The following is a 115,343-nucleotide window of genomic DNA, read 5'->3' as shown; positions in this document are numbered from 1 at the left end:
GACAGGCGGGGCTACCCACTAGGGTGATGGGCGGCCCGGCGTGGGACGCAGTCTGGCATCCGGCGACACTACTCGCCGCGGGGGGAACGATTCTCCTGCGTATCGGGTCGGCATGTGGTGCAGTGGTCGGGTCATACGGTTTGGTCCAGCGCTACGGACCCGTCGCCGGAGGCCGGCCCCGGGGATCTACCTTCGCGGGTCGATGCGAGAGGACAGATGCATGGCAACCGTCGAAGCTCCAATGGAGAAGCCATCGGGTTTCGCAATAGTCGGCTACGCAGCGCGTGTTCCGGGTGCTGCTGACGCGTCGGAGTTCTGGGACGTGCTGCAGCACGGGCGGGATGCGGTGTCAGAGGTGCCCCCGGACCGGTGGGGTGTCGAGGAATTCTTCGACCCCGATGCCGACGCGCCCGGGAAGATTGTGAGCCGACGGGCGGGCTTCGTCGACGACGCCGTGGGGTTCGACGCGCCGTTCTTCGGGGTGTCGGCGCGTGAGGTGATGCTGATGGACCCGCAGCATCGGCTGTTACTGGAGACGGCATGGCAGGCGGTGGAGCATTCGGGCACGGCCCCAACGGCTTTGGCGAATACCAACACCGGGGTTTTCATTGGTCTGTCCACCCATGACTACCTGGCGATGGTCTCGGATGAGCTGAAGTACGACGCGATCGACGCGTACATGGCGATCGGGACTGCGGCCGCCGCGGCAGCCGGCCGGATCAGTTACCGGTTGGGGTTGCAGGGCCCGGCCGTCACCGTCGATACCGCGTGCAGTTCGTCGTTGGTGGCGGTCCATCAGGCTTGCCAAGCGCTGCGGCTGGGGGAATGTGACGTCGCGCTGGCCGGCGGTGCGAATGTCCTGCTCAGCCCCGCCACCATGATGACCTTTTCGCGGGCACACATGCTCGCGCCGGATGGCCGTTGCAAGACATTCGACGCGGCCGCGGACGGCTACGTGCGCGGTGAAGGTTGCGGTGTCGTCGTCCTGAAACGGCTCGACGACGCGATCCGCGACGGTGACCGGATTCGGGCTGTGGTCCGCGGCAGCGCGGTGAATCAGGACGGCGCATCGGGCGGGTTGACCGTGCCGAACGGTGTCGCCCAGCAGCGCGTCATCGCCGAGGCGCTGAAGCGCGCCGGCGTCTCAGCCCGCGACGTGGGATACCTGGAGGCGCACGGGACCGGGACATCGCTGGGCGACCCGATCGAAGTCCAGGCCGCGGCCGCGGTACTCGGCGAGGGCCGTGATGCGGGCCGGCCGCTGTTGATCGGGTCGGTGAAGACCAATATCGGGCATCTGGAAGCCGCCGCGGGGATCGCCGGGATCATCAAGGTCGTCCTGTCGCTCGAGCACCAGGTATTGCCGAAGCACCTGAACTTCGAGAACCCATCGCCCTACATCCCGTGGGATCGGCTTGCGGTGCGGGTGGTGGACGAGGCCACCAGCTGGGAGCGCAACGGTCGACCCCGGGTTGCGGGGGTCAGTTCGTTCGGGTTCTCCGGGACCAACGCGCACGTCATCCTCGAGGAAGCGCCCCAGCTCGCTGCGTCCGCGGTACCCGTCGCGCAGACCGCGGACGGACGATTCAGCGTGCTGCCGCTGTCGGCACGCACCCCCGCAGCCTTGGCGCAGCTCGCCGATCGATACCGCAGCTGGTTGAGCGCGCGTCCCGAAACCAGCCTGTCAGAGCTGTGCTTCACCGCCGGCGTCGGGCGAGCTCACTTCGAGCACCGCGCCGCGTTGATGGTCAATTCGACGGAGTCCGCCGCCGAGTTGCTCGGGGCGCTCGCCGACGACCGTCCCGCACCGGGTTTGGTGCGGGGAACGTGCGACGACAGGCCGAAGACGGCGTGGTTGTTCCCGGGTCAAGGCAGCCAGTTCGCCGGCATGGCCCGGGAGTTGTTCGAGACCGAACCGGTGTTCGCCGAAACGATGACCCGTTGCGCGGCGGTGGTCGATGGCACGCTCGAAAAGCCAATGCTGGAAGTCATTTTCGACCCCGGCAGCTCCGAAGATCTGCGGCGGACAAACTACGCCCAGCCCGCGTTGTTCGCCGTGGAGATGGGCTTGGCCAGGCTCTGGCAGTCGTGGGGCCTCGAACCCGACGTGGTGCTGGGTCACAGCGTCGGCCAGTATGCCGCCGCATGCGTCGCCGGTGTGTTCAGCCTCGAAGACGGAGCGTTGTTGCTCGCCGAACGCGGCCGCCTCTTCGGCGGTTTGCCGGCAGGCGGTCGGATGGTGGCGGTCTTCGCGGCCGCGGAGCGGGTCGAGGGCTTCACCGACGAGTTCCCGCGGCTCTCGGTGGCCGCCTACAACGGTGCCAATACCGTGCTGTCGGGCCCCGCAGAGGATCTCGACCGGGCGGTGGCCAGCTTGACCACCGACGGTGTTCGGTGCGAGTCGCTGGACACCAGCCACGCGTTCCATTCGGCGCTCCTGGACCCGGCCCTCGATGAATTCGAGTCGTACGCAAGCCGATTCGACTTCCGCTCGCCACAACGGACTTTGGTATGCAACCGCACCGGCGCCGCCCTCGGCCGGAATGCGAAACTCGATGGGCCGTACTGGCGCCGCCACGCGCGCCAGCCGATCGAATTCGCCAAGAGTGTGGCCACCCTGGCCGATCTCAGCTGCGCCATGCTGCTGGAGGTGGGTCCGCAACCGGTGCTCACCGCCGCGGCTTTGCGGGCATGGCCTGACCCGGCGGCGGCGCCGCGGGCGATCGCGTCGTTGCGCCGAACCGGCGGCGACCACCGCCAGATCATCGAAGCCCTTGCCACCGCCTACACCGGCGGTCACCTGCCCGACTTCGGGGCTCTGCAACAGGGGCCGACGCGCAAGCTCGACTTGCCCACCTATCCGTTCCAGCATCGCCGGTACTGGTTCCGGGACAACGACGTTCCGCCCACCCAGACGACCGGGAAAACCGATGCCACGCGCACCGAAGCCGTCCAGCTTCTCGAGGACGGCCGGATCGAGGAACTTGCCGCGCTGATCGACGGTGCGAACCCCAGCCGGCAGACCACCGACGTGCTGACCAGGCTTGCGGCACAACACAACCAACAGCGGGAAAACGAGTCCATTGCGGATGCTCGGTACGAGATCCGTTGGGACAAATCCGATGCCGCGGCCACGCGCGCGGACACCGTCTCCTGGCTGTTGATCGGCGATGACCCCGAAGCGGTCGCACCGTTAGTCGACGCGCTGACCGCTCAGGGTCAGCCGTTCCGGATCGTCGGGCTGCCGGTGTCCGACGCCGACGAGGAGCGGCTCGAATCGACGCTGCGCGCGGCGGCGGCAGAGCAACCGGCGCTACGCATCCTGCATTGCGCGGGTCTCGATCGGGGCAATGCGCCATCGATGCGCTCCTTGTTGCGGATGCAACACCATGTTCTGGGCGGAACGCGTCGACTCTTTCGCGCCGCGGCCGCCGCCGAAATCCGCGCACCCATCTGGCTGATAACCCGTGGCGCGCAACGCGTCACCGCCGCCGACAGCGTACGGCCCGCACAGTCCTGTCTGTGGGGGTTCGGGCGCGCCGCTTCCCTGGAGCATCCGCAGTTGTGGGGCGGCCTGGCTGATCTGTCCGAAGGTACTGCCGACGAGTGGACCCGGTTGATCGGTCAGGTTGTGGCAGTGCCGCGTGGCGAAGACCAAGTCGCGCTGCGAGACGAAGGTGTCTATGTTGCCCGGCTGACCCGGCGCGAAGGGCGGCCGATCGCAACACCGCTCGCCTTGCGTGCTGACGCCACCTATTTGGTGACCGGTGGATTGGGTGCGGTGGGACTGGAAATCGCCGGATACCTGGCCGCGCACGGTGCCGGGCACCTGGTACTGACGGGCCGGCGCTCGCCCAGTGATGCAGCGCAACGGCGCATCGATGCCATGCGCGAACAGTGGGGCTGCCAAACGCAGGTCATCACAGCGGATGTCGCCAATCCACACGACGTTGCCCGCCTGCTGGCCACCGTGCAGGCCGAACTGCCGCCGCTCGCCGGGATCGTCCATGCCGCCGGAGAGATCGGTAACACGCCGCTGCGCCACTTGGACGATGCCGAAGTGGATCGGGTGTTCGCGGGAAAGGTCTGGGGTGCTTGGCATTTGAGCGAAGCTGCCGCGGACCTGCCGCTGGACTTCTTCCTCAGCACCTCCTCGATCGCCTCGGTATGGGGCAGCTTTGGCCAGACCGCCTACGGCGCGGCCAACGCCTTCCTGGACGGATTGTCCTGGCGGCTCCGCGAGCAGGGCATCACTGCGGTGAGCGTCAACTTCGGTCCGTGGACGGCCGGCATGGCCGACGAAGACGCGCGTGCGCGACTGGAGCAACGCGGAGTCCGCACGTTGCCGCCCGCAGACGCGCTGGCCGGAATGGCCGAGCTCATGGTCGCTTCTGCGACGCAAGGGGTGGTGGCTCGGATCGACTGGTCCCGTTTCCTGCCGCTCTATCAGCAGGCGGGCAAGCGGTCCTTCCTCGAAGAGCTCGGACGCGAGGTGCCCGAGTCGGTAACGGCCCCCGAACCTTCCTCTGGGCCCACGCGGTTCGTGGAACAGCTCACCCTCGCCCCAGCGCAGCAGCGGAAGAAACTCCTCGTCGATTACCTGCGCGATGTCGTCGCCGAGGTGACACGGATCGACGCGGCGGAGATTCGCGAGGAGGCCGGATTCTTCGACCTGGGCATGGATTCGCTGATGGCGGTCGAATTGCGCCGCCGCGTGGAGCATGCGGTGGGCAAGGAACTGCCGGCAACCCTGGCGATGGACTATCCGCGCGTCACCGACGTGGCGGAGTACCTGCTCGCCGACGTCCTCGGCCTCACCGCGCAGGCGGGCTCCAAGGCGGCTGCCCAGCCGCCGTCGATGTCGACCGGGTCCGCGGACGAGCCGATCGCGATCGTCGCGGTGGCGTGCCGTTTTCCGGCCTCGCCCGATCCCGAAGCGTATTGGGAGGTCCTGTCCGGCGCTGTTGACGCGATCCGGGAGATCCCGGATGACCGCTTCGAAATCGACGAGTACTACGACCCGGATCCCGAAACACCGGGCAAGATCTACAGCCGCAGCGGCGGATTCCTCGACGGGATCGACCAATTCGATCCGGAGTTCTTCGGTATCTCCCCGCGCGAGGCCTTATGGATGGACCCGCAGCAACGCTTGATGCTGGAGATCGCTTGGGAGGGCCTGGAACGCGCCGGGTATTCCCCTGCCTCCCTGCGCGGTAGCCGAAGCGGCATCTTCGTCGGCGTGGCCGCCAACGAATACTCACACCTGCTGTCGCGGGACTCGGTCGAGAGCATCGAAGCCCACTTCATCACCGGCAACGCGCTCAATGCCATCGCGGGTCGAGTCGCCTTCGCGCTCGGGCTGGAAGGACCGGCCGTGGCGGTGGACACCGCCTGCAGCTCCTCGCTGGTGGCCGTCCATCAGGCTTGCCAGGCGTTGCACTCCGGTGACTGCGATCTGGCGTTGGCCGGCGGGGTGAACGTCTTGCTGAGTGCGGCCTCGATCGTCGCCGCCTCCCGTGCCCGGATGTTGTCGCCGGACGGAAGGTGCAAGACCTTCGACGCCGCCGCCGACGGCTATGTGCGCAGTGAAGGCTGCGGTGTTCTGGTGCTCAAGAGGCTGAGCGATGCGCAGCGCAGTGGCGACCGCATCTGCGCCGTCATCCGGGGCAGCGCGGTCAATCAGGACGGCGCCTCCAGCGGTCTGACGGTGCCCAACGGGGGTGCGCAGCAACGGCTTATCTCCGCGGCGCTGGCCCGTGCCGGTGTTGCCGGTCCAGACATCGATTACCTCGAGGCGCACGGCACTGGTACCTCCCTGGGTGACCCGATCGAGGTGCAGGCCGCCGCGGCCGTCTACGGTGCCGGCCGTGACCCGAACCGGCCGTTGCTCATTGGCTCGGCGAAGACCAACCTCGGCCACCTCGAGTCGGCCGCGGGGGTCGCGGGTTTGATCAAGGTCGTGTTGTCTCTGCAGCACGAGGTTCTGCCGCAGAACCTGCATTTCCAGAATCCCTCGCCGCATATTCCTTGGGACTCGTTGCCGGTGCGGGTGGTCGACAGGGCGATGCCCTGGCAGACCAACGGCAGGCCCCGCCGGGCCGGAGTGAGCTCGTTCGGGTTCACCGGCACGAACGCCCATGTGCTGATCGAGGAGGCGCCGCCGCAAACGGTGGCCGGCGACCCCGCAAACGATGATGCGACGGCGCCGGAGTCGGGCGCCTCGGGTGACCAGATCGCCGTGTTTCCCTTGTCGGCGCGCTCGCCGCAGGCGTTGGCGGCGTTGGCGCAGCGCTACGCCACCTGGCTTGACGCACACCCCGAGGTCGACATCGTCGATGTGTGCTTCACGGCCGGCGTCGGGCGTTCGCATTTCGAACACCGCGCCGCGCTGGTCGTCGATTCCGTCAAGGGCGCCCGCGACGCATTGGCCGAATTGGCCGAGAGCCGGGTGCGACCGGGTGTGGTCCGCGGCGAGTGTGCCGACCCGCCGAAGACGGCGTGGCTGTTCACCGGCCAGGGCAGCCAGTACCCGGGGATGGCTCGCGAATTGTTCGACTCGGAGCCGGTATTCGCCGAAACGGTGACGAGGTGCGCGGAAGCGGTCGAAGGTCTGCTGCCACGTCCGTTGCTGGAAGTGGTGTTCGACACCGACCGGGACAGCGGGGGAGACGCGTTGCGGCACACCTCCTTTGCTCAGCCGGCACTCTTCGCCATCGAGATGGGCCTGGCCCGGTTGTGGCAGTCGTGGGGCATCGAACCCGACGTTGTGCTCGGGCACAGCGTCGGCCAGTATGCCGCGGCGTGCGTGGCCGAAGTGTTCAGCCTCGAGGACGGGGCACGGTTGATGGCCGAACGCGGCCGGCTCTTCGGCAATCTGCCCGAGGGCGGCCGAATGGTGGCGGTGTTCGCCGACGCCGAGCAGGTGGAGGACGCCGCCAAGCAGTTCTCCGGCGTCTCGGTCGCCGCCTACAACGGCCGCAATACGGTGCTGTCGGGTCCGGGTGCCGATCTGGAAGAGATTGTGGCGACCTTCAGCGATGACGGGATCCGCTGCACCTGGCTGGATACCAGCCACGCCTTCCACTCGGAGCTGCTGGAGCCGGCACTCGACGAATTCGAGTCGTATGCGGCGCGGCTGCAGTTCGCCACCCCGACACGGCCGCTGGTTTGCAACCGCACCGGCGCCGTGCTCACGGCGGAAACCGCGCTCGACGCGCAATACTGGCGGCGGCATTCCCGCCAGCCGGTGCAGTTCACCGAGAGCGTCCGCACGCTGGCAGCGCTGGGATGCTCGGTGTTGATGGAGATCGGTCCGCAACCGATTCTGACCGCGGCTGCGGTGCAGGTCTGGCCGGAACACTCGCCGGCACCACGGGCGATCGTCTCCCTGCGCAAGGGCGCGGGCGCCCGGCGCCAGATGGCCGAAGCGCTTTCCGCGGCGTACGTCGCCGGACATCGGCCCGAGTTCGCTGCGCTGCAACGACTCCCACGCCGCAGGCTCGACCTGCCCACCTATCCGTTCCAGCGCCGGCACTTCTGGCCCAAGGCGTCCGGGATCGCGGGCACCGATGCCCAGGGCGGCACGGTATCCGCCATCTTGGGCGCTGAAAAGGACCTCGCCTCGGGTGACGTCGTCTATACCAGCCGGTTGTCCGTCAAGTCCCAGCCGTGGCTGTCCCATCACGTCATTTATGGCACCGTCGTCGTTCCGGGCGCGACCTACGCGGCGATGGCCCTCGCGGCGGTGGGGACGCCGGCTCACGTGCGAGACGTCTTCTTCTATGAGCCGATCATCTTGGCCGACAAGCAATCTCGCGAGGTGCAGCTGACATTGCATCCCTCCGAGGATCGCGGCGGCTGGACCTTCCAAGTGCACAGCCGCCCATATGGCGTCCGCGATGCCGAGTGGGCGCTGAACGCCGATGGCGCCGTCTTCACCGGTGTCGACGAAGAGCCGGCAGTTGATCCGGCGGACCCCGTCGACGCGGCGATCGAGCGGTTGAACCGCACCCGTCCCCAGCAGCTGTTCGACACCTTCGCCGACATGGAGCTGGCGTGGGGTCCCACCTGGTCGACGTGCCTGAAATCGCTGTGGGTGGGCGAAGGTGAGGCGGTCGGCGATGTCGTCGTCGGCGATGAACTCGCCGAACACCTGGGAAGTGAGCCGGTCCATCCGGTGCTGCTGGACCTGTGCACCGGCGTCGCCTTCCCGGCCTTCCCGGCGCTGCTAGCGGCGACCGAACGGGGAGCGGTTCCGGATCTGTTTCTCCCGCTGCGGTACGGGCGGGTGGTGTTGTCGGATCGGATGCCGCGGCGGTTCTATTGCCGCGCGAAGTGGCGTACCGGCGGCGTCGAAAGCGAAACTCAGGTCTTCGATCTCGATTTCGTGGATCGGAATGGCCGTCACCTGGGCGGGATACGCGAGTTCACCGTCAAACGCGCGCCCCGGGAAGCCTTGTTGCGCGGGCTTGGCGGCGACGTTTCCCGGCTGCTGTACACGCTCGGCTGGCATGAGGTGCCGGTGCCGGAGCCGATCAGCGATCCCGGGCCCGGCGAAAAGGCCCACGGCACATGGCTGGTCGCAGGGTTCGACGAGCTGGCGGCCGAGTTGCCGGGTTGTATCCGGTCCGAAGGGGCGATGGGCCGGCGGGGCTGGCAGCAGCTCATCGCGCACGCGCAGGAGAGCGGTGCGCCGGTCACCGGCATCGTTTGGCGCGGCAGGGGCCGACCGAACGCGGAGGAGTCGAGTGACGAATTCGGCGCTCGGCTGGAGGCCGACGTCGACAACCTCCTCGGCGCGATGCGCACCCTGCTGGCCGAAGAGGGAGTGCAACTGCCTGGCGGGCTGTCGATCATCACCGAACGAGCGGTGGCGACCGAACCCGGCGAGCAGGTAGACCCGGTGCAGGCGGCGCTGTGGGGGCTGGGACGTACCGCCATCGCCGAGCAGCCCACGCTGCGCTGCAGGCTGATCGACCACGACGGATCGGAGGCGGCCGCGCACTCGCTAGCGCGCCTACTACGCGCACCGGACGGATCTGTTCAAGAGCCGGAACTGGCGCTGCGGCAAGGAAAGTTCCTGGCATCGAGGCTGGTGCCATGGGTACGTAGCGGTCACCTTGCGGTGCCGCGCGCAGGCGACTATGTCCTGGCGCCGACTGAACGCGGCGCCATCGACAACTTGCGACTCGCCGAGACGGAAGTGCTGTCGCCGGTTGCGGGCCAGGTGCAAGTTCGGGTGGAGGCCGCCGGTCTCAACTTCCGGGATGTGCTCAATGTGCTGGGCCTCTACCCGGGCGATCCGGGGCTGATCGGTGGCGACTTCTCCGGTATCGTCACCGAGTTAGGTTCCGGCGTAACCGGATTCGAGGTCGGCCAGCGCGTCTTTGGCTTCATGCAGGGAGCGTTTGCCAGTCGGATCAATGTTCCCGCTCAATTGCTGGCGCCGGTGCCGCACGGGCTCAGCGCGGTGGCTGCGGCGACCATTCCGGCTGCCGCACTCACGGCCCGGCTCGCGTTCGACTGGGCGCAGCTGAAGCCCGGTGACCGCGTGCTGATTCACGCCGCGAGCGGTGGTGTCGGACTGGCCGCCATTCAAATGGCGCAGCAGCACGGGGCGACCGTCTTCGCCACCGCCAGCGCCTACAAGCGCGCGACCCTGCGCAAGTTGGGCGTCGAGTATGTGTACGACTCGCGCACAACGGATTTCGCCGAACAGATCCTCGCCGACACCGGCGGTGCCGGCGTCGACGTGGTGCTCAACAGCCTGACCAACGAGGGCTTCGTCGAAGCGACCGTGCGGGCCACCGCCCACAACGGTCGCTTCGCCGAGATCGCCAAGCGAGACATCTGGAGTCCGGAGCGAATGGCGGCGGCCCGTCCCGATATCGACTATGAAGTGGTTGCGCTGGACGGGACCATTCTGCAAGACCCAGAGCGCATCCGGCGACTGCTGGCCGAAGTGTCCGACGGGTTGGGCAGCGGCGAGTGGGCACCGCTGTCCGCCGAGATCTACCCGCTGAGCGAGGCCAAAACCGCGTTTCGGCGCATGCAGCAGGCGCGGCATATCGGCAAGATCGTGCTGCAGATGCCGAATCCGCTGCAGCCGCAGGGCGATCGGAGCTATCTGATCACCGGAGGCCTCGGTGCCCTCGGCTTGCACACGGCGTCCTACCTGGCCCAACTCGGTGCCGGTGACATCGTGCTGACCGGCCGCCGCGCACCCGATGCGGCCGCACAACAGACGATCGCCAACATCACTGAGCGCTACCGCTGCCGGATCCACACCCTTGCGGCCGACGTCGGCGACGAGTCCCAGGTCGAGGAGTTGCTGGAGCGGATCCGGGCGGAGCTGCCGCCGCTGGCGGGGGTGGTGCACCTGGCGGGCGTACTCGACGACGCGCTGCTGCCGCAGCAGAGTGTCGAACGCTTCCGGACGGCGCTGCTGCCGAAAGCGCTGGGGGCCTGGAATTTGCACCGATTGACCAGGAAAGACGATCTGGACTTCTTCATCCTCTACTCGTCGATCTCCAGCGTGCTCGGTTCACCCGGCCAGGCCAACTACGCAACCGCCAACGCGCTGCTCGACGGGCTCGTTGCCGAACGCAGAGCGCAAGGCCTGCCCGCGACCAGTGTCAACTTCGGTCCCTGGGCGCAGGGTGGCATGGCCGCTTCGGAGGCGGCGCGAGCCAATCTCGGTGCGCAAGGCCTGGTTTCGATGGAACCCACGGCAGCCCTCAATGCGCTCGGTGAAATCGTCGCCCACGGAACGGGGCAGGCGGCCGTTATCAAAGCCAACTGGCAGCGTGCCGCGAAGATGCTGCGCGGTTCACGCCCACCGATTCTCGACCACTTGCTGCCGAGCGACACGGCGACGACACCCGGCGACAGCGAGCTGCTCGAGAAGCTGCACGAGGTGCCGGAGGCGGAGCGAGTCAGTTTCCTGACGGAATTCCTGCAGCAGGAAGTACAACAATTCCTGCGGCTTGCGCAACCGCCCGCCGCAACCAGCCGCTTCCTCGACCTCGGCACCGATTCACTGATGGCGGTCGAACTCCGTAACCGGTTGTACGGCCAGTTCGGCGGCGCGTTCACCATCAGCGCCACGGCGGTTTTCGACTATCCGACGATCAGCTCGCTCGCCGAGTACCTGGCCAGTCAGGTGCCGGATCTGGCCCCGGAGTCGGTCGAACCCGTCGGCACGCCAGGATGATCCGGGCGGCGAACCGGTTCGGATTCTTCGGCACCGGCGTCAGTCGCTGATGTCGAAACCGGCGATGACCTTGGTCGGGCGCACCCGCACCACAAGTTCGCCGGGCGCGGAGTTGCGGCGGCCGAACTCCTCGGCGCGGTCGGCGCCCATGTATCGGGCGCCAGCTCGGGTGGCGACGTCGAGCACGTCGGCCGGGTCCTCGCTTACCGTCGCCACGCCCTGCACCTGAACGAACGAATACGGCGGGTGAGGATCGTCGACGCAGATCACCACTCGCGGATCGCGTTGCAGGGCACGGCCTTTGGACGTGTCGCGGCCGGTGTTGAACGCCAGCTGGTCCCCGTCGACCACGAACCACACCGGCGCGACAAGCGGCCGACCGTCGCCGGCGACGTAACCGAGCATCCCGGTACGGGTGCCGGCTGACAGGAACTCGACGACTCTGCCGGAGAGCTCGGCCATGCGCTAGAGACGGGCCAGGTCGTAGTCGCCGATGTGGTCGATCAGGTTGTGCAGGTGCTCGCCGGAGGTGCCCAGCGTGTGTTCGATCGCGGTGAGCCGGGCCGCGTAGTGCGCGACCGGATATTCCGCCGTCACACCGATTCCGCCGTGCAGCTGGATCGCCTCCTGCGCGATGTGCCGGCCCGAGCGACCGATCTGCAGCTTGGCCCGCGAGGCGATCACCGGGTCGAAATTGCCGTCGGCGATCGACATCGAGGCGTACAGGCACATGCTGCGCGCCAGTTCCAGCGACACGTACATGTCGGCCGCCCGCTGCGTGAGTGCCTGGAATTTGTTGAGCGTGACGCCGAACTGCTTGCGGGTCTTGAGGTAATCGGTGGTTAGCCGCAGCGCTTCCTCCATCGCCCCGACCGCTTCGGCGCACAGCCCAGCCTGGATGCGGATGACCGCGTCGCGGATGGCCTGCGACGCGTCGACGGCTTCACCCAAAGGTTCCGCCGGTGTGGCCTCGAAGTCGACCTGCGCGCCGCGCTGTCCATCGAAGGTCCGGTACGGGTGACGTGTGACCGCGCTTGCGTCGACCAGGAACAGGCCGGTGCCGCCGTCCGGCAAGGCGGCGCTGACCACCAGGGCGTCTGCGCAGTCGCCGGCGAGCACCGGGTTCTTGCGCCCGCTCAATGTCCACGAATCTCCTTGCCGCACAGCCTTGGTGCCCACGTCCGCGGTCGGCTTGCGGTGACCGGGTTCCAGGTGGGCGAATGCCAGCAGTCGTTGGCCGGCGGCGACGTCGTCGAGTTGTTCCTTCTGGGCTTCGGTGCCCAACTCGGCGATCAGCGCACCCGGTGCCAGCCCGGCGTGCAGGATCGGTTCGGGAGCCAGCCGGCGCCCCGCCTCGACGAGCACGACCATGATCTCGATCTGGCCCGCCTCCTCCGGGTCGAAGCCGAGGCCGAGGATCCCGGTGTCGGCGAGCTGACTCCATACCTCGCGGCTCCAGCCCAGATCGGAGCCGATCACCTTGTTGCGGCTCTCCGGGTCATAGCTGCGTGAGAGCAGTTCGCGGGTCGTGTCGCGCAGCAGGGTTTGCTCGTCGGTCAACTGAAAGTCCATGGCTGCCTCACAATCCCAGAATGGTGGACGCGATGATGTTGCGCTGCACCTCGTTGCTGCCGCCGTAGATCGACGTCTTGCGGTAGTTGAGGTAGTGCGGCGCACTGTGTTGCGCCCAGTCCGGAGACGCGATGCCTTCGCCGTCGGCCGGCAGGGCATCGGGCCCGGCCACCTCGACGAGCAGCTCGGTGGCGATCTGCTGCAATTGGCTGCCGCGCAATTTGAGCACCGACGAAGCCGGATTGGGCTGCCCGTTGGCGGAGTCCGTGACCACCCGCGACTGCGTGAGTTCCAGTGCCAGCAACTCGTTTTCGGCCTCGGCCAGGCGCGCCGCGAACAGGGGATCCTGCAGCACCCCGGTGGCCGCCGCGTGTTTCTTCACCTCGGAGAGTCGCACCTTGGTCCGGCCGACACCGGCGATGCCGGTGCGTTCGTTGCCCAGCAGGAATTTGGCGTACGTCCAGCCCTTATTCTCTTCTCCCACAAGCTGGTTGGCGGGCACCCGGACGTCTTCGAAAAAGATCTCGTTGACCTCGTGGCCGCCGTCGATCGTCTTGATCGGACGCAGCGTGATGCCGGGGGTCTTCATGTCGAACAGCAGAAACGAGATGCCCGCCTGCCGCTTGGGCGCCTGCGGGTCGGTGCGAACCAGGCAGAAGATCCAGTCCGCGTACTGGCCGAGCGTGGTCCACGTCTTCTGCCCGTTGACGACGTAGCTGTCGCCGTCCCGCACCGCGGTGGTGCGCAAGGACGCCAGATCCGAACCGGCCTCGGGCTCGGAGAACCCCTGACACCACCAGATGTCGAGGCTGGCCGTCGGCGGCAGGAAGCGTTGTTTGACTTCCTCCGAACCGAATTCGGCGATCACCGGCCCCACCATCTTGGTGTTGAAGTTCAGCGGCTCCGGGACGCACGCCAGCTGCATCTCGTCGGCCCAGATCTGATGCTGGGTGGCCGTCCAGTCCTTGCCGCCCCACTCGACCGGCCAGTTCGGTACCGCCAGACCGTGCTCGTGCAGGATCTTGTGGCTGGTGACGATGTCCTCGTGGTTCACCTCCGCCGAGCCCCGGCGCACCCGCTCGCGCAGCTCCTCCGGAATCTTGGTGGTGTAGATGGTGCGGAGCTCGTCGCGGAACGCGGCTTCCTCCGGTGTGAGCGCCAGTTGCACGGCGATCTCCTGTCGTCTGGGGGTGAACGTGGCTACCAGCGTCGGAGGGATGCCCGGTTCTGGCGATGCGTTCTTGGTTCCATCTTGACCCATCCCGTACAGCGGTTGTGCACAGCCTCGGTTTAGTCCACAGTCGGGGTCGCGGCCCCGCCGGGCGGGGGCCGATCTGGCGGTCGGCGCACCTACGGTCGGCGCATGCGAACAGAACTTCCCGCCGAGCGTCTGCAGCGGCGACTCGGTGCCGAACCGGACGCCGAGCCCGACGGCGCCGCGTCGACGTCGGCCGGGCAGGCGGTGGACGAGGACCAGAATTCGCTGCTGCCGCGGTGGCTGCCCGATGTGTCGCCGGATAGGGGTTGGGTGGGCAGGCTGCGCGCCGACCCGGGGCGTGCCGGTGCCATCGGGTTGGCGATCGTGGCCGCGCTGGCCGTTCTGGTCACGGTGTTCACGCTGCTGCGCGACCGGCCGGCGCCGGTGATGTCGGCCAAACTGCCGCCGGTCGAGAAGGCGTCGACGGCGAGCCCCAAGTCGTCGGCGAACCCCAGTGCCGGCCCCGACCGGCCAGTGGTGGTGAGCGTGGTGGGCCTGGTGCACAGCCCGGGACTGGTCACCCTGGCGCCCGGGGCGCGCGTCGCCGACGCACTGCAGGCCGCGGGCGGCGCGGTGAACGGCGCGGACACCGTCGGGCTGAACATGGCGCGTCCGCTCGGCGACGGCGAGCAGATCGTCGTCGGGCTTCCGCCCGTCCGCGGGCGGCCGGCGGCGTTGGGAAGCTCGGTGGCCTCCGGTTCCACACCGACGTCCAAGCCGCCGCCACCGCGGACCGGAGCAGGGCCGGGGAAGCCGAAGGCGGGGGAGGTGCTCGACCTCAACACCGCGACCGTGGAGGACTTGGACGCCCTGCCCGGCATCGGGCCGGTCACGGCCGCCGCGATCGTGGCCTGGCGGCAGGCCAACGGCAAATTCACCACCGTCGACCAGCTCGCCGACGTCGACGGCATCGGGCCCGCGCGGTTGGAGAAGTTGCGCGCCCTGGTCCGTGTCTGAACACCGGTGCGGGAATCCGGTCGCGCCGAATCGGGGGCACGCGTTGACGCGCGCCTGGTGCCGGCCGGGCTCACCTGCTGGGTGGTGACCGCCGCCGGGATCTGGTGGCCGATCGGCCGGGTGATCGCGGGGTTCTGTCTTTTGTTGGTTGCCGCCGCCGGCGCGCTGGTGTGGCGCGCCACGTGCCGGCGGGGCGAAACCGGGAGGCACCGGGCCGTCAGCGCCGGCCTGGTCGCGGTCGGCGTCACCGGCGCGGGGTTCGGCTTTGCGGTCGCGCTGCGCGCCGAAGCGGTCGATCACCACCCGATCACGGCGGCGTTCGGGACGGCCGCCCCGGTGACGGTCACCCCCACGGAGAGCCCGGTGTCGTTGGGTCGCGGCCGGCTCATGTTTCGCGCCACGCTGCAGCGCCTGCGCGACGCGCAGATCTCGGGGCGGGTGGTCGTCTTCGCGCGTGCCTCGGAGTTCGAATCGGAAGCCGACGGGTTGATGGTGGGCCGGCCAATGCGGTTCACCGCACGGATCAGCCGCCCGACCCGCCGCGACCTCACCGTCGCTGTGCTCAACGCATCGGGCCACCCGACCCTGGGCACCGCCGGCGCCGTGCACCGGGCGGCGCACACGGTGCGGGGCCGATTCGTCGCCGCGGTTCGCGGCGCGTTGCCCGTCGACCAGGCGGCGATGCTGCCCGCGCTGGTGCTGGGCGACACTTCGGCGGTTCCCGCCGAGACCGACCGGGACTTTCGCGCGGCGGGGATGACGCACCTGATGGCGGTGTCGGGCGCCAACGTGACGATCGTGTGCGCGGCCGTGCTGTTCTCGGCGCGCCTGATCGGTCCCCGGGCGGCCGTCGTCCTCGCCGCCATGACGCTGGTCGCGTTCGTCATTCTCGTGGAACCGACGGCGAGCGTGTTGCGGGCGGCCGTGATGGGTGCCATCGGGCTGGCGGGGTTGCTGTCTTCGCGGCGGCGGCAAGCCATCCCGGCGCTCTGCGCCGCGGTGCTGGTCTTGCTGGCGCTGGCCCCGCAGTTGGCCGTCGACGTGGGCTTCGCGCTGTCGGCGATCGCGACGGCGGCGTTGGTGTTGGTCGCGCCGGTCTGGTCGCGGCGCCTGGCGGGGAGAGGCTGCCCCAAGCCGCTGGCCGACGCCCTGGCGATCGCGGCGGCCGCACATGTCGTGACCGCTCCACTGGTGGCGGGCATCTCCGGGCGGGTCAGCCTGGTGGCAGTGGGCGCCAACATCGCGGCGGCGCCGGTCATCGCGCCGATCACCGTGCTCGGCAGCGTGGCGGCCGTGCTGAGCGTGGTGTGGCCGCCCGGCGCACAAGTGTTGGTCCGTTTCACAGGCCCCGAACTGTGGTGGGTGGTGCGGGTGGCGCAATGGTCGGCGGGCGCGCCCGGGGCAACGCTGCCCGTTCCGTCCGGGGTGCCGGGAGTGGTGCTGGTCGCCGGGGTGACCGCGCTGATCGTCCTGGCGGTCACGAGGCTGCGCGGCCGGCGCTGGTTTGCCGCCGCGGTTGGCCTGGGCGGGTTGACGGCTGCCCTCTGCGCGCTGGCTTGGTGGTTGTCGAAGCTGGTGGATCCCGCGGCGGCGTAGTCGGTCCGTCGTGACACCATCGTGGGGTGACAGAGGTTTCGCCGTTGCACCTGGTCCTGGGAGACGAGGAGCTGCTGGTCGAGCGGGCGGTGGCGGACGTATTGCGGGCGGCGCGCCAGCGGGCCGGGATCGACGACGTTCCGGTCAGCCGCATGCGGGCCGGTGACGTCAGTACCTACGAACTCGCCGAGCTGCTGAGTCCGTCACTGTTCGGTGACGAGCGCATCGTCGTGCTGGAATCCGCCGGCGAAGCCGGCAAGGAGGCGGCCGCGGTGATCGCCTCGGCCGCGGCCGACGTCCCGCTGGGCACGATGCTGGTGGTCGTGCATTCGGGCGGCGGGCGGGCCAAGGCGCTGGCCGCCGAGTTGCAGTCACTGGGCGCCGTTGTGCATCCGTGCGCGCGGATCACCAAGGCCAGCGAGCGAATTGACTTCGTCCGCAAGGAGTTTCGTGTGCTGCGCGTCAAGGTCGACGAGGAGACCGTCACCGCCATGCTGGACGCGGTCGGCTCCGACGTGCGGGAGCTGGCGGCAGCCTGTTCGCAGCTGGTCGCCGACACGGGCGGGGTCGTGAACGCCGCCGCGGTCCGCCGCTATCACAGCGGCAAAGCCGAGGTGAAGGGGTTCGACATCGCGGACAAGGCGGTGGCCGGCGACGTCGCGGGAGCGGCCGAAGCGCTGCGGTGGGCGATGATGCGCGGGGAGCCGCTGGTGGTGCTGGCCGACGCGCTGGCCGAAGCGGTCCACACGATCGGTCGGGTCGGGCCGCTGTCGGGCGATCCCTATCGGCTGGCGTCGCAGCTGGGAATGCCGCCGTGGCGGGTGCAGAAGGCCCAGAAGCAGGCGCGGTATTGGTCGCGCGACAGCGTCGCGGCGGCGATGAAGGTGGTGGCGGCGCTCAACGCCAATGTCAAAGGAGCCGTGGCGGACGCCGACTATGCGCTGGAATCGGCGGTCAGGAAGGTGGCCGAGCTGGCCGCGAACCGGAACCGATGAGCGGGCGGGTCAGATCTTGTTGAGCGCGCGCGCCAGGGCCGACTTCTTGTTGGCCGCCTGATTCTTGTGGATCACGCCCTTGCTGGCCGCTTTGTCCAGCTTGCGGGTGGTCGCGGCCAGCAACTGCGAGGCCTTCTCCTTGTCACCGGCGTGGGCGGCCTCACGGAACGCGCGGACGGCGGTGCGAAGCGACGACTTCACGGACTTATTGCGCAGTCGAGCGCGCTCGTTGGTGCGATTGCGCTTCTGCTGCGACTTGATGTTGGCCACGCTTCTAGTTCCTTCTCCGCTTCGACGTTTGTTGGGGGCGCCGGATATCACCACAGCGACTGCCCAGGTTATCAGTCGGTTACGTTTTCTCCCAAAACGGGAACCCGTGGCCTGCCATAACGTCAATTTGAGGCAGCATCTAAAAAGTGAGTCTTCCGAGCCAGCTCGAGGAAACCGGGCGGGGGTTGCGCGCCGCGCGTGCCGAGCGCATTTTCGGCGGCTACAACACGTCCTCAGACATCTATTCGATGGCATTTGACGAGATGTTCGACGCCCACGGCACCGTTCGGGGTCCCTATAAGGGCATCTACGCCGAGCTCGCGCCGTCGGACGCCTCGGACCTGAAGGCCCGCGCCGAAGCGCTGGGTCGCGCGTTCATCGACCAGGGCATCACGTTCTCGCTGTCGGGTCAGGAGCGGCCTTTTCCGCTCGATCTGGTTCCGCGGGTCATCTCGGCCGCCGAGTGGAGCCGGTTGGAGCGCGGCATCATCCAGCGCGTCAAGGCGCTCGAGATGTATCTCGACGACATCTACGGCGATCAGGAGATCCTGAACGACGACATCATCCCGCGCCGCCTGATCACTTCCTGCGAGCATTTCCACCGCGAGGCGATGGGCATCGTCCCACCCAATGGCGTCCGCATCCACGTCGCCGGCATCGACCTGATCCGCGACGAGAAGGGCAGCTTCCGGGTCCTCGAGGACAACCTGCGCTCGCCCTCCGGGGTGTCGTATGTCATGGAGAACCGGCGGACCATGGCGCGGGTTTTCCCGAATCTGTTCGCCACCCACCGGGTGCGTGCAGTCGACGATTACGCGTCGCACCTACTGCGCGCCTTGCGCAATTCCGCGGCCACCAACGAGGCCGACCCGACCGTGGTGGTGCTCACTCCCGGGGTGTACAACTCGGCCTACTTCGAGCACTCGCTGCTGGCCCGCCAGATGGGGGTCGAGCTGGTCGAGGGTCGCGACCTGTTCTGCCGCGACAACCAGGTCTACATGCGCACCACGGAGGGGGAGGTGCAGGTCGACGTCATCTACCGGCGCATCGACGACGCCTTCTTGGACCCGCTACAGTTCCGCGCCGACTCGGTCCTGGGGGTGGCCGGCCTGGTCAACGCCGCGCGCGCCGGCAACGTGGTCGTCTCGAGCGCCATCGGCAACGGTGTGGGCGACGACAAGCTCGTCTACACCTATGTGCCGACGATGATCGAGTACTACCTGGGGGAGAAGCCGCTGCTGGCCAACGTCGAGACCTACCGGTGCTGGCTCGATGACGAACGCGAAGAGGTGCTGGACCGGATCGACGAATTGGTCCTCAAGCCGGTCGAGGGGTCCGGCGGTTACGGCATCGTGTTCGGGCCGGAAGCCTCCGAGAAGGAGTTGGCCACCGTCGCCAAGAAGGTTCGCGACGACCCGCGCAGCTGGATCGCCCAGCCGATGATGGAGCTGTCGACCGTGCCGACACAGATCGGGAACACGCTGGCGCCCCGGTATGTCGACCTGCGGCCGTTCGCGGTCAACGACGGCGACGACGTCTGGGTGTTGCCCGGCGGGCTGACCCGGGTGGCCCTGGTCGAGGGCTCGCGGGTGGTCAACTCGAGCCAGGGCGGTGGCTCGAAGGACACCTGGGTGCTGGCGTCGCGGACCTCGGGCGGTGACCATGAGCTCGGCGCGGCGGAAGTCGTGCGCTCGCTGCCGGAGTCGATGTCCGACCCGGTGCTGGACGGCGCGCAGCGTTTCTCGCAGACCCAGACGCAACCCACGGAATCGCCCCAGGAACAGCAGCTTCAGCAGCAAGAGCGGCGGGCGAAGCGCTGATGCTGGCCCGTAACGCGGAGGCGCTGTTCTGGATCGGTCGCTATGTCGAACGGGCCGACGACACCGCCCGCATCCTCGATGTGGTGCTGCACCAACTGCTCGAGGAATCCAGCGTCGACCCGGACCAGGCGTCTCGGTTGCTGCTGCGCGTGCTCGGCATCGATCCCCCCAGCTACGACCTCGACGTCTGGTCGCTGACCGACCTGGTGGCCTTCAGCACCAACGCTGCGGGTGGTTCTTCGATCGTCGACGCCGTCACGGCGGCGCGGGAAAACGCGAAGTCGGCGCGCGAGGTGACGTCCAGCGAGATCTGGGAGTGCCTCAACACCACCTACCACGCCCTGGCCGAGCGCGAGCGCGCCGCGAAACGCCTTGGGCCCCATGAATTCCTGTCCTACATCGAGGGCCGGGCGGCGATGTTCGCGGGCCTGGCCGACTCGACACTGTCCCGCGACGACGGATACCGCTTCATGGTGCTGGGCCGCGCGATCGAGCGGGTGGACATGACGGTGCGGCTGTTGCTTTCGCGAGTGGGGGACAGCGCTTCGTCCCCGGCGTGGGTCACGCTGTTGCGTTCGGCGGGTGCGCATGACACCTACCTGCGCACCTACCGTGGCGTGCTGGACGCCGGGCGGGTGGTCGAATTCATGCTGCTGGACCGGTTGTTCCCGCGTTCGGTGTTCTATTCGCTGCGGCTCGCCGAACACAACCTCGACGAATTGCTGCACTCTCGGCAGAGCCGGATCGGGGCAACCGGGGAGGCGCAGCGGCTGCTCGGGCAGGCCCGAAGCGAACTCGAATTCGTGCAACCCGGTGTACTGCTGGAGTCCCTGGAGACGCGCCTGGGGGGCCTGCAGCGAACCTGCCACGATGTCGGAGAAGCGTTGTCGGTGCAGTACTTTCACGTCACCCCGTGGGTGGCGTGGTCGGATGCCGGGGATCGCGGCCGCCTGGTCAGCAGGAAAGGGGACGGCTGATGTGGCGGCTGCGGGTGGTGCACACCACCGGGTACGCCTACCAGTCGGCGGTGACCGCGTCCTACAACGAAGCCCGGTTGACCCCACGGTCGAACACCAGGCAAAACGTCATCCTCAATCGCGTCGAAACGATCCCCGCGACCCGGTCCTATCGCTATATCGACTATTGGGGCACCGCCGTAACGGCATTCGATCTGCACGCGCCGCACACCGACCTCACGGTGACGTCGTCGTCGGTGGTCGAGACCGAGCAGCCGGAACCGCCGGTGAGCGAAGTCGACTGGGGTGAGCTCAAGTCCGAGGCGGTGATCGATCGGTTCGACGAACTGCTTCGCCCCACCGGGCACACCCCGGCGAGCAAGAAGGTTGCGTCCGTGGCCAAGAAGATCGCCAAGTCGCACCAGCCCGCCGAGGCCGTCGCCGCCGCCGGCGACTGGGTGCGCGGTGAGCTGGAATATCTCCCGGGAACCACCAGCGTGCACTCGTCGGGGCTGGACGCGTTGAACGCGGGCAGGGGTGTCTGCCAGGACTTCGTGCACTTGTCGCTGATGTTGTTGCGGGCCATGGGGATTCCCGCGTACTACGTGTCGGGTTACCTGCATCCGAAGCGCGACGCCGTCGTCGGGGACACCGTGGACGGGCGCAGCCACGCGTGGATTCAGGCGTGGACGGGCGGCTGGTGGAGTTACGACCCCACCCACGGAACCGAGATCTCGGAGCAATACGTCGGCGTGGGCGCCGGCCGCGACTACACCGACGTCCCTCCCCTGAAAGGCATTTACTCCGGTCAGGGGGCGACCGATCTCGACGTCGTCGTGGAGGTCACCCGGCTGGCTTAGCCGGCGCGGGCATAGCGTTCACGCCATGAACGACACTGCGTCTCACCGTGGTTGCCCGTGGTTGCTGCTGCTGTCCGTGCTGTGTGTCGCGGTGCTCTTCGGTGGGATCGCCGTCGGGGTCGCCCTGGGCGGTGTGATGCCGTTGCCATACGGCCCGGTGGCCGCGGTGGTGGCCTACGTCCGTGCGGAGCCGGTCGCCGTGCGCGTCATCGCCGTGGCGACGTTTGCGGCGTCGGTGCCGTTGGCGGCCTACGCGGCGACGGTCAGCGTCCGGCTGCGCCGGCTCGGCGCCGCCGGGCCGGGGGCCGCGATCGCGCTCACGGGAGGCGTCGTGGCTGCCGGCGCGCTGGGGCTGTGCGGCTTGCTGGCCTGGCCGCTGTCGCGGCCCGAAGTCGCCGCGGACGCGACGTTGGTCCGCGCGTTGTACCTATTGGTCTTTCTGGTCGGCGGCCCGGGGCACATCGTGGCCCTGGGCCTGCTGGTCGCCGGGATCGCGGGACCCGGCCTGAGCCGGGGTTTGCTGCCGAGCCCGGTGGCCTGGGCCGGCCTGGTGATCGCCGCCCTCGCCGAAGCGGCGACGGCGGTGTTGGTCTGGCCGGACCTGGGCGTGACCCTGCCGGTTGCCAGGGTGTTGGCGCTGTCCTGGCTGGTGCTGGCCGGGGCGCTGCTGCCGTTGCGCCGCAACGGCATTGGAGAATGACCGTTACGGCGCGTTGATTTCGACGCGATGCAGGTCGTCGCCGAGCTCGATCCGCCCGTCGAACGCCGAAGCCGCCAGGGCCCGCCACTGCTCTTCTTGGCCCGGCACCAGCGCGGGCACGTAGTGCGTCATGACGAGGGTGCCCACCCCCGCGCGGGCCGCGGTTGCCGCCGCCTCCTCGACCGACGAGTGGTAATCACAGATGTCCTGGAGCCGCTGTTGCGGGATGTTGCCGACGATGTCCTTACGGATCACGGTGTGCACCAGAGCGCCGGCGCCGGCCGCCAGCTGGTCGAGGCCGGCGCAGGGCACCGTGTCCCCGGCGAGCACCACCGACGCCGTGCCATAGTCGATGCGGAACCCGATGGTCGGGGTCACCGGTCGGTGATCGGTCGGTGCCACCCGGATCGACACGCCGTCGCGGTCCCACACCGCCCCCTCGGTGTACTCGTGGACCTCGACCGACGGTGGCGCGTTGAGGTCGGCGTGGTGGGCGAGCCGGTACTCGATGTCGTGGCGGAACGCGTGCAGCGTCGCCTCGACGGTCTCCGCGGTCCCGGGCGGTCCGATGATCGGCAGCGGCGTGGGATCCGGCGCGAAGGTGCTGATCCAGCGGGTGATCAGGAGGTCGCCGAGGTCTCCGATGTGGTCGCTGTGCAGATGGGTGATCAGCAGCGCCGTCAATCCGGCGGCGCCCACGCCCACCGCCGCCGCGCGCTGCAACACCCCACGCCCGCAGTCCACCAGAAACACCTGCCCGCCGGCCCGCACCAGAGTCGACGGGCCGGCCCGGTTCGGGTCCGGGATCGGGCTCCCGGTTCCCAGCAGCGTGATCTCGATCATGGCCCCTATCTTGCAAGCCGCGCCCCTGTCCAGTGGCCCAATCCGGCGATCCGACCGATCGAGCGCCCAGTTTTCGAACGGCGACGTCAGGGTATGGACACGGATCGGCTACCGGTTCTCGTCGGGCTTTTGCGCCGCACGAGTTAGCCGTAGCCTGTTGTGAAGCGGATCACAACCAGCTGGAGGCCTTTGATGCGGATTGCAGACGTCTTGCGGAACAAGGGCGCGGCGGTGGTGACCATCAACCCCGAGGCGACGGTGAAAGAGCTGCTCGCCGGCCTCGCCGAGCAGAACATCGGCGCCATGGTGGTCGTCGGCGACGAGGGCGTCGTCGGCATCGTCTCCGAGCGCGACGTCGTGCGCGAGCTGCACACCCATGGCGCCAGCGTGCTGTCGCGCCCGATCTCGAAGATCATGACCACCACCGTCGCCACCTGCACGAAAGCCGACACAGTCGACTCCCTGAGCGTGCTGATGACCAAGAACCGGGTGCGCCATGTGCCCGTGTTGGACGGCAAGAAGCTGATCGGAATCGTGAGCATCGGCGACGTGGTGAAGACCCGGATGGAAGAGCTCGAGGCCGAGCAGCAGCAGCTGCAGTCCTACATCACGCAAGGCTGACTGCCCGGCTCGCCCCCTCGCCGCTTAGCGGCTGGGGCGCCCCCACGTCACGCCGTTCCACGCCGCGCATCGTCGCCGGGCGGGGCTGACTGCGTCTTCGCCGAGCGTGCGTTCGGCGCGGAGATGCGGGCGTTTTTCGCACTGGTTACACGCTGGGCGACTAGCTCCAGGAGTAGTCCGCGCGCAGCCGCTCGGCCACCACTTCGAAGATCTCGCGGTCCAGGATCGCGCCCTCGCGGCGAATGCTCTCCTCGGGAACGTCGAGCACCCGGTCCAACCGAACCCAGCTAGGCCTGCCCTCGTAATCCCATGCGCCGGAACCGATTCCGATCCAGTCCCGGTCCTCGGCGTGGCGCTCCTGGCTGGACACCATCAACCCCAGTAGGACGCGGCGGTCACGACCGACCACGAGCACGGGCCGGTCCTTACCCTGGGTCGGGTCGTCCTCGTAAACCACCCACGTCCAGACGATCTCGCCGGGATCGGCCCGGCCGTCGAGGTCGGGGGCGTAGACCAGCTTGCGCGCGCGCTGCGTGGTCGGGAAGCTTGTGCTGGTCACCGGGCGCCCCGCGGTGACCGCGGGCGGTTGCGGCGCGGCGGCGGCGATGACGTTCGCGGTGATCTTCACGGCGTGCTGCAGTTCGCGCAGCACGGTCTGCGAGTTCTGCACGTGCCGGGCCAGCCGCGGGGCCCGATCGAAGACCAGGTTTTCCGCGAACCGCTGGAACGTCTTCCACTGGGATTTGCGGGCCGACGCCATATTCGCAGCATAGACGCGGGCGCGCGGGTGCGATTGTGTCCAAGTATGTCTCGGGCACCCTGCCTAGATACCCTGGACATACCAATGAGCCGACGTTCAAGCGGCCGCGAGCGTGTCCAGACCAGGAGATTCCCATCAGCAGTTTCGCCGACAAGACCTTCACCGCGCCGGCGCAGATTCGGAACTTCTGCATCATCGCCCACATCGATCACGGCAAGTCCACGCTGGCGGACCGGATGCTTCAGCTCACCGGCGTCGTCGACGAGCGGATGATGCGGGCCCAGTACCTGGACCGCATGGACATCGAGCGGGAGCGCGGGATCACCATCAAGGCGCAGAACGTCCGGCTGCCCTGGAAAGTGGGGGACGAAGATTACGTCCTGCACCTGATCGACACCCCCGGCCACGTCGACTTCACCTACGAGGTGTCGCGGGCGCTGGAAGCCTGTGAGGGCGCGGTGCTGCTGGTCGACGCGGCCCAGGGCATCGAGGCGCAGACGCTGGCCAACCTGTACCTGGCCCTGGATCGGGATTTGACCATTATCCCGGTGCTCAACAAGATCGACCTGCCCGCGGCCGACCCGGACCGCTACGCCGGCGAGCTCGCACACATCATCGGCTGCGAGCCGGACGACGTGCTGCGCGTGTCCGGCAAAACCGGCGAGGGCGTGGCTCACCTTCTCGACGAGGTGGTCCGGCTGGTGCCGCATCCGAAAGGCGACGCCGACGCGCCCACCCGCGCGATGATCTTCGACTCCGTCTACGACATCTACCGCGGTGTGGTGACCTACGTCCGGGTGATGGACGGCAAGATCGTCCCGCGGGAGCGCATCTTGATGATGTCCACCGGCGCCACCCACGAATTGCTCGAAGTGGGCATCGTCTCGCCCGAACCCAAGGCCAGCGACGGCCTGGGAGTGGGCGAGGTTGGCTACCTGATCACCGGTGTGAAGGACGTCCGCCAGTCCAAGGTCGGCGACACGGTGACGACGGCCCGGCACGGCGCCACCGAGGCCCTCACGGGGTATCGCGAGCCCAAGCCCATGGTGTACTCGGGCCTGTATCCGGTGGACGGCTCCGATTACCCGGATCTGCGCGACGCCCTGGACAGGCTGCAGCTCAACGACGCGGCCCTGACCTACGAGCCGGAAACGTCGGTGGCGCTGGGCTTCGGGTTCCGGTGCGGCTTTCTTGGCCTGCTGCACATGGAGATCACCCGCGAACGCCTGGAGCGCGAGTTCAACCTGGATCTGATCTCCACCTCGCCGAACGTCGTCTACCGGGTCATCAAAGAGGACAACAGCGAGATCGTGGTGACCAACCCGTCGGACTGGCCGGAAGGCAAGGTGCGCACGGTGTACGAGCCGGTCGTCAAGACCACCATCATCGCGCCCAGCGAGTTCATCGGCACCATCATGGAGCTGTGCCAATCGCGCCGCGGCGAGTTGGGCGGCATGGACTACCTGTCACCCGAACGGGTGGAACTGCGCTACACGATGCCGCTCGGCGAGATCATCTTCGACTTCTTCGACTCGCTGAAGTCGCGCACCCGCGGCTACGCCAGCCTCGACTACGAGGAGGCCGGCGAGCAGGAGGCCCAACTGGTCAAGGTCGACATCCTGCTGCAGGGCGAGGCCGTCGACGCGTTCTCTGCGATCGTGCACAAGGACGGGGCTTCGGCGTACGGCAACAAGATGACCACCAAGCTGAAAGAGCTCATTCCGCGCCAGCAGTTCGAGGTGCCGGTGCAGGCGGCCATCGGATCGAAAATCATTGCGCGCGAGAATATTCGGGCGATCCGCAAAGACGTGCTATCGAAATGCTACGGCGGAGACATCACCCGCAAACGCAAACTGCTGGAAAAGCAGAAGGAGGGCAAGAAGCGGATGAAGACCATCGGCCGGGTGGACGTGCCGCAGGAAGCCTTCGTCGCGGCATTGTCCACCGACGCCGCGGGGGACAAGGGCAAGAAGTAGTCGTGATGCTGATGCGAGCCATTGGCGTTGTCGGTCTCAGCCTGCTCGGCACGGGATGCGTCACGACAGTGGCCGGAACCCCCACGCGCACTGGCCCCCTCGGTGGAGCCGCGTTGGTGCTCTCACAGGTCTTACCGGACGCCGCCGAGGTCAGCGCCGCCGTCGGAAACGAGCTCCCGCCACACAGTCCGCCGCTGGTGGGTGGTATCGATGTGCTGCCCGACGGGATTCGTGACGCTGGTGGCGCCGCCCCCATCGAATGCCTCGGGGCCCTCGCCCCCGCGATGCGCCTCGTCTACGAAAAGGGCCCGGTGCGCCGCGTTGCGACGCAGGACTATTGGAACTACGGCTCTGGCAGACAAGCGTCCAGCGCAACAGCAGCGGCGATCGAGCTGGCGACCACGCCCGACGCGCAACGACTCTTCGCGTCGTTCGTTCAGCAATGGCAACGCTGCACGGACACCACCGTCACCATGTACACACACGACCGAAGCAACACCGAGTTGTACTCGAAGGTGACCGACGTCCGCGTCGACGGACCGATACTTTCCGCTACCGTCATCGCGTGGGACAACCATCACACGCCGCCATCCCCGAACGAGCGGGCAGTCGGCACCACGGGCGACGTCATCGCTGACGTCAAAGTCGCCGTCGGGCCGCACGCGCAGGCCAGGACCCGGTCCATCCAAGTCGTTCAGGCGATGTTGCGAAAAGTCTCGAGCACCAACTGATGTCGACGCGCCGAACCATCCTCACGGGCCTGTTGGCCGTCGTGCTCGCCACCGGCTGCACCGTCGACGGCACCGCGCGGCCCGCGCCGAATCTGAAACCGCACCCGGTAACCGGGCAACCCGTCAAGAAAGTGCTCCTCGACGACGCTGAGCTGTCGAAGCTGCTCGGCCAGTCCTTCGGAAGCAAGAACGAACTCCCGGCGCGGTTCGGCGGTCCCGAGGTGCTGCCGCCGGCCTTCGGCGCAGTTTCGCCCGCCAACTGCGTCGGTGTCGCCTCGATGATGGTGAAGGATGCCTACCGATCCGCCGACGTCAAGAATGCGGCGCGGGAGACGTGGTGGAACCAGCACGGGCCGGCGAAGGTGATCAGTGTCACCGAGGGCGTGGTCGCCCTGTCCAGCGCCGCCGGGGCCACCGCGCTGTTCCAACAGTTCTCGCAGCAATGGCGCGACTGCGACGGCACGACCGTGACCATCGGGCGCCCCAGCATCATCGCCGACCGCCCCGCGATCGTCTTCCTGGACACCATTTCCGACGTGCGTGTTTCCGATTCGGTTCTCGCGGCGACCCTTTCGATCGACACCCAATTGCCCGGCTTGCCTTCCAGCGGGCCCAGGCCCGAGGCGCGCGCCCTCGGCCTCCGGGGGAACTGCCTTGTCGAGGTCGAGCTGGCGTTCTTCGGCTCGACGAGCCCGTCGGACGAGGGGTCCGGCGATGTGCACCGCAGCGCCATCGAACTCGCGCACGCGCTGATGGACAAGGTGAGCGCGCTGAGCTGACGCGGGCACCGGCGAAACCTGGGACATTTCTGGGGTTGAGCTGTGCTTGCGGTGTGGCCTACGGCGTTCGCCTCACCTCGAACCTACATTTGGGTTAGGTAGGAGGTGAGCAGGAAGCGCATGGGAAGCATCCGTCGCATCGGCGTGTCTGGGGACGCGTTTGTCGCCGCGTTGTCGCGTAGCCCCGGCAGGCGACGAAGCCGTTGGTGGGCAACACTATTCGCCCTCTTGATGTTGACCATGAGCTGCTCCGCCACGGTCGATGGTGCCGCGCGGCCGGCGGCGAACCTTGCGGCACGGTTCCTTGATGGGCAGACGCTGAATCGGGTGCTGCTGGGCGAGAGTGCGCTATCCCGAATGGTCAAGGAGCCCCTTGAGATCGACCCGCGTTTCCCCCCGCTTTTCGGCGGGCCGGAGATGTTGCCGGGCGATACCGGTTGGCCCGGAGATTGCCTGGGAGTAGCGGTGATGATGCAGGGGGCCGCCTACCGATCCGCCAACGTGAAAGGCGTTGCGCTCAAGACGTGGCGGCCCGCTGCCGTGCCGGCCGCGACGGTGGCCGGGGTGGACGAGGCCGCCATCAGCTTGCCCACGACTGCCGACGCCAACGCACTGTTCGCGACGTTTTCCAGGCAGTGGCACGAATGTGATGGCAAGACGGTGCCCATCGTCGGCGGAACCTTACCGCTGGAAGTGAAAGTCAGTGACGTCCAAAGCGCCACTTCCGTTGTCGCGGCGACTATTTCGACGGAGTGGAGCGCGCCCGGCTTCGTCTCGTCATCCGTTCCCGCCGCGCGGGGCATCGGTGTGCGAGACAATTGCCTCGTCGAAGTCGAGGTCGACTTTGTCAACTCACCGGGCGCATCGCAGGAAGGATCCAGCGCGCTGGACATCGCGCAAGTCATGCGAGACAAGGTCAGCGCGCTGAGCTGACGCGGTAATACATCCCATGGTGGCGACCCGCTTCGCCCGGCTTGTCCTGATCGTGGCGACCCGCTTCGGCCGGCTTCGCCGCGCTTGCGATCGCCACAGCCGTGCTTGCGATCGCCGCTACATCGGCGCGTTGGCGGGCTGGAACATCCCGGAGCCGTCGGCCTCCTCCTCGGCGCGGATCACGTGCACCACCGCGTTGATCAGCGCCAGGTGGGTGAACGCTTGCGGGAAGTTGCCCAGGTGCCGGCCCGTCCGGGGTTCGATCTCCTCGGCGTAGAGGTGCAACGGGCTGGCGTAGGACAGCAGCCGCTCGCACAATCGCTTGGCGCGCGCCACCTCGCCGATCTCCACCAGCGCCGACACCAACCAGAACGAGCAGATCGTGAACGTGCCTTCCTCGCCGGACAGCCCGTCGTCGGTCTCCTCCACGCGGTAGCGCAGCACCAGGCCTTCCTGGGTGAGTTCGTCGGCGATGGCCAGCACCGTGTTGCGCACCCTGGGGTCGTCCGGCGGCAGGAATCGCGTGAGCACCACCAGCAGCAGTGAGGCGTCCAGCGCGTCGGTGCCGTAGCGCTGGGTGAACACCCCGCGGGAGTCCACCCCGTGTTGCAGGATGTCGTCCTTGATCTCCTCGGCGATGGCCCGCCACTGCTGGGCATAGCTCTTCTCGCCCTGCCGCTCGGCCAGCTTCGCCCCGCGGTCGAGCGCCACCCAGCACATCACCTTCGACGAGGTGAAGTGCTGCGGTTCGCCGCGGACCTCCCAGATGCCCCGATCGGGCTCCCGCCAGTGCTTGATGGCCTCTTCCACCTGTTTCTTGAGCACCGGCCACAAGCTTTCCGGGATCTGCTCACGGGATTTGCAGTGCAGATAGAACGAATCGAGGATGGAGCCCCAGATGTCGTGCTGGACCTGGTCGTAGGCGCCGTTGCCGATGCGCACCGGCCGGGCGTGGTCATAACCGGACAAATGGTGCAGGTCTTCTTCCACCAGGCTGCGTTCGCCGCCCACGCCGTACATCACCTGCAGCGGGTGGCGTTCGTTGCTGTTGGCGCCGGAGACGTCGGCGATGAACGCGAAGAAGTCGTCGGCCTCCCGATCCAGTCCGAGGGTGTACAGCCCCCACAACGCGAACGTGGAGTCGCGCACCCAGGCGTAGCGGTAGTCCCAGTTGCGTTCGCCCTGCGGCGTTTCCGGCAGCGAGGTGGTGGCGGCCGCCAGCAGCGCCCCGGTGGGCGAGTACGTCAGCCCCTTCAGTGTGAGCGCGCTGCGCTGCAGGTAGGCGCGCCACGGGTGGTCGGGGAAGTTGCCGATGTTGATCCATTGCCGCCAGCACTCGGTGGTCTGCCACATCTTGTCGGCGGCCTCTTCGTAGGTTTGCGGCGCCGGGTGCTTGGTCCAGCTCAGGGCGACGAACACGTCGTCGCCCTCCTTCATCCGGGTGCGGGCGCGGGCTTCGCGGCCCTCCAGCCCGATCCGCAGGTTGGTGGTGAGCCGCAGGGTCGGGTGGGCATCGGGCTGCTTGGCGGCCCGCGCGACCGCCTCGCCGTACGCGTTGGCCGAGTATTCCCAGGTGGAGCCCACGCGGTGGTAGTCGAACGCGGGCTCGCAGCTCATCATCAGCTCGACGGTGCCGCTCACGCAGCGCACCGTACGCAGCAGGATGTGCTCGGCGTCCCAGTCCATCGGCGTGCGGCGGTGGGTCCTGGACCGGCGCTCGATGTCGTGCCACGGCCCCATCACCAGCGCGTCACGCACGATGAGCCACCCGGTGTGGGTCTGCCACGTCGTCTCCATGATCAGGCTGCCGGGCAGGTAGCGGCGGGCCGAGGGCACCGAAACGCCGTAGGGGCCGAGCCGGAAATGGCCGGCGCTGCGGTCCAGGATGGCGCCGAAGACGCTGGGGGAGTCCGGGCGCGGCACGCACATCCATTCGACCGAGCCGGCCGGGGAGATCAGGCAGGTCGTCTCCCAGTCGGACAAGAACGCATAGTCCGCGATCGGCGGGAACGGGTTCCGCAGTGCCCCGCTCGAAGCCAGCGGCGCCGGTGCGCTGAAGTCGATCGGCGATGGCAAGGCCGCCGCCTCCGCTTGAAATGCCTCCTCGGGCATGGCGTCGGCGGGCTGGTCGTCGGGCTGGGCGTGCAGGACCATCCCGACATCATCATCTGTTGAGCGGTCCGGCGTCCATTCTTTCGCCGACGTGGCGCCACTTCGGGTCACCCGCGGCGCTGGGCAAACCTCGGCGCGTGCTCCGGAAGCGGGCCGATCGCGACGAGATAGCCCAGTGCTCGCCGCAGCGCCGGCGAGCGGCCCACCAGCCGCACGCCCAGCGGCGCACGCCGGGCGTTTCCGCCTACCGCCGCGGCGATCACGTTGGCATGGATCAACCGTTGCGCGGTCTGCAGCAGGGCGGTGGGAAACCAGCGGCGCGCCTGCACGCGGGCGAGTCGCCGGGTGGGCACCCGTCCCGCCCGCAGCGCGTCGGCCAGAATGCGGGCGGCCGCCACCGCGTCGGCCACCGCCAGGTTGATGCCGATCCCGCCGACCGGCGACATCGCGTGCGCGGAGTCGCCGATGAACAAGACGCCGTCGGCATACCAGCGGCGAAGCCGATTCAGTTGTACGTCAAGCAGTTTCACGTCATCGAAAGACGTCAGCGTCTGCACGCGGTCACCGAGCCAGGGCACCATGCCGACCAGCGCTCGGTGCAGCGCTTCGACGCCCTCCGACCGCAGCCGGGCGTCGGTTCCCTTCGGGATGATGTAGGCGATCTGGAAGTAATCGCCGCGATCGATCACGATGACGGCGTGTCCGGCCCGCAACACGCCGGCCAGACCCCGCGGATCGCCGGGGTGGCGGGGCAACCGGAACCACCACACATCCATGGGCGCGCCGAAGCTGTGCGGTGTGACGCCGACCGAGGAACGCACCGTCGAAGAGCGACCGTCGCAGGCCACGGTCAATTCGGCGCGCATCTCCTTGAGCTCGCCGGCCGGGTCTCGGTAGGTGACGCCGACGACGCGGTCGGCGTCCCGGATGACGCCGATCACCTCGGTGCTGCGCAACAGCCGGAAGCTCGGTTCTGCCTCGGCGGCGGTGGCCACCAGCTCCAGGAAGTCCCATTGCGGCACCAGTGCGATGTGCTTGTGCGCCCCCGGAAGGCGGGTCAGGTCGAGGCCGAGCGGTGCGTTCTCTATCTCCATGTGGACGGTGTCGATGAGGCGATGTGGAATTTCCGCGAATCGTGAGCCGAGACCCAGTTCGTCGAGCAGTCGCAAGGTGCTCGCGTGCACCGTGTCTCCGCGAAAATCACGCAGGAAGTCGGCGTGCTTTTCCATCACCGTGACGTCTACACCGGCGCGTGCCAGCAGCAGGCCCAGCACCATGCCCGCCGGGCCGCCGCCGGCGATCAGGCAGGCCGTTGCCGCGGGTGGGGACGTCGGGGGGGACATGGGCCGATCTTGGCACATTGGTTTTCGGCTGCAGAGCCGAATAGGGTGAGCCCCGTGACCGCTTTCCTGAATTGGTGGGACGGCAACGAGCTGTGGCTTTCCGGGCTCGCTTTCGTACTCCAGGCCATGGTGGTGATGCCGGTTGTGCTGGTAATGGCCGCGGTCACGGCGGGACTGCTCGATGGCCTGCTCGGCAAAAGCATCGCCCTGATGCGCCGGGCCCGCCACGCCGGTGAGGCGCCCGGGTAACGCCTATGCCTCGGTCACACGTGACATTGATTCTGGTCTCGCTCGTGGTGCTGGTGATCGTCGCGTGGTGGCTAACGCACTGATTGCGCGACTTCGCGCGGCGTGCGCGCACGGCGACGCGAGCGGTGGCGGGCCCGGCGATTCCTGTTAGGCTTCCCGCCATGCACGTGACATCCGGTGTCGTAGAACGCCATGTCTTCGTGCACTGTTGTCGCTGACCGCCAATCCCGTGTGCGGTCTGGTATGGGGTTCGTCAGGCCTCCCAGTCGTTTAGGCGCCTTTCCGCAGCAACGGGACCACTATCACCTAAGTCCCCGTACTGGAAGGCCCGAATGCTCCACGACATCGCTTCGCGCTGGCGGCCGGTGAGTGCGCTCGCCCTCATCGTCGCAGTCATCTCGGGGTGTAGTGGCGGCGCCAGTGACGTCGTGGGCGGGGGCGGCCCGACCAATGCGCGCACCAGTATCACGCTGGTGGCCTATTCAGTCCCAGAACCCGGCTGGAGCAAGGTCGTCCCCGCCTTCAACGCCGCCGAGGAGGGCAAGGGCATCCAGGTGATCACCTCCTACGGCGCCTCCGGCGACCAGTCGCGCGGAGTCGTCGACGGCAAGCCGGCCGACATCGTGAACTTCTCGGTCGAACCGGACATCACGCGATTGGTGAAGGCCGGCAAGGTATCCAAAGATTGGAATACCGACGCCACCAAGGGAATTCCGTTCGGGTCGGTGGTAACCCTGGTGGTGCGTAAGGGCAATCCCAAAAACATCAAGGACTGGGATGACCTGCTGCGGCCGGGGGTGGAGGTCATCACGCCCAGTCCGCTGAGCTCGGGGTCGGCCAAGTGGAATTTGCTCGCACCGTACGCCGTCAAGAGCGAAGGCGGCGGCAACACCCAAGCCGGCGTCGACTTCATCAGCAAGCTGGTGCATGAACACATCAAATTGCGGCCCGGTTCGGGGAGGGAGGCCACCGATGTTTTCGTTCAGGGCAGCGGGGATGTCTTGATCAGTTACGAGAACGAGGCGATCGCCACCGAGCGCGCAGGCAAACCGGTTGAGCACATCAACCCGCCGCAGACTTTCAAAATCGACAATCCGGTTGCGGTGGTAACAACCAGCCCGCACCTGGACGCCGCGGTCGCCTTCAAGAATTTCCAGTACACGGCCACGGCGCAGAAGGTGTGGGGGCAGGCGGGCTTTCGGCCGGTCGATCCGGCCATCGCCGCCGAATTCCGTGATCAGTTTCCGGCGCCGGCGAAACTGTGGACGATTGCCGACCTCGGTGGCTGGAGCGCGGTGGACCCGCAGTTGTTCGACAAGACCACCGGCAGCATCACCAAGATCTACATGCAGGCCACCGGATGACGGCCGCGATCACGCCCGACCCTCAGGCAATCAGGCCGGAGCTCGGTCACCCGGCCGGTGACGCCGGGCACCGCCAAGCGAATTCGGGGCGTCGCTGGTCGGGTACCACGTCACTGCGGGTGGGAGTGGCAACGCTGTGGCTTTCGGTGATCGTGCTGCTGCCGCTGGCCGCCATCGCATGGCAGGCCGCGGGCGGTGGGTGGCACGCCTTCTGGTTGGCGGTGACGTCAAACGCCGCGTTGGAGTCGTTCCGGGTCACCCTGACCATATCCGCCGGGGTGACCTTGGTGAATCTGGTGTTCGGCCTGATCATCGCGTGGATGCTGGTGCGGGACGACTTCGTCGGCAAGCGGCTCGTCGATGCGATCATCGACCTGCCCTTCGCGCTGCCCACCATCGTCGCGAGCCTGGTGATGCTGGCCCTCTACGGCAACAACAGCCCGGTAGGCCTGCATCTGCAGCACACGGCGTGGGGCGTGGCCGTGGCGCTGGCCTTCGTCACGCTGCCATTCGTGGTGCGCGCCGTGCAGCCGGTGCTGCTGGAAATCGATCGGGAGACCGAAGAGGCGGCCGCGTCGTTGGGTGCCAGCGGCGCAAAGGTTTTCACTTCTGTCGTGCTGCCGTCGTTGACACCGTCCTTGCTGTCCGGCGCGGGCCTGGCTTTCTCACGAGCGATCGGCGAGTTCGGGTCGGTGGTCCTGATCGGTGGCGCGGTACCGGGCAAGACCGAAGTGTCATCGCAGTGGATACGCACCCTGATCGAGAACGACGACCGCACCGGTGCCGCCGCGATATCCATCGTCTTGCTGTCGATTTCGTTTGTGGTGCTGTTCATTCTGCGGATCGTGGGCGGACGCGCGGCCAAGCGTGAGGAGTTGGCGGCGTGACCTCATCGCCCAGGGTTCGATACCTGATCCGATTCGTCGGGCTCGCATACCTTTTCGTATTGCTGGTCGTTCCGGTTGCCCTGATCTTGTGGCGGACGTTTCGGCCCGGCTTTGGCCAGTTCTTCGACTGGGTGAGCACTCCCGCGGCGATCTCGGCGCTGAACCTGACCTTGCTGGTGGTTGCCATCGTGGTGCCGCTGAACGTAGTTTTCGGCATTCCCACCGCTCTGGTGCTCGCCCGCAATCGGTTTCGTGGCAAGGGCGTGCTGCAGGCGGTCATCGATCTGCCTTTCGCGGTGTCGCCGGTCATCGTCGGCGTTGCCCTGATCCTGTTGTGGGGATCGGCCGGCGCATTCGGCTTCGTGGAAAACGACCTCGGATTCAAGATCATCTTCGGGTTGCCCGGCATCGTCCTTGCCAGCATCTTCGTCACCCTGCCCTTCGTTGTGCGCGAGGTGGAACCGGTCCTGCACGAATTGGGGACCGACCAGGAGGAGGCGGCCGCGACCTTGGGATCGGGCTGGTGGCAGACTTTTTGGCGGATCACCCTGCCCTCGATCCGGTGGGGTCTGACCTACGGCATCGTGCTGACCATCGCCCGCACCCTCGGCGAATACGGTGCGGTCATCATCGTGTCGTCGAACCTCCCGGGAAGGTCCCAAACCCTGACCTTGCTGGTCTCGGATCGGTATAACCGCGGTGCCGAGTACGGCGCCTACGCGCTGTCGACATTGTTGATGGGCGTCGCGGTGTTGGTCCTGATCTTCCAAGTGATTCTGGACATCCGCCGGGCGAGAGCGGCCAGGTAGCCTGACATGGAGACTCGGATATGACAGACAACGACAGCCGGTCCGTCGACCAAGCCATCGTCGTGCGCAACGCCTACAAGCGCTACGGCGACTTCGTGGCCCTGGACAACGTGGACTTCGTCGTGCCCTCGGGCTCGCTGACGGCACTGTTGGGCCCTAGTGGTTCCGGCAAGTCGACCCTGTTGCGGGCCATCGCCGGACTCGATCAACCCGACAGCGGGACGATCACCATCAACGGTCACGACGTCACGCGGGTGCCGCCGCAGCGGCGAAGCATCGGGTTCGTATTCCAGCACTACGCCGCGTTCAAGCACCTGACCGTCCGCGACAACGTCGCCTATGGCCTGAAGATCCGCAAGCGCCCCAAGGCGGAGGTCAAGGCCAAGGTCGACAACCTGTTGGAAGTGGTGGGGCTGAGCGGATTTCAGAACCGTTATCCCAATCAGCTCTCCGGCGGTCAACGACAGCGGATGGCGCTCGCGCGGGCGCTGGCGGTCGACCCGCAGGTGCTGTTGCTCGACGAGCCGTTCGGCGCGCTGGACGCCAAGGTGCGCGAGGACCTGCGCGCGTGGTTGCGTCGCCTTCATGACGAGGTGCACGTCACCACTGTTCTGGTCACCCACGACCAGGCGGAGGCGTTGGACGTCGCCGACCGCATCGCCGTGCTGAACCACGGTCGTATCGAACAGGTGGGATCGCCGACCGAGGTCTACGACGCACCGGCGAGCGCCTTTGTGATGTCGTTCCTCGGCGCGGTATCCACCCTGAACGGCAATCTGGTTCGCCCGCACGATATCCGGGTGGGCCGCAACCCCGAAATGGCCATCGCGGGCGGTGATGGCACCGCAGAGTCCATCGGGGTGGTGCGCGCCACCGTCGACCGCGTGGTCGTGCTCGGCTTCGAGGTGCGGGTGGAGTTGACCAGCGCCGCCACCGGTGGGGCGTTCACCGCCCAGATCACGCGCGGCGACGCCGAGGCCCTGGCCCTGCGCGAGGGGGACACCGTCTACGTGCGCGCGACCCGAATCCCGTCCCTTGCGGTTAACTCGGCGGACAACGGCAACGACCGTCCCGCCGGCGCCGGCGAGGATCAAGCCACGCTGACGTCGGCGTAACGCCCGCTCTCCGTTACGAGGCGTGCAGCCCGCACTCGGTTTTCGACAGCCCCTGCCAGCGCCCGCTGCGCGGGTCGGCACCCGCGAGCGGCTTGGCCGTGCACGGTTCGCAGCCGATCGACGGATATCCGTCGTAGACAAGCGGATTGACCAGCACACCGTGGTCGTCGATGTAGTTCTGCATGTCCTCGTCGGTCCACGTCGCCAAGGGGTTGATCTTCACCAGCTTGAAGCCCTCGTCGAAGCCGATCACCGGGGCGTTGGCACGGGTCTTCGCTTCGCTCCGGCGTAACCCGGTCACCCAGGCGGAGTATCCGCTGAGGGCCCTGCGCAGCGGCACGACCTTGCGCAACCGGCAGCACTCGCCCGGGTCACGCTCGAAGAGGTTCTTCCCCAGCAGCTGGTCCTGCTCGGCCACCGTCTGCTCGGGGGTGATGTTGAGGACGTGGATGTCGTAGACCGACTCGACCGCGTCCCGGGTCCCGATGGTTTCGGCGAAGTGGTAGCCGGTGTCCAGGAACACTACCGGTACACCCGGCCGAACCTTGGAAGCCAGATCGATCAACACGGCCTCCTGCATGCTGGAGGTCAACACGTAGTTGCAGGTCGCCCAGCCGCGGGGCCCGTTGATGCCGCCGAAATGCTCATCGGTCCACCGCAACACCTCCGTCGCGCTGGCGCCCTCGAGCTCCGCGGCGCCGCGCGCCGCCAGTTCCCGCAGTTCGGCTTCGGTCCGTTTCGTTGCCCGTTCACTCATCTCAAATCGTCCTCATCCGCCCGAATCGCCCACTGCGCGAACCGTTCTCCCGCACTGCGGTTTTTGATGAAGTTGCGTACCACCCGGTCGATATAGTCGCCCAACTCGTCACTGGTGACCTTGTGCTGGCGCAGCTTTCGCCCGAATCCGCTGTCCAGCCCGAGGCTGCCGCCCAGGTGCACCTGAAAGCCCTCGACGGAGCCCCCGTGGCCGTCGTCGACCATTTGACCCTTGAAACCGATGTCGGCCACCTGAATTCGCGCGCACGAGTTCGGACAGCCGTTGATGTTGACCGTGACCGGTACGTCGAGCACAGAGTTGATGTCCTCGAGCCGGCGTTCCAACTCGGGCACCAAGACCTGAGCCTTGCCCCGGGTTTCGGCGAACGACAACTTGCAGTACTCGATCCCCGTGCAGGCCATCAGATTTCGGCGCCACTGGGACGGTTTCGTTTGCAACCCGAGCGCCTCCAGGCCCGCGAGCGCGTCATCGAGTTTGTCGTCGGCTATGTCGAGGATGACCAGCTTCTGGTACGGAGTGAACCGGATCCGGTCCGAGCCGGCCCGGTCCATCAGGTCGGCCACGGCCGAGAGGATGGTGCCCGAGACCCGTCCCGCGATCGGAGCCGCCCCGACGGCGTTGAGCCCGTTCTTGAGCCGCTGCACCCCGATGTGGTCGATCGGATGCTTGAGCGGTTCGGGGGCGGGGCCGTCGATCAGCGGCCGCTTGAGGTACTCGGTCTCGAGAATTTCACGGAACTTGGCTATGCCCCAGTCCTTGATCAAGAACTTCAGCCGGGCCTTGGACCGCAGTCGCCGGTAGCCGTAGTCGCGGAAGATCGACGTCACGGCCTCCCACACCTCGGGCACCTCGTCCAGCGGCACCCAGGCGCCGACCCGCTGGGCCAGCATCGGGTTGGTGGACAGGCCGCCGCCGACCCACAGGTCCAGGCCGGGCCCATGTTCGGGATGGTTGACGCCGATGAATGCGATGTCGTTGATCTCGTGCGCGACGTCCTGCAGACCCGAGATCGCGGTCTTGTACTTGCGCGGCAGGTCGGCGAAGTCCGGCTGGCCGATGTAGCGACGCACGATCTCGTCTATCGCCCAGGTCGGGTCGATCACCTCATCGAGCGACTCGCCGGCCAGTGGCGAACCCAGGATGACGCGCGGGCAGTCGCCGCACGCCTCGGCGGTCTGCAGGCCGACGTCGGCGAGCCGCCGCCAGATTTCGGGGACGTTTTCGACCTCGATCCAGTGCAACTGCACGTTCTGGCGATCGGAGATGTCGGCGGTGTCGCGGCCGAACTCGGTCGAGATCTGGCCGACCGTGCGTAGCGCGGCGGCCGAGAGCGCGCCGCCGTCGCAGCGCACCCGCATCATGAAGTACTTGGCTTCGAGCAGGTCGGCGTTCTCGTCGCCGGTGAAGGTGCCGTCGTAACCCTGTTCGCGCTGGGTGTAGAGCCCCCACCAGCGGAAGCGTCCGCGCAGGTCACTCTTGTCGATGCTGGCGAACCCGGCCTGGGCGTAGACGTTCTCGATGCGTTCGCGCACCTCGAGGGGGGCGCCGGCGTGCTTCATCTCTTCGTTGGGATTGAGCGGTTCCCGGTCTCCCAGCGCCCACTGGCCCTCGTTACGAGGCTTCGCGGGACGGGCTGTGGTCATTGAAGAGGACTCCTTCTCGACATCGCAGGCATAGAGGCGCAGCTCACCGGTGGTATCGGCGGCGCAGATCCGATGCCAGCTGGACGTACAGGTGGGCGGGTCTACGACATCAAGGGAGACAGCAACAGCTGCAAACACGCTTGAAATCAATGTGCCGCCGCGCCACGAGCGCAATGCGAAGGCTGGGCTGAGCGACGGTCACGCGTCCATTGTGCCATGCCTGTCGGGGGGGCCATACAACCAGGTCAAATATCCGCTCACGATGAGCGGAATTCGGATTAAGCTGGCCGCGCCGGTGAGAAAAGCCAGGAAAACGCTGCGGGCCGCGACTGCGGTCCCGGGATCGACACCGCGGCCGGGTACCGAGCACCGTGGGATCATTTGGCATGGCACTTCGCGAGGAAACGGTCGAGCTGCCCGAGCTGCAGCCCGTCCCCGGGCGGCCGTTCGGGGTGTACATCCACGTTCCGTTCTGCATAACTCGTTGCGGCTACTGCGATTTCAACACCTACACGCCCGCCGAGTTGGGCGGTGTGAACCCCGACGCATGGCTGGCGGCGCTGCGGACCGAGTTGAAGCTGGCTGCCGAGCGGCTTTCCGGGCCGACCGTGAACACGGTGTTCGTCGGGGGAGGTACGCCGTCACTGCTGGGCGGGCCGCGCGTGGCGGCGCTGCTGGACATGGTGCGTGAGCATTTCGCGCTGGCGCCCGACGCCGAGATCACCACGGAGGCCAACCCCGAGTCGGCCTGGCCGGACTTCTTCGACGCCATCCGCGCGGCCGGCTACACGCGGGTGTCGCTCGGCATGCAGTCGGTGTCACCCAGGGTGCTGGGAGTCCTCGACCGCATTCACACCCCCAACCGATCGGCCGCCGCCGCACGCGAAGCGTTGGATGCGGGCTTCGAGCACGTCAGTCTCGATCTGATCTATGGGACGCCGGGGGAGTCCGACGACGATCTGCTGCGCTCGGTCGAGACGGCGATCGAGACCGGCGTCGATCACGTCTCGGCATACGCGCTGGTCGTCGAGGAGGGCACCGCGCTGGCCCGACGCGTTCGGCGTGGCGAGCTGGCGGCTCCGGACGACGACGTGCTCGCGCACCGCTACGAGCTGGTCGATGCCCGGTTGTCCGAGGCCGGAATGACCTGGTACGAAGTGTCCAACTGGTCGCGGCCCGGCGGCGAATGCCGACACAACCTCGGCTATTGGGACGGTGGCCAGTGGTGGGGTGCGGGACCCGGAGCCCATGGCTACGCCGGCGCTACGCGGTGGTGGAATGTCAAGCACCCCAACGCTTATGCGGAGAGGCTGGCCGCTCCCAGGCTGCCGGTGGGAGGATTCGAGCGGCTGGACGCCGACGCGCTGCACACCGAAGACGTGCTGTTGAAAACCCGGCTGCGGCAAGGTCTTCCGCGTGACGTGCTGAGCGCCGCCGAAATCGAACGCGCCGAAGGCGCGGTCGCCGACGGGTTGCTGGTATCCGACGGCGATCGGTTCGTCCTCACGCCGCGCGGTCGGCTGTTGGCCGACGCCGTGGTGCGCACCGTCCTGGGGTAGTGCTCAGCTGCTTGGGAACCAGTGCGCGACTGCGTGATTGATTTCGATGTACAGCGGGATCCCGATGGTGACGGTGTAGGAGAATGTCAGGCCCAGCGCGGCCGCCAGCGGCAAGGTCGGGCTCGCCTCGGGGATTCCCAGCCGCTGCACCGCGGGCAGCGTGATGTAGGACGCCGAGCCGCAGAGCACGGCGAAGAGCACGTAGGTACCCGGCTGAAAGTGCGTATCGGTGAGGTTCGCGTAGCAGTAGGCACCGAGGATGCCCAGCGTGGCAAAGACATTGGGCGCCAACAAGCCGAAGACGATGAACCCGCTGCCGGCCAGCTTGAGATCCCGTAGCTTGCGGGACGCCGTCATGCCCATTTCGAGCAGGAACAGGCAGAGCACACCCTGAAACGCCGCGACGAACAGTTCGTTCTGGTCGTGCACAACCTTCTGGCCCTGCAGCGCACCGATGAAACCGATGACGATGCCGCCGACGAGCAGGATCAGCCCGGGGTTGAGGAAGACCTCCTGCAAAATCGCGCGCGAGAACAGCGGTGCCTTCTTGCGCTGCAGGGTGTCCCCGTCCCACTCGGGATGTTCTCGCTTTTCCAGCGAGAACTCCAGCTCCTCTTCAATCCCACGCTCGATTCGCTCGTCCACGCTTTCTGCGCGCTCTCGCTGGGCGGCCGCGCCCGGCCCGACCTTGACGGGAGCCGTGTAGCCGTGTTCGTCCGGCAGGTAGCCGGAGTCGTCCATTCCCCGGTGCCGCAGTCGGGCCACCAGGTATAGCGCCACCAGGCAGCCCGGGATCTCCATGAACGCCAGCAGGACCGGCATGTAGGCGTCGAAGGCGATCCCGACGCTGGTCAGAACGGCCACGCAGGTGGCGAACGTGCCGGCCGAGTCCGATCCGTAGTAGCCCGCAACCGTCGCCCTGTCGACGCGCCGCAGCCGGGTCAGATAGCGCAGCAGAACGTAGGTGAGTGCACCTATCACGAAATTCAGCGCGAAGCCCAGCGCCACGAACCCGGCGATGTTGTCGATGTCGGCCGGTTTGACCTTGGCGAGTTCCTCGCCACCCTGCCAGCCGATCGCCACCAGGAGGTACATGGTCAGGCCCTGGTAGATCACGTAGGGAAACTCGAACCGCACCTTCAGAATCGGGATGAGGAACCCGAAGTAGAAGAACAGCAACAGCGGCTTGAAGAGATTGTGGACGAAGTTCTGCCACAACTCGTAAAGCATGGGCGCCTCCTGGCGACGCAGTCCGGCGCAGCGGGCGGCAGCAAGCGACTCGCGGCGCCCACGAACTTAATGGACACCCAGGGGCTTCAGCGAGCCGACTCAACCCGTCTTTACGAACAATTAACAACCAGCTGGATCGGGCGTCGACTCAGGTCCGGCCCGGCCGGTCAAAGTAACTGTCGCCCAACACGATTCGCCGATGCCGGCCCGCATCGAGCGTAACTAGAACCAATGGCCGATCAGCCGATTGACCTCGATGTAAAGCGGGATCCCGATCGTCACGTTGTAGGAGAACGTCAAACCGAGTGATGCGGCCAACGGCAGGGTGGGGCTGGCCTCGGGTATCGCCAGCCGCTGGACCGCCGGGACGGCGATATAGGACGCCGCGCCGCAGAGCACGGCGAAGAGCACATAGGTTCCCGGCTTGAAATCGACGTGGGTGAGCGAGGCGTAGATATGGGCGACCAGGATGCCAAGTGGCGCAAAGAGGTTCGGCGCCAGCAGGCCGAAGAGGATGAAACCGGGGCCTGCCGTTCGCAGATCCTTCAACTTCCGGGAGGCCGTCATGCCCATCTCGAGCAGGAACAAACAGAGCACGCCCTGGAACGCCATGACGAAGAACTTGTCGTCGTCGGCGACAACCTTCTGCCCCTGTAGCCCGCTGACCAGGCCGATGATGATGCCTCCCATCAGCAGGACGAGGCCGGGGTTGAGGAAAACCTCTTGGAAGAGCTCCCGCGAGAAGATCGGCACCCGCTTGCCCGACGTGCGGGGCGGGCTCTGGTCGGGCTCCCAGTCCGGATGGTCGAGCTTTTCCAGGGAGAATTCGAGCTCCTCCTCGATCCCGCGCTCGTGCTCGGCCTCGAGGCTCTGGCCGTGCGGGGGCTGGGCCGCGGTGCCGGGCCCGACTCCGACCCTGACCGGCGCGATGTAGCCCGGCTCGTCGATCATGTTTCCCGCCGTGTCCATGCCGCGGTGGCGAAGCCGCGCCACGAAGTACAGCGCCACCAGGCAGCCCGGAATCTCCATGACGGCCAACATGACCGGCATGTAGGCGTTGAACGCCATGCCGATGGCCGTCAGGACGGCCACGCAGGTGGCGAACGTGCCGGCCGAGTCGGACCCGTAATACCCCGCGACCGTAGCTCGGTCGATTCTTCGTAGCGTTGTCAACCAATTCAGCAGCAGGTAGGCGAGACCGCCGATCACGAAATTGAGCACGAACCCCAACACCATGAAGCCCACGATCACCCCGATGCTGCCGGCGCTGATCTTGGCGAGCTCTTCACCGCCGTGCCAGCCGATGGCCAGCAGCAGGTACATGGTCAGGCCCTGGTAGATCACGTAGGGAAATTCGAAGCGCACCTTCAGGATCGGGATGAGGAATCCGAAGTAGAAGAACAGCAGGAGCGGCTTGAACAGGTTATGGGTGAAGTTCTGCCAGAACTCTTGCAGCATTCGATGCCTTCCTCGATGAGTGCGGTGATCAGGGAAAGCACCGTCCGCAAGCGGAGCCACCACGAACATCCCGACGACCGAGCAAAACCTATCCCCGCCGGTGTCAAACCGCCACTCGAATGCAAAGCGTGTAGTACGAGCGTGTCGAAGCGCTGCCGGCGGGCCGGCGCGCGGAAAAACCCCTGTTCAAAGGCCTGTAGCCGGCGATCTTTCGAACGCACGCCGGCGGTTTGGTAGGCGTGGATTTGGTGGGAAAGTGCTGTGTATTTGCTGTGGGGTCAGCCCAGAATCAACGCGCCGACGAAATAACCGACGGCCGGACCCCGACGCCCTTCTGGCGGTGTGTCACCGACAGCCACGCCATTGGTGAGTAATGGGTGGTGATTTTCTCGAAACCGTCAACGCGCGAAACCGTAAGCACGCCGGTTTCCTGGTTGATTTCGAGTTCGTCGCTTTCGCCGCCCTGGACCTCTTCGCCGTTCGCAAGCCGGATCACGAACATGGCGTTGCTCTCGAATAGTCGTCGAGATAGGAGTTCACGCGCCACTCCTTTACCTACTGCGATGGAACTCACCGAGCCTCCGCGCCCTACTGAAGCCCCGGTTGGCGAGTTTGCACGGATCGACTCGATCTTAGGAGAAGTCACGTCACCGTGGTCGGTCGATGTTCGGTCACGACGTAAACAGTGGGGAAACGTTCGGGGTGTCTTTGGGGTGTCGAGGTGCACACCGGGGGTGCGGGTGCCGGCGACCCCAGCTTTGCCGCATCGTTTACCTGCGGAAACTGTTACTGGCCCGGCCGCCGTGGTGTTGAGCCCGGCGCCGCCCTCGGGATCGCTGGTGCATTGACTCGAAGGGAATTTTAGTGGGCCGGCCGGATTTGCCGGGGCTTGCGGGGAGTAGTTGCGCGCTTCCTACATAGGTTAGGCTACATTTACTAACCGTGACCGAGGTCAGCGTTCAGACGAGTTCCGCCGGCTCCACGTCATCGCCGATTCCCCTCCCCGCGCACGTCGACCCGGCCGACCTGGCCGCCGAGCTTGCCGCGTTGCTCCCCGAACGAGTCGGCGAGGAATACCTGCTCTACGAGCGCGGCGGTCAATGGGTGCTGGCCAGCGGTGTGCGCGCGATGGTCGAGCTGGACAGCGATGAGGTGCGGGTCATCCGGGACGGGGTGGTTCAGCGGCAGCAGTGGTCGGGGCGGCCCGGGGCCGTGCTGGGCGAGGCCGTCGACAGGCTGTTGCTGGAAACCGACCAACTCTTCGGGTGGATCGCCTTCGAGTTCGGCGTCTACCGCTACGGGCTGCAGCAGCGGCTGGCGCCGCGAACCCCGCTGGCTCGCGTGTTCTGGCCCCGCACGCGCATCGTGGTGGACCGGGAGGCGGTCCAGCTGTGGGACGCGACCGCGGCGCATCGCGACGCGGTACTCGGATTGCTGGGTGACGGTGTGCCGGAGGCGCGGCAGGCTCGCGCCGTCGACGTCATCGCCGACTCGTCTCGGTACCGCGATCGGGTGGCGTCGGCCGTCGGCGAGATTGCGGCGGGCCGTTACCACAAGGTGATCCTTTCCCGCTGTCTAGAGGTGCCTTTCCGGCTGGACTTCCCGTCCACCTACCGGCTGGGGCGTCGACACAACACCCCGGTGCGGTCGTTCTTGTTGCGGCTGGGCGGAATTCGCGCCGTCGGCTACAGCCCCGAACTTGTCGCGGCCGTCCATGACGACGGCATCGTGGTGACCGAGCCGCTGGCGGGAACGCGGGCGCTGGGTCGCGGCGTGGCCCGCGACCGGCAGGCCCGCGACGACCTGGAATCGAACTCCAAAGAAATTGTCGAGCACGCGATCTCGGTGCGAAGCTCGTTGCAGGAGATGGCCGAGATCGCCGAACCCGGCAGTGCGGTGGTCGCCGACTTCATGACGGTCCGGGAACGCGGGAGCGTGCAGCACCTCGGCTCCACGGTCAGCGGGCGGCTAAGTCCGTCGCACGACCGGATGGACGCGCTGGAAGCGCTTTTCCCCGCGGTCACCGCGTCTGGCATCCCGAAGGCGGGCGGCGTGGAGGCGATCCTGCGCCTCGACGACGCACCGCGCGGACTGTATTCCGGTGCGGTCGTGATGTTTTCGGCCGACGGCGGCCTGGACGCAGCGCTGACGTTGCGGGCGGCTTACGAACGCGACGGCATGACATGGTTGCGGGCCGGGGCGGGCATCATCGAAGAGTCCACGCCGGAGCGTGAATTCGAGGAGACCTGCGAAAAGCTCTCCACCCTCGCGCCCTACCTGGTTCCGCGCCACTAGCGCTTGCGCGACTGACTCGTGCCCCGTCGGGGCCGTCCGGCGGGGTGGCCCCATCCTCGGCGTAGGGACCTTTGGCCCTAGTTCGCCGGCTTTCCGGCGTGTCATCTTTATGTAACCGCATGACACAGATACATTGTGCGTTACTTGACGGCACACATAACTGGAGGGCTTTGTGTCTAACGATCTGACCAACCTGCAGCTACTGCACGAACTCGAGCCGGTGGTCGAGGACCTGCTCAACCGCCACCTGTCGATGTTCAAAGAGTGGAATCCGCACGACTACGTCCCGTGGTCGGACGGCAAGAACTTCTACGCGCTGGACGGTCAGGATTGGGAGCCCGGACATAGCCGGCTCCCCGACGTCGCGCAGGTGGCGATGGTGCAGAACCTGCTCACAGAGGACAATTTGCCGTCGTATCACCGCGAGATCGCGATGAACTTCAGCATGGACGGCCCCTGGGGGCAGTGGGTCAACAGGTGGACGGCCGAGGAGGCTCGGCACAGCACGGCGTTGCGCGACTACCTGGTAGTCACCCGCGCCGTCGACCCCCTGGAGCTGGAGAAACTCCGGCTAGAGCAAATGACCCGGGGCTTCAGCCCGGGGCAGAATCAGCAGGGTGACATGTTTGCCGAGAGTTTGTTCGACTCGGTCATGTACGTCTCGTTCCAGGAGCTGGCCACCCGGGTCTCCCACCGCAACACGGGTAAGGCGTCTCAGGACCCCATCGCGGAGCAGCTGATGGCCCGGGTGTCGCACGACGAGAACCTGCACATGATCTTCTACCGGGACGTCAGCGGGGCGGGTCTGGACATCGCCCCGAACCAGGCGATGAAGTCGGTGCACCGCATCTTGCGCAACTTCAAGATGCCCGGATTCACGGTGCCCGAATTCCGGCGCAAGGCGGTAATCATCGCCGTCGGCGGTGTTTACGACCCGCGCATCCATCTCGACGAGGTGGTAATGCCGGTGCTCAGGAAGTGGCGCATCTTCGAACGCGAAGACTTCACCGGGGAGGCCGCGCGGATGCGCGACGATCTCGCCGTGTTGGTCAAGGAGCTCGAGCAGGCCTCCGACAAGTTCGACGAATCCAAGCAGCGCTATCTCGAGCGCGAGGCCCGCAAGACCGAGAGGATCACCGCCAGCAAGGTGCTGAAAACCGAAGGGACACTGACCCTGAGCGGGCACTGACAGCGATTTTCCCTTGACGAGGCTCTCGCCATCCAATATGGCTTAGCCCGACGCCGTTTCTGCCGAAGAGCTGGACTCGAGGTAGTCGGCGAGTATCTGGCCCACTAGTGACTCGATGTTGGACTCGATCGACGACGCAAGCGTCGCGGTGACCGTCGCCACGGCTTGAGTGCGGAAGCGCACCAGCATCGTGATCAGCTCGGCGATCTCGGCATCCGGCGGCAACGGCTCGCCCGGCTTGATGCGGTCCAGCACGTGCTCGGCTCCGGCGCGCACCAGCATGTCGCTGATCTTGTCGATTTCGGGCACGATCTGCTCGTGTAAGTCGACGAGCTTCTCCAATTTGACGCCGTAGCCGCGGATTTCGTTGAACGCCTCGATCAGCTTGGGGCGGGTGACGGTGGCTTGGGCTCCGTCGACCCGGATGACGTGCAGCGCTACCAGGCGCTCGAACGCGTCCGGGTCGTCGACGAGTCGCTGCGCCTCGGCCAGTGGCATGGTCTCCGGTTTCTCGGTGGTCCAGGGGCCCGCGATGGCGGTCTCCAGGCCCAGCACGTCGCCCAGGTTCTTGCCCTGCTCCCAGGCGCTGAGCATTTCGCGAACGTGGGCGATGTTGTATCCGCGATCGAGCATCGAGGTGATGAGTCGCAGCCGGGTCAGGTGGGTGTCGTTGAACAATGCGATGCGGCCGACCCGCAACGGCGGGGGGAGCAATCCGCGGTCGCGGTAGACGCGGATGTTGCGGGTGGTGGTGCCGGCCAGCCGGGCCAGGTCATCGATCCGGTACTCACCGGACGCGGGGACGCCGTGGGGGTGGCGGACCGCCGCGTCGAAAAGCTGCGAGACCGCCGTCTCAATCAATTGCCGGTACTCCCGCGATTGGCGCCGAACGCGCTTGGGCGCGCGCCGCACGTTGTACAGCACGCTGGCGATGGTGCCGGGTTCGGGACGCGGCGGGCGGTCCGGTGTCATGCGTCAGCCCGACGCGGCGGCGAGCGCCCGGGTGCGGCGCGCCACCGCTTGGTAATCCTCGTAGCGGAAATTCCTCATCTGCCGAAGATACTGTGTCGCGAAACCCGGGTACATCGACCCGTTGTATCCGTCCTTGGTGAGGTACCAACTGCGGCAGCCGGACATCCACGTCGTCTTGGTGAGGCGGCGCTGGAGGCTGTCATTGTGGCGGCGCTGGACCTCTTCGCGCACATCGAGATAGCGCAGGTCGTTGTCGAGGATGGCGGTGATGCCGCGCACCGCGTACTCAAGCTGACCCTCGATGTAGACCAGTAGGGAGTTGTGCCCCGGCCCGGAGTTGGGTCCGGTCATAACGAACAGATTCGGGTACCCGTGCACGTTGATGCTCTTGTAAGCCTGTGCGCCATCGGCCCATTCGTCGGCCAGCGACCGGCCGCCGAGCCCGGTGACCGCAAACGGCGGTCCGGTCAGATGGACGTCGTAGCCGGTCGCGAAGACGATGCAGTCGAGGTGGTGCTCAATGCCGTCGCTGGTGCGGATGCCGGCCGGGCTCATGGTGGCGATCGGCCAGTCGATGAGCTTGCAGTTGTCGCGCTGCAGGGCGGGGTAGTAGTCGCTGGAGACCAGCATGCGCTTGCACCCCGGCCGGAAGTCCGGCGTCAGCTGGCGTCGCAGCCAAGGGTCCTTCACCTGGGCGCGCAGGTGTGCCCGCCCCAAGCGCGCGGCCAGCGACGTCATCGGCGTGTCCCACACCAGGGCCGTGGCGCTCGCCTCGTGACCCCAGAACATGGCCTGCCGCGCAAGCTGCTGGGCGGCGGGCACTTTGGTGAACAGGGCCTGCACGGCCGGCGGGGTGGCTGTGTCCAGGCGCGGCAGCACCCAGCAGGGGGTGCGTTGGAACACCTTGACTAAGCCGGCCCGCTTCACCAGTTCGGGGATGATCTGGATCGCGCTGGCGCCGGTGCCGATGACGGCGACCCGCTTGCCCGCGAAATCGTAGTCGTGGTCCCAGCGGGCGCTGTGAATCTTGTGTCCGCGATAGCTGTCCAGACCGCGAATGTCGGGGAAGCTGACGTCCGACAGTGGTCCGGATGCCAGCACGACGGTGCGCGCGCGGAATCGCTTGCGGCGTTTGGTGGTTGCGGTCCAGATCCCGTTGTCCTCGTCGAAGGCGAGGCCGCTGACCTCATGTCCGAATCGGATGTGGCGCCGGATGTCGAATCTGGTAGCCATGTCTTCGAGGTGGCGGCAGATCTCCGGGGCGGGAGAGTAGGTGCGCGACCACGTGGGGTTCTTGACGAACGAGTACGAATACAGCAGCGAGGGGACGTCGCAGCTGGCGCCCGGATAGGTTGTGTCGCGCCAGGTTCCGCCAACCCGGTCGCCGCGTTCCAGGATGACGATGTCGTCGATTCCCGTGTCGGCCAATCGGATCGCGGCTCCCAGCCCGGTGAAGCCGGCCCCGATGATGAGCACCGCGTGGGTGCGGTCGTCTGTCATGGTCACGCCGCCGGCTTGTAGGTGAGTTCTTTGAACCAACTGGGCACCGGTCTCAGCAGCGTTTTGGGATAGCGATCCGACAGCCACACCATCGAACTGGCCAGGACCTGATAGGGGTGCCGCGGATTAACGACCATCGTGGCGTGCCGCTTGAGGAGCTGGTAGGTGGGCACGCGCCAGGTGTGTTCGCCACGCTCGCCGAGCTGCTTGAAGCGCTTGACCGCATTGTTCAGTCGCTCCGGCTCCAGTCCCATCTCGGCCATCTCACCGTAGATGCGTTTGAGCAGCGGAACGTACATGAGCATGCCGATGATGAGGCCCGGGGACGCCATGCGGCCGACGAGTTCGATGGCCATTCGGCGTGCCCTGGCGTGTCCGATCAGGTCGAGCACCTCGAAATCGACCGCGATGTGCCGTGATTCATCGTTGTTGATCTTCTCGAAAACTTGATGGCACACCGGGTCTTCCACGGTATCGAGCAGGAACTTCAACAGTGCGCCGTCGAGGGCCACCTCGAGCATCGGGATGACGGTGCCCAGCACGGACAGCGGCATGCTGTCGGAGAACGCGTCGAGCCACTCGATGGCCAGCCGGATGTTGATGTTCGGCTCGGGCAGTTCGCCCTCGTCGAGCATCCCCCAGCGTTTCATCAGCGCCATCTCCGCGTTGGCATGCCGTTGTTCCTCGGCATGGAAATACCGGTAGATCTCCGCCAGGGTCGGGTCGGGCGCCTTCTTGGCCAGCGCCGCGAACCCACGGGCGCCCACGTTCTCGATCCAGCACAGATCGGCCATGAACGCCTTGAGCTTGGGGCGGAACTCCCGCCGGATGGTATCGGCACCGGGCGCGTCCCAATCGATGTCGGCGAGGGCCCATTGCCGATCCTTGATCTTGGCGAGCATAGCTTCCATGTCGATGGCCACCGGGAGCTCCTTTGCGTTGGGTGATCAGGGCAGGTTGATTCGGGATATCAGGCCAGCTGCGCGCGTATAGGCTTGCGGGGCCATGCGTTTGATGTTCCAGCCGATCTTGGCGTCGAGTTGCGGCATGCAGTACAGCTCGCCCCGGTCATGCGCGTCCAGGCAGATCCGCGCGACCTTGTCCGCCGAGAATCCGGTCCAGCGCATCAATCTATTGGCCAGCTGGCTGGATTCCTCGCTGATGCGCCCCGACTCGACGATGTTGGTCTTCACGAAGGTCGGGCACAACACCGTGACCCTCACCCCGGTGCCGGCCAATTCGGCGGCCAAAGTCTCCGAAAGTGACAGCACGCCGGCCTTGCTGACGTTGTAGGCGGCCATGCCCGGGGCCGCGCCGAACGCGGCCGCCGAGGCGACGTTGATGATGCCGCGGGCAGCGTGCGACGGACCCCGCAGGATCGGGGTGAACACATGGCAGCCGTGAATGGGCCCCCACAGGTTGATGCCCAGCGTCCACCGCCAATCGTCCAGCGGCGCATCGCCGATGGCCGCGCCGCCGGCACCGACACCGGCGTTGTTGATCACCAACGTCGGCGGCCCGGAGAACCAGGCCTGCGATTGCTCGGCCAGCGCCTGGACATCCTCGAACTTCGAGACGTCGCAACGGATGGCGATGGCCCTGGCGCCCTGTTCGGTGATCGTGTCGGCCGTCCGTTGGGCGGCGGCTTCGTCGATGTCGCTGCAGACGACAGCGCCGCCGCGGCGGGCGAGTTCGATGACGAAGGCCGCGCCGATGCCGCTTCCGGCGCCGGTCACCACGGCCGACGCGGCGCGGCTGGGTTTCGACCTACCCAGCAATCTGTCCAACATCCCTCAGTGCACCTCCTGAGTCACGGCGCGCGCATCCTGCAACGCGTGGGCGATGAACCGCGCGACGTAGGCCACGGCCTTGGCGGCTTCGGGCGTCATGCGTGGCAGTGCCTGAAAGACGTGCACCTGGTGCGGCCAGATCTGCAGTTCGCATCGGCCGCCCGCGGTTTGGATGTCGGTGGCAAGCTGTCGGGCGTCGTCTTGCAGCATCTCGGCTCCGCCGGCCTGGATGAGGGTCGGCGGAAGCGGCGGTCCGCCGGCCACATTGAGTGTCAGCCGCTGGTGGGCGGGGTCTACTCCGGCGTGATACATGCTGACCAGGCGAGCCGCGTCGACCGCCCGGATCGCGGGATCGCGACGCATCCGTTCACGGGCGAGGCACAGCGCGAAGGTGACGTCGTACAGCGGGGAGAACAGCGCCAGCGCGGCGGGGTGATCGGCGGCGATCTCGGGTTGCAGTAACAGGTCGACGGCCAGGTGTCCGCCCGCCGAATCTCCCGCGACCACAATTTGTTTCGGCGACACACCGCACGATTGCACCAGCCAGTCCCAGCCCGCCCGTGCGTCGTCGGCCGCGGTGGGAAAGCGGTGGCGGGGCGCGAGTCGGTAATCGATGCTGAACACCGGCAGGCCGGTCAAGGATGAGAGCCAGGATGTCAATCGCCGGTGGGTTTTCGGCGAACACACGGCGTAACCGCTGCCGTGCACGTAGTAGATGGCTTCCCCGGTTGTGGACGACCGCTGCGCCTCGCTCGTCGGCGTGCGCGGTCCGTATACCCATTCACCCTTGACGCGGCGCCCGTCGGGCAGTTTCGTATCGACGTGTTCGACGCGGGTGCCCGCCAGCGAGGGGCCGAACGTACCCATGATCCGGGCGACGATCTGGCGCGACAGCCATAACCCCCATGCCCGCTCCGGGGGTATCAGGCCCGTGACCGGCCGCAGGGTGTACGCACTTACCGCTGCCGCGCCGCGGGACCGCAATGACCCGCGGGCCGGAACGCCGTCCGCCATGTCACGCAGTCAATAACAAATGGTGACATTAGTCAATGTCAGTTTCGAGGCAGCTTTCAAGCAAGCTTGCGTCAGCTGACGGTTTCGGTCCGCGTACCCGCGCCGGCCGCCCCGCATCGTTCAATACCGCCGTCGCCAATTGGCTCAGATGTTCAGCTGTTACAAAGGCTGTTGCTCGGTTTGGCGTGACCACTGCACGACGTCGGAGAGCGGGCGTCGCGGCGTCGGCGGCAACGGGGCCGCGGTGTCTGGCGCCCAGCCCAGCCGTAGCAGCATCTGGGGATACCCTCCCGCACACCACACCTCGTCGCGGACGGCGTCGCGTGTTCCCGGGATTTCCAGGGGTTCGGTGATCGGGCTGGTGGCCATTCCCATCGCCGTCGCGGTCAGCAGGAGCGCGCTGGTCGCCTCGCCGACGCGCAGCTGACCCAGACGGTCGTCCGCTTCGCTGCCGAGCATCAGGATGACGGCATTGTCATCTGCGGGTGAGGCGCCCGGCGGCTGCGCCAGGGCCGGTCCCGCGAAGATGCGGCCGGGTATCGGTGCGCCACAATCATGTTCGGTTGTGTTGCGAGCCGGTACACCGGCCCGGGACCGGTATCGCCCACTCCACCTGGCGAGTTCGACGAGGTAATCGCGGTCGGTCGCGTGAGCCAATGCAGCTCGCTTGACGATCTCGTGCAGCCTCTTCAAGGCATCGACCTGGCGCAGCGGCACTCCCATTCGAGCAGCCACGGCAGCCAGCGAGGCGATATCGCTCGCCGCAACCGGCCGGGCGCTGTAGGTCCGTCGGTCGGTTCGGCGCTGCGGGATTGCTGTGGCCAGCGTGATGTCGGTGCGATCGGGCGCGCAGGGGGATACCTCGATGGCGGCGAGGTGGCTGGGGTCGGCCGGATCGGGCAGGCGATGTACGTCGGCGAGCCAACCCATCGCCGCCAGGGCAATGACGCAATGGTTGAGCGCTGCACCGCAACTCAAGATCATGTCTCGGCCATCCGGGTCGGCGTTGGGTAACCGCATGCGTGAATCGGTGAAGAGGTGCAGGCTCGCACGATCCACCCGCCACCGCCACGGTTGGGTGTTCTCGATGGACGGTGCCCGGACGGCCAGAGCGAGGACCGCACCGATGACCTCGTCATCCGGGAGATGCCGGGCATTCACAGCAACGGGACTCATAGCTGCTCTCGCATCGAGGAGCGCGACCGCGTCGCTGATGTCTGTCCATGAAGCATCGCTACCTTCGCGATGATCGTGCTTCTTCACCATGTCCAACATGACGGTCTCCGGTTTCCTCTTTGCTCGAGGCTTGCTCTTGCCCACCACTAATTTAAATGAATAATATCATTTAAATTAGTGGTGGGCAACCGGGCAAGGGATGCTTGGGGCGGATGACCACAATGGCTAAAGACCGTCTGGGCGAGCGTCGCGAACAGTTGGCAGACGGCCGTCAACAGGCCGTTGGTTCGCTGAGCATGCTTTTGCTGCAGCGCATTTGGCCGCAAGATGCCGCCTTAGCTTGGGACTTTCGGCCCTGCTGCCGCGGTCGGCCGCGGCGGAGAATGGTGTTACTACTAGTTGCAGATAGTTCGGAGGTGGCGGTCGTGGATCAATTGACAACCCTCGACGCGGGATTTCTCAAGGCGGAAGACGCCGACCGGAACGTGAGTCTGGCTATCGGTGGTCTCGCGGTCATCGAGGGGCCGATCCCAGGCCGTGATTCGTTGATGGAGACACTTGCTCAGCGGATCCGCATGTGCGACCGGTTCGGACAGCGCCTGCGAACGCGCCCGTTCGACCTCGGTGCACCCGAATGGGTGGACGATCCAACCTTTGATCTCGGCCGGCACGTACGGCACGTCGCCTTACCACGGCCCGGCGACGACCGAGAGTTGTTGCAGCTGGCCGCCGACGTGATCTCCCGGCGCCTCGACCGGGATCGCCCGCTGTGGGAAATCTGGATCATCGAAGGCCTCAGCGACAACCGGTGGGCGATGCTCACCAAGATCCACCACTGCATGGCCGACGGAATTGCGGCCACCCATATGCTTGCCGGCCTATGCGACGACGGGATCGGTGAGAGCTTTGCAAGCGATATCCGCGCCGCGAAAGCGACGAAGGTACAAGAACTCTCGCGAAGCGTATGGGGTGTAAATCCACTGAGCGCGTTGGGTCGTCTGTGGAACGCGTCGGCCGCCATCACGGCGACGGCCGCCCGCACGGCATTGGGTGCAGCAGAAATTGCGGCCGGTTTGCTGCGCCCCACGACGACGTCGCTGAACGGGCCGATAACAACATTGCGGCGCTACGGCGTCGCGCGGGTGCCCCTCGCTGACATCGCGCAGGTCTGCCAAACCTTCGACGTCACCATCAATGACGTTGCGCTGGCCGCTATCACGGAGAGCTACCGCGACATCCTGGTTCAGCGGGGCGAAGCACCGCTGCCGGACGCGATTCGCGCGCTGGTGCCGGTATCGATGCGGTCTGGCGACGCGTTGGCTAAGACGGATAACCGCGTGTCGGTGATGCTGCCGTACCTACCGGTCGACGAGGAGCACCCGATAGAGCGGCTGCGGACGGTGCATTCCCGCTTGGACCGCACGAAGTCTCACGGCCAGCGCCAGGCGGGTCACGCATTCGTGTCGATGGCCAATCGCATTCCCTTCCCGCTGACCGCATGGGCGGTCCGGTTGTTGACCCAGCTACCGCAGCGCGGTGTCACCACCTTGGCGACGAATGTCCCCGGCCCTCGTCTGCCACTGCAACTCATGGGCCAACGGGTGCTCAGTGTGTTTCCAGTCCCGCCGATCGCGATGCAATTGCGAACTGGGGTGGCGATGCTCAGCTATGCCGAGGACCTGTTCTTCGGTGTCCTCGCCGACTACGAGGCCGTGGCCGATATCGACGCCTTGGCGCGGGGAATCGAACTAGCGGTGGCGCGTCTGGTGGCAATCAGCAAGCAAAGCAAGAAAATACGTGGTCGTCGAGGACTGTCACTCGTCGTCAACAACTAGTCGGGCCCTGACCGCAGCAACCCGCTAGCGCGTTCATCGCTCGCAGCGCCTCCGTCGCCAAGCCGCCGCGGTGCGGCATATGATTTGCGATGACGAAGGAGCCTGCCGATGGATAAGATCTCGCTCACAGCACTCGCGCGCGAGCAGTTGGCGGCCGCGCGCCGAGCCTCCAGTGGCCGTAGCGCCCACACTGTCTACGGCGGTCACCAACACACGCTGCGACAAACCATGGTCGCCTTGACCGCCGGGTCGGAGCTGCATGACCACGACAGCCCCGGTGAGGCTACCTTGCAGGTATTGGAGGGACGCATCCGGCTGACAGCGCCCGAGACCAGCTGGGACGGCGCGCCGGGCGATCACCTGGTGATCCCGCCGAGCCGGCATGGGGTACAAGCCGTCAAAGACTCCGTCATCCTGCTCACCGTAGCCAAAGGTGTTCAGCTGAAGCAGGATTGAACAGATAAATGTGATGGTCCCGTTGCGGTGGGTTACCGCCCGGCCACCTCGATGATGCCGTGGGCCCCGCGTTCGGCGTCGATCATCGCGTGTGACACGAACGGGTATCGACCGGGCTGGCCGAAGGTCAATTCGACGAATCCACCTTGGGCCGCAAACAATCCGAGGGTCTGGGCACCGCCCGCGCCCGGGCCTCCCTTGCCTCCCAGCCGGTAGTCGCCCTCGGACCATACGGTGTCGAATTGGCCACCGACGACGTGGAACGAGGTGCCTCGGTTCGGTCCCGCGGCCAGCACCCAGATGCGAACGCGCTCGCCCACCCGCGCGGGCAGCGGTGCATGGTCGTATTGGCGGGCATAGCCGTTGAACACCACCAGGTCGGGCTTGTCCGCGGCAACCTTGTCGGCGTCGGCGTCTCCGCCGGGCGCGCCAAGGTACATCTCGGACTGGACGATCAGATACTCGTGGTCGACGCGCGGCAGGTCTGGCGGGTCGATGATCACCGCCCCGAACATGCCATTGGCGATGTGCAGTGACATCGGCATCGTCGAGCAGTGGTAGAGCCAGATACCCGCCCGCGTCGCGGTGAACCGGTATACCAGGCGCTGGCCGGGTTGGATGGTCCGCATCGGTTCGTCCGGGGCGAGTGCACCCGCGTGGAAGTCGATCGAATGCCCGGTACTGCCGTCGTTGACGAGGGTGATCTCGAAGACGTCGCCGACCTTGCCCCGCAACGTGGGGCCGGGGGCGGTACCCCCAAACGTCCAGAGCCGCTGGGTGATTCCGGGGGAGACCTCCCGTTGAATCTCGGCCACCGGCAGCGTCACGCGGTGCGGGGCCGCTGCCGGGGGCAGCGTGGCGTCGCGTGCGGCGAAGCCGGGAGCCGGGTCTGCGCTGAGGCTGCGCGCGATATCTGCGGCGGAGATCGGCGCGGAAGGCGCCGGGGCGTGGTGGCCCTGGTGTGTGGGGGGCATCGGCGCGCCGGTCACCCGGACCGAAAACGTCATGCCCATCTGCCGGTGTCCGGCCACCGCGCACCAGCCATCGAGGCTGGAACCGATCACCCCGGCATTGAGAACGGCCGACTCGCCCGGCGCGATCCGTCCGGTGCGGGTGCCGTTGGACAGCACCAGGTCATGTTGGTCGGTGCCTGTGTTGGCAAGGTGGATCTGCAGCCGGTCTCCGGCGGGAACCTCGACCGTGTCCGGCACGAAACGCATGCCCTGGATTCGGACCGACGCCGTGGTGGTGTGGCCCGTGGCGGCCACTGCCACCTGCGGCGAGGTACCAATTCCGAGAGACGCGGGGTCCGCGGCCACGGCGGCCGCGGTCGCCAGCACGACGACCGCGAGTCCGGCGGCGGCGATGCCGAGCCGTCGCCGCGGTGGTGAAACCTGTTGTGCGCCCGGAACCGAGGGCTTGTCGCGATCGCGGTGTACCCGCCACACCGCCCGAACCAGCAGCGGCAGAAAGGCCGCGTAGGACACCAGCACCAGCATGGATGCCGCGACCCGCACGAGACTCGGGGTCGGAAGAACGCAGAGCAGCAGCCCGGCGTTGGCGACCGTCAGCCGCCAAGGCGCCCCCCGCTCCAGCTCGGCTCCGGCCACCAGCGTTGCCGCACGCCCACCCATCACCACGGGCGCCAGGTAGGTCAGCGACCCGAGCAGCACCTGCACCAGAAAGCCGGCCAGCACCGGCGCGGTGAGTTTGCCGGCCGCCGCCACCGCCACCGGCCAGGTCGGCGAGATCGCCAGTGCGACGGTGGCGAAGGCCAGCGACCCCATCAGCCAGGCGACACCGGCCAATACCGACAAGGTCGCAAAGTCGTTGGGCCGCTTGCGGCGAATCTCGTCGAGGTGCGGTCGCAGGACGATCCCGACTGCACCCAGATACCCGACGGCGCCCAGGCCGGCGATCGGGGGCGAGCCCACCACCGCGCCACCGGCGGTGATGGCCAGGGAGGTCAGCAGCGCCGGCAGCCCGTGGCGGGCGGCCACCTCGACTCCGTTGGCCATCCGGGTGCGCAGCATCGTCGGCCACAGTGTGACGAGCGTGCCCAGCACCGTGAGCGCCACCCAGCCGAATAAGTTCAGCGCCGCATGCGCGATCACGAACCGCTCGTGGACATTGCCGGGCAGCGCCGGATTCGCCATCGCCACACCAAGTCCCACGCCGATCGCTAAACAGCCCGTCGCGGCGATGTAGTAACGGACGGTGACGCCGAAGCGGGCGGGCAACGCGGTGCGCAGCTGCCGCAGGAGTGTCGCTCCGTGCGCCAGGGCGACGACGCCGACCACGACACCGCCCGTCAACACCACTAGCCACCACCGGCCCAGCATGCCCGCGACCACCGTGACGGCGCCGGCGTTGAAGGCGGTGAGGTGCAACACTTCCGCCGTCCGTGCCGGATCGGGCGGCCGGCGCAGCAACGCATCGGCGAAATGGCGGCTCCAGATCAGGATGGCGTTGCCGGCCGCGCCGAGTGCCAGCAGATGGACCAGGAGCCAGCCGGACATCGGAAGGAACCGGTGCGCGATCGCCACGACGACGAGCGCAGCGAGCCAGGCGAACACGACCACCCCGACACGCAGATGCCATCCCGAGCGATTCATGCCGGCACCCGAGTTGCTGCGCGCGCCGCCGAATAACCGGCCACCGCAATGAATCCGAGGACAGCGAAGATGTTCAGTACGCCACCCGCGTGGAGTGCCCAGTGGACGCCGCGTGCGTCACCGACCGCCAGCCGAACCAGCAGCGACAGGTGCAACAGCGCGGCTGGGCCGTACATCAAAGGGGTGTAGGGCAGCGGGCGACGCAACACGGCGGGCAGGATCACGGGCGCGTGCGCCATGATCATCGAAAGCACAAAGCCGAGCATCACCGCGTGCACCACCGCGTCATAGCCGGCACCGGAACGGATTTGGCCGATGAGCAGCCAGGTCGACGCCGGCACCAGCAACCACACGTAACCGGCAAGCAGGCACAGCGCCATGTATCGGGTCAGGCCCGTCGCGCGCACGGTGTGGCGAGCGACATCGAACCGGCCCAGCCACACCACCGTTGCCAGCAGCGCCGCGCCGAGCACCGGGTAGCCGGGGACCGGCCACAGCAACGCGGCGACGGTACCGGCGACCATCACCACCGCGACGACGATCAGCAGCGTCTCGGCGGGGGTATCGTGCATCGTCACGCGGACGAGCTCGAGGCGCTCGCCGACGATCGTGAGGATGAGAAAACCCGACAGCCAGGGCAACAGGTCGGGAACCGGCACACCGCCCAGCCACAACAGCGCCGCACCGGTCGCCAGCACCGCGCCGGCCACCTGGACCAGAATCGCGATGTCGGCAGACCGCCGCCACAACGACACATAGACCGCAACCAGCATCGCGGACCCGGCGAGCAGTAGCACACCGCCAAGGTTTCGGGGTGCCGGTCCGATCAACAGCACCGCACCGGCGCCGAGGAATGCCGGGCCCACGTAGGCCCACCATCGACGCGCGGCCACGGCTCGCTCCAGCGCGACCACCGTGCCGACGAACCCGAGCACCAGTAGGACGCCGTGCACTTCACCCAGCCGCGTCGTCGTGAACGGTGCGGGCAGGCCGAGGAGCCCCAGCGCCGCATCGAGTCCGGCCAAGAGCGCGAACCCGCCGGGAACCAGTAGCAGCGCTCGGGCTGGGATTCGCCGGTCAGTCACCATGTCGCACAACGGGATCGGGCAGGAACAGCCGGCAGGCGCCGGGTTCGGCGAACGGAATGAGATCGAGTCCGCGGCCGCTGGGGGCGCCCAGCCGCTCCAGCATTCCCCCGACGATGCCGAGGTGGACCTGACAGACGACGGTGGGATAACGGCGTGCGGCGTCCAGCAACGGACAGCGGCGCAACGCGATGCCTCGCCGGGCGTCCGGGGCGCCTTTTTCGTCGTCGGGTGCGAAGCCGAGGCGGGTGAGCGCCTCGAGCACGGACTGCCGCGGATCGCTGCCGGCCTGATTCCCCTCGTCGATGAGTTCGCGCCCCCACTCGATGCCGGCGGCCCGCGCATCGCGCTCGGGGTGGGCGCTGGTGCGAGCCAGATGACCGGCCAGTGCGGTCGCCAGACCCGCGTAATCGCGGACCGCGACCGCGGGGTCGGCGGCCGACACGCGATACAACGTCGCCGGACGTCCGCGTCCGAGTGCGGTTGCCGTGGAGCGCTCCACAAGCCCGAGCCCAACGACCGCGTCGAGGTGTTCTCGAACAGTGTTGGGGTGCAGATCAAGGGCGGTGGCGGTGTCGGCGACCCGGACCGGGGAGTGCGCGCGCACGTATTCGAGTACCCGCAGCCGCTGCCCGGACAGCGCTACCGGGGACCGGAGCACCGGCGTCGGTTCGGGCCCCAGAACAGCCAAACCTTTTTTCACGGAATTTAGTGTAGTAAATTAGAGGGGAATGCACATAGGGCAATGAGTCACATTCGCTCAGCGGAGCTTCTGGACTCGACGGGAAGGAACCAACATGCCAGCCAACGATGTGATCGTCGCGTCCACAGCTGCTGACGCCGAGGCTGTCGAAGCCATCAAGGGTCATCACGCTCAGCTCGCCGGACAGCTTGCGGTGCTCACCGATGCGATGCTGTGGGCGGTCGAGCGCGGTGCGGAGTTCGAGCCGGCGCGGGCCGCGGCCCTGGTCTTCCTGACCGGCGAGTTGTTGCCGCACGCCGCCGCCGAAGAGGACCGCCTGTACCCGGCCGCCACCCGCACCGAGCGCGCGCGACCGCTGGTCGAATCGATGATCGCGGTGCACCGCATCATCGGCTCACTCGTCGAGCGCATCCGCATCGAGCCACCGCTGCGCGCGGCCGCGTCCGGCCACGCCCTGCGGGTGGTGTTCGACGCCCACCTGACCGACGAGAACGAGCGGATCCTGCCGATCGTGGCCGGCGATCCGGAGGTCTCCCTCGTCGAGGTGACCCACGGGATGCACGAACTCCTCGGCCATGCCCACCCAACCAACGGCGCCGAGCCATCGCACACTTGCGGCTGTGGCGAAGCCGATACCGACGCTCCCGTGCTCGACGTTCGCGACGTGCCGCACTCGATCCGGCATGCCACCGTGTTCGGCGCGTTCGACGCCGTTCCGGCCGGCGGCGCGCTGGTGCTGGTGGCTCCCCATGATCCAATCCCGCTCCTGCACCAACTTGACCACCGCGCCTCGGGCCGGCTCGAAATTCAGTACGAGCAGCGCGGGCCGGAGGCCTGGCGGCTGCGCCTGACCAGGCGGTAGGCGGCCGCTACTTCAAACAGACAGCTCGAAATCCGTTGTGACGCAGCAGACTCAGCGTCAGCCGAACACTAGTCTGCGCGGGATAACGCCGCGCGAGGGCACGCTTCGATGGCCTGCTCGACCAGCGTCTCCTGCTCGACGGGTACGGGGTCGGTGATGACCACGGCGTATTCGTCGTCGTCGAGTTGGAAAACCTTCGGGGCGACATTGACACAGAAGGCGTTGCCCTCACAGCGATCACGGTCTACCACGACGCGCATGAGAATCCTCCTTTAGTCCGACACGGGCCGTCGGATGGGCTGTGGGGAGCGCAACAGTCGAACCTCACCCACCCGCTTGCTGGCATACCCATCCATCCGGGGCGCGGCCGGTCTTGATGAACCGGCGCAGTTCCGCGTTCGTTTGTGGTGGTACGTCGGTGTCCGCGTTGGGATAGATGACCGGCTCCTCTTTTGAGTTGTGCTGGTGAAGTTGGTCCAGCAGCTGCACGCACGTATCCCTGAGCCGCGTACTGTCATTTCCGTCAGCGAGCAGATCCGTCAGCGCGTCCATGGTGCGCCACAGCTGGCCATGCTCGCGCATCATCACGAAGATCGGCATCACGATTCCGGCGTCGCGAAGCGGTGGGAACAGGAACACCTCTTCGAGGTAGACGTGCCGGCGCAGCGTTTCCAACGTCTCGGTTAGTAGTTCGTGCTGCACGCCGCCGCAATCGAGCTTCGCGATGAAAGCCTCTATCGCAACATCGATTTCGCGGTGTTCCCGCGTCAGATCGGCAGCTAGAGTCGGATCGCGCATCATCTGCTACCTCGCGTCAGCCCGCGGGACGGACGGATTCGCTTTCGTCCAGCTCGGCGTCGACACTGATCGTGGCGCCGGCGAACAGTCGCGATACCGGACATAAGGCAGCAGCCTGGCCCACCACGGCGGCGAACGCTTCGTCGTCCAGGCCCGCGACCTGCGCCCTGACTTTCAATCGCGAGGTGGTGATCGTCGGGACTCCGTCGACCGCGTCCAGGGTGACGGTGGCCGTGACGTCGAGTCGCTGTGGCGGCGTGTGGTTTTCGCCCAGCTTCAACGCCAATGCCATCGCGAAACATGACGAGTGTGCCGCCGCCGCCAGCTCTTCGGGGCTGGTCTTGCCGCCCGGCTGCTCGGTCCGGGAGGCCCAGGTCAACGGCAGGCCATCCAGGGCTGCGCTGCTGCCTCGCGACAGCGTGCCTTGACCAGAGGCCAGCGGGCCTTCCCATACGGTCTGCGTGGCCCGTTCGGCAATGCTCATGCTCCTTGACCCCTTTCCAGGGTGCGTGAGGTTTTTACAAATGGTACTTGTGTAAACTCTAGACCGCGCCACGCGCATTGACTAGAGCGATCCTGGGAGGCGAGCATGGTCGACGCTGACTGTCCCCATCGAACGCAGTGCATGCCATGCGTGAGCGAGCGGTGACGTGGGCCAGGACGTTCACCTTTCACGCAGACGCTTAGTCTCCGGAGCCCAACGGGCGTACCCTGCGAGGGTGGATCCGCAGGACAGCAAAGCGGTTTCGCTGCTACACGTAACAGCCGGCGACATCATGACCTCGCCGGTGATCACCGTCCTGCCCGATGCTTCGAGACAACAAGTGGCTGACACCCTGACCCGGCACGGGATCAGCGGAGTGCCCGTCGTCGACGAGGCTGGCACGCTTCTGGGACTTGTCAGCGAGTACGACCTGCTGATCAAGGCAGACGCGGCAGCGCACGAGCTGATGACGACTGCGGTTATCACCGTTACCGCGGGCAGCCCTGCCGAAGATATTCGGCACCTTCTGATCGACCGGCGTATTCGCCGGGTTCCGGTGATGCGGGAGGGCCGCCTGGTCGGGATCGTGAGCCGCCATGACCTGGTGGCCATGATGGCCACCGAATGGGCGTGTCAGGTATGCGGCGAGCCGGTGCGCGGTGAGCAGCCCCCGGCCACCTGTCCGAAGTGTCACGCGCGGAGCACGCAATTCGAGTTGCAAGAGCAGCCGCCGGGCGCGTAAGTAGCTGTCTCAACACCTAACTCGTTGGGCGATCGCAGGGAAGCAGGAGGGCAGATGAGCATCCAGCCCACTCCGATCGATCCGAGAACCGTCCCCGATGCGCCCGGCGGACTCCCGGCTGGGGAACCCGCGGAGACACTGCGCGACTACTACCGGCAGATGGTCTTGATCCGGGCGTTCGAACTGCGGGCCGCGGAAATGTACCAGCGGGCGAAGATCGGTGGATATTGCCATCTCAACCTCGGCGAGGAAGCCACGGTGGTTGGCCTGATGGCGGCGCTCGAGCCACATGACTACCTCTTCACCACGTATCGCGACCACGGCTACGCCCTTGCCCGCGGCGTCGAGCCGGGCCGCGTCATGGCCGAACTGTTCGGCAAGGCCGCCGGCGTGTCCGGGGGCCGCGGCGGCTCGATGCATCTGTTTGATCGCAAGCTGCGCCTACTCGGCGGATACGGCATCGTCGGCGGGCAGATCCCGCCGGCCACCGGTGCGGCGCTCGCGCTCGCCCACCGCGGGCCGCCCGGTCGGAACGCGGAGGCGGTGATGTGTGTGCTCGGCGACGGCACCACCAACATCGGCGCGTTTCACGAATCGCTCAATCTGGCCGGGCTGTGGCGGTTGCCGATCGTGTACGTGATCGTCAACAACGGCTTGGGTATGGGGACCCCGGTGGAGAAGGCGGCCGCCGAACCCGACCTGTACAAGCGCGGCTGCTCCTACCGCCTCCCTGGCGAACGGGTCGACGGCGACGACGTTGTCGCGGTGCGCGACGCCGCCCGGGCCGCCTTGGTGCGCGCACGCACCGAACGTCAGCCGGGTCTGATCGAGGCGGTCTGCCAGCGGCTGCGTGGTCATTCGGTGGTGGATCCTGCCAAGTACCGGTCCCGCGAGGAGACGGAGCGGCTACGTCGGCTCGACTCCGTTCCGGCATTTCGCGTGCGGTTGCTCGAGGCGGGCGTCCTCGATGACGAGGCGGCTCAGCACATCGAGGAGCAGGCCGAGACGCAAGTCGATACTGCTGTGGAATTCGCCGATACCAGCCCCGACCCGAAAACGAGCGAGCTGTTCGACTACGTCTATGCGACGGCGGTAACCAATGCGCCACACCAACTTCCGGGTGATCCAGTGGTGCTCGGCCGGGTGGAACAGCCATGACCATCATGACCTATCGGCAGGCGCTGCACGACACATTGCGTGCCGAACTGCGGCGCGACGAGTCGGTATTTCTGATCGGTGAGGAGATCGGCGTTTTCGAGGGCTCCTACAAGATCACTGCCGGGCTCCTGGCAGAGTTCGGCCCCACCCGGGTAGTCGACACACCGATCTGCGAGGGGGGATTCGTCGGCGCTGCGGTCGGCGCGGCGATGCTTGGCATGCGACCGGTCGTGGAGATCATGACGATCAACTTCAGCCTGTTGGCTCTCGACCAGATCGTCAATCATGCAGCCAAGATGCACGCGATGTTCGCGGGCCAGGTGTCGGTTCCACTGGTGATCCGCACCCCGGGCGGCGGCGGACAGCAGCTGGCGGCGACCCACTCGCAGAACCTGGAGGTCTGGTATGCCCACGTGCCCGGGATGAAAGTCCTCACCCCCGCTACCCCGGCCGACGCCAAGGCGTTGCTGACCGCCGCAGTCCGCGACGACGACCCGGTGCTGTTCCTGGAGAACCTGGCGCTGTACAACACCAAGGGCGAGGTTCCCGACGGCGAGCAGATCGGTCGGATCGGGATAGCGTCGATTGCCAAGCCGGGAACCGACCTGACCGTTGTCGCCTACTCGCGGTCGACGGTGATCGCTTTGGACGTCGCCCGCCAGTTCGAGGCCGACGGGGTGTCCATCGAGGTGGTCGATCTGCGGAGTTTGCGGCCGCTGGACCGCGAGACGATCTGCGCGTCGGTGCGCAAGACCAGCAGAGCCGTCATCCTCGAAGACGACTGGCTCAGTTACGGGGTCGGCGCCGAGATCGCGGCAACGATCGCTGAAGGTGCATTCGACTACCTCGATGCGCCGATCCGCAGGGTCGCCGCCGCCGAAGTGCCTCTGCCCTACGCCAAGCCGCTCGAGCTGGCGGCCCTGCCCGACGCCGCCGACCTGACCAAGGTCATCGGCGAGGTTCTCGACGCCAGCCGGTTCGCCTACTGAGAAGGACCGTTTATGCCCGATGTGCTGATGCCACGGTTGTCGGACACCATGACCGAAGGTGTTGTCGGTCAATGGCTCAAGCACGAAGGCGACGTTGTCCAGCGTGGCGACATACTCGCCGAAATCGAGACCGACAAGGCCACCATGGAGCTCGAGGCCTACGACAGCGGCGTGCTGGCCCGCATCATCGCATCACCCGGCAGCACCGTCCCCGTCGGTCAGCCCATCGCCGTCATCGCCGGCCAGGAAGCGGCACCCGATACCCGGCCCGGTGACGCTGAAAAAGCCTCGATCGTGCCGACCCATGGCGCGCCTGCCGCAAAGACACCGATGCACCCCGCGGCGCCGGTAAGGGCCACTCCGCTAGTGCGCACGCTGGCTCGTGAGCACGGAATCAACCTGGCCGGCGTCACAGGAACCGGCCCCGGCGGACGCATCGTGCGCGCAGACATTGAAGCAGTCATCGGCCGGGGCTCGGCGGCTGTCGGGCCTCCCTTGGCAATGGATAAGGCGGCCGGTGCCACCGGCGATGAGCGCGCGCCGTTGTCATCGATACGCCGGATCGCGGCACAGCGACTCACCGAAAGTGCTGCTACGCCGCACTTTTACCTCACCTCGGTCGCTGACGCCGGTGCGCTGCAGAGGTTGCGCGCTGATTTCAACGCGGAGTTTTCGGATACCGGGCCGAAAATTAGCGTCACCGATCTGCTGATCCGCGCGTGTGCGGTGACCCTGCGTTCCCACCCCTACGTCAATTCCTCATGGGGCGGCGATCATCTGGTGCGCCACAGCCACGTGAACATTGGTTGCGCCGTCGCTACCGGCAACGGACTCGTCGTGCCTGTTATCCGCGACGCGGACCGCAAGAGCCTCAACGAGATTGGCGTCGAGGCGCATACCCTCATCAGCCGAGCGCGTGCGGGAAAGCTCACACCCGACGAGATGACCGGCAGCACATTCACGATCAGCAACCTGGGGATGTACGGCATCGACCACTTCACTGCCGTCATCAACCCGCCCGAGGCCGCGATCCTCGCCGTCGGCGCCATCCAGGAAGAAGCCGTCATCCGAGACGGTCAAGTCGCCGCCGCAAACAGAGTGAAATTGACTTTGGCCATCGACCACCGCGTCCTCGACGGTGCCATGGCCGCAGTATTCCTGGAAGACCTGGTGAAACTGCTCGGACGCCCGTTACGCATTCTCGTCTGAGCACAGGTAATGAACGGCGGTTGAGTTTCACGGCCATCGTCATCGTGTCTGTTCCCGCCGGTACGTACCGTACTGACATTGGGATATCCGCGTCAATCGACGTGCCCACATTCCAGAGCGCGAACAGCGACGTCTGGGCAAGCACGTCTGCTCAAGCAAAGTGCAACGCAGACAACACGGTTCGACACGGAACGAACGGGGGCTGCCCAGGCCGGCAGTCCTGCACGACCGCTCAACTCAGCATCGTCGCGAGCACCGTCGCCTCACTGATGTCGGCGGCCTTGCTTGCCGTGAGCAGAGTCAGGTTTCGGCCCTTCGCCAACGTCCTCAGGTGTGCCAGCGCCTCCGCCCGCTCGGGTTCGGTCAGCTCGTTGCGATAGCGCCGGGCGAACTCGGTGTACCGCTCCGGATCGTGGTGGTACCACTTGCGCAGCTCGGTGGAGGGTGCGACGGTCTTGCACCACTCGTCCAGGTGCGCCTTTTCCTTGGTCAAGCCGCGTGGCCAGACTCGGTCCACCAGCACGCGGTTTCCGTCCCCGCGGGAAGGCGCGTCGTAGACCCGACGCACCTGCACCTTGTGAGTCCCCATTCGTTGTCTCCTTCACGTCCAATTGGATGCCCTTTGGCACACAGCGGTCCCTTCGTCGCGGGTGACCGGCCGAAAGAGGCGATGCTCACCGACACGTCTGGTCGCGTCGGGCCGTATCGCTTTGCCGGACGCCCCGCCCCGGGGCCTGACCGGCCGGCAACCGCGAGTAGCTGACGACGAGGATCCCCCTGGCGAGTTTGTGGGGATGACAGGCGGCAAGTGTGCGGCTGATGCAGACTGCGGCAGCCGCGTTGTCCCGGCCCACCGGGTCGTCGCATGAGGCCACGTATTCATACAGCCGACGCCGTACCCGGTCAGTCGAACTCCTGAGCCGCGCCAAGACATCATTGCCGTTACGCGCATCGCTGCACATACCTCAATCTAGCAGCGACGGTTGACAATCGAGTAGTTGCGAACGAGGTCAGCACTGCCAACGTACGCGGCACATCGATACACGGCACCACCGGCATCTGGCAACGTACCTGCCCGTAGCGATCCCGCGTGCGCGCGTTCTGGCTTTTGCGAATCGGCTTCGTGGTGCTGCCGATCTGGACGGGCCTCGACAAGTTCGTGAACTCCTTGACCAACACGCGCAGTGTCCTTCGTAGCGCCAGATCAACCGTAAAGCCGCTTCGCAATCACTTCACGCGACAGCTGGCGGGGGCTTGGATAGGCGACGATTACGCGTTCTCGATCCGGGTCGCAACCTTCGACGAAAGTCACCCCACCTTGGGTGTAGGAGAAGGTGGCGACATCGTAGGCGCGGAGGCGCTGTGCTATCTGTTCCAGATCGGCTTCGTTATCGGTAGCCCACATCAGATATTGGACACCGATCGTGGCCGCGCTGCGATGCCGGAAACTGCTGTCCGCGTGGACGTAGAGCTGAAAGCCGCTGGGCGTCAACAGTAATGCCATGCCGGACTCGCGGACGAGCACCCGGCATGAGAACACATCGCAGTAGAAGTTCAGCGACCGGTCCAGATCCGATACTCGGATGACACAGGATGCAACACTCGCGGCAATCCGGGACTCCGAAACCGGGTTTTCGGTACCCATGGCTAGAGCAATTCTCGCAGGACGTATTGCATGATCCCACCGTGGCGGTAGTAGTCGGCCTCGCCGGGGGTGTCGATGCGCACGATCGCGTCGAACTCGACGCCGCCGGCCTTGACGCGCACAGCGTCGGGGATGGTCTCGTTGAGCGCAGTAACGTCGGTGATGTCGACGGTCTCCTCGCCGGTCAACCGCAGCGAGTCCGCGCTTTGCCCCTCGGGGAATTGCAGTGGCAGCACACCCATCCCGATCAGGTTGGAGCGGTGGATCCGTTCGTAGGACTCAGCGATTACCGCGCGCACCCCGAGCAGGGCGGTGCCCTTGGCCGCCCAGTCGCGCGATGACCCGGAGCCGTATTCCTTGCCGGCGAGGATGACCAGGGGCGTACCCGCCTTTGCGTAGTTCACCGAGGCGTCGTAAATGGTCGCCACCGGGCCGTCGGGCTGGGTGAAGTCGCGTGTCCATCCGCCTTCGGTGCCCGGGGCGAGTTGGTTGCGCAGCCGGATGTTGGCGAAGGTGCCGCGGATCATCACCTCATGATTGCCGCGCCGCGAGCCGTAGGAGTTGAAGTCCTTGCGTGCAATCCCGTCTTCGGACAAGTACTTTCCCGCAGGCGAGTCGGCCTTGATGGAGCCGGCCGGACTGATGTGATCGGTGGTGACCGAGTCACCGAGCCTGGCCAGCACCCGGGCCCCCGCGATGTCCGCGACCGGTTGCGGGTTGCGGCGCATGCCGTCGAAGTAGGGCGGCTTGCGGACATAGCTGGAGCTCGGATCCCATTGGAAGGTGTCGGTTTCGGGAACCGCCAGCGAGCGCCAGCGGTCGTCGCCGGCATACACGTCGGCGTAGTCCTTGCTGAACATTTCGGAGCGCACGGAGTCGGCGATGACCTCGGCGATCTCGTCGGTGGTGGGCCAGATGTCGCGCAGGTAGACCGGCTTTCCGTCGCTTCCAGTGCCCAGCGGGTCGCGCAGCAGGTTGGTGTGCAGGGTGCCGGCCAGTGCGTAGGCGACGACCAACAGTGGGGACGCAAGGAAATTCATCTTGCACTCCGGGTGGATACGGCCCTCGAAATTGCGGTTGCCTGACAGCACCGAGCAGACGGTGAGGTCGTTCTCGGTCACCGCCTGGCTGACCTCGGGAATCAGTGGCCCGGAGTTGCCGATGCAGGTGGTGCATCCGTAGCCCACGAGGTTGAAGCCGAGTTTATCCAGATATGGTGTCAGCCCGGCCTTTTCGTAGTAGTCGGTGACGACCCGGGAGCCGGGTGCCAGCGAGGTCTTGACCCAGGGCTTGCGGTTCAGCCCCTTTTCCACCGCTTTTTTCGCCAGCAGGGCCGCGCCCAGCATCACCGACGGATTGGAGGTATTGGTGCAGGAGGTGATCGCGGCGATCACCACGTCCCCGTTGTCGACGCTGACCCGGTCTCCCTGCAGGCTGATCTCGACGGGGTTGCGCGGCCAGTCGGTCCCGTCGCCGTTGGTCTGCGGCGCGCGCGGGCGGTCGCTGGGGTGGTCGCTGCTGACCGCGATCGAATCGCTGGCGGGGAACGACTCCGCGGACGCCTCGTCCAGACCCAATTCCATTGCCTCGGTGTATGTCTGACCCGATAGCAACCCGGCGATCGCCTGGGGAGCGACGCGCAACGGGATGCGGTCCTGCGGTCGTTTGGGCCCCGCGATCGACGGCTCGACCGTGCCGAGGTCCAGTTCGATCGTCTGCGAGAATGTCGGCTCGTGGTCGGGGTGGTGCCACAGGCCCTGCTCCTTCGCGTAGGCCTCCACCAGCCGGACCTGGTGTTCGGGGCGACCCGTCAGCCGCAGGTAGTCCAGGGTGACGTCGTCGATCGGGAAAATGGCGCAGGTGGCGCCGTATTCGGGGCTCATGTTGCCGATGGTGGCCCGGTTGGCCAGCGGTACGTTGGCCACGCCGGGCCCGTAGAAGTCGACGAACTTGCCGACCACACCGGTTCGACGCAGCAGCTCGGCCACCGTCAGCACCAAGTCGGTGGCCGTGGTGCCGGGCGGTAGCTCACCGGTCAGCTTCAGGCCCAGCACCTGCGGTATCAGCATGCTCATCGGTTGGCCGAGCATGGCCGCCTCGGCTTCGATGCCGCCCACACCCCAGCCGAGCACCCCCAGCCCGTTGACCATCGGGGTGTGCGAGTCGGTGCCGACGAGCGTGTCCGGATAGGCCTGCGGACCGTCCGGGCCCTGGCGGGTGAACACGACTCGGGACAGGTATTCCAGATTGACCTGGTGGCAGATCCCGGTATCCGGTGGCACGACACTGAAATCCGTGAACGCCTGCTGTGCCCAGCGCAGCAATTGATAGCGCTCGGCATTGCGTTCGAACTCTAATTCGGCATTGATCCGGAAGGCGTCCGGGCGGCCGAAGACGTCGGCGATCACCGAGTGGTCGATCACCAGCTCCGTCGGGCACAGTGGATTGATTCGTTTGGTGTCACCGCCGAGATCGGCGATGGCGTCGCGCATCGCCACCAGGTCCACCACGCACGGCACCCCGGTGAAGTCCTGCATCAGCACTCGCGCCGGGGTATAGGCCACCTCCCGCCCATGCTTGGCCCCCGGATCCCAGGCCGCCAGTGCGCCGATCTGTTCGGCGGTCACCAGCCGGCCGTCCTCGTTGCGTAACAGGTTCTCCAGCAAGACTTTCAAGCTGTAGGGCAACCGATCCGCGCCGTCGATCCGTGCCAGGCGGTGGATCTGGTAGGTGGTGCCGCCAACGGCAAGTTGATCACGCGTTCCGAAGCTGTCCGAGGCCATGAGAAACCCCCTTACGGGCTGCCTGACTGGTAATTCGAGCCTACGGCAATTGAGTACCAGGGCAAGAGTGGCAGGTTGGCACACCGGCCCGAGCGAACCGCCGGAATTCGATGAACACCCTCTTGCGGGCCGGCCGCATACTGGGTACATGCCGGAGCTGACCATCCAGTCGCAATCAGCCGACGGCACGTTACAAATCCGTCGAGTGCGCTGCAACCTCGAGCCATCTCGACGCCCACTATTGACCAGGAGTCCCGATGACAACCGAGGCTGACACCGCTCTCATCAAGCTCACGGGTACGGTCGTGAAGGTCAAGAACGCCACCGATGACATGCGTGGACGGCAGGTAAAGGACAAGGACCACAAGCACTTCGGCAGGGTGCATGACGTCTTCGTGGACGACCGTGAGCGCAAGCCCCGCTTCCTCCTCGTCGACCATGGTGGCCTTCTCGGCATCGGCGAAAAGAAGTCTTTCATCCCAGTCGACGTGATCGACGCGACCACCAGTGATGATGTCTTCGTCGGCGATACGCACGATCACATCTGCGGGGCACCGGCGTATGACGCAGGACTGGTCAACGATCGTGACTACCAGAGCCGTGTCTGTGGGTATTACGGGTGCTCGCCCTACTGGTCGTCCGGTTATGTCTACCCGAGCTTCAACCTGTAAGCGAGTTCGCAACCGCGGGTTTCGAAAACCCGGGGTCGCCACGAGCGACTGTCGACGCCGGTTCGCTGCCACCGCCGAGACTCAGCCCTTGCGTCGCAACACGTCGGCGAGCGCCCGCCGCGGCGTGGGCGGCGTCGTCCCGTCGAGTGCCGGTGCGACACCCACCCGGATCAGGACCTGGGGCAGGTCGGTGTGACCCGTGATCGCCGCGAGCAGTTCGCGGCTGACCGACAGTTCCGTCAGTTGCGAGACCGTGCAGGTGGCCAAGCCGGCCATCGTGCATTCCAGTAGGACACTCGACAGCGCCTCGCCGCACGCCAGCGCGTCGGCGTGGGTGTCGTCCTCGGTGGACAGCATCAAGATCTTCGAGAAATCTCGCGTGATCCCGGCGCGCCTGTCCAGGTTGCGGGTGAAGGGAAAGTGGCGATTGACGCCTACCCGATGCGACTCGGCGGCCGAGATCAGCGAGCTATAGGGGATGCCCTCGGATACTTCGAACGGGGCTGTCCACCAATCGAGTTCGAGATGATACGGAGAATCGTACAGACGCAGCGACTCGGTGAACTCGGCTGCCTCGGCCAGGCGCGGACGCGTCTCCTCCGGTAGCACGTCCAATCGCACCCCGCCGCCGTCGATCCCGCCACGTAGCAGGGGCTCGAACGATTCCCAGTCGACCGGCGCGAGGAATGGCAGCCGATCAGTCCGGCGTTTCAGCATCGCGTCGGCGCGGCGACGCTGCTCGTCGGTCACGCCTTCCGCGGGGACGAATTTCACCCGCGCCAGGCGGGCCGGATTAGCTGGATCGGGAAATCGCTCGACATCGGCGATCCAGCCCGCGGCCGCCATCGCCACCCGAAAATGATCGAGCGCCCCGCCGCAGCCGATGTGGGCCTCTCGCATCGATCGGTCCGTGTGCACGACGCGGCTCGTATCGAGAAACAGGTCCAGCCCGGCACCGTCTGTCACCCACAGCCACGGCTGGGTGTTGTACAGCGACGGGGCACGGCAGGCGATCCGGACCGCGTTCTCGATGACTGTGGTTTCCACCATGGTGTCCAACACGGCGCACCTCCGGTTTCCCTGCTGCCCCAAGGTCGTCGCGTTAGTGGAGACGCTAGGGCGTTCAGTGCTATTATTAATGAATAATATCCTCTAAATAGCTGAAAGGCAACCGGACGAGAGGACCGATGGGGTGGGCGAGCACAACGAGGACGAGGCCGGACGGCCGCACCGCGGGGAACGCAACCGGCAGCGCCAACGAGTTCTGGAACTGGTGCGCGAGCACGACGGACCGGTCGACGCGGCCGAACTCGGCGCCCGGCTCGGACTGCACACGACGACCGTGCGTTTTCATCTTGACGCGCTGTGCACCGAGGGGCTCGTTGAGCGCACCCGGATCACGCGCGCCGGCGTGGGCCGCCCCCGCACCGGCTACAGCGCGGTGCGCGAGCGGCTGGACTATCGAATCCTGGCCGAGATATTGGCGCTGGAACTCGGGGATACCGTCGACAAGCGGCGCCGCCGCGCCGAAGCCGCCGGCCGGCGATGGGCTGAGCGGATCACGGAGGACGACCCCCACGAAGATATTGCGGGGCAACATGTTCCACACCGCCTTACGCCCAGAAAAGCCGCTGAAGAGCGATCGGCGATGATCACGACGGTGTTCGACCGCATGGGATTCGGTCCCGAGCTGGTCCCGCCCGAAAAGTCGACTTCCGGCAACCAGCGGACCATCCGCCTGCACAGCTGCCCGGTCCGTGATATGGCCCGCGATCACCCGGAGGTGGCGTGCGCCCTGCATCAGGGGCTGCTGCAGGGCCTGGCTGGCCCGGCGGAGTCGGTTGGTTCCGGGCCGGCGATGCACGCCGAGCTGGAACCCTTCGTCGAACCCGAACTGTGTCTCGCCAGGGTGATCGCGCGTGACTGAGTTGTGCCACTCGCGCGGACGTCGAGGCGCTGCTGCGCCCGTTTTACGGCCGGGTGATGGCCGACGCTGAATGTTCTCGTGGTGTGCTACCGGCGAAAGAGCTTGCGCCCCAGCCAGACCACCGGGTCATACCTGCGGCTCGCGACGCGTTCCTTCATGGGGATGATGGCGTTGTCGGTGATCTTGATGTGTTCCGGGCAGACCTCGGTGCAGCACTTGGTGATGTTGCACAGTCCCAGGCCTTGCTCGCCCTGGGCGAGATCTCGCCGGTCGGCGGTATCGAGGGGGTGCATTTCCAGTTCGGCGAGGCGGATGAACATGCGCGGTCCGGCATACGCTCGCTTGTTGTCTTCGTGGTCACGGATCACGTGGCAGACGTCTTGGCACAGGAAGCACTCGATGCACTTGCGGAACTCCTGCGAGCGCTGGATGTCGGCTTGGGCCATCCGGTACTCGCCGGGCCGTAGATCCTTGGGTGGCGCGAAAGACGGCATTTCTCTTGCTTTTTCATAGTTGAACGAGACGTCGGCGACGAGATCGCGAATCACCGGGAAGGCTCGCATCGGGGTGACCGTGACAACCTCATCCTCGGCGAAGGTCGACATGCGAGTCATGCACATCAACTTCGGATAGCCGTTGATCTCCGCAGAGCAGGAACCGCATTTGCCCGCCTTGCAGTTCCAGCGCACCGCCAGGTCGGGCACTTGCGTGGCCTGCAGCCGGTGGATGACGTCCAGCACGACCTCACCCTCGTTGACCTCGACGGTGAAGTCACGGAGTTCGCCACCCTGCTCGTCGCCGCGCCACACCCGGATGATCCCGTTGTAGGTCATCAGCTCCTCCGTCCGGTCAAGGCATTTCCAGTTCAGCATCGATTTTGCGGCACGACGTCAGTTGCCATCGCGTCCTCCACTATGGGGGCAGGATTTCCCATTTTTGGTTCACGGTCAGGTAGCGAAGTCCGTCCGGGCCGGCGGTGAATTGTGGCCGCGACCGACTTGGCAGCCACAACAGGGAACCTGGGGTCAGCGAGATCGAGCCCTCTTCGGTGGTGAGCCGACCGCTTCCGGACAGCACATGGATCAAAACGTCGACGTCGGCTTCAGTGGCGGTGCTGATTTCGCCGTTAGGTGCCAACGTGATGACATTCCAGTCCAGGTCACGTTCGCCGACGTCGGACTTCCTGGCGACTCGGGCGTTCTGTGCTCTGTAGCGGTCCGCGATATCGGCGGTGTTCGTTGAGGATCGCGGCAGCCCGGACATGGGCTGCCGTCGCACGTCGAGTTCGTTGTCGGTCATGGGCTTAGCGCCCTCCCGCATTTTTACAATCTGACTTGTGTAAACCCTATCTCATGTGTGCGCGGTAGGGAAGGCTTCCACGTTGACCGATGGCGCCGGTAGTCCCCGCGCGCGTCAGATTGTTTGGTGACGTCCGAAGTATTCGTGGTCTTCGTTGTAGCCGCCATACCCGCTGCCCAGCTCGGAGTAGTGGGCGACGAACTCAATGCCCTTGATCCACTTCACATGTCGGAAGCCGTGTTGTAGTTCGTTGCGCAGCCGCAGCGGCGCGCCGTGGCCGTAACTCACCGGTTCGTCGTTCATGTCGTAGGCCAGCATGGTCAGATGATGGCTCATCTGCTCGATCGGGTGCGCGACGTAGTAGATGCCGCCGTCTGCGCCCGGACCCAGCGAGTAGAACACCACCCACTTGGCTTCCGGCAGCGGCTTGACGATGTCCATGATCGTCTGCATCGACACGCCACCCCATTTGGCGACACCCGACCAGCCCTGAATGCAGAAGTGTTGGGTGATTTGTTCGTGGTAAGGCAGCTCATGGAGGTCGGCCAGGGAAAACTCGGTCGGATGCTCGACGAGGCCGTAGACGCGCAGCCGCCAATCGACAAAGTCGTTTTGCTCCAGCTCTTTGTACTCAACGGTTTCCGGGTAGGTGCCGTTGTGCCACAGATACGGCGAGATGTCTTCTTCGGTGAACGCGCCCGGCTTGGGGTTGGCGCGCTCGAACAGCCGCTGCAGCGGCCCGACGAGTGCGTAGCCGACCCGTTGCACCACGCGTGGATGGCGATGGGTGAAGGGCGTGGCGGCCACCCAGCCGACGGTGACCACCACCATGGCCACGGTGAAGACGGCGAATCCGACCCAGCCGTTGTCGTCGCGCGCGGCGAACATGTGGTTGAGGTTGCGCAATGCCTCGGTAGCGAAGACGAACGTGACGTGGACAACGATGAAGAAGAGGAAATACACCAGCACCAGGAAATGCAGCGAGCGCGCGGCCTGGATGCTCAACCGTTTGCTGATCACGGTAAGACGCATCGAAAGGGCCGGCGACATTCCGAGCCCGGTGATGAGCGCGAGCGGTGCGGCGATGAAGACGGTGGTGAAGTACGCGAGCAGTTGCAGCCCGTTGTACGCCACCCAGGTGTTGTCGACCGGCCAGTCCAACGACAGGTATTGGATCGCAACGGAAACCGCGTTGGGGAAGACGTCCCAGCTGGTCGGAACAATTCGTCGCCATTGGCCGGTGGCCAACAAAAGCACGTAGAAGACCGCGCCGTTGAGTAGCCACAAGACGTCTACGCCAAGGTGCCACCACCGCGCCAACCCGATCGAATGGCGAATTCCCGGCAACCCCAATTGACGCGGCAGTGCCACCGAATCGTCCTTGGCCGTCCACAGCGGGTCGTCAGGCACGGACTTTGCCACCCGCAGCCATTCGTCTTTGCCCGGCGTGGAGTTGCGCCTGAAGTAGAGCCGGGGATGGTCGCACAAAATCTGAATTCCGGAGCGGATGATAAAGATCATCAGGAACAGGTTGAAGAAGTGCGTCCAGCCCGCCCAGGCGGGGATGCCCGGGCTGACCCCCGAGGGCACCTGGCTGCCGGGATACCGTTGAATGAATGCCTGGACGGCCGGCATGTTGTGCAGGCCCTTGCCGAGCGCTACCGCCGCGAGCAGCAAAACGAACCCAATGGGAATGAGCCACAATAGATTTACCCACCTGTCATGACCGATGCGTAGCCGCGGTGCAATCGCCCGTTTGTCTTCAATCCCGCCGGCCCAGGTCTGCGGGTCGACGATGTTCTCGGCCAGCTGTAACTCTGCGCGATAGCCCGCATCCTGACTCTGATCGCCGACGTCATTGTTGGGTGTGACGTTTCGACCGCCGCACGCGGGAGGCGCTGCGGCGCTCGCAGATGAACCAGGCTGTCTGTCGGCGCCGCGATCACCCTGCGAGCGCAGAAAGTAGGTTTCGTTTCCTGTCATGGGAGCCCACCCTCCATATGGTTTATACAAGCCCCCTTGTGTAAACTGTACGCCACGGCAGTGCGATAGGAAACCCGTGCGTGATTGATCGGGTCTGCGTCGAGGAGCGTCCGGTTGAATGCAGACCCAACAAGCTGCGATTTGTCACGAGCCGACGCGCCCCATCATTTTGATGACGATGGGGTTGATAGGGGATCGTCTACCGCCTGGGCGGTGCCGTCAGAACATCCGCGGCCCGCCGAAGCCGGGGACCGTGCCCACCGGGATCAGCGCGAGCGCGATCACGAGAAAAACAAACAGCCGCAACGTTTTCGGAGTCGGCTCCTGTCTGATCTCCGGCCTGCGCGACGCGAAGAGGGCGAACACCACCCCGATGTCGAACGCCACGATCGTCAGCCAGCGGGTCCAGTCGTAGCCGGTCAGGAAGACCGGGGAGATCAACACCGACCCGGCGACGACCCAGGTCACACGGCCCCGCAGCGCGTTGAGGAATGCACCAAGCGGCACGCCCGAAACACTGCTGAGTCCCCACATCGTCGCCACAACGGCGGCGGCTCCGAACACCAGGGACATGGTGAGGCCGACTATTCCGATGTGGCCGACGGTTCGGATGGCATCGGTGATTCCGTTGTCGTAGTTCGGCATCACATTGCGGCACACCCAGTCGTGGTAATCGGTTTGCCTCGATTGCCCGTCGATTACATAGCGCAGCAACGTGGTTGGTGACGTGACGGTCGCAAACGGGTTGGGCACCAAGTGGTGGGGGACCGACGCGCAGAGTTGAGCGGCGACGTCATGACGACCGAATGCCGCGACCGCGGCCGTCGTGCAGGCGCCCGGCGTCACCGCGAGGAGCGCGCCGAGGCCCCGGGCGTCTGTCAGCGCACCGCCCAGGACGACGATCGCCAGCACGGCGCCCAATCCGAACTGCAGCCCTACCGCCTCGTGCATGAGCGTCAACGCCGCAATCACAAGGCCGTAGGCCGTGCACAATGCCACCGCGACCGCGCGGGAACGTGCGAGCATCAACGCGCAGGAGAACAGCGCCAGCGCCGCTGCCCCGAACAGATCCGGCCGGGCCGAGTATGCCGCAAACGGAACTCCGAAGGGCAGCAACGGAATCAGCATCGCAACCATCAAGCTGCGCTCAGACCGCGGGCGACCGAAGAGCACTACGCCCGCGACCGTTGCCAGGCCGCCCAGATAGACTGCCGTCGACAGCCACCGCAGAATCAGCGTGGCGGAGAAGTAGTGTCCCGGGGCGAGCCGCACCAATTCGCCTGCAAGACCGCGCCGCACGAAGCCATGCGTGTAGTCGGCCGCGTAGTACGACATCCAGTACACGTCGAGCGGAACGATCTTGATCGCGAACCACAGCACGGCTACCGCCCAGGCCGCAATCGCGGCGGCGACACCCGCGTACATGAGATGGCGCCGGCTTTGAGTCACTCTGAGGTCGAGGCCCACCATCAGATCTGGCCCTCGTAGACGGTGGTGGCCCCCAGCTGCAGGTCAGCCAGCGCGCTGCACGCGAGCTCGCGGGCTTCCGCTGCGCTGTTGCCGGCGCCGTCCTGGCACGCTATGACGTTGAGAAACCGGCTGCGGTTGATCGTTCCAGTGCTGCAGAACAATTGGCCATGGGTCTGCTCGATGCGACGGCGGGTGATGCCCTGTTCGGCCAGCCGGATGGAGACCTCGGCTGCATCGGCACCATCGATGCGGCCAACGGCGGGATCGAGGCTTCCGAGGTTGGAGCAGCCGACCGGAAGTTGGTCGGTCGACATGGCGACGCCTTCGGCGTGGCGGACGAGCCAGCGTGGTGTGAACGGAACAAGCGGTAATCCCGCGAGCATTTCGTTGGGCTCTTGGTGCAGCGACGTCAGCCGCCTCTTGACATCGGCCCGCACGCAACTCAAGTCGTTGGCCACCGCTGTTCCATCGACGGTAAGCGTGATCGAGGTCAGGGCGTTGGCCCGGTCGTCGTTGCTGGTGCGATCGCTGACGGGGAGCACGACCGTCACCGAGTTCCCGTCTGGAAGCACCCTGCCGATCCGGTGCGCCAGCCGGGCTGCGAATGCGACGAAGAGTGTGTTGCTGCTTCCGTTGAGACTGCGCGCACGGGCTTCCCACGCGGCGGCGTCGGTCTGGATCGTCACCGATGGGAGTGCCGGCTGCTCATCATCAATCCCAGAGAGCGGGCCGGGCCGCCGCGCCCCAGGCGCAGACTGGGGACCGGACGAGGCCTTGACCAGAATCATCAGAGTCGCGATCAGGGCACGGATGACCACAGGCAGCGAACGCACGGCATCGGTCAGGTCCTCGGAGACGGCGCGCACCCGGCTACGTGAATTCGGTTGTGGGTAGCCGCGATTGCGTCTCTCTTTATTGACCGCCTCGGTTACCGCCGTTATCGCCGCGAGTCCATCGACGACGCAGTGTGATGACACCAAGGTGACTGCCGCGCCTCCGTCGTCCAGCGGTAGCACGCCCAGGTGAAACGTCGGGCCGAACTCGGGGTCGACGGGTACCTGTGCGCGTCTTTCGATCCACGCGCCGATCGCCGACCGCGGTTGCCGCGGCTCTAGCGCGATGTCGGGTGAATCGTTGTCGAGTACCCAGCGATGACGCCCGAAAGGCAGCGGTGAGCGCTCGATGCGCCGTCCGAGGAGACCGGCACCGAGATTGTCTTTGAAGGTGTGCAATTCGTCGATGTTCACGTCGCGGTCGTACACCCACGTGCATTGCACCGTGCTGCCTTGACCGGTGGCCCGCAGCCGCAGGAACGCGGCCTGGTCCAGAAGCGCCAGCTTCGTCACTGGCGAGTTAGGAGGTGCATGTGTCGTCAGGCCACTCACGCCGAGACCTATGGCAGGAACACAAATGCATCAGGCATCGTCGTGCAGCCCGGCGTCGGACACCCGCGTGAACTCAGCGCGCATGGCTTCGACATAGCGCCGGACCGACCCGCGAGCGATGTCGGTGCCCGGGTAAGCGACCACCAGTTGTGTTCCGTCGTGCATGCGGTTGACCCACATGCACACCGTCTCCGACAGCCGGTTGTCACCCCAGATGCCGGCGCGCAAACCGTCGAAGTAGTCACCGAACGGCAGCTTGCGAATGTCGATATAGGACAACATCGGCACCGGTCGGTCCGGAACCTCGAAGTGGCCGGCCGAGCCGGCCGGTGTCTCGAGCAGGTGGTAGTAGGGCACGGCGCCGAGGGCCGCGTTCGCATCGAACGACGCCTGGGCGGCGCTCACCACTTCGTCGAATGACGCACCGGCGGTCGGAATCGCCAGCGGGACGAAACTGGCCAACCAGCCGACCGCGGTGGCATGGGCGGGATCGCGCCGGTTATCAAAGGGAGTTAGACCGAAATATGTTGCCGCGCCTGTTAACCGATGCTCGGCCAAAGCGGCGCAGGCGAACACGCCACCGCTGAAGCGGGCTCCCGCGGCACGGCACGCGGCCTCGAAACGCCGGCCCTGATCGTCATCGATCAGGTCGAACACGTCGATGGCTCCCGGCGTATCCGCGGCCGCCTCGCCCAGTTCCAGTGGAAACCTCGGCAGCGCACCATTATTCGCCGAGAGGAAGGCGCGCCAGCGCTGGATTTCGGGCGATTCCTCATCAAGGCTCGCGGTGTAGGCGCGCTGCTTCGCGCTGAATTCACGATGACTGGCCGCGGGCGCCAGCGCGGCCTGCCCGTTCTGCAGCGCGCTGAAGTACGCCGTCTGGATGTCCAGGAAGATCACACCGGCCGACATACCGTCGGCGCGCAGGTGATCGACGGCGATGTAGATGGTGAACCGGTCTTCGCCTTGGACAATTCCGAAGCTGAAGCAGTCCCATTGCAGCGGGTCGGGGGTATCGACGATGAGCTTGCGGATCTGAAGCGGAGCCATTTCTCCGAGATCCGTTGGCACGAGCGTGATGTTCTCCGGGTCGGCAATGACGTAGCGGATGATTTCCTCATTGTCAGAGAAGGCAAACCGGTCGTGGTAGGCATCGTGTCGCCGCACGTGGCTATTCAGCGCTTGCGTCATCGCATCGACATCGCAGACGCCCCTGATCTCCCAGGCTCCGATGCACAACCGGGGGATATCGCGGCCGAGGCTGACCTGGCGCCGGTAATAGCGAAGATGCTGTGACTGCTGGTAACTGACCGGGGCGGGGTGATATTGCGCTTCTGCGGCGCGCGCGTAAGTGTTCGCGGTGGGATACCAGGATACGACGGTGCCCTCGGCTGTCCAGTCGTCAACCGTGCCCAGGAACATGCGCTACCTTTCCTCGTCAGTTGGCGACGCCAGTCGGATGACCATAACGCGCCTGCGCGTGAGTTGCCGGATGACTTTGAGGTGCCGAGGGAGTTTTATTTCGCGAGGCTGGTAATGCCTTCTCGCTAGCTGCGTGAAATGCGGCTCAGTGATTTGGCTCACTCTGGCTTGAAATGGCCCCGCGCGTGTCGTCAACCAGGGCGAATAGGCGACTCGCTGACCGTCGCGCGGCGCAAGCATAAACGTCCCCCTCGGGCCTGACAACCGCACAGGATTGACAGGACCCGCACGATTGCCATCGTCTTGCCGTGCAAGAGTCAACCGGCACGCGGATTCGTTTGATGCGGCGCGCGGTTAACTCCGGACTACTGCTCAAACAAGCCTTTATCTCGACGCCACGGACCCAACGTGTCGAATACTCACCGATAGCGAGAGCTATCTCAGCAATGCCATTCGTGCAACTCCCAGGCCCACGAAACGACGCCTCGATCACCATATCCCAGGCTAGGTTACGGCGGAATAGTACCAGCCGAAGAATTTTTCTGCGCGCGATCACCCAGCGTGCGATCGCCTATCCAGAATGCGAAAGGCTCCGCCGGGGTCGTCAGTGTTGGCTGACGCCAACGGCTTTCGCCGTGGGCGGGGCCGAGTTGCGCGAAATGACCTACTGATCAGGGAGATTGGCCGTCAGGAAACGGAAACGGCGCCCGGTCGCACGTGCCAACCCGGCTTTGGGCCGCTCCGGGCGGCGCACCGGTTCGCGCCGCCGCCCGAATGCACACCAGAGGACCGCTTGACGTCATACATACAGAGTGTATGTTCATACATACGGTATGTATGAGAGGAGATGGGTTCATGTCTGCCACGCTCGACGCGATAGCGGAGGAACGCGCAACCGTTCTGAAGGTTTGCGCGCAAATGCCTGATTCGATGTGGGCGGAGGGCAGCGGGTGTTCGGGCTGGTCGGTCCAGGATCTGGTATCGCACATGGCGTGTAGCTACTGGTTGGCGGTTGATCCGTCGACGCTGCCCGATCCCGGCGGCCTGCCCGCCGAACGCGCAGCGGACCTGTACGTCGAGTCCCGTCGTTCGATGACCCCGGCGGAGGTGGTGGCCGACTATGAGTCGGTCAGTTCGCGAGGGCTGGAGTTGCTCGCCGCTGTCGAGGGCCAAGATATCGAGATACCGATCGGTGACGTCGGAACTTATCCGGCCTCCGTCGTGCCCACGACTTTTGTCTTCGAATCCTTCATCCATCTTCGATACGACTTGTTTGCCCCGGATGGACCGTTGCGGTCAGATCCGCCACCCGTCGACGAACTACGGCTTGCCCCCACGCTGGACTGGATCGAGGCTGCGCTGCCGCAGCAGAACACCCACCTGCTCAACGATTTACGCGTGGGTGCCGAGATCCGCCTCGACGGGCTGTGCGCCAGGACCCTGCGCCTCGGCGCCCAGGGCGATGTGGCCGCGCGTATCACGTCCAATTCGGAAGCGTTCGTGCGATGGATAACCCAACGCGGTCCCTGGGAAAGCCTCGGCGTTCAGGCCGAGGGCGACCCGTCTGCTCTGGAGATCATCCGTCAGCTCAGAGTGTTCTGAACGACGCTGCCTCCCGCGGTATCGCACCCCACGACCTTCATGCGGTATGCATGACATGCATACGTGGGTGTGAAAGGTGAGGCTCGCATGGCGCAGGACGGTCGCCGCACACAGGCGGAGCGCGCCGCGGACACGCGTGGCGCGCTGATCAGCGCCGCCCGGCCCCTGTTCGCATCGTTGGGATTCGCCGAGGTATCCCTGGAGACGATTGTGCGCGACGCCGGGGTGACGCGCGGCGCGTTGTACCACCACTTCGCCGACAAGACAGAGCTATTCGCGGCGGTCTTCGAGCAAGTGGAGGGCGAGATGGCCGCCCGGATGGGGGAGGCCGTCGCGGCTGCCGGGGAATCCGATCCGGTCGAGATCATGCGGCTGTGCGCGGGCCTGTGGTTGGACGCGTGTGCCGAGCCGGAGGTCCAGCGCATCGTTTTGCTGGAGGCGCTGGCGGTGCTTGGCTGGGAACGCTGGAGCGACATCGGGCACCGATACAACATCGGATTCGTGACGGCGCTGCTGACCGACGCCATCGAGTCCGGCAGCATCCCGCCCCAACCCGTCGAGGCCACGGCCCTGACCGTCATGGGGGCGTTGCGCGAGGCAACGCTCTACATTGCCCGTGCAGACGACCATCGCCAGGCGAGGGCGGATGCCGGCGCGGTGATGGACAGGCTCCTTGAAGCATTACGGGCCAAGCACAGCGGCTGACGTCACCCTGGCTGAGCCGAGATCTGGGCGGCGATCGCCTTCTTGTCGATCTTGCCGATGGGTGTGGTGGGCAGTGTGGTCATCGGCACCAGCGCGTCGGGCCGGGCGTGGGCGGCCACCCCACGCCGGTCGAGGTAGGAGTTCAGTTCCGCTAACGTCACCGCGGGACCGGTGAAAACTACCGCCGCGCAGATTTTTTCGCCGAGGTACGGGTCCGGCAATGGCACCGCTGCCGCGGAGAAGATCGACGGGTGGCTGAGCATCTGCTCCTCGAGGTCCGCGGCGGAGATGGTTTCACCGCCTCGACAGATCACGTCCTTGACCCGCCCGGTGACCGTTAGATAGCCATCGTGCCGGAGCCGGACCAGGTCGCCGCTTCGGAAGAAGCCGTCGCGGTCGAAGCAGCGTTGGTTGTCGCGCTCGGCGCGGTAGTAGCCGTTGAGCGTGTACGGGCCTCGCACCAGCAGCTCGCCTTCCTCGCCTGACGCCACGGGTTCGCCGTCGGCGTCGACGACGCGCAATTCGTCGGCCGCGCAGAGCGGCCGGCCCTGGGTGTGGTCGGTGAGGTCGGGCGGATCGCCCGGGCGGGTGTAGTTCAGCAGTCCCTCCGCCATCCCGAATACCTGCTGCAGTCCCGGGGTCAACGCGGCGCGGATAAGGCGGGCGTCGTCGGCCTCCAGCTTGGCACCGCCAACTTGCAAGAGCCGCAGAGACTTCGGTGTCACCGGCTCCCACTCGCAGGCTTGCGCCCACAGTTTGGCCAGGGCCGGCACCAGGGCGGTGACCGTGACGCCGTGGCGCTCGATGGCGGCGAATGCGGCCTCCGGGCTGGGGTCCTTGCCGAACACGGTGGTGGCGCCCACGGTCATCGCGCCGAGCAGCCCGGGACAGGCCAGCGGGAAGTTGTGGCCGGCCGAGAGCAGCACCAGATAGACGTCGCCGGCCGTGAGCCGGCACACCTGGGCGCTGGCGGTCGCGTTGAACACGTAATCGTCGTGGGTGCGGGGGATGAGTTTGGGAGTCCCGGTGGTGCCGCCCGAAACCAGCAGCAGCGCAGGCGATCCCGGATCGCGCGCCGGCGGCGGCGGTGCGGTGGCGGCCCGATCGCAGAGTTGTGTCCACGAGGTGAACGGGCCGGGGTCGCCGTCGACGATGACGTGCTCGAGCGTCGGGTGGTCGTGGATGAGTTCGCACGCCATGGCGCGGTAGTCGAAACCGTTTGCCGCATCGGTGATCACCAATCCGGTGGCTTGGCTGACGCCGGCGAAGTGCCCCAATTCGGCGGCCCGGTGGCCGGGCAGGCACATCACCGGGATGGCGCCCGCGCGCAACAGCCCGAACAGCGCCACCGCGAACTGGCAACCGTTCGGCAGTTGCAGCAGTACCCGGTCGCCCGGCGCGATGCCCAGCGCGTGCAATCCTGCGGCGGCGCGGCCGGCGCGCGCGTCGAGCTGGGCATAGCTCAGGCCCGCACCGTCCGCGGCGTCGAGCACGGCCGTTCGGTCGGGCCAGCGCCGCGCCGCATCGCTCAGGATGGTGTCCAGCGTGCGTCCCGCCCAGTAGCCGGCCGCCCGATAGGCGGCGACCCGATCGGCGGGGAACGGCACGAACCCTTCGAGGGCCCCGGCCAGGGCCGGTGGTGTCTTCGCGGTCATGGGTCCTTAAACCGGGGGGCGTAGTAGCGGCGATTTGTGAGTAAGGATAGGGTAACCAAAAATACTTAGGGCAGCCTGTGCTAATCCAGGGAGGGTTCGTGGTGCGTGCCTCGGCGCGCTCGGAAGACGTCCGGGCGCAGGTGGCCGACCTGCTCGGCGTCGGTGTCGACGACGTTCACCCCAGCACCAACCTGATCGGCCAGGGCCTGGACTCCATCCGGATCATGACGCTGGCGGGCCGCTGGCGCCGTGAGGGCATCGCCGTGGACTTCGCCACGCTGGCCGAAACTCCGACGGTCGAGGCGTGGACCGAGCTGGTCAGCGCCTGCTCGCCGGCCGATCCCGCCGCGCAGCACAACCCCGCGCAACCGGCGGGTGACGCGGGTGAGCCGTTCCCGCTGGCCCCGATGCAGCACGCGATGTGGGTCGGCCGCCAGGACCATCAGCAGCTCGGCGGGGTGGCCGGTCACCTCTATGTCGAGTTCGACGGCGGCGCCATCGATCCGGAACGCCTGCGCGACGCGGCCACGGCGCTGGCCCGGCGGCACCCCATGCTGCGGGTGCGGTTCCTGCCCGACGGCACGCAGCGGATTGCGGCAACCGGTGACGACTTCCCGGTCGCCGTCGAGGATCTGCGCTGCCTGGACGGCGACGAAGCGGATCGGCGACTCGCGGCCATCCGCGATGCCAAATCACACCAGCAGCTCGATGGAGCGGTGTTCGAGCTGGCATTGACGCGGCTGCCGGGCGAACGCTCGCGCCTACACGTCGATCTGGATATGCAGGCCGCCGATGCGATGAGCTACCGGACCCTGATGGCCGACCTGGCCGCCCTGTACCTCGGACACGACCTGCCCGCGCTGACCTACACCTACCGGCAGTACCGCCACGCGATCGAGGCGGAAGAGGCGCGACCGCGGCCGGCCCGCGACGCCGCCCGCGATTGGTGGGCGCAACGCATACCGCAGCTGCCGGACCCGCCTGCCCTGCCCACCACCGGCGACCGGAGTTCGCGGACGAGCACCCGGTTCTGGCACTGGCTGGAACCGCAGACCCGCGACGCCCTGTTCTCCCGCGCCCAGGCCCGCGGGGTCACCCCGGCGATGGCCCTGGCCGCCTCCTTCGCCAACGCCTTGGCTCGCTGGTCAACCACCTCGCGCTTCCTGCTGAACGTGCCGCTGTTCGGGCGCCAGCCGCTGCACCCCGACGTCGACTCCCTGGTCGGCGACTTCACCTCCTCGCTGCTGCTCGACGTCGACCTCACGGGCGCCCGGACCGCGGCGGCGCGGGCGCAGGCCGTGCAGGAGGCCATGCGGACCGCCGCCGCCCACTCCGCCTATCCCGGGCTGTCGGTGCTGCGGGACGTCAGCCGCCATCGCGGCACCCAGGTGCTCGCGCCGGTGGTCTTCACCAGCGCGCTGGGACTCGGCGCACTGTTCAGCCCCGAGGTCACCGATCAATTCGGGACACCCGCGTGGATCATCTCCCAGGGTCCCCAGGTGCTGCTCGACGCTCAGGTCACCGAGTTCGACGGTGGCGTGCTGGTGAATTGGGATGTGCGCGAAAGCATCTTCGCCCCGGGCGTCGTCGACGCCATGTTCGCCTACCACATCGACGAACTCCTCAGGCTGGCTTCCTCCGAGGACAGCTGGGACGCACCGGGACCGTCGCCGCTGCCGGACGCGCAGCGCGCGGTGCGCGACGCGGTCAATTGCCGCACCGCCGAGCCCAGCGGAGAAGCGTTGCACGACGGGTTCTTTCGGCAAGCCGAGTGGCGACCCGACGCGCCCGCCCTTTTCGCCAGCTCCGGTGACCTCAGCTACGGGCAGCTGCGCGACCAGGCCCTGGCGGTGGCCGCCGCGTTGCGCGCGGCCGGCGTCGGCGCCGGCGACACGGTCGCGGTGATGGGCCCGAAAACCGCCGAGCAGGTGGCGGCGCTGTTGGGCATCCTGAGCGTCGGCGCGGCTTACCTGCCTGTCGGCGCCGACCAGCCACGCGACCGCGCGGAACGCATCCTGGGAACCGGCGCGGTGTGCTTGGCCCTGGTATGCGGCGGGCAGCGGCTGGCACTGCCGGTGCCCGAGCTGACCCTCGCCGACGTCCTGCGAGAGCCGCCCGTTGTCACCGAAAACGTTTCGGCAAGAGTCGATCCCGACGGCCTCGCCTACGTGCTGTTCACCTCCGGATCAACCGGCGAGCCCAAGGGCGTCGAGGTGACGCACGACGCCGCGATGAACACCGTGGAGTTCATCGCGAGCCACTTCGAGATCGGTCCCGCGGATCGATGCCTGGCGCTATCCACGCTCGAAGGCGACATCTCGGTGATGGACATCTTCGTCACCTTGCGCACCGGCGGGTCGATCGTGGTGGTCGACGAAGCGCAGCGCCGTGACCCCGACGCCTGGGCCCGGCTGATCGACACCCACCAAGTCACCGTGTTGCACTTCATGCCGGGCTGGCTGGAGATGCTGATCGAAGTCGGACACGGAAGGCTGTCCTCGGTGCGGGTCATCCCCACCGGCGGGGACTGGGTGCGGCCGGAGGTGGCGCGCCGCCTGAAGGCCGAGGCGCCCAGCTTGCGGTTCGCCGGTCTGGGGGGAGCGACCGAAACCCCCGTGCACAACACCATTTTCGAGGTTGACGATCCCGACGCCCTGCCGTTGGACTGGACCGCCCTGCCCTATGGGGTGCCGCTGACGAACAACGCCTGCCGCGTCGTCAACGACGCGGGCGACGACTGCCCCGACTGGGTCGCCGGCGAGCTGTGGGTCTCGGGTCGTGGCATCGCCCGAGGCTATCGGGGGCGTCCGGACCTCACCGCGGAGCGCTTCCTCGAACACGCGGGACGCAGGTGGTACCGGACCGGCGACCTGGCCAGGTATTGGCCCGACGGCACGCTCGAGTTCGTCGGCCGCGCCGATCACCGGATCAAGATCAGCGGATATCGCGTCGAACTCGGCGAGATCGAGGCCGCGTTGCGACGGCTGCCGGGGGTGGCGATCGCGGTCGCCGCCCTGCTCCCCGCATCGGGGGGCTCCGAGGTGCTGGCCGCCGCGGTATGTCCGGAAAGTTCCGGCGGCGCCGCGCTGACGGCCGAGCGAATTCGGGAGCTGATGGGCGAACTCGTTCCGGCGCATATGGTTCCGCGTCACGTCGCGCTGGTCGGGCGCATCCCGTTCACCGACGCCGGCAAGATCGACCGTCGTGCCGTCGCCCGCGACTTGGGCGCCAAGGTTTCTGTGTCCGAGCAGCCCGGCTACCGCGCCGCGTCGACCCCGCTGGAATCCGCCCTGGCTGCGCTCCTCGGGGATCTACTCGGCGCGGACCGGGTCGGTCGTGACGACGACTTCTTCGCCCTGGGCGGTGATTCCGTGCTGGCCACCCAGGCCGTGGGTCGTATCAGGACCTGGCTGGACACTCCCCACATCATGGTCGCCGACATCTTCGGCACCAGAACCGTTGCCGCACTTGCCGATATGCTTGCCGACCGCGAGCAGGACGGCCGGCGCCTGGATCAGGTTGCCGAACTGTACCTGGAAGTCATCCACATGGACACCGACACGGTGCTATCGGCTTGTCACCGGACCGGCGACACCGGGACGGCCCGATGACGTCGGACCGTGTGCTGAGTGTGCCAATCGAGTTCGCATCCTGGATCAAGTGCGTGCCCAGCAGGAACCAGAGCCGGCGCACCGGCGCGACCGTCGTGTTTCCGCACGCGGGGGCCGCCGCGGCAAGCTATCGCGTGCTGGCTACCGCGCTGGCCGCGGGCGCCGACACCTACATCGTGCAGTACCCGCGGCGCGCGGACCGGCTGAGTCACCCGGCCCCCGACACGGTGCACGACCTGGCCCGGGATTTGTTCGACGCCGGGCCGTGGAGCCGGGTGGCGCCGCTGCGGTTGTTCGGCCACAGCATGGGTGCGGTCGTGGCTTTCGAGTTCGCCAGGATCGCCGAATCCCGCGATGTTGCCGTGCAGCGCCTGTGGGTCTCGGCCGGCCCGGCGCCATCGGCCGTTGCCGCCATGCCGCAACTCCCCACCACCGACGACGGATTGCTCGCCGACATCGCCGATCTCGGCGGCACGGACCCCGAACTGCTCGCCGATGAAGAGTTCGTCGAACTGCTGACCACGGCGGTGCGCGCCGACTACGAAGCGGTCAACCGCTACGAGTGCGGTCCCGGCGTAAGAATCCGCGCCGACATCCGCGTCCTGGGGGCGCGCGACGACCACCGCGTCGATCCGTCCGCATTGCGGCTCTGGGAGAACCACACCAGCGGCGCCTTCGAGTTGTTCTTGTACGACGGCGGGCACTTCTATCTCGACGAGCACATCGATGCCGTGGCGCGACGGGTGAATGCCGATGTCTGACAACGGGTTCATCGGCGCCTCCGATCCGGTCGCGATCGTCGGCATGGCCGTCGAAGCGCCCGGCGGCATCGACACCGCCCACAAGTACTGGGAACTGTTGTCCCACGGCCGTGAGGCGCTGGGGCCGTTCCCCACCGATCGGGGTTGGCAGATCCGCGAACTGCTCGCTGGGTCGCGGCGCAGCGGTTTCAAGAAGATCCACGATCGTGGCGGATTTCTTTCCGGCGCAACCACCTTCGACCCGGAGTTCTTCGGCATCTCGCCGCGCGAGGCCGTCGCCATGGACCCCCAGCAGCGCGTCGTGCTCCGGGTGTCCTGGCGCGCGCTGGAAAACAGCGGCATCAACCCCGACGATTTGACCGGGCACGACGCGGGGTGCTTCGTCGGCGCCTCGGCCACCGGATACGGGCCGCAGATGGCCAACTTCTCCCAGCACAGCGGTCACCTGCTCGCCGGGACCGCGCTCAGCGTGATCTCCGGGCGGGTCGCCTACACACTCGGATTGGCCGGCCCGGCGCTGACGGTGGACTCGTCGTGCGCGTCCGCGCTGGCGGCGTTCCACCTCGCCGTGCGCTCGATCCAAAACGGCGACTGCGACCTGGCGCTGGCCGGTGGGGTGAACGTGCTGGGCTCGCCCGGGTTCTTCGTCGAATTCTCTAAGCAGCACGCCCTTTCCGACGACGGTCACTGCCGCCCCTACAGTGCGAACGCCAGCGGGACGGTGTGGGCCGAGGGGGCGGCGATGTTTGTGCTGCAACGCAAATCGGCCGCGCTGCGCGCGGGGCGCCAGGTCGTCGCCGAAGTCCGCGCCACCGCAGTCAACCAGGATGGCCGCAGCGCCGGGCTGAGCGCCCCCAGCGGCGGCGCGCAGGTCCGCCTGTTCCGGCGCGCCATGACGCGGGCCGGGATCCGGCCCGAAGAGGTCGGGATGGTCGAGGGCCACGGCACGGGCACCCGTCTCGGGGACCGCACCGAATTGCGGTCGCTGGCACAAACCTACGGAGACACGGCGCCCGGCGCCGGCGCGTTGCTCGGCTCGGTGAAATCCAACGTCGGCCACGCGCTAGCCGCCAGCGGCGCACTCGGGCTGGCGAAAGTCATCGTCGCCGCCGAGCACGGAGCCATCCCACCGACCCTGCATGCCGCGGAGGCGAGTCCGGAAATAGATTGGGACAGCCAGGGTTTGCGCTTGGCGAAGACGCTGACCCCGTGGCCCGCGGCCGGCGGGCAACGGATCGCGGCGACATCGGCGTTCGGCATCGCCGGGACCAACGCGCACGTGATCATCGCCCTCCCCGAGGTCGCGTGATGCTGACCGTCCCACTGCCCGACGGCCGCGTACCCGTGCTGCTCTCGTCGCACGACGAAGAGCTGATCGGCGTGGACGCCCGGGCGATCCTGGACTACCTGGGCGGGACCGGCGCAGACACAGACACCGCGGCCGTGGCGTCCACCCTGCTGCGGCTTCGGCGGGTGCGGCGGCACCGCGCGGTGGTTCGGGCGGCCGGCCGCGCCGAGCTGGTCTCCGGCCTGACCGCGCTCGCCGACGGCGAGGAGCACCCGCTGGTCACCCGATCCGGCAGCAACGTTGCGCCGTGCATCGCCTTCGTGTTTCCCGGTCAGGGCAGCCAATGGCAATCGATGGGCGCCGAGGCATACCAACGACTTCCGGCTTACCGGGCCGAGGCCGACCGGTGCGCCCAGGCGTTCCGCGCCGCCGGGCTGCCTTCACCGTTGCCCTACCTGACCGGGCAACTCGACGAGAACTGGTCGCGCACCGAAATCCAGGGAGCGCAGTTCACCCACGCGGTCAGCCTGGCCCACGAATGGCGATTCCACGGCGTGCTCCCCGCAATCGCCGTCGGCCACAGCCTCGGCGAGGTCGCGGCGGCGTACGTGGCCGGAACGATAACGCTGCCGGACGCGGTCGCGTTGGTCGGAGCCCGCGCCACGATCGTCGGCCAATTGGCCGGTCACTACGCCATGGCGGTGCTTGGCGCCGGCGTGGACGAGGCCGAGTCCCTGATCGGCGAAACGGCGGGCTGGCTGGAAGTTTCGGCGGTCAACGGCCCCTCGTCGACCGTGGTGTCCGGAGACCACGACGCCGTGGCGGCCGCCGTGTGCCTCGCCCGGCGACGGGGCGTCTTCACCCACCAGTTGTCGGTGGACTATCCGGGGCACACCAGCGTGCTGCGGCCGCTGCGCACCCAGCTGGCCGAGCTGGTTCCCCGCTCGGCGTTCCGGGACAGTCCGGTGCGATTCGTCGGCTCGACCTTCGGTGCGGAGGTCGGCGGCGACGTGGACTTCTCCGGGTACTGGTATGACAACCTTTGCAACACCGTGCGTTTCGACCGGGCGGTGGCGGCGGCCCGAAGGCTCGGGGCCACGACGTTCGTCGAGTTGTCCGCGCATCCCGCGCTGCTGTACCCGCTCGCGGACCTGGTCGACGAGCGGACGACCGTGGCCGTCGGCTCGGGGCATCGCGAAGGGGCCATCACCGACACGCTGGCGGCGAACATTGCCGGCGTGGCTGCGGCCGATCCCGGCTGCCAATGGGCCAACGCGATTCCCGGCGGTGTCCGGCCGCCGTTGCGCGGATTCCCGAACGCGCCGATGCGGGCGGTGCACCTGTGGGCGGCGCCGGAACCGCTGATCGAGACGGGGGAGACCCTCGCGCTCACCGTCGCCGTTGAGGATTGGCGGCACGAGACGAGACCGGGCGCGGCGGGTGCGGACATCGGCATTGTCGCCGTCGACGCCGCGGACGGCGCTTTGGCCAAGCGGCTGATGGATGCCGTTGCGGCGCGCGACGATTGCCGGGTGGTGTCGCCGAACGACGCGGAAGTCCTCGCGGTGATCGCGCCGGATCTCGACGAGCTCGATGCCACCGCGGCGATCGAGCAGATCGCCGAGCGGCCGGACGCAGGGTTACCCGACTACGCCGCCCTGACCGGCCCGCGATGCCGGGCCGTCTGGTTGCTGACCGCGCGCGCCGAAGCCATCGATCCGGGTGACGCCGTTGCGTCCCCGCCACAGGCGGCGCTGGCCGCGATGCACCGCAGCGTCGGCTTCGAATTCACCGACCAGGCCTTCGGGCATCTCGACCTGCCCGGCCGAGACGTCGATGCCGGCACGGCGGGCGCCGCCGTCGACGTGCTGCTCGGGGAGCCCGCGGAAGTAGCGCTGCGAGGCAACGAATCGCCGTGCCGCCACGTGCGGACCTTCCGGGAGTGCCGCGATTCGGCGACCAAGCGGCCGCTGGGCGCCGACGCGCTGGACAACGTGGTGATCACCGGCGGCAGCGGAGCAATCGGCCTGCAGTACGCGCGGTACTGCATCGAGCGCGGCGCGCGGACGGTCACCCTGTTGAGCCGCAACGGTATCGATGAAGAGGCGCTGCGCCGGCTTAGCGCGAACCACGACACCGAGGTGCGCGCCCCGCGGTGCGATATCACCGATCCGGCCGCATTGGCGGCCGTCGCCGCCCGGCACGCGGGGAACGGCGCGTCGTTGCTGATCCATACCGCGGGCATCGCCGCGGCCCGCCCGCGTTCCGAGCTGACCGGAGCCGACGTGGCGGCGGTGTGTGCCGCAAAGGTGCGCGGGCTGGCGCTGCTGGCCGACGTGTGGCCGCTGCGGCCCGATTGCCGGATCCTGGCCTGTTCGTCGGTGTTCGGCGTATGGGGCGGTTACGGCCACGCGGCTTACGCCGCCTCCAACCGGATGCTCGACGTGCTGATCGCCCAGCTGCGCGGCCGGGGCCGCGACAGCATGGCGATCCGGTGGGGGCTGTGGCAGGCCGCCGGCGTGGTCACGGGTGACGAGATCACCCGCACCGAACGCTCCGGCCTGGTCGCGATGGCTCCGGAACCGGCGATCGAGGCGGGCCTGTGCCGCTACGACGCAGATCCACTGATCTTCGACGCCGACCTCGACCGGCTCGCGGTGTTCTTCGAAAGCCAGGGCATGCCAATGCCGTTCAGTGCGCGGCGAGGCGGCGACGGGGGGGCGGACGGCCTTGCCGCCAAGCCGCTCGCCGAGGTGGTGCGCACCGAACTCGCCGCGACATTGCACCTGGAAGATTCGGTGTCGATCGACCCGAGCGCACCGCTCATCGACCTGGGAGTGGACTCGTTGCTCGCACTCGATCTGCGTAAGCGGCTGCGCCGGACGGTCGGAAGCTCGGTCCCGGTCGCTCGCATGCTCGGCGGGATCACCCTCAACGAATTGATCGACGCGTTACACGCCGGGCCGCGGGACGGCGCAACACTCGACGATCGTGAAGCCAGAAAGGTTGGACTCCCAGCGTGACGAACACCACCGGGGCCAGCGCCCGTCTCGATGACGAACGCCTGGAATTGTTGCGCCGCAAGATCGCCGAACGTGGCCTGGCCAGGCCCGCCGTCTCCGCACCCGTGGCCACCTGCGACGAGCCGCGCATGTCCGTCGGCCAGCACCGGATGTGGTTCGTACAGTCGGTGGACCCCGACAGCGCGCTGCTCAACGTCTGTGTCTCCTATCGCGTAAGCGGCACGGTCGACATCGACCGATTGCGGAGCGCGATCGACGCCGTGGCCGCGCGGCACTCCGTACTGCACACGACGTACGACACCGGCCCGGACGGCGACCCGTATCCGGTCATCCGCGAGGAGCTGCGGCCCGAGTGGGCCGAGCACGACCTGTCGGAACTGACCGATCAGGCCCGGCGGTTGCGGCTGGATGTGCTGGCGCAGCGGGATTTCCGCCGGCCCTTCGACCTGGCCAAGGATTCGCCCCTGCGTGTCACCGCGGCCCGCTTGTCCGCCGACGAGCTGATGCTGTTGGTCACCGCGCATCACATCGCCTGGGACGACGCTTCGTGGACACCGTTCTTCGCCGACCTGACTCGCGCGTACACCGATCCGGTCGGATTCGGCGGCGAACCCGCAATAACGGCGCCTCCGCCGGACGAAGCCGCGGATCACGCCGCGGACTTCGAATACTGGCGGCCCCTGATGGCGAATCTGCCTGAGCCGCTTGAGCTTCCGGGTGCTAACGGTTCGGTGGTGCCAAGCACCTGGCGTGCACAACGCGCTACGACGCGGTTGCCGGCGGCCACCGTCGATCGCGCCGCGGCGCTGGCGCGCGAGACCGGTGCCACCCCGTACATCGTGCTGATGGCCGCCTTCGCCGCGCTGGTGCATCGCTACACCCAGTCAACGGACTTCCTGATCGCCGCGCCCGTGCTCAACCGTGGCGGGGCGGAATCGGCCATCGGTTACTACGGCAACACCGTGGTGATCCGGATGCGACCGGAGCCACACCAGACGTTCCGGCAGCTACTGGCCCAAACCCGGGATGACGCGGTTGGCGCCTTCGCCCATTCGCGTGCCGACTTGGACTGGCTGGTGCGCGAGTCCAATCCCGATCGCCGGCATGGCGCCGACCGGATGACCCGGGTGAGCTTCGGGCAGCGCGAGCCCGATGGCGCCGGCTTCTGCCCGCCCGGGGTGCGGTGCGAGCGAGGGGAACTGCGCGGTCATTTCAACCAGCTGCCACTCAGCTTCATGATCGAGCTGGATCGCGCGAACGGCGGGCTGGTCGAAGCCGAGTACCTGGTCGAGGTGCTGGATCACCGGCTGGTGGACCAGCTGCTGAGGCACTACGCGGTGCTGCTCGACAACGCACTGGCGGACCCCGACGCCGCGCTGTCGGCATGCGCGCTGATGGACAGCGACGATGCCGAGTGGTTGCGTTGGGCCTCGACCGGTGCCGAGTTCGAGACCCCGGCCGCCACCTTGCCCGCGCTGGTCACCCGCCGAGCGGCGCTGTCGCCTGATGCCATCGCCGTGGTCTATGAGGGTCGCGAGTACACCTACCGGGAGATCGACGAAGAGTCGAACCGCTTGGCACACTGGCTGATCGAGCAGGGCATCGGCACCGAGGACCGCGTCGCGGTGTTGCTGGACAAATCACCCGAACTGGTCATCACCGCGCTGGGAGTGCTGAAGGCCGGAGCGGTCTACCTGCCGGTGGATCCCACCTACCCCGAGGATCGGCTGACCTTCATTTTGGGTGACGCCGACGCCAAACTGGTGCTGCGCGAGGCGGTTCCGGGGCTGTCGCGATACCCGGCCACCGCGCCCGCCGAGCTTGCGCGGCCGTTGGGCCCACACAACACCGCCTACTTGATCTACACCTCGGGTTCGACCGGCCTGCCCAAGGGCGTGCCGGTGCCCCACGCCCCGATCGCCGAATACTTCGTCTGGTTCGGTGACGAGTACCGCGTCGACGAGACCGACCGGCTGCTGCAGGTCGCGTCGCCCAGCTTCGACGTGTCCATGGGCGAGATTTTCGGCACGTTGATCATGGGCGCGCGCCTGGTGATTCCGCGGCCCGACGGGCTGCGCGACATCGGCTACCTGACGGATCTGCTGAGCCGCGAGGGCATCACCTCGATGCATTTCGTGCCGTCACTGCTCGGGCTGTTCCTGTCTCTTCCCGGGGTCAGCCAGTGGCGCACCCTGCGGCGCGTGCCGATCGGCGGGGAGGCCCTGCCGGGCGAGATCGCCGACAAGTTCCACGCCACCTTCGACGCGCTGCTGTACAACTTCTACGGACCGACCGAGACCGTCGTCAACTGCACCAGCTACCCGGTCGAAGGGGCCCAGGGCACCCGGGTGGTACCCATCGGGCGTCCCAAGATCAACACCCAGGTACACCTCCTCGACAACGCGTTGCGGCCGGTTCCCGTTGGCGTGATCGGCGAGATCTACATCGGCGGAACGCATGTCGCCCACGGATACCACCAAAGACCCGGACTGACGGCCGAACGGTTCGTCGCCGACCCGTTCACCCCCGGCGGTCGGCTGTACCGCTCCGGCGACCTGGCCCGCCGCAACGCCGACGGGGACATCGAGTTCGTCGGCCGCGCCGACGAGCAGGTGAAGATCCGCGGCTTCCGCATCGAGCTGGGCGAGATCGCCGCCGCCATCTCGGTCGACCCCAGCGTCGGGCAGGCGGTGGTGCTGGCCATGGACCTGCCCCGGTTGGGCAAGAGCCTGGTCGGATACGTCACGCCGGCCCCGGGTGGCGGCCCGGAAACCGTTGAGGTCGAACGCATCCGAGCCCGGGTGGCCGCCGCGCTCCCGGACTACATGACGCCGGCCGCCTACGTGGCGCTCGACGAAATCCCGATCACGGCGCACGGCAAGATCGACCGCGCCGCGCTGCCCCAACCACAGATCGCGGCGGCCGCCGCATACCGCGACCCGACGACCCCCACCGAACGCCGCATCGCCGCACTGTTTTCCGCGCTGCTCGGCCACGACCGGGTGGGGGTCGACGACTCATTCTTCGACCTGGGCGGCCACTCGCTGGTGGCCACCAAACTGGTCACCGCGATCCGCTCGGAGTGCGGGGTGGAGCTCGGCATCCGCGACGTCTTCGAGCTCGCGACGGTGGGCTTGCTGGCGGAACGGGTCGACCAGCTGAGCTCCGGTGAGCTCAGGCAGTCGCGGCCCAGGCTGATCGCGACCGCCCACGACGAGCCGATGCCGCTGTCGGCCTCACAGCTGCGCAGCTGGTTCGCCTACCGCGTCGACGGGCCCAGCTGGGTCAACAACATTCCCTTCGCCGCGAAGCTGACCGGGCCGTGGGACATCGACGCCCTGATCGCCGCCGTCGGCGACGTCGTCGCCCGGCACGAGATCCTGCGCACCTCCTACGTGGAGCTGGACGGGGTGCCCTACCAGGTGGTCGGGCCGGCCGGGGAGGTCGCCGTGCGCCGGGCGACCGGGCCCGACGACGCGTGGCTGCAGCGGGAGCTGGACGCCGAGCGCCGGCACTGCTTCGAGCTGGACCGCGAGCTGCCGGTTCGGGTTGCGGTGCTGCACACCGCCGACGACCGCACCGAACACGTGCTGTCGCTGGTCGTCCACCACATCGCCTCCGACCACTGGTCGGCGGGGGTGCTGTTCGCCGACGTGATGACCGCGTACCGGGCCCGACGGGCCGGGGAAACCCCGGCCTGGGCGCCGCTGCGGGTGCAGTACGCCGACTACGCGGCGTGGCAGGGGGCATTCCTGGGCGATGCGGGCGGCCAGGAGTCCGCCGTCGCCGCCGAGCAACGCGAGTACTGGAGCCGGCAGTTGGCCGGACTGCCGGAGGACACCGGGCTGCGTCCCGACTTCGCGCGCCAGCCGGTGCCCAGCGGCGCGGGCGAATCCGTCGACTTCCGCATCGACGCGGCCACCCGCGGCAAGCTCGCCGAGTTGTCGCGCGAGATGGGCATCACCGAGTTCATGTTGCTGCAAACGGCGGTCGCCGTGGTGCTGCACAAGGCGGGTGGTGGCCGGGACATCCCGCTGGGCACCCCGGTCGCCGGACGCACCGAGGCCGAATTGGACCAGCTGATCGGGTTTTTCGTCAACATCCTGGTGCTGCGGAACGACCTGACCGGCAACCCGACGCTGCGTGAACTGCTGACCCGCGCCCGGGAGACGGCGCTGGCCGCCTACGCCCACCAGGACCTGCCGTTCGACCGGGTGGTCGACAGCGTCAGCCCGGTGCGTTCGCTGTCGCGCAACCCGCTGTTCCAGGTTGTCGTGCACGTCCGCGACCAGCTGCCCGCCACGCGGGTGATAGAGCAGGCTCCCGAAAATAGCGGACGGGACGCGGTGTGCACCTCGCTGGACCCCGTCTTCGACATGGCGCACGCCGATCTCAGTGTCAACTTCTTCGGCACCGACGGCTCGGGGGGAGTCGGGTACAACTGCAACCTGATCTTCCGCACCGAGCTGTACAGCCGAGCCACCATCGAGCGGTTGGCCGGCTGGCTGACCCGCGTGGTCACCGAGTTTGCCGGCAATGCTGACCAGACTTTGCGCGACCTGCAGCTGACCGGCGCCGACGAGCGGCTCCGGATGCTGGAGCAATGGAGCCGGGGCGAAAGGCCGCCGCACGACCGGCCACGCACCATTCCAGAACTCCTGCAGCCGAGCCGAAGCTGGGGCCCCGACCGGATCGCGGTGCGCTGCGGCGACGAGCAGATCGATTACGTTGCGCTGCAACGTCGTTCGGACAACCTTGCGGCGCTGCTCGTCGCGCGGGGGGTGAGGCCGGGGTCGATGGTGGGGTTGTCGACGCGGCGGAGCATCGACCTGGTGGTGGCACTGGTGGCCATCATGAAGGCAGGCGGCGGCTATTTCCCCATCGATCCCGCCTACCCGCCGGCGCGCAAGCAGTTCATGCTCGACGACGTGCAACCACCGGTGGTGCTCGCCACGGCCGACGCGGCCCGCAGCATACCCGAAGTTGCCGGCGTCACGGTCATTTCGCTGGACGACCCGCAGGTGCGCGTCGCGGTGGACAACGGGGAAGTCGATCCGCGAGAACTGCCCCTCCCGCACCCCGACGACCCGATGTTTCTGGTCTTCACGTCCGGATCCACGGGCAAGCCGAAAGGCGCCCTGGGCACGCATCGGTCCATGGCGGCCCGGCTGGACTGGCAGCTACGGCACTACCCACCGAGAACCGACGACATTCGACTGGCACAGGCGTCGATCACGTTTCTCGAGGGCGGCATGGAAATGCTGGCCGGCCTCGCGGCGGGGGCGACCATGATCCTCGCCGACGATGCCGAGCACCGCGACCCGGAAGCGCTCGGGCAGTTGATGGTCCGGCACACGGTGGCCCAGGTGACCGCGGTGCCCAGCCTGGTCTCCGCCCTGGTCGACAGCAGGCCCGACGCGGTGCGCGCCCTGTCCCGGCTGGTGTGCGGTGGAGAACCGGTGAGCACCGCGCTGCTGCAGCGGCTGGTGTCGGCGTGCGCCGGCGCAGGCACCGAACTGTTGAACAACATCGGTTCCACCGAGACCTCCGGTGCGGTGTCCCGCGGTCGACTGGAGCCGCCGAATCCTTTGGTGGGCAAACCGGTCCCGGGGTCCGACGCCTACCTGCTCGACGAGGGCCTGCGGCCGGTGCCGGTCGGGGTGGTGGGCGAGCTGTACTACGCCGGCGACCAACTGGCCCGGGGTTACTGGAAGCGGCCCGGATTGACCGCCACCCGGTTCGTGGCCAATCCCTATGCCCTCGAACCCGGTTCTCGCCTGTACCGCAGCGGTGACCTTGCCCGCTGGACCGAGGACGGGCGACTGGAATTCATCGGACGTTCCGACCACCAGGTACAGGTGCGCGGCTTCCGGGTGGAGTTGGCCGAAGTCGAGGCGGCGCTGGCGGAAGCCGACGGCGTCGCCGCTGCGGCGGCCCGCACCTGGGAGGTGCACGGCGGCACCTCGCTGGCCGGATACGTTGTGCCACAACAGCCGATCGGCGATGACACCGAGAAGGCCGCGTTCGTATCGCAGGTGCGCGCCGCGATCGGAACGACACTGCCCGGCTACATGATGCCCTCGTCGTTGACCGTTCTCGACGCGCTGCCCAAAACCGAATCGGGCAAGCTGAACCGGCCCGGGCTGCCGCCGCCGGCGGTCAGCACCCGCGGACACGTTGAACCGTCGCGCACAGACACCGAACGGGCGCTGGCCAAGGTGTTCGCCGAACTACTCTCGACGCCCGAGGTGGGCCGCTTCGACGACTTCTTCGCCCTGGGCGGCGACAGCATCCTGTCAGTGCAGCTGGCCTCGCGGGCGCGGGCGGCCGGCCTGGCGGTCAACCCGCGGATGATCTTCGAGAACCCGACGGTGCAACAGCTGGCCGCCGCCCTGGATGCGTTGGGGGGCACCGACACCGAGCCCGTCGCCGAGCCCGCCGACGCCCGGTTCGAGCCCATGAGCGCGTCCGGGCTTTCGGCCGAGGATCTCGCCGCTGTGACGCAGCTGTGGTCATCGTCGCGGGACGGTACGCCATGACGGCCACCAAAGATGTCGCGCCCGACATCGAGGACGTGATGGCCCTGAGCCCTCTGCAAGAGGGCTTGTACTCGCTGACCACGCTGGCCGAATTCACCGACGGCGAGGCCGACGACCCGTACGTGATCGGCATGGCCGCCGACATCTCCGGCGCGCTTGATGTCGCGCTGTTACGTGATTGCGCGACAAAGATGTTGGTGCGTCACCCCAACCTGCGGGCCAGCTTCTTCAGCCGCGGTATCGCGCGACCGGTGCAGATCGTCCCGTCCCGGGTAGACCTGCCATGGCGCACCGTCGCCGCCGCACCCGAGGATATGCGGGCGCTGGAGGCAGGCGAGCGCCGCCGGCCTTTCGATCTGGAACACGGTCCGGCCATCCGCTTCCTGCTCGTCGAATTGCCCCGCGCGCGATGGCGTTTGGTGCTCACCGCCCACCACATCGTGATTGACGGCTGGTCGTTGCCGGTATTCGTCAACGAGATGATGATGCTGTACCGGTCCGGTGGCGATCTCTCGGCGTTGCCCGCCGGTCCGCGGCCCTACCGCGACTACATCGGCTGGCTGGCCGGCCGCGATCCCGAAGCCAGCCAGCAGGTCTGGCGTCGGCACCTGGCGGGCCTTCCCGGGCCCACCCTACTGTCGGCCGCGCTGGGCTCGGCGGAGGGCCGGCGGACTGGACTGCCCCGCACCACCGAACTGCGGATGCCGGCCGAAGCCACCACGCATTTGGTCGAGGAGACCCGGGCCCGTGGCATCACGATCAACACCCTGATGCAGATGGCGTGGGCGCTGGTGTTGTCCCGGCTGACCGACACCCACGATGTGGTTTTCGGCATCACGGTGTCCGGGAGGCCGCCCGAACTCGCCGGCGTCGAGACCATGATCGGTCTGTTCATCAACACCGTTCCCATGCGGGTGCGGCTCGACCCCGCCGCGACGGTGGGCGAGCAATGCCGCGCGGTACAGCGCAACGCCGCACTGCTGCGTGAGCACAGCCACGTCGGACATGCCCAACTGCGGGCGCTCGGCGGCGTCGGCGAAATGTTCGACACCCTACTGGTCTACGAGAACTTCCCCTTGGACGGGCTGACCGCCGGCACGGAATTGACCGCCGCCGGTGCGACATTCCGGCCGTCGGCCCTGCAAACCTTGTCGCATTTCCCGATCACCGTCGCGGCACACATCGCGGGCGGCGAACTGGTGGTGCTGGTCGAAGTGATCGACGGGGCGCTCGGCGCCATCCCCGCCGCCACCTTCGGTCGGCGGGTGATCACCACCGCCGAGCGGCTGCTGCGGGACTGGGAGCGCCCGCTGCGCCAGGTCAGCGTCCTCTTCGACGACGAGGCGGTCCCCCCGCGCCCCGCGGGCGTGCCCGGCCCGCCGGCGGTCGGCATCCACACTCGATTCGCCGAGGTCGCCGGGCGGACCCCCGACAACCTCGCGGTCAGCTGGGCGCGCGGCCAACTCAGCTACCGCGAACTGGACGCGCTGGCCGACGGCCTGGCCGCCCGGCTCGCGGAGCGCGGGGTCCGGCCCGAAACCCCGGTAGCCATCCGGCTTTCGCGGGGGCCGCAGTACGTCGTCGCGATGCTCGCGGTGCTCAAGGCCGGCGGCATCTGCGTTCCGATGGAGCCGGGAACGCCCCCGGAACGGGTGGAATCGATCCTGCGTCAATCCAATGCCTCGATCGTGCTCGACGAGGTGTCGCTCGTCGCGGGCGAGCATCCCGCCACGGACTTTCGCCCGGTCGAGGTGGCGCCCGGCCAGGCCGCGTACGTCGTCTTCACGTCGGGCACGACCGGAGAACCCAAGGGCGTCATCGGAACTCACGCGGCGGTGGCCGCCTACGCCGACGATCACCTGGATAACGTGTTGCGGCCGGCGGCAATCCGGCTGGGCCGGCGGCTGCGCATCGCGCACGCGTGGTCGTTCGCGTTCGACGCCGCGTGGCAGCCGTTGATCGCGCTGCTCGACGGCCACGGTGTGCACGTCGTGGACGAGCCCACCCAGGCCGACGCCGAGGCGCTGGTCGCGGCCATCGCCGAGCACGGCGTCGACATGATCGACACCACTCCGTCGATGTTTGCCCAACTCGCGGCGTGCGGTTTGCTGACGACAGTTCCGCTGGCCGTGCTGGCGCTGGGCGGAGAAGCGCTCGGTAAGCCCGCCTGGACGCTCATCCGCGAAGAGTGTGCACGCACCGGGATGGCGGCCTACAACTGCTACGGCCCCACCGAAACCACGGTCGAGGCGGTGGTGGCCGCCATCGCGGAGCACGACGAGCCGTCGATCGGGCGGCCGACCCTGAAGACCCGCGGGTACGTGCTGGACTCGGCGCTGCGTCCGCTGCCGTTCGGGGCGACCGGCGAGCTCTATCTGGCCGGCGCCCAGCTGGCCCGCGGCTATCTCGGCCGCGCGGCGGAAACCAGCCAGCGGTTCGTCGCCGACCCATTCGCGACCCGCGAACGCATGTACCGCACCGGCGATTTGGTGCGGCGCGGTTCCGACGGCGCGCTGCAGTACGTGGGCCGCGCCGACGCGCAGGTAAAGATCCGCGGCTACCGCGTCGAGCCCGGCGAGATCGCCGCCGCGCTCGAATCGCATCCCGCCGTCCAGCACGCCGGAGTGCTGGTGCGCCGCTCGATGGCGGGAGCGCGGCTCACCGCTTACGTCGTGATTTCCGGTGCGGCACCCCGGCCTCCGTCGACGGGCGAACTGCGCGGCATGCTCGGCTCCCGTCTGCCGCGCTACATGATCCCGCAGCGCATCGTCACGGTCGACGAAATTCCGCTGACGGCCAATGGCAAGCTGGACGAGGCCGCGCTGAGCGCCTTCGACACCGCCGAGGCGGCGTCCGGAGCCGGGCCCGAAACAGTCACGGAAGCCGCACTGGCGGAACTGCTTTCCGAACTGTTGCATCAGCCGCAGATCGACGTCACCGCGGATTTCCTGCAGCTGGGCCTGGACAGCATCATGGCACTGTCGGTGGTACAGGCGGCGCGGGCGCGAGGGATCGCCCTGCGCGCCAGGCTCATCCTCGAGTGCGCGAACATCCGCGAGCTGGCCGAAGCCATCGATTCCGAAACCATCTCCGCCACAAGCGATGTCGAGAATGGCGCCGAGCCCATGTCGGTGCTGCCCAACGGCCGCTGGCTCTACGAATACGGGGAGCCGCGCCGGCTGGCGCAGACCGAAGCCATCCGGCTGTCCGAACACGTCACCCGAGAACAATTGGACGCCGCGCTGGCCGGCATCCTGGCCGGACACGAGGTGCTGCGCGCCCGCCTGGACCGCGCGACCATGACCCTGGTCCCGGCCCGGGCCACCGACACCCCCCTCATCGAAGTAGAGGTGGCCGCCGATCTGCACGCCGTGGTCCCCGATCACGTCGCACGCGCCGTCGACCGCCTCGACCCGGAGCGGGGGGCGCTGCTGGCCGCGGTGTGGCTTCGCCCCCCGAGCGGGCGGAGCGTCCTGCTGCTGGCCGCCCACGTCTTGGCGATGGATCCCGCGTCGTGGCGAGTGGTTCTCGGCGAATTGGACGCCGCCCTACAGGCTTTGGCCACCGGTCACTCTCCGGCTCCGGTCCGGGAGCACACGAGCTACCGGCGCTGGGCCGGTGCGCTCATCGAGCGCGCCCACCGGCTGGACACCGTGCGATTCTGGGTCGCCCAGTCCGCCGGCGACGATCCCGAACTCGGCGCCCGACGGGTCGATCCGCGTCGCGACCGGGCCCGCGATCTGGACGTCCGGATGATCGCGGCCGACGCGGACACCACGCGCCGACTGCTGGACTCGGGCGTGCCGTTGCCGCACCTGCTGGTCGCCGCCACCGCGGCGACGGTGACGCGGTGGCGGCGGTCGCGCAATCAGGCCACGCCGCCACCCCTGCTGGCGCTCGAAACACACGGCCGCGCCGATGGTCTCGTCGACGGGCCGGGCGCGCACACCATCGACACCGGCGACACCGTCGGACTGCTGAGTTCCATCTACCCGGTGCGGGTGGCGTCGGCCGATCCACGAGACGTGGGGGAGCAGCTGGCGGCCATCCCCGGCGACGGGCTGGATTACGGGCTATTGCGCTACCTGCGTGCCGACACCGCCGAACGCCTCGCCCCGTTGCCCGGCCCGCAACTGTTGCTGAACTACCTCGGTGCCGCCCACGCCGCCGGCGGGACCCGGCTGCTGACGCTGGAGCGGGAGCTCCTCGCCGGGGTCTCGCCGCAGCCGGAGCCGGAGCTGGCGGTTCGCCACGAGCTCACCATTGTGGCCGCCATGCTCACGTTCGACGGAGAGCGCGTGCTGGCCGCACAGTGGCGCACGCTGCCGGACATTCTCGCTGACACCGAAGTGACCGAGCTGCAACGTCTTTGGATCGAATCGCTGCGGGAGGCGGTCACATGAGCACGCTTGCGATAGTGGGCGCGGGAGCCAAGGCGGTTGCCGTCGGGGCCAAGGCGTCCGTGCTGAGCGAGATGGGTGTCGATGCCCCCCAGGTGATCGCGGTCGAACGCATCGGCGTGGCGGCCAACTGGCAAGCCAGCGGAGGTTGGACCGACGGGGCGCACCGGTTGGGCACCAGCCCGGAGAAGGACGTGGGGTTCCCGTACCGCTCCGCGCTGGTGCCCCGCCGCAACGCCGAACTCGACGAGCGGATGACCCGCTACAGCTGGCAGTCCTATCTGATCGCCACGGCGTCCTTCGCCGAATGGATCGACCGCGGCCGACCGGCGCCGACTCATCGCAGGTGGAGCCAATACCTGGGTTGGGTGGCCGAGCAGACCGGTCTCAACGTGGTGCACGGTGAGGTGGAACGACTGGCCGTCAACGGCGACCAGTGGGCGCTGCACACCCACGAGGACACCGTGCACGCCGACGCTTTGATGATCACCGGGCCGGGGCAGGCCGAGAAATCATTGCTGCCCGGCAATCCGCGCATGCTGTCGATCGCGCAGTTCTGGGATCGCGCCGCGGGCCACGACCGGATCAGTGCCGAGCGAGTGGCTGTGATCGGGGGTGGCGAGACGGCCGCGTCGATGCTCAATGAACTGTTCCGGCACCGGGTTTCGACCATCACCGTCATCTCCCCGCAAGTGACCCTGTTCACCCGCGGGGAGAGCTTCTTCGAGAACTCGCTGTTCTCCGACCCGACCGACTGGAGCGCTCTGACGCTGGCCGAACGCCGCGACGCGTTGGCCCGCACCGACCGCGGGGTGTTCTCGGCGAACGTGCAGGAGGCCCTGCTGGCCGACGACCGGATCCGCCACTTGCGAGGACGGGTGGCCCATGCGGTGGGCCGGGACGGTCAGATCCGGTTGACCCTGTCCACCAACCGGGGCAGCGAGAACCTCGAGACGGTGCACGGTTTCGACCTGGTAATCGACGGCTCCGGCGCCGACCCGCTGTGGTTCACGTCGTTGTTCGGCCCGGACGTGCTGGACCTGCTGGAGCTTGGCCTGGGCGGACCGCTGACCGCCGACAGCCTGCAGGAAGCGATCGGCTACGACCTGGCGGTTGCGGACGTCGCGCCGAAGCTGTTCCTGCCCAACCTGTCCGGGTTGACGCAGGGCCCTGGATTTCCGAACCTCAGCTGCCTTGGATTGTTGTCAGACCGGGTATTGGGAACTGGTGGGGGCTTGGTGGGCCCGCCCAAGCACACGACGAGGAGACGCGATGAGCATCAACCCCTTCGATGACGACAACGGCACATTCTTCGTGCTCGTCAACGGCGAGGACCAGCACAGCCTGTGGCCGAGCTTCGCCGACACCCCGGCGGGCTGGCGCGTGGTGTTCGGCGAGGCAAGCCGCGCGGAGTGCCTCGAATATGTCGAACAAAACTGGTCCGACATCCGGCCCAAGAGTCTTCAGGAATCGATCGAGCGTCGTTCATAACAGCGGCGGCGCCGCCGCCGTAGCGTCGCCGTAACGTGACCGGCCCGAGACACAATCGCCGGTCACACCAGGCACACTTACACCAATTAAACCGTGGTGACGCGGAACCTTCTGGGGGACAAGATCGCTGAGATCCCGCCACGGTTCGCGCGTATCGAAGGGGGAACCGTGAAGACCGTGAAGACCATGACAACTCTTGCCACCGGCGTGGCGGCGTTCGCCGTCGTAGGGGGAGCCGCCGGTGGCGTTTTCGTCGCAGCACCGATGGATCCGGTGCAGCTGGCCGCGGTCGGCGCGCCGCTTCCGCAGGATCCGCCCCCGCCGCCGCCGGCGCCGGGAGCCCTGCCGACCGCCGAGCAGTTGTCGAACCTGTGTAACCAGGCGACCGATCCGGGCGTTTCGTACACGACCAAGAACAATCTGGTCGAAAACGGCATCAGCCCCAACGAGGGGCACGTCGCCGATCACGATCTGCGCAAGGCCTACCGCAACGGGAACTTTCCTGAGACGTTCGCCGTGACCAACATCGCGCCGGCCGGCCCGAACATGGCCCAGGCCGACGTGGCCATCTCGGGTCCGAAGTTCGCCGGGCCGGTGGAAAAGCACCTGGTTTTCGTCAATCAGGGCGGGAACTGGGTCCTGCAGCACGACGCCGCCATCGCGCTGATCCAGGCGGCGACGGCGACGAACTAGGCGGCTAGAATTCTGGGCGGCCACACAGCCTGCGCACAGGTTGTGCATGTTGTCTTCATATGGCCTGGTCGTAACGTAGCCGTGCCGAGTCGCGAAACAACAGGAGTAGCAGGCGCGCTGACACCCACGCCAGATGTGTGGATCCGTCGAAATTCGTGCCCGTCGAAGGGGGAACCATGAAGACCGTTAAATTGCTCGCCACCAGCGTGGCAGCCTTCGCCGCCATCGGGGGTGCGGCCGCCGGGGTGGCCTCCGTCGCGGCGCCAGTGGATCAGGTGCGGCTGGCCGCGGTGGGCGCGCCTCTACCGCAGGATCCGGCTCCGGCTGCGGCCGCCGACGTCCCGACCGCCGACCAGCTGACCGGCGTGCTGAACAGCCTGGCGGACCCGAGCGTCTCCTTCTCGAGCAAGAGCAACCTGGTGCAAGGCGGCATCAGCGGAATCGAGGCACACGTCGCCGACAAGAAGCTGCAGAAGGCGGCCAAGAACGGCGACCTGCCCCTGTCGTTCGACGTCACGAACATCCAGCCGACCGCGGCCGGTTCGGCCACCGCTGACGTCGCGGTCTCCGGTCCTAAGCTGACTTCGCCGGTCACCCAGAACATCACGTTCGTCAACCAGGGCGGCTGGGTGCTGTCGCGGTCGTCGGCGATGGAGTTGCTGCAGGCCGCCGGTCAGTGATCTGCGCCCAGCGCGCGCAGATCTGATTTTGCGAGGCGTGCGGGGTCGGCGAGCACATCGATCGAGGCCACCAGGCCACCGCGCACCACGAATCCCATGATGGCCGTCGCCCGCCCGGCGACGAAGATGACCGCGCCGGCGGCGCCGTTGACGGTCGCCGGGCGCACCTCGCGGTCCGGGCCCGCGTAGCCGCGGGCCAGCCTCGCCACGGCGGCGGCACCCTCGGCGCGGAAACCGGGGGTGCCGTGGCCGAAGTCGCCGCGCAGCACGACGTCCGGATGCAGCACGGCCACCAGCCGGTCGAAATCGCCGCTGCGGCCCGCCGCGAAGAAGGCGTCGACGGCCTCCCGCTGCGCGGCCGCGTCGCCGTCGGGGGCCGGATCGGCCTCTTCGATGCGTCGGCGCGCCCGGCTGGCCAGCTTGCGGGTGGCCTCCGGCGTCCGGCCGACGATGGGTGCGATCTGGTCGAAGGGCACGGCGAAGACGTCGTGCAGCACGAATGCCAGGCGCTGCTCCGGCTGCAGGCTGTCCAGCACCACGAACAACGCCAGCCCGACCGCGTCGGCCAGCATCGCGCGGTGTTCGGGGTCGAATTCGCCTTCGGCCTCCACGATCGGATCCGGCACGGCCACCGTGAGGCCGCGCGTCCGGCGGTCGCGGAGCATGTTCAAACAGATGCGGGCCACCACCGTGGTGAGCCAGGCGTCCAGGTTGGCGATGTCGTCACAGGCGGTGCCGCTCAGCCGGAGCCACGCCTCCTGCACGGCGTCCTGGGCGTCGTCGATCGAGCCCAGCATGCGGTAGGCGATGGCGCCCAGCTGGGGCCTCGCCGCCTCGAAACGCGCCGTCACCGACGCATCCACGGTCACGTGCGGGCCTCGGGCAGTGCGCAGACCCGGTTGCCGGAGAAGCCGGACGAGCCGATCCCGAGCGCCAGGTTGAAGCGGGCGCGCAGGTTGCCCAGCGTGATCACGTGGGTGAGCCCGACGAGTTGGGCGGTGTCGAAATGCCCGCGCAGCGCATCGAAAAGCTCATCGGTCACCTCCACGGGCGTACGACTGATCGCGGTCGCGTACTCGAGGATCAGCTTGTCGACGCCGGAGAAGCACGAGGCGTTGCGATAGTCCGCCAGGGCGAGCAGTTCCTCGTCGGTGATGCCCCACTGGCGGGCGATCTGTGAACCGAGGTCGATGCAGTACTCGCAGCGCACCGTCGTCGCCGACTTGAGCTCCGCGAGCGCGCGGTGGCGCGGGCTGAGGATGTCCAGCTTCGACTCGGCCTGCTCGAGCTTGCCGTAGGCGTTGAGCAGCCGGGGGATGTGCGCGTACATCCGCAGCGGTTCCAGCATCCCGGCCGTTTCCAGGCCGGTCATCTGTGCCAGCTTGCGCTTGGTGAAGAAGAAGGCGATCTTGGCGCCCAGGCCGGCATCGCGGTCTGAGACCCCTGGCAACCGGGACATGGCGATCCTCCTAGCAAGTTGTGAACCAACGTCCTCGCTAAGTCGACACCCGGCGCGGCGCAAATGTGACCGGCCTAGCCGGGCGGCCCCGGCGCCCGGTCCATGTCGAACACCCGCGCGTGCAACACGGTGCGGTTCCGCAGCGCCGCGCGGACCGCGCGGTGCAGGCCGTCCTCGAGATACGTGACGCCCTTCCACCGCACCGCATGCGGGAAGAGGTCGCCGTAGAAGGTGGAGTCCTCCGACAGCAGGCGGTCCAGCGCGAGCACCGTCGTCGTGGTGACCAGTTCGTCGAGGCGGATCTGCTGCGGCGGAATCTGGGCCCAGTCGCGGTAGGACAGCCCGTGCTCGGGATACGGCTTGCCCTCGCGCACACCCTTGAAGATCATCGCCGGATCTCTCCCGACGCCCAATGCCGCGACCGGTTCATGCTGGACAGGCTAACCGGAAGAGGTGTCGCCAGCCTCGAAGCCACCGCAATTCCAACGGCCGCCGCAGAAGGCCCGCCGCCTGGGCCTCGGCAACGGGCCGCTCCAACGGTTAGCACGGCTTGCGACCCGTAAAATGGACCCGGGTCAGCGCGGCGCAGGGAGGTGACAACGAGTGGGAAGTGCCGACGATCGTCGCTTCGAGGTGCTGCGTGCCATCGTCGCCGATTTCGTTGCCACCAAGGAGCCCATCGGTTCCAAGAGCCTGGTGGAGCGCCATAACTTGGGCGTCTCGTCCGCGACCGTACGCAACGACATGGCGGTGCTCGAGGCCGAGGGCTACATCACGCAGCCGCACACCAGCTCCGGACGCGTGCCCACGGAGAAGGGCTACCGGGAATTCGTCGACCGGCTCCACGACGTCAAGCCGCTGTCCTCGGCCGAGCGCAGCGCGATCCTGAGCTTTCTGGAGTCCGGTGTCGACCTCGACGACGTGCTGCGCCGGGCGGTGCGCCTACTGGCCCAGCTGACCCGCCAGGTGGCCGTGGTCCAGTACCCGACGCTGACGTCGTCCACCGTGCGTCATCTGGAAGTGATCGCACTGACCCCGGCCCGCCTGCTGATGGTGGTCATCACCGACACCGGTCGCGTGGATCAGCGCATCGTCGAACTCGGCGACGTCATCGACGATCACCAGCTGTCCCAGCTCCGCGAGATGCTCGGCCAGGCGTTGGTGGGCAAGAAGCTCTCGGCTGCCTCGATCGCGGTCGCGGACCTGGCCGGACAGCTCCGCGCCCCGGACGGCCTGGGCGACGCCGTCGGCCGCTCGGCGACGGTGTTGCTGGAGTCCTTGGTGGAACACACCGAAGAACGCTTGCTGATGGGCGGGACCGCCAACCTGACGCGCAACGCCGCCGATTTCGGCGGCTCGCTGCGCTCCATCCTGGAAGCGCTCGAGGAGCAGGTGGTGGTGCTGCGGTTGCTGGCGGCCCAGCAGGAAGCCGGTAAGGTGACGGTGCGCATCGGCCATGAGACGGCCGCCGAGCAAATGGCGGGCACCTCGATGGTGACCACCGCCTACGGCACCTCCGACACCGTCTTCGGCGGGATGGGTGTGCTGGGGCCCACCCGGATGGACTATCCGGGAACTATCGCCAGCGTCGCCGCGGTTGCCCTATATATCGGCGAAGTCCTGGGTGCTCGATGAACGCGCACCCGCGGTATGCGCAGGCGCGGGATAAGGACCAGGTTTAGGAGAGTCAGGCGTGGCACGCGACTATTACGGGCTGCTCGGGGTGGGCAGAAACGCCAGCGATGCGGAGATCAAGCGCGCGTACCGCAAGTTGGCCCGCGAGTTGCATCCCGACGTCAACCCGGACGAGGGCGCGCAGGCGAAGTTCAAGGAGATCAGCGTCGCCTACGAGGTGCTGAGCGACCCCGAGAAACGCCGCATCGTCGACCTGGGTGGCGATCCGATGGAAGGCGCCGCCGCGGACGACGGCGGCTTCGGCGGCGGTTTCGGCGGCCTCGGCGACGTGTTCGAGGCCTTCTTCGGCGGCGGCTTCAGCGGTGGCGCGACCTCCCGCGGTCCCATCGGCCGGGTGCGGCCGGGCTCGGACTCGCTGCTGCGGATGCGGCTCGACCTCGAAGAGTGCGCCGCCGGCGTGACCAAGCAGGTCACCGTCGACACCGCGGTGTTGTGCGACCGCTGCCAGGGTAAGGGCACCAACGGCGACTCGGTGCCCGTCCCGTGTGACACGTGCGGCGGCCGCGGCGAGGTCCAGACGGTGCAGCGGTCGCTGTTGGGCCAGGTGATGACCTCTCGGCCGTGCCCCACCTGCCGCGGCGTCGGTGTCGTCATCCCCGATCCCTGCCACCAGTGCATGGGCGACGGCCGGGTGCGGGCCCGCCGCGAGATTAGCGTCAAGATCCCCGCCGGGGTCGGCGACGGCATGCGGGTGCGGCTGGCCGCCCAGGGCGAGGTTGGGCCCGGGGGAGGCCCGGCCGGCGACCTGTACGTCGAGGTTCACGAGCAGGCCCACGACGTGTTCGTGCGCGAGGGTGACGACCTGCATTGCACGGTGTCGGTGCCCATGTTCGATGCGGCGCTGGGCGCCACGGTCACCATCGACGCCATTCTCGACGGCATCAGCGAGGTCACCATTCCGCCTGGCACGCAACCGAATTCGGTCATCACGCTGCGTGGCCACGGGATGCCTCACCTCCGGTCGGGCACCCGGGGCGACCTGCACGTCCACGTCGAGGTGGTAGTGCCCAGCCGGCTGGACCACCGCGACACCGAACTGCTGCGCGAGCTCAAGACCCGGCGCAGCCGCGACGTGCCCGAGGTCCGCTCGACGCACGCCGGCGGCGGCCTGTTCAGCCGGCTGCGCGAAACGTTCACCGGGCGCTAGCCGCGAGCCCGAAAAAGGCGCGTACATGGTCGCGACCCTCTTCTACGTCGACGCGCTGCCCGATACCGGCTCGCTGGCCGTCGTCGGCGGCGACGAGGGGTTTCACGCCGCCACCGTGCGGCGGATACGACCCGGCGAGCAACTGGTCCTCGGCGACGGCGCCGGCGGCCTGGCGCACTGCGAGGTCGAGCACGCCGGCCGCGACGGGTTGCGCGCCCGGGTGCTGAAGCGCTGGAGCGTCGCGGCCGCGCAGCCGCCGGTCACCGTGGTGCAGGCGCTGCCGAAGTCGGACCGTTCGGAGTTGGCCATCGAACTGGCCACCGAAGCCGGCGCCGATGCGTTCCTGGCCTGGCAGGCGGCCCGGTGTGTGGCCAGTTGGCAGGGTGCGCGCGTGGACAAGGGCCTGCGCCGGTGGCGCGCCGTCGCCCGTTCGGCGGCCCGGCAATCCCGACGGGCGCACATCCCGCCCGTTGAGGGCGTGCTGTCCACCGCGGGACTGGCCCAGCGGATCCGCGACGACATGGCCGCCGGAGCCGTGGCGCTGGCGTTGCACGAGTCGGCCACCGACCCGCTGACCAAACTCGATATCGCCCGCGCGACCGCGTTGCTGATCGTGGTAGGGCCCGAAGGCGGGATCGCGCCCGACGAGATCGCCGCGTTGACCGAGGCGGGGGCGGTGCCGGTGCGGCTGGGCCCCCAGGTGCTGCGCACGTCGACCGCCGCGGCGGTGGCGCTGGGGGCGCTCGGCGTGCTCACCCCGCGGTGGGACCACTCCTCCACCCTGTAGGACGTCGGCGATCGCGCCGCGTCGTCGCTGGTCCCGGGCGGGCAGGTGCGGATCGGCACCTCGCGCGGCAACTACCTGACCCCCGCCAATACGCGGCTGAAGGCTGACCAATCTAGGGCCCCGGCGTAGACTTAGGCAGCCGAGCAAACCACCGACAAGCCGAGAAAGCAGGCATCGAGAGCCACGTGACGCCCCGCGAGACCAGCGCTGTTGACGCAGCCGGAGGCCTCCAGGCCAACGCCCAAGTACGCAGCAGCGTCGATGTTCCGCCCGATGTCGTCGTCGGCTTGTTGGGCTCGGCGGACGAAAACCTTCGCGCGCTGGAGCGCAGCCTGAACGCCGACCTGCACGTGCGTGGCAATGCCGTGACCGTCTCGGGCGAGCCGGCCGACGTCGCACTGGCCGAGCGCGCGATTTCCGAATTGGTCGCGATCGTCGCCAACGGTCAGCCGTTGACGCCGGAGGTGGTTCGCCACAGCGTCGCCATGCTGGCCGGCACCGACAACGAGTCGCCGGCCGAAGTGCTCACCCTGGACATCTTGTCGCGGCGCGGCAAAACGATCCGGCCCAAGACGCTGAACCAGAAGCGCTACGTCGACGCGATCGACGCCAACACCATCGTCTTCGGGGTCGGCCCGGCCGGCACCGGCAAGACGTACCTGGCGATGGCCAAGGCGGTCAGCGCGTTGCAGACCAAACAGGTGAACCGCATCATCCTGACCCGGCCGGCGGTGGAAGCCGGTGAGCGCCTTGGCTTTCTGCCGGGCACACTGAGCGAGAAGATCGACCCCTATCTGCGGCCGCTGTATGACGCCCTGTACGACATGATGGATCCCGAGCTGATCCCGAAGCTGATGTCCGCCGGGGTCATCGAGGTCGCGCCGCTGGCGTATATGCGTGGCCGCACACTGAATTCGGCCTTCATCGTCCTCGACGAGGCGCAGAACACCACCGCTGAGCAGATGAAGATGTTCCTCACCCGGCTCGGCTTCGGATCGAAGATGGTCATCACCGGCGACATCACCCAGGTGGATCTTCCCGGTGGCGCCAGGTCGGGCCTGCGGTCGGCGATCGAGATCCTGGACAGCGTCGAGGACATCCACATCGCGGAGCTGACCAGTGTGGACGTGGTGCGCCACCGACTGGTCTCCGAAATCGTCGACGCCTACGCCAAGTTCGAAGAGCCGGGCTTGGGGATGAACCGGGCGGCTCGCCGCGCGTCGGTCTCCCGCGGGCGCCGGTGATGAGGGCTGTGATTGTTTTATGGGCGTCTCATGAGCATTGAAGTGTCCAACGAGTCGGGCATTGACGTCTCCGAAACCGAGTTGATCAGCGTCGCACGGTTTGTCATCGCCAAGATGGACGTCAACCCGGCGGCCGAGCTGTCGATGGTGCTGTTGGACACCGCGGCCATGGCCGACCTGCACATGCGGTGGATGGACCTGCCCGGGCCGACGGACGTGATGAGTTTCCCGATGGACGAGCTCGAGCCGGGTGGCCGGCCCGACGCCCCGGAGCCGGGGCCGTCGATGCTGGGTGACATCGTGCTGTGCCCGGAATTCGCGGCCGGGCAGGCCGATGCGGCGGGGCACAGCCTCGGCCACGAGTTGGCGCTGTTGACCATCCACGGCGTGCTTCATCTGCTGGGCTACGACCACGGCGAGCCGGACGAGGAAAAAGAGATGTTCACCCTCCAGGACCGGTTGCTCGAAGAGTGGGTCGCCGAGCAAGTCGAGGCCTACCGCCAGGACCGACAGCAGGAGCGGGACCGCCAATTGCTGGACAAGTCAAGGTATTTCGAGAATTGAGCCCACGCAAAGCACTCGGGATCGCGGCTGCGGCCGCCATCGCCTTCACACCGATCTCGTTGGTGGCGACCACGATCGGTGTGGCAGAGGCGGCTCCATGCGCCGGCGGGGGGTCGAACCCGACCAGCTGCCAGTGGTGTCAGTATCTGGTGGCGCAGTATCACACCTCCAACGTGTGCTCCCAGGACGCGCCGCCGCGGCGGGCTCAGCCGTCGCCGACCCCGGTGCAGATTCCGGAGATTCCCCCGTACGTCCCGCCCGCCCCGGTGCCGGTGCAGGCCACACCGCTCACTCCGCCGAACCTGCCGCCCGCAAATACGGCCCCGACGATCAACGCCGCGGGCCCCGATGCACCGAGAAACGTTCCGGTGGTGGCACCGCCGAGGGGCCTGGACGTTCCGCCGCAGGCGGTGGCGGCGGCCAAGGCCGCGCCGGTAACGCGGGTCAACCCCGCCGACCCACCGAAGCCGCCCACGCAGCTGGACTTCAACCAGCGGGTGCAGAACGTCGTCAGCACGCATCGGGAAAACGTTGACGTCCTGAAGATCGACAATCAGCGGCTGATACGCCCCCGCCACTGGGATTACGTCGACTACGACGACGCCTATCGTCGCCCGGCTCTGTTCAACCCGCTCAATCAGGCGATGACGTTCCGCTACTTCTACAGCGGCGCTTACCGGGAGGCGTACGTGCCGGCCGGTGCCCGGATCATGCTCGATGCTGCGACCGTCGGCGTGTACCCGTTCACCGCGGTCGGCGACGGCTGGGTGGCGTCAGGCAGCTTCTACGGCGGGGGCTCGGTACCGCCGGAGGGATTCAACGGGCCGCCGGCGCCGGACTACAAGCCGCCGGAGCCGGCGAAGGTGTACAAGACCGTCTTGGTCAATGTTCCCGCCGCCAGCGAGACCGTGGAGGTCGCCCAGGTGGCGGTGGTGGGCCTCGACGATAGCCAACCGGCGGGCAGCCGAGACACCATCTTCCTGCTCGACGACTCCACCCTGGGCTGGGGTCAGGTCAACGACTCCAGCAGCGCCAACGCCCAGATCAGGGTGACCAAGACGCAGTCGCTGCCGGGCGCCGGGCCGACCGACGACGGCAACTTCCTGGTGGTGCTGGCGGTTCGCCCGCACGAGGAGCCCTGTCTCTTATACACATC

General features: G+C 67.3%; 88 protein-coding genes. 48 read left to right on the top strand and 40 right to left on the bottom strand.

The window, feature by feature from the left end:
* The first annotated feature begins 220 nt into the window (after positions 1 to 220).
* Positions 221 to 11,212 carry a type I polyketide synthase gene (locus tag A5781_RS07475; protein ID WP_067203355.1) on the top strand — a complete coding sequence of 3,664 codons (10,992 nt, stop codon included), beginning with the start codon at positions 221 to 223 and terminating at the stop codon, positions 11,210 to 11,212.
* 39 nt (positions 11,213 to 11,251) lie between these two features.
* On the opposite strand, the gene A5781_RS07470 is transcribed toward A5781_RS07475, so the two are convergent.
* The 3 genes from A5781_RS07470 to A5781_RS07460 are packed head-to-tail and all read right to left on the bottom strand — an operon-like array spanning position 11,252 to position 13,952.
* On the bottom strand, positions 11,252 to 11,674 hold the full coding sequence (locus A5781_RS07470; RefSeq protein WP_067203352.1) for a PPOX class F420-dependent oxidoreductase: 423 nt from the start codon (positions 11,672 to 11,674) through the stop codon (positions 11,252 to 11,254).
* Positions 11,675 to 11,677: 3 nt separating this feature from the next.
* Entirely contained in the window at positions 11,678 to 12,784 is a 1,107-nt protein-coding gene (locus A5781_RS07465) for an acyl-CoA dehydrogenase family protein (RefSeq protein ID WP_067203349.1), read from the bottom strand.
* Positions 12,785 to 12,791: 7 nt separating this feature from the next.
* Positions 12,792 to 13,952: an acyl-CoA dehydrogenase family protein gene (locus A5781_RS07460; RefSeq protein WP_067203347.1), complete on the bottom strand. Its 1,161-nt coding sequence runs from the start codon at positions 13,950 to 13,952 to the stop codon at positions 12,792 to 12,794.
* 195 nt (positions 13,953 to 14,147) lie between these two features.
* On the opposite strand from A5781_RS07460, the gene A5781_RS07455 reads away from it, so the two are divergent.
* From A5781_RS07455 to holA, 3 genes are read left to right on the top strand one after another with little or no spacing between them, the layout of a single operon-like run.
* Positions 14,148 to 14,999, top strand: coding sequence for a ComEA family DNA-binding protein (locus A5781_RS07455; protein WP_067203345.1), 852 nt, complete (start codon positions 14,148 to 14,150; stop codon positions 14,997 to 14,999).
* Positions 15,000 to 15,005: 6 nt separating this feature from the next.
* Positions 15,006 to 16,595, top strand: a complete 1,590-nt coding sequence (locus tag A5781_RS07450) for a ComEC/Rec2 family competence protein (protein WP_067203342.1) — start codon at positions 15,006 to 15,008, stop codon at positions 16,593 to 16,595.
* 26 nt (positions 16,596 to 16,621) lie between these two features.
* A complete protein-coding gene (holA, locus tag A5781_RS07445; RefSeq protein WP_067203339.1) occupies positions 16,622 to 17,590 on the top strand; it encodes a DNA polymerase III subunit delta in 969 nt (322 codons plus the stop codon).
* Between the two features lie 9 nt (positions 17,591 to 17,599).
* Here holA and rpsT read toward each other — a convergent pair whose 3' ends face one another.
* A complete protein-coding gene (gene rpsT / locus A5781_RS07440) occupies positions 17,600 to 17,860 on the bottom strand; it encodes a 30S ribosomal protein S20 (RefSeq protein WP_067203336.1) in 261 nt (86 codons plus the stop codon).
* A 146-nt stretch (positions 17,861 to 18,006) separates the two neighbouring features.
* Here rpsT and A5781_RS07435 point away from each other — a divergent pair, with 146 nt between their 5' ends.
* From A5781_RS07435 to A5781_RS07420, 4 genes are read left to right on the top strand one after another with little or no spacing between them, the layout of a single operon-like run.
* Positions 18,007 to 19,680 carry a circularly permuted type 2 ATP-grasp protein gene (locus A5781_RS07435; protein WP_067203334.1) on the top strand — a complete coding sequence of 558 codons (1,674 nt, stop codon included), beginning with the start codon at positions 18,007 to 18,009 and terminating at the stop codon, positions 19,678 to 19,680.
* A complete protein-coding gene (locus A5781_RS07430) occupies positions 19,680 to 20,657 on the top strand; it encodes an alpha-E domain-containing protein (protein WP_067203331.1) in 978 nt (325 codons plus the stop codon). Before A5781_RS07435 ends, A5781_RS07430 begins: the two co-directional genes overlap by 1 nt.
* Positions 20,657 to 21,496 carry a transglutaminase family protein gene (locus A5781_RS07425; protein WP_067203329.1) on the top strand — a complete coding sequence of 280 codons (840 nt, stop codon included), beginning with the start codon at positions 20,657 to 20,659 and terminating at the stop codon, positions 21,494 to 21,496. The genes A5781_RS07430 and A5781_RS07425 overlap by 1 nt, the downstream gene beginning before the upstream one ends.
* A gap of 25 nt (positions 21,497 to 21,521) precedes the next feature.
* Positions 21,522 to 22,196 carry a hypothetical protein gene (locus A5781_RS07420; RefSeq protein WP_067203327.1) on the top strand — a complete coding sequence of 225 codons (675 nt, stop codon included), beginning with the start codon at positions 21,522 to 21,524 and terminating at the stop codon, positions 22,194 to 22,196.
* Between the two features lie 3 nt (positions 22,197 to 22,199).
* Here A5781_RS07420 and A5781_RS07415 read toward each other — a convergent pair whose 3' ends face one another.
* Entirely contained in the window at positions 22,200 to 23,039 is an 840-nt protein-coding gene (locus A5781_RS07415; RefSeq protein WP_067203324.1) for a ribonuclease Z, read from the bottom strand.
* A gap of 192 nt (positions 23,040 to 23,231) precedes the next feature.
* On the opposite strand from A5781_RS07415, the gene A5781_RS07410 reads away from it, so the two are divergent.
* The gene (locus A5781_RS07410; protein WP_066952803.1) at positions 23,232 to 23,660 is read left to right on the top strand and encodes a CBS domain-containing protein; all 429 of its coding nucleotides are present in this window, start codon (positions 23,232 to 23,234) and stop codon (positions 23,658 to 23,660) included.
* A 160-nt stretch (positions 23,661 to 23,820) separates the two neighbouring features.
* On the opposite strand, the gene A5781_RS07405 is transcribed toward A5781_RS07410, so the two are convergent.
* The gene (locus A5781_RS07405; protein WP_067203321.1) at positions 23,821 to 24,420 is read right to left on the bottom strand and encodes a type II toxin-antitoxin system PemK/MazF family toxin; all 600 of its coding nucleotides are present in this window, start codon (positions 24,418 to 24,420) and stop codon (positions 23,821 to 23,823) included.
* On the opposite strand from A5781_RS07405, the gene lepA reads away from it, so the two are divergent.
* The 4 genes from lepA to A5781_RS07385 all read left to right on the top strand — a co-directional run bounded on the left by lepA (position 24,402) and on the right by A5781_RS07385 (position 28,839).
* Complete coding sequence (lepA, locus tag A5781_RS07400) at positions 24,402 to 26,396, top strand: translation elongation factor 4 (RefSeq protein ID WP_156624456.1); 1,995 nt, start codon at positions 24,402 to 24,404, stop codon at positions 26,394 to 26,396. The two genes, A5781_RS07405 and lepA, sit on opposite strands and share 19 nt — an antisense overlap.
* A 116-nt stretch (positions 26,397 to 26,512) precedes the next feature.
* A complete protein-coding gene (locus A5781_RS07395; protein ID WP_231990659.1) occupies positions 26,513 to 27,127 on the top strand; it encodes a sensor domain-containing protein in 615 nt (204 codons plus the stop codon).
* On the top strand, positions 27,127 to 27,906 hold the full coding sequence (locus A5781_RS07390; RefSeq protein WP_067203318.1) for a sensor domain-containing protein: 780 nt from the start codon (positions 27,127 to 27,129) through the stop codon (positions 27,904 to 27,906). The genes A5781_RS07395 and A5781_RS07390 overlap by 1 nt, the downstream gene beginning before the upstream one ends.
* Positions 27,907 to 28,026: 120 nt before the next feature.
* Complete coding sequence (locus A5781_RS07385; protein WP_082939246.1) at positions 28,027 to 28,839, top strand: sensor domain-containing protein; 813 nt, start codon at positions 28,027 to 28,029, stop codon at positions 28,837 to 28,839.
* A gap of 117 nt (positions 28,840 to 28,956) precedes the next feature.
* Here A5781_RS07385 and A5781_RS07380 read toward each other — a convergent pair whose 3' ends face one another.
* On the bottom strand, positions 28,957 to 30,993 hold the full coding sequence (locus A5781_RS07380) for a glycoside hydrolase family 15 protein (RefSeq protein WP_067203313.1): 2,037 nt from the start codon (positions 30,991 to 30,993) through the stop codon (positions 28,957 to 28,959).
* A gap of 65 nt (positions 30,994 to 31,058) precedes the next feature.
* On the bottom strand, positions 31,059 to 32,294 hold the full coding sequence (locus A5781_RS07375; RefSeq protein ID WP_067203311.1) for an FAD-dependent oxidoreductase: 1,236 nt from the start codon (positions 32,292 to 32,294) through the stop codon (positions 31,059 to 31,061).
* A 54-nt stretch (positions 32,295 to 32,348) separates the two neighbouring features.
* Between A5781_RS07375 and A5781_RS07370 the strand changes: the two genes are divergently transcribed.
* The 5 genes from A5781_RS07370 (at position 32,349) to A5781_RS07350 (ending at position 36,718) form a co-directional block, all read left to right on the top strand.
* Complete coding sequence (locus A5781_RS07370) at positions 32,349 to 32,543, top strand: hypothetical protein (protein ID WP_067203309.1); 195 nt, start codon at positions 32,349 to 32,351, stop codon at positions 32,541 to 32,543.
* 332 nt (positions 32,544 to 32,875) lie between these two features.
* The gene (locus A5781_RS07365; RefSeq protein ID WP_067203307.1) at positions 32,876 to 33,907 is read left to right on the top strand and encodes a sulfate ABC transporter substrate-binding protein; all 1,032 of its coding nucleotides are present in this window, start codon (positions 32,876 to 32,878) and stop codon (positions 33,905 to 33,907) included.
* Entirely contained in the window at positions 33,904 to 34,794 is an 891-nt protein-coding gene (gene cysT, locus A5781_RS07360) for a sulfate ABC transporter permease subunit CysT (protein WP_067203306.1), read from the top strand. Before A5781_RS07365 ends, cysT begins: the two co-directional genes overlap by 4 nt.
* Positions 34,791 to 35,603: a sulfate ABC transporter permease subunit CysW gene (gene cysW, locus A5781_RS07355; RefSeq protein ID WP_067203304.1), complete on the top strand. Its 813-nt coding sequence runs from the start codon at positions 34,791 to 34,793 to the stop codon at positions 35,601 to 35,603. The genes cysT and cysW overlap by 4 nt, the downstream gene beginning before the upstream one ends.
* 20 nt (positions 35,604 to 35,623) lie before the next feature.
* Positions 35,624 to 36,718, top strand: coding sequence for a sulfate/molybdate ABC transporter ATP-binding protein (locus A5781_RS07350; RefSeq protein WP_067203301.1), 1,095 nt, complete (start codon positions 35,624 to 35,626; stop codon positions 36,716 to 36,718).
* A 13-nt stretch (positions 36,719 to 36,731) separates the two neighbouring features.
* Here the strand turns inward: A5781_RS07350 and A5781_RS07345 are convergent, their stop codons facing one another.
* From A5781_RS07345 to A5781_RS26525, 3 genes are all read right to left on the bottom strand, one after another.
* Positions 36,732 to 37,475, bottom strand: coding sequence for a phosphoadenylyl-sulfate reductase (locus tag A5781_RS07345; RefSeq protein WP_067203299.1), 744 nt, complete (start codon positions 37,473 to 37,475; stop codon positions 36,732 to 36,734).
* Positions 37,472 to 39,139: a nitrite/sulfite reductase gene (locus A5781_RS07340; RefSeq protein ID WP_067203296.1), complete on the bottom strand. Its 1,668-nt coding sequence runs from the start codon at positions 39,137 to 39,139 to the stop codon at positions 37,472 to 37,474. Before A5781_RS07340 ends, A5781_RS07345 begins: the two co-directional genes overlap by 4 nt.
* 109 nt (positions 39,140 to 39,248) lie before the next feature.
* On the bottom strand, positions 39,249 to 39,527 hold the full coding sequence (locus tag A5781_RS26525) for an Ms4527A family Cys-rich leader peptide (RefSeq protein WP_369817690.1): 279 nt from the start codon (positions 39,525 to 39,527) through the stop codon (positions 39,249 to 39,251).
* Here A5781_RS26525 and hemW point away from each other — a divergent pair.
* A complete protein-coding gene (hemW, locus tag A5781_RS07335) occupies positions 39,526 to 40,698 on the top strand; it encodes a radical SAM family heme chaperone HemW (RefSeq protein WP_067203294.1) in 1,173 nt (390 codons plus the stop codon). The genes A5781_RS26525 and hemW overlap by 2 nt on opposite strands.
* 3 nt (positions 40,699 to 40,701) lie before the next feature.
* Here hemW and A5781_RS07330 read toward each other — a convergent pair whose 3' ends face one another.
* From A5781_RS07330 to A5781_RS07320, 3 genes are all read right to left on the bottom strand, one after another.
* Positions 40,702 to 41,928 carry a sodium-dependent bicarbonate transport family permease gene (locus A5781_RS07330; RefSeq protein ID WP_067203292.1) on the bottom strand — a complete coding sequence of 409 codons (1,227 nt, stop codon included), beginning with the start codon at positions 41,926 to 41,928 and terminating at the stop codon, positions 40,702 to 40,704.
* A gap of 222 nt (positions 41,929 to 42,150) precedes the next feature.
* Positions 42,151 to 43,386, bottom strand: a complete 1,236-nt coding sequence (locus A5781_RS07325) for a sodium-dependent bicarbonate transport family permease (RefSeq protein WP_067203290.1) — start codon at positions 43,384 to 43,386, stop codon at positions 42,151 to 42,153.
* 289 nt (positions 43,387 to 43,675) lie between these two features.
* Positions 43,676 to 43,888, bottom strand: coding sequence for a hypothetical protein (locus A5781_RS07320; RefSeq protein ID WP_067203288.1), 213 nt, complete (start codon positions 43,886 to 43,888; stop codon positions 43,676 to 43,678).
* A 440-nt stretch (positions 43,889 to 44,328) separates the two neighbouring features.
* On the opposite strand from A5781_RS07320, the gene A5781_RS07315 reads away from it, so the two are divergent.
* Positions 44,329 to 45,681 carry a salicylate synthase gene (locus tag A5781_RS07315; protein ID WP_067203284.1) on the top strand — a complete coding sequence of 451 codons (1,353 nt, stop codon included), beginning with the start codon at positions 44,329 to 44,331 and terminating at the stop codon, positions 45,679 to 45,681.
* A gap of 172 nt (positions 45,682 to 45,853) precedes the next feature.
* Entirely contained in the window at positions 45,854 to 46,870 is a 1,017-nt protein-coding gene (locus A5781_RS07310; RefSeq protein WP_067203282.1) for an acyl-ACP desaturase, read from the top strand.
* A 42-nt stretch (positions 46,871 to 46,912) separates the two neighbouring features.
* Here A5781_RS07310 and A5781_RS07305 read toward each other — a convergent pair whose 3' ends face one another.
* From A5781_RS07305 to A5781_RS07280, 6 genes are all read right to left on the bottom strand, one after another.
* Positions 46,913 to 47,842, bottom strand: a complete 930-nt coding sequence (locus tag A5781_RS07305; protein WP_067203280.1) for a MerR family transcriptional regulator — start codon at positions 47,840 to 47,842, stop codon at positions 46,913 to 46,915.
* Positions 47,843 to 47,845: 3 nt separating this feature from the next.
* Entirely contained in the window at positions 47,846 to 49,342 is a 1,497-nt protein-coding gene (locus tag A5781_RS07300) for a flavin-containing monooxygenase (RefSeq protein WP_369817692.1), read from the bottom strand.
* 2 nt (positions 49,343 to 49,344) lie between these two features.
* Positions 49,345 to 50,265 (bottom strand): reductase, encoded by a 921-nt coding sequence (locus tag A5781_RS07295; RefSeq protein ID WP_067203275.1) that lies wholly within the window; start codon positions 50,263 to 50,265, stop codon positions 49,345 to 49,347.
* A gap of 24 nt (positions 50,266 to 50,289) precedes the next feature.
* Positions 50,290 to 51,132: an SDR family NAD(P)-dependent oxidoreductase gene (locus A5781_RS07290; RefSeq protein ID WP_067203273.1), complete on the bottom strand. Its 843-nt coding sequence runs from the start codon at positions 51,130 to 51,132 to the stop codon at positions 50,290 to 50,292.
* Between the two features lie 3 nt (positions 51,133 to 51,135).
* Entirely contained in the window at positions 51,136 to 52,146 is a 1,011-nt protein-coding gene (locus A5781_RS07285; protein ID WP_082939245.1) for an alpha/beta hydrolase, read from the bottom strand.
* Between the two features lie 159 nt (positions 52,147 to 52,305).
* Positions 52,306 to 53,322 carry an NAD(P)H nitroreductase gene (locus A5781_RS07280; RefSeq protein ID WP_082939244.1) on the bottom strand — a complete coding sequence of 339 codons (1,017 nt, stop codon included), beginning with the start codon at positions 53,320 to 53,322 and terminating at the stop codon, positions 52,306 to 52,308.
* A 425-nt stretch (positions 53,323 to 53,747) separates the two neighbouring features.
* On the opposite strand from A5781_RS07280, the gene A5781_RS07275 reads away from it, so the two are divergent.
* Together A5781_RS07275 and A5781_RS07270 are read left to right on the top strand one after the other, a co-directional pair.
* The gene (locus tag A5781_RS07275; protein WP_067203450.1) at positions 53,748 to 55,157 is read left to right on the top strand and encodes a wax ester/triacylglycerol synthase family O-acyltransferase; all 1,410 of its coding nucleotides are present in this window, start codon (positions 53,748 to 53,750) and stop codon (positions 55,155 to 55,157) included.
* Positions 55,158 to 55,265: 108 nt separating this feature from the next.
* Positions 55,266 to 55,613 (top strand): cupin domain-containing protein, encoded by a 348-nt coding sequence (locus A5781_RS07270; RefSeq protein WP_067203269.1) that lies wholly within the window; start codon positions 55,266 to 55,268, stop codon positions 55,611 to 55,613.
* Positions 55,614 to 55,645: 32 nt separating this feature from the next.
* Here the strand turns inward: A5781_RS07270 and A5781_RS07265 are convergent, their stop codons facing one another.
* Genes A5781_RS07265 through A5781_RS07255 form a run of 3 tightly spaced genes read right to left on the bottom strand, consistent with a single transcriptional unit; the run spans position 55,646 to position 60,016 of the window.
* The gene (locus A5781_RS07265; RefSeq protein ID WP_067203266.1) at positions 55,646 to 58,228 is read right to left on the bottom strand and encodes a multicopper oxidase domain-containing protein; all 2,583 of its coding nucleotides are present in this window, start codon (positions 58,226 to 58,228) and stop codon (positions 55,646 to 55,648) included.
* A complete protein-coding gene (locus A5781_RS07260; protein ID WP_197503733.1) occupies positions 58,225 to 59,316 on the bottom strand; it encodes a hypothetical protein in 1,092 nt (363 codons plus the stop codon). Before A5781_RS07260 ends, A5781_RS07265 begins: the two co-directional genes overlap by 4 nt.
* Positions 59,306 to 60,016: a metalloregulator ArsR/SmtB family transcription factor gene (locus tag A5781_RS07255; RefSeq protein ID WP_067203261.1), complete on the bottom strand. Its 711-nt coding sequence runs from the start codon at positions 60,014 to 60,016 to the stop codon at positions 59,306 to 59,308. The genes A5781_RS07260 and A5781_RS07255 overlap by 11 nt, the downstream gene beginning before the upstream one ends.
* 94 nt (positions 60,017 to 60,110) lie before the next feature.
* Between A5781_RS07255 and A5781_RS07250 the strand changes: the two genes are divergently transcribed.
* The gene (locus tag A5781_RS07250; protein ID WP_067203259.1) at positions 60,111 to 60,878 is read left to right on the top strand and encodes a DUF2249 domain-containing protein; all 768 of its coding nucleotides are present in this window, start codon (positions 60,111 to 60,113) and stop codon (positions 60,876 to 60,878) included.
* A gap of 68 nt (positions 60,879 to 60,946) precedes the next feature.
* Here the strand turns inward: A5781_RS07250 and A5781_RS07245 are convergent, their stop codons facing one another.
* The 3 genes from A5781_RS07245 to A5781_RS07235 form a co-directional block, all read right to left on the bottom strand.
* Entirely contained in the window at positions 60,947 to 61,138 is a 192-nt protein-coding gene (locus A5781_RS07245) for a ferredoxin (RefSeq protein ID WP_067203256.1), read from the bottom strand.
* A gap of 64 nt (positions 61,139 to 61,202) precedes the next feature.
* On the bottom strand, positions 61,203 to 61,676 hold the full coding sequence (locus tag A5781_RS07240; RefSeq protein ID WP_067203448.1) for a hemerythrin domain-containing protein: 474 nt from the start codon (positions 61,674 to 61,676) through the stop codon (positions 61,203 to 61,205).
* Between the two features lie 16 nt (positions 61,677 to 61,692).
* A complete protein-coding gene (locus A5781_RS07235; RefSeq protein WP_067203254.1) occupies positions 61,693 to 62,160 on the bottom strand; it encodes an OsmC family peroxiredoxin in 468 nt (155 codons plus the stop codon).
* A 235-nt stretch (positions 62,161 to 62,395) separates the two neighbouring features.
* Between A5781_RS07235 and A5781_RS07230 the strand changes: the two genes are divergently transcribed.
* Genes A5781_RS07230 through A5781_RS07215 form a run of 4 tightly spaced genes read left to right on the top strand, consistent with a single transcriptional unit; the run spans position 62,396 to position 66,258 of the window.
* Positions 62,396 to 62,902 carry a CBS domain-containing protein gene (locus A5781_RS07230; RefSeq protein ID WP_197503727.1) on the top strand — a complete coding sequence of 169 codons (507 nt, stop codon included), beginning with the start codon at positions 62,396 to 62,398 and terminating at the stop codon, positions 62,900 to 62,902.
* A 54-nt stretch (positions 62,903 to 62,956) separates the two neighbouring features.
* On the top strand, positions 62,957 to 64,060 hold the full coding sequence (gene pdhA / locus A5781_RS07225; protein ID WP_082939243.1) for a pyruvate dehydrogenase (acetyl-transferring) E1 component subunit alpha: 1,104 nt from the start codon (positions 62,957 to 62,959) through the stop codon (positions 64,058 to 64,060).
* A gap of 5 nt (positions 64,061 to 64,065) precedes the next feature.
* Positions 64,066 to 65,049: an alpha-ketoacid dehydrogenase subunit beta gene (locus A5781_RS07220; RefSeq protein WP_197503736.1), complete on the top strand. Its 984-nt coding sequence runs from the start codon at positions 64,066 to 64,068 to the stop codon at positions 65,047 to 65,049.
* Between the two features lie 12 nt (positions 65,050 to 65,061).
* Entirely contained in the window at positions 65,062 to 66,258 is a 1,197-nt protein-coding gene (locus A5781_RS07215) for a dihydrolipoamide acetyltransferase family protein (RefSeq protein ID WP_067203250.1), read from the top strand.
* A 232-nt stretch (positions 66,259 to 66,490) separates the two neighbouring features.
* On the opposite strand, the gene A5781_RS07210 is transcribed toward A5781_RS07215, so the two are convergent.
* The 3 genes from A5781_RS07210 to acnA all read right to left on the bottom strand — a co-directional run bounded on the left by A5781_RS07210 (position 66,491) and on the right by acnA (position 70,686).
* Entirely contained in the window at positions 66,491 to 66,847 is a 357-nt protein-coding gene (locus A5781_RS07210) for a DUF488 domain-containing protein (RefSeq protein ID WP_067203248.1), read from the bottom strand.
* A 615-nt stretch (positions 66,848 to 67,462) separates the two neighbouring features.
* On the bottom strand, positions 67,463 to 67,903 hold the full coding sequence (locus tag A5781_RS07205) for a VOC family protein (RefSeq protein WP_067203245.1): 441 nt from the start codon (positions 67,901 to 67,903) through the stop codon (positions 67,463 to 67,465).
* A gap of 2 nt (positions 67,904 to 67,905) precedes the next feature.
* Entirely contained in the window at positions 67,906 to 70,686 is a 2,781-nt protein-coding gene (gene acnA, locus A5781_RS07200; RefSeq protein ID WP_067203242.1) for an aconitate hydratase AcnA, read from the bottom strand.
* A gap of 257 nt (positions 70,687 to 70,943) precedes the next feature.
* On the opposite strand from acnA, the gene A5781_RS07195 reads away from it, so the two are divergent.
* On the top strand, positions 70,944 to 71,357 hold the full coding sequence (locus A5781_RS07195) for a PRC-barrel domain-containing protein (protein WP_067203240.1): 414 nt from the start codon (positions 70,944 to 70,946) through the stop codon (positions 71,355 to 71,357).
* A gap of 81 nt (positions 71,358 to 71,438) precedes the next feature.
* On the opposite strand, the gene A5781_RS07190 is transcribed toward A5781_RS07195, so the two are convergent.
* Complete coding sequence (locus A5781_RS07190) at positions 71,439 to 72,419, bottom strand: nitroreductase family protein (protein WP_067203237.1); 981 nt, start codon at positions 72,417 to 72,419, stop codon at positions 71,439 to 71,441.
* 130 nt (positions 72,420 to 72,549) lie between these two features.
* Here A5781_RS07190 and A5781_RS07185 point away from each other — a divergent pair, with 130 nt between their 5' ends.
* On the top strand, positions 72,550 to 73,284 hold the full coding sequence (locus A5781_RS07185) for a metalloregulator ArsR/SmtB family transcription factor (protein WP_067203235.1): 735 nt from the start codon (positions 72,550 to 72,552) through the stop codon (positions 73,282 to 73,284).
* A gap of 86 nt (positions 73,285 to 73,370) precedes the next feature.
* Here the strand turns inward: A5781_RS07185 and A5781_RS07180 are convergent, their stop codons facing one another.
* The 6 genes from A5781_RS07180 to A5781_RS07155 form a co-directional block, all read right to left on the bottom strand.
* The gene (locus A5781_RS07180) at positions 73,371 to 74,117 is read right to left on the bottom strand and encodes a succinate dehydrogenase/fumarate reductase iron-sulfur subunit (protein ID WP_067203442.1); all 747 of its coding nucleotides are present in this window, start codon (positions 74,115 to 74,117) and stop codon (positions 73,371 to 73,373) included.
* Between the two features lie 79 nt (positions 74,118 to 74,196).
* The gene (locus A5781_RS07175) at positions 74,197 to 74,583 is read right to left on the bottom strand and encodes a cupin domain-containing protein (protein ID WP_231990658.1); all 387 of its coding nucleotides are present in this window, start codon (positions 74,581 to 74,583) and stop codon (positions 74,197 to 74,199) included.
* Positions 74,584 to 74,697: 114 nt separating this feature from the next.
* Positions 74,698 to 76,392: a molybdopterin-dependent oxidoreductase gene (locus A5781_RS07170; protein ID WP_067203440.1), complete on the bottom strand. Its 1,695-nt coding sequence runs from the start codon at positions 76,390 to 76,392 to the stop codon at positions 74,698 to 74,700.
* A 393-nt stretch (positions 76,393 to 76,785) separates the two neighbouring features.
* Entirely contained in the window at positions 76,786 to 78,036 is a 1,251-nt protein-coding gene (locus tag A5781_RS07165) for a hypothetical protein (protein WP_067203231.1), read from the bottom strand.
* Entirely contained in the window at positions 78,036 to 79,382 is a 1,347-nt protein-coding gene (locus A5781_RS07160; RefSeq protein ID WP_067203229.1) for a hypothetical protein, read from the bottom strand. Before A5781_RS07160 ends, A5781_RS07165 begins: the two co-directional genes overlap by 1 nt.
* 69 nt (positions 79,383 to 79,451) lie before the next feature.
* Positions 79,452 to 80,843 (bottom strand): condensation domain-containing protein, encoded by a 1,392-nt coding sequence (locus A5781_RS07155; RefSeq protein WP_067203226.1) that lies wholly within the window; start codon positions 80,841 to 80,843, stop codon positions 79,452 to 79,454.
* A gap of 855 nt (positions 80,844 to 81,698) precedes the next feature.
* On the opposite strand from A5781_RS07155, the gene A5781_RS07150 reads away from it, so the two are divergent.
* Together A5781_RS07150 and A5781_RS07145 are read left to right on the top strand one after the other, a co-directional pair.
* Complete coding sequence (locus tag A5781_RS07150; RefSeq protein ID WP_082939241.1) at positions 81,699 to 82,445, top strand: maleylpyruvate isomerase family mycothiol-dependent enzyme; 747 nt, start codon at positions 81,699 to 81,701, stop codon at positions 82,443 to 82,445.
* 87 nt (positions 82,446 to 82,532) lie between these two features.
* Positions 82,533 to 83,150 carry a TetR/AcrR family transcriptional regulator gene (locus A5781_RS07145; RefSeq protein WP_067203222.1) on the top strand — a complete coding sequence of 206 codons (618 nt, stop codon included), beginning with the start codon at positions 82,533 to 82,535 and terminating at the stop codon, positions 83,148 to 83,150.
* A gap of 2 nt (positions 83,151 to 83,152) precedes the next feature.
* Here the strand turns inward: A5781_RS07145 and A5781_RS07140 are convergent, their stop codons facing one another.
* Positions 83,153 to 84,805: a (2,3-dihydroxybenzoyl)adenylate synthase gene (locus tag A5781_RS07140; RefSeq protein WP_067203220.1), complete on the bottom strand. Its 1,653-nt coding sequence runs from the start codon at positions 84,803 to 84,805 to the stop codon at positions 83,153 to 83,155.
* Positions 84,806 to 84,903: 98 nt separating this feature from the next.
* Here A5781_RS07140 and A5781_RS07135 point away from each other — a divergent pair, with 98 nt between their 5' ends.
* The 10 genes from A5781_RS07135 (at position 84,904) to A5781_RS07090 (ending at position 107,291) form a co-directional block, all read left to right on the top strand.
* Positions 84,904 to 88,416, top strand: coding sequence for a non-ribosomal peptide synthetase (locus tag A5781_RS07135; protein WP_067203218.1), 3,513 nt, complete (start codon positions 84,904 to 84,906; stop codon positions 88,414 to 88,416).
* Positions 88,413 to 89,177 carry a thioesterase II family protein gene (locus A5781_RS07130; RefSeq protein ID WP_067203217.1) on the top strand — a complete coding sequence of 255 codons (765 nt, stop codon included), beginning with the start codon at positions 88,413 to 88,415 and terminating at the stop codon, positions 89,175 to 89,177. Before A5781_RS07135 ends, A5781_RS07130 begins: the two co-directional genes overlap by 4 nt.
* The gene (locus tag A5781_RS07125; protein WP_067203438.1) at positions 89,170 to 90,486 is read left to right on the top strand and encodes a polyketide synthase; all 1,317 of its coding nucleotides are present in this window, start codon (positions 89,170 to 89,172) and stop codon (positions 90,484 to 90,486) included. Before A5781_RS07130 ends, A5781_RS07125 begins: the two co-directional genes overlap by 8 nt.
* Entirely contained in the window at positions 90,483 to 93,488 is a 3,006-nt protein-coding gene (mbtD, locus tag A5781_RS07120; protein ID WP_369817689.1) for a mycobactin polyketide synthase MbtD, read from the top strand. The genes A5781_RS07125 and mbtD overlap by 4 nt, the downstream gene beginning before the upstream one ends.
* Positions 93,485 to 100,027, top strand: coding sequence for a non-ribosomal peptide synthetase (locus A5781_RS07115; protein WP_067203216.1), 6,543 nt, complete (start codon positions 93,485 to 93,487; stop codon positions 100,025 to 100,027). Before mbtD ends, A5781_RS07115 begins: the two co-directional genes overlap by 4 nt.
* Positions 100,024 to 104,430, top strand: a complete 4,407-nt coding sequence (locus A5781_RS07110) for a non-ribosomal peptide synthetase (protein ID WP_067203436.1) — start codon at positions 100,024 to 100,026, stop codon at positions 104,428 to 104,430. The genes A5781_RS07115 and A5781_RS07110 overlap by 4 nt, the downstream gene beginning before the upstream one ends.
* Entirely contained in the window at positions 104,427 to 105,722 is a 1,296-nt protein-coding gene (gene mbtG / locus A5781_RS07105; RefSeq protein ID WP_067203215.1) for an NADPH-dependent L-lysine N(6)-monooxygenase MbtG, read from the top strand. Before A5781_RS07110 ends, mbtG begins: the two co-directional genes overlap by 4 nt.
* Complete coding sequence (locus A5781_RS07100; RefSeq protein WP_066954047.1) at positions 105,700 to 105,918, top strand: MbtH family protein; 219 nt, start codon at positions 105,700 to 105,702, stop codon at positions 105,916 to 105,918. Before mbtG ends, A5781_RS07100 begins: the two co-directional genes overlap by 23 nt.
* Positions 105,919 to 106,104: 186 nt before the next feature.
* Entirely contained in the window at positions 106,105 to 106,611 is a 507-nt protein-coding gene (locus A5781_RS07095) for a hypothetical protein (protein ID WP_369817691.1), read from the top strand.
* Positions 106,612 to 106,787: 176 nt separating this feature from the next.
* Positions 106,788 to 107,291, top strand: coding sequence for a hypothetical protein (locus A5781_RS07090; protein ID WP_067203431.1), 504 nt, complete (start codon positions 106,788 to 106,790; stop codon positions 107,289 to 107,291).
* On the opposite strand, the gene A5781_RS07085 is transcribed toward A5781_RS07090, so the two are convergent.
* From A5781_RS07085 to A5781_RS07075, 3 genes are all read right to left on the bottom strand, one after another.
* Entirely contained in the window at positions 107,285 to 108,160 is an 876-nt protein-coding gene (locus tag A5781_RS07085; RefSeq protein WP_067203213.1) for a sigma-70 family RNA polymerase sigma factor, read from the bottom strand. The genes A5781_RS07090 and A5781_RS07085 overlap by 7 nt on opposite strands.
* Complete coding sequence (locus tag A5781_RS07080; protein ID WP_067203211.1) at positions 108,157 to 108,750, bottom strand: carboxymuconolactone decarboxylase family protein; 594 nt, start codon at positions 108,748 to 108,750, stop codon at positions 108,157 to 108,159. The genes A5781_RS07085 and A5781_RS07080 overlap by 4 nt, the downstream gene beginning before the upstream one ends.
* 74 nt (positions 108,751 to 108,824) lie before the next feature.
* Complete coding sequence (locus tag A5781_RS07075) at positions 108,825 to 109,139, bottom strand: type II toxin-antitoxin system VapB family antitoxin (RefSeq protein ID WP_066954038.1); 315 nt, start codon at positions 109,137 to 109,139, stop codon at positions 108,825 to 108,827.
* A gap of 214 nt (positions 109,140 to 109,353) precedes the next feature.
* Between A5781_RS07075 and hrcA the strand changes: the two genes are divergently transcribed.
* The 6 genes from hrcA to A5781_RS07045 all read left to right on the top strand — a co-directional run.
* Positions 109,354 to 110,385 (top strand): heat-inducible transcriptional repressor HrcA, encoded by a 1,032-nt coding sequence (gene hrcA, locus A5781_RS07070; RefSeq protein WP_067203209.1) that lies wholly within the window; start codon positions 109,354 to 109,356, stop codon positions 110,383 to 110,385.
* A gap of 58 nt (positions 110,386 to 110,443) precedes the next feature.
* Positions 110,444 to 111,592: a molecular chaperone DnaJ gene (gene dnaJ, locus A5781_RS07065; protein ID WP_067203206.1), complete on the top strand. Its 1,149-nt coding sequence runs from the start codon at positions 110,444 to 110,446 to the stop codon at positions 111,590 to 111,592.
* 25 nt (positions 111,593 to 111,617) lie between these two features.
* On the top strand, positions 111,618 to 112,379 hold the full coding sequence (locus A5781_RS07060; RefSeq protein WP_067203203.1) for a 16S rRNA (uracil(1498)-N(3))-methyltransferase: 762 nt from the start codon (positions 111,618 to 111,620) through the stop codon (positions 112,377 to 112,379).
* 185 nt (positions 112,380 to 112,564) lie between these two features.
* Positions 112,565 to 113,623 (top strand): PhoH family protein, encoded by a 1,059-nt coding sequence (locus A5781_RS07055; protein ID WP_067203200.1) that lies wholly within the window; start codon positions 112,565 to 112,567, stop codon positions 113,621 to 113,623.
* Positions 113,624 to 113,653: 30 nt separating this feature from the next.
* The gene (gene ybeY, locus A5781_RS07050; RefSeq protein ID WP_067203198.1) at positions 113,654 to 114,187 is read left to right on the top strand and encodes an rRNA maturation RNase YbeY; all 534 of its coding nucleotides are present in this window, start codon (positions 113,654 to 113,656) and stop codon (positions 114,185 to 114,187) included.
* A partial coding sequence (locus A5781_RS07045; protein ID WP_067203196.1) for a hypothetical protein occupies positions 114,184 to 115,343 on the top strand: 1,160 nt, incomplete at its 3' end. The genes ybeY and A5781_RS07045, both read left to right, overlap by 4 nt.

The organism is Mycobacterium sp. 852002-30065_SCH5024008 (genome assembly GCF_001665645.1).
Taxonomy (GTDB): Bacteria; Actinomycetota; Actinomycetes; order Mycobacteriales; family Mycobacteriaceae; genus Mycobacterium; species Mycobacterium paraffinicum.
Note: the sequence above shows the minus strand (reverse complement) of the source record. Positions and strands in the feature narration are given on the sequence as shown.

Bases quoted from the DNA above. Each gene is read 5' to 3' on its own strand.
- A5781_RS07165 (WP_067203231.1), bottom strand. From the start codon at position 78,036: ATGGTGGGCCTCGACCTCAGAGTGACTCAAAGCCGGCGCCATCTCATG.
- A5781_RS07385 (WP_082939246.1), top strand. From the start codon at position 28,027: ATGGGAAGCATCCGTCGCATCGGCGTGTCTGGGGACGCGTTTGTCGCC.
- pdhA (WP_082939243.1), top strand. From the start codon at position 62,957: ATGAGCATCCAGCCCACTCCGATCGATCCGAGAACCGTCCCCGATGCG.
- A5781_RS07245 (WP_067203256.1), bottom strand. From the start codon at position 61,138: ATGCGCGTCGTGGTAGACCGTGATCGCTGTGAGGGCAACGCCTTCTGT.
- A5781_RS07280 (WP_082939244.1), bottom strand. From the start codon at position 53,322: ATGAGTCCCGTTGCTGTGAATGCCCGGCATCTCCCGGATGACGAGGTC.
- A5781_RS07350 (WP_067203301.1), top strand. From the start codon at position 35,624: ATGACAGACAACGACAGCCGGTCCGTCGACCAAGCCATCGTCGTGCGC.
- A5781_RS07240 (WP_067203448.1), bottom strand. From the start codon at position 61,676: ATGCGCGATCCGACTCTAGCTGCCGATCTGACGCGGGAACACCGCGAA.
- A5781_RS07320 (WP_067203288.1), bottom strand. From the start codon at position 43,888: ATGTTCGTGATCCGGCTTGCGAACGGCGAAGAGGTCCAGGGCGGCGAA.
- A5781_RS07290 (WP_067203273.1), bottom strand. From the start codon at position 51,132: ATGTTGGACAGATTGCTGGGTAGGTCGAAACCCAGCCGCGCCGCGTCG.
- A5781_RS07405 (WP_067203321.1), bottom strand. From the start codon at position 24,420: ATGGCGTCGGCCCGCAAATCCCAGTGGAAGACGTTCCAGCGGTTCGCG.
- A5781_RS07475 (WP_067203355.1), top strand. From the start codon at position 221: ATGGCAACCGTCGAAGCTCCAATGGAGAAGCCATCGGGTTTCGCAATA.
- A5781_RS07390 (WP_067203318.1), top strand. From the start codon at position 27,127: ATGTCGACGCGCCGAACCATCCTCACGGGCCTGTTGGCCGTCGTGCTC.
- A5781_RS07305 (WP_067203280.1), bottom strand. From the start codon at position 47,842: ATGACACCGGACCGCCCGCCGCGTCCCGAACCCGGCACCATCGCCAGC.
- A5781_RS07110 (WP_067203436.1), top strand. From the start codon at position 100,024: ATGACGGCCACCAAAGATGTCGCGCCCGACATCGAGGACGTGATGGCC.
- A5781_RS07455 (WP_067203345.1), top strand. From the start codon at position 14,148: ATGCGAACAGAACTTCCCGCCGAGCGTCTGCAGCGGCGACTCGGTGCC.
- A5781_RS07125 (WP_067203438.1), top strand. From the start codon at position 89,170: ATGTCTGACAACGGGTTCATCGGCGCCTCCGATCCGGTCGCGATCGTC.
- mbtG (WP_067203215.1), top strand. From the start codon at position 104,427: ATGAGCACGCTTGCGATAGTGGGCGCGGGAGCCAAGGCGGTTGCCGTC.
- A5781_RS07175 (WP_231990658.1), bottom strand. From the start codon at position 74,583: ATGACCGACAACGAACTCGACGTGCGACGGCAGCCCATGTCCGGGCTG.
- A5781_RS07430 (WP_067203331.1), top strand. From the start codon at position 19,680: ATGCTGGCCCGTAACGCGGAGGCGCTGTTCTGGATCGGTCGCTATGTC.
- A5781_RS07365 (WP_067203307.1), top strand. From the start codon at position 32,876: ATGCTCCACGACATCGCTTCGCGCTGGCGGCCGGTGAGTGCGCTCGCC.
- acnA (WP_067203242.1), bottom strand. From the start codon at position 70,686: ATGGCCTCGGACAGCTTCGGAACGCGTGATCAACTTGCCGTTGGCGGC.
- A5781_RS07250 (WP_067203259.1), top strand. From the start codon at position 60,111: ATGCCAGCCAACGATGTGATCGTCGCGTCCACAGCTGCTGACGCCGAG.
- A5781_RS07465 (WP_067203349.1), bottom strand. From the start codon at position 12,784: ATGGACTTTCAGTTGACCGACGAGCAAACCCTGCTGCGCGACACGACC.
- hemW (WP_067203294.1), top strand. From the start codon at position 39,526: ATGGCACTTCGCGAGGAAACGGTCGAGCTGCCCGAGCTGCAGCCCGTC.
- cysT (WP_067203306.1), top strand. From the start codon at position 33,904: ATGACGGCCGCGATCACGCCCGACCCTCAGGCAATCAGGCCGGAGCTC.
- A5781_RS07075 (WP_066954038.1), bottom strand. From the start codon at position 109,139: ATGATCTTCAAGGGTGTGCGCGAGGGCAAGCCGTATCCCGAGCACGGG.
- A5781_RS07090 (WP_067203431.1), top strand. From the start codon at position 106,788: ATGAAGACCGTTAAATTGCTCGCCACCAGCGTGGCAGCCTTCGCCGCC.
- A5781_RS07425 (WP_067203329.1), top strand. From the start codon at position 20,657: ATGTGGCGGCTGCGGGTGGTGCACACCACCGGGTACGCCTACCAGTCG.
- A5781_RS26525 (WP_369817690.1), bottom strand. From the start codon at position 39,527: ATGCCAAATGATCCCACGGTGCTCGGTACCCGGCCGCGGTGTCGATCC.
- A5781_RS07345 (WP_067203299.1), bottom strand. From the start codon at position 37,475: ATGAGTGAACGGGCAACGAAACGGACCGAAGCCGAACTGCGGGAACTG.
- A5781_RS07220 (WP_197503736.1), top strand. From the start codon at position 64,066: ATGACCTATCGGCAGGCGCTGCACGACACATTGCGTGCCGAACTGCGG.
- A5781_RS07285 (WP_082939245.1), bottom strand. From the start codon at position 52,146: ATGGCGGACGGCGTTCCGGCCCGCGGGTCATTGCGGTCCCGCGGCGCG.
- A5781_RS07080 (WP_067203211.1), bottom strand. From the start codon at position 108,750: ATGTCCCGGTTGCCAGGGGTCTCAGACCGCGATGCCGGCCTGGGCGCC.
- A5781_RS07300 (WP_369817692.1), bottom strand. From the start codon at position 49,342: ATGACAGACGACCGCACCCACGCGGTGCTCATCATCGGGGCCGGCTTC.
- A5781_RS07150 (WP_082939241.1), top strand. From the start codon at position 81,699: ATGTCTGCCACGCTCGACGCGATAGCGGAGGAACGCGCAACCGTTCTG.
- A5781_RS07205 (WP_067203245.1), bottom strand. From the start codon at position 67,903: ATGGGTACCGAAAACCCGGTTTCGGAGTCCCGGATTGCCGCGAGTGTT.
- ybeY (WP_067203198.1), top strand. From the start codon at position 113,654: ATGAGCATTGAAGTGTCCAACGAGTCGGGCATTGACGTCTCCGAAACC.
- A5781_RS07130 (WP_067203217.1), top strand. From the start codon at position 88,413: ATGACGTCGGACCGTGTGCTGAGTGTGCCAATCGAGTTCGCATCCTGG.
- A5781_RS07340 (WP_067203296.1), bottom strand. From the start codon at position 39,139: ATGACCACAGCCCGTCCCGCGAAGCCTCGTAACGAGGGCCAGTGGGCG.
- A5781_RS07415 (WP_067203324.1), bottom strand. From the start codon at position 23,039: ATGATCGAGATCACGCTGCTGGGAACCGGGAGCCCGATCCCGGACCCG.
- A5781_RS07380 (WP_067203313.1), bottom strand. From the start codon at position 30,993: ATGGTCCTGCACGCCCAGCCCGACGACCAGCCCGCCGACGCCATGCCC.
- A5781_RS07260 (WP_197503733.1), bottom strand. From the start codon at position 59,316: ATGGTGACTGACCGGCGAATCCCAGCCCGAGCGCTGCTACTGGTTCCC.
- A5781_RS07270 (WP_067203269.1), top strand. From the start codon at position 55,266: ATGGATAAGATCTCGCTCACAGCACTCGCGCGCGAGCAGTTGGCGGCC.
- A5781_RS07210 (WP_067203248.1), bottom strand. From the start codon at position 66,847: ATGGGGACTCACAAGGTGCAGGTGCGTCGGGTCTACGACGCGCCTTCC.
- A5781_RS07195 (WP_067203240.1), top strand. From the start codon at position 70,944: ATGACAACCGAGGCTGACACCGCTCTCATCAAGCTCACGGGTACGGTC.
- A5781_RS07325 (WP_067203290.1), bottom strand. From the start codon at position 43,386: ATGCTGCAAGAGTTCTGGCAGAACTTCACCCATAACCTGTTCAAGCCG.
- A5781_RS07330 (WP_067203292.1), bottom strand. From the start codon at position 41,928: ATGCTTTACGAGTTGTGGCAGAACTTCGTCCACAATCTCTTCAAGCCG.
- A5781_RS07420 (WP_067203327.1), top strand. From the start codon at position 21,522: ATGAACGACACTGCGTCTCACCGTGGTTGCCCGTGGTTGCTGCTGCTG.
- A5781_RS07100 (WP_066954047.1), top strand. From the start codon at position 105,700: ATGAGCATCAACCCCTTCGATGACGACAACGGCACATTCTTCGTGCTC.
- A5781_RS07180 (WP_067203442.1), bottom strand. From the start codon at position 74,117: ATGACCTACAACGGGATCATCCGGGTGTGGCGCGGCGACGAGCAGGGT.
- A5781_RS07155 (WP_067203226.1), bottom strand. From the start codon at position 80,843: ATGTTCCTGGGCACGGTTGACGACTGGACAGCCGAGGGCACCGTCGTA.
- A5781_RS07145 (WP_067203222.1), top strand. From the start codon at position 82,533: ATGGCGCAGGACGGTCGCCGCACACAGGCGGAGCGCGCCGCGGACACG.
- A5781_RS07095 (WP_369817691.1), top strand. From the start codon at position 106,105: ATGACAACTCTTGCCACCGGCGTGGCGGCGTTCGCCGTCGTAGGGGGA.
- A5781_RS07060 (WP_067203203.1), top strand. From the start codon at position 111,618: ATGGTCGCGACCCTCTTCTACGTCGACGCGCTGCCCGATACCGGCTCG.
- A5781_RS07470 (WP_067203352.1), bottom strand. From the start codon at position 11,674: ATGGCCGAGCTCTCCGGCAGAGTCGTCGAGTTCCTGTCAGCCGGCACC.
- A5781_RS07375 (WP_067203311.1), bottom strand. From the start codon at position 32,294: ATGTCCCCCCCGACGTCCCCACCCGCGGCAACGGCCTGCCTGATCGCC.
- A5781_RS07410 (WP_066952803.1), top strand. From the start codon at position 23,232: ATGCGGATTGCAGACGTCTTGCGGAACAAGGGCGCGGCGGTGGTGACC.
- A5781_RS07215 (WP_067203250.1), top strand. From the start codon at position 65,062: ATGCCCGATGTGCTGATGCCACGGTTGTCGGACACCATGACCGAAGGT.
- A5781_RS07235 (WP_067203254.1), bottom strand. From the start codon at position 62,160: ATGAGCATTGCCGAACGGGCCACGCAGACCGTATGGGAAGGCCCGCTG.
- A5781_RS07265 (WP_067203266.1), bottom strand. From the start codon at position 58,228: ATGAATCGCTCGGGATGGCATCTGCGTGTCGGGGTGGTCGTGTTCGCC.
- A5781_RS07140 (WP_067203220.1), bottom strand. From the start codon at position 84,805: ATGACCGCGAAGACACCACCGGCCCTGGCCGGGGCCCTCGAAGGGTTC.